At 46.7% G+C, this 115,343-nt stretch carries 71 protein-coding genes, 5 tRNA genes, 3 rRNA genes and 1 riboswitch (2 of these 80 only partly in view); of the genes, 9 read left to right on the plus strand and 70 right to left on the minus strand.

What is annotated here, in order from left to right; genetic code table 11:
* The 15 genes from ACKTT9_RS26485 to ACKTT9_RS26555 form a co-directional block, all read right to left on the minus strand.
* A protein-coding gene (locus ACKTT9_RS26485; RefSeq protein WP_407868253.1) for a glycoside hydrolase family 125 protein crosses the window boundary here: on the minus strand, window positions 1-227 show its 5' end (the start). It extends 1,093 nt beyond the left edge of the window; only the first 227 of its 1,320 coding nucleotides appear in the window; its start codon is at window positions 225-227; its stop codon lies beyond the left edge, outside the window.
* A 54-nt stretch (window positions 228-281) separates the two neighbouring features.
* Window positions 282-1,199 carry a carbohydrate ABC transporter permease gene (locus tag ACKTT9_RS26490; protein WP_407868254.1) on the minus strand — a complete coding sequence of 306 codons (918 nt, stop codon included), beginning with the start codon at window positions 1,197-1,199 and terminating at the stop codon, window positions 282-284.
* Between the two features lie 29 nt (window positions 1,200-1,228).
* Window positions 1,229-2,167, minus strand: coding sequence for a sugar ABC transporter permease (locus tag ACKTT9_RS26495; protein ID WP_127450471.1), 939 nt, complete (start codon window positions 2,165-2,167; stop codon window positions 1,229-1,231).
* Between the two features lie 72 nt (window positions 2,168-2,239).
* Window positions 2,240-3,718 carry an ABC transporter substrate-binding protein gene (locus ACKTT9_RS26500; RefSeq protein ID WP_407868255.1) on the minus strand — a complete coding sequence of 493 codons (1,479 nt, stop codon included), beginning with the start codon at window positions 3,716-3,718 and terminating at the stop codon, window positions 2,240-2,242.
* A 156-nt stretch (window positions 3,719-3,874) separates the two neighbouring features.
* Window positions 3,875-5,395 (minus strand): response regulator, encoded by a 1,521-nt coding sequence (locus tag ACKTT9_RS26505; protein ID WP_407868256.1) that lies wholly within the window; start codon window positions 5,393-5,395, stop codon window positions 3,875-3,877.
* A complete protein-coding gene (locus ACKTT9_RS26510) occupies window positions 5,388-7,211 on the minus strand; it encodes a sensor histidine kinase (protein ID WP_407868257.1) in 1,824 nt (607 codons plus the stop codon). Before ACKTT9_RS26510 ends, ACKTT9_RS26505 begins: the two co-directional genes overlap by 8 nt.
* Before the next feature lie 85 nt (window positions 7,212-7,296).
* Window positions 7,297-9,249 (minus strand): glycoside hydrolase family 127 protein, encoded by a 1,953-nt coding sequence (locus ACKTT9_RS26515; RefSeq protein WP_407868258.1) that lies wholly within the window; start codon window positions 9,247-9,249, stop codon window positions 7,297-7,299.
* A gap of 94 nt (window positions 9,250-9,343) precedes the next feature.
* Window positions 9,344-13,693 (minus strand): Ig-like domain-containing protein, encoded by a 4,350-nt coding sequence (locus ACKTT9_RS26520; RefSeq protein WP_407868259.1) that lies wholly within the window; start codon window positions 13,691-13,693, stop codon window positions 9,344-9,346.
* 29 nt (window positions 13,694-13,722) lie between these two features.
* Window positions 13,723-14,733: an S-layer homology domain-containing protein gene (locus tag ACKTT9_RS26525; protein ID WP_407868260.1), complete on the minus strand. Its 1,011-nt coding sequence runs from the start codon at window positions 14,731-14,733 to the stop codon at window positions 13,723-13,725.
* A gap of 69 nt (window positions 14,734-14,802) precedes the next feature.
* The gene (locus ACKTT9_RS26530) at window positions 14,803-20,559 is read right to left on the minus strand and encodes an Ig-like domain-containing protein (RefSeq protein ID WP_407868261.1); all 5,757 of its coding nucleotides are present in this window, start codon (window positions 20,557-20,559) and stop codon (window positions 14,803-14,805) included.
* 185 nt (window positions 20,560-20,744) lie between these two features.
* Window positions 20,745-21,578, minus strand: a complete 834-nt coding sequence (locus tag ACKTT9_RS26535) for a carbohydrate ABC transporter permease (protein WP_157326108.1) — start codon at window positions 21,576-21,578, stop codon at window positions 20,745-20,747.
* Entirely contained in the window at window positions 21,575-22,525 is a 951-nt protein-coding gene (locus ACKTT9_RS26540) for a carbohydrate ABC transporter permease (RefSeq protein WP_407868262.1), read from the minus strand. Before ACKTT9_RS26540 ends, ACKTT9_RS26535 begins: the two co-directional genes overlap by 4 nt.
* 87 nt (window positions 22,526-22,612) lie before the next feature.
* A complete protein-coding gene (locus ACKTT9_RS26545; RefSeq protein WP_407868263.1) occupies window positions 22,613-24,055 on the minus strand; it encodes an ABC transporter substrate-binding protein in 1,443 nt (480 codons plus the stop codon).
* Between the two features lie 145 nt (window positions 24,056-24,200).
* Window positions 24,201-26,036: a sensor histidine kinase gene (locus ACKTT9_RS26550; protein ID WP_407868264.1), complete on the minus strand. Its 1,836-nt coding sequence runs from the start codon at window positions 26,034-26,036 to the stop codon at window positions 24,201-24,203.
* A 19-nt stretch (window positions 26,037-26,055) separates the two neighbouring features.
* Entirely contained in the window at window positions 26,056-27,666 is a 1,611-nt protein-coding gene (locus ACKTT9_RS26555) for a response regulator (RefSeq protein ID WP_407868265.1), read from the minus strand.
* A 293-nt stretch (window positions 27,667-27,959) separates the two neighbouring features.
* Between ACKTT9_RS26555 and ACKTT9_RS26560 the strand changes: the two genes are divergently transcribed.
* Window positions 27,960-28,910, plus strand: coding sequence for an iron-hydroxamate ABC transporter substrate-binding protein (locus tag ACKTT9_RS26560; RefSeq protein ID WP_407868266.1), 951 nt, complete (start codon window positions 27,960-27,962; stop codon window positions 28,908-28,910).
* 64 nt (window positions 28,911-28,974) lie between these two features.
* On the opposite strand, the gene ACKTT9_RS26565 is transcribed toward ACKTT9_RS26560, so the two are convergent.
* The 3 genes from ACKTT9_RS26565 to ACKTT9_RS26575 all read right to left on the minus strand — a co-directional run bounded on the left by ACKTT9_RS26565 (window position 28,975) and on the right by ACKTT9_RS26575 (window position 32,043).
* Window positions 28,975-29,862, minus strand: a complete 888-nt coding sequence (locus ACKTT9_RS26565) for an SDR family oxidoreductase (RefSeq protein ID WP_407873119.1) — start codon at window positions 29,860-29,862, stop codon at window positions 28,975-28,977.
* Window positions 29,863-30,005: 143 nt separating this feature from the next.
* Entirely contained in the window at window positions 30,006-30,833 is an 828-nt protein-coding gene (locus tag ACKTT9_RS26570) for a sugar phosphate isomerase/epimerase family protein (RefSeq protein WP_407868267.1), read from the minus strand.
* 16 nt (window positions 30,834-30,849) lie between these two features.
* Window positions 30,850-32,043: a Gfo/Idh/MocA family protein gene (locus ACKTT9_RS26575; protein WP_157326115.1), complete on the minus strand. Its 1,194-nt coding sequence runs from the start codon at window positions 32,041-32,043 to the stop codon at window positions 30,850-30,852.
* Window positions 32,044-32,167: 124 nt separating this feature from the next.
* Here ACKTT9_RS26575 and ACKTT9_RS26580 point away from each other — a divergent pair, with 124 nt between their 5' ends.
* Window positions 32,168-33,013 (plus strand): AraC family transcriptional regulator, encoded by an 846-nt coding sequence (locus tag ACKTT9_RS26580; protein WP_407868268.1) that lies wholly within the window; start codon window positions 32,168-32,170, stop codon window positions 33,011-33,013.
* Between the two features lie 30 nt (window positions 33,014-33,043).
* Here ACKTT9_RS26580 and ACKTT9_RS26585 read toward each other — a convergent pair whose 3' ends face one another.
* Complete coding sequence (locus ACKTT9_RS26585; protein WP_407868269.1) at window positions 33,044-34,447, minus strand: MATE family efflux transporter; 1,404 nt, start codon at window positions 34,445-34,447, stop codon at window positions 33,044-33,046.
* A 99-nt stretch (window positions 34,448-34,546) separates the two neighbouring features.
* Window positions 34,547-35,146, minus strand: coding sequence for a TetR/AcrR family transcriptional regulator (locus ACKTT9_RS26590; RefSeq protein WP_407868270.1), 600 nt, complete (start codon window positions 35,144-35,146; stop codon window positions 34,547-34,549).
* Window positions 35,147-35,315: 169 nt separating this feature from the next.
* Between ACKTT9_RS26590 and ACKTT9_RS26595 the strand changes: the two genes are divergently transcribed.
* Window positions 35,316-35,963, plus strand: a complete 648-nt coding sequence (locus ACKTT9_RS26595) for a peroxiredoxin-like family protein (RefSeq protein WP_407868271.1) — start codon at window positions 35,316-35,318, stop codon at window positions 35,961-35,963.
* Between the two features lie 98 nt (window positions 35,964-36,061).
* On the opposite strand, the gene ACKTT9_RS26600 is transcribed toward ACKTT9_RS26595, so the two are convergent.
* Window positions 36,062-40,018 carry a PA14 domain-containing protein gene (locus ACKTT9_RS26600; protein WP_407868272.1) on the minus strand — a complete coding sequence of 1,319 codons (3,957 nt, stop codon included), beginning with the start codon at window positions 40,016-40,018 and terminating at the stop codon, window positions 36,062-36,064.
* A 724-nt stretch (window positions 40,019-40,742) separates the two neighbouring features.
* On the opposite strand from ACKTT9_RS26600, the gene ACKTT9_RS26605 reads away from it, so the two are divergent.
* On the plus strand, window positions 40,743-41,039 hold the full coding sequence (locus ACKTT9_RS26605) for a hypothetical protein (protein WP_407868273.1): 297 nt from the start codon (window positions 40,743-40,745) through the stop codon (window positions 41,037-41,039).
* 48 nt (window positions 41,040-41,087) lie between these two features.
* Complete coding sequence (locus ACKTT9_RS26610; protein ID WP_407868274.1) at window positions 41,088-41,258, plus strand: hypothetical protein; 171 nt, start codon at window positions 41,088-41,090, stop codon at window positions 41,256-41,258.
* A gap of 194 nt (window positions 41,259-41,452) precedes the next feature.
* Here the strand turns inward: ACKTT9_RS26610 and ACKTT9_RS26615 are convergent, their stop codons facing one another.
* From ACKTT9_RS26615 to ACKTT9_RS26775, 33 genes are all read right to left on the minus strand, one after another.
* Window positions 41,453-44,497: a glycoside hydrolase family 2 TIM barrel-domain containing protein gene (locus ACKTT9_RS26615; RefSeq protein ID WP_407868275.1), complete on the minus strand. Its 3,045-nt coding sequence runs from the start codon at window positions 44,495-44,497 to the stop codon at window positions 41,453-41,455.
* Between the two features lie 61 nt (window positions 44,498-44,558).
* Window positions 44,559-45,383 carry a carbohydrate ABC transporter permease gene (locus ACKTT9_RS26620; RefSeq protein ID WP_407868276.1) on the minus strand — a complete coding sequence of 275 codons (825 nt, stop codon included), beginning with the start codon at window positions 45,381-45,383 and terminating at the stop codon, window positions 44,559-44,561.
* Complete coding sequence (locus ACKTT9_RS26625; RefSeq protein WP_407873120.1) at window positions 45,383-46,246, minus strand: carbohydrate ABC transporter permease; 864 nt, start codon at window positions 46,244-46,246, stop codon at window positions 45,383-45,385. Before ACKTT9_RS26625 ends, ACKTT9_RS26620 begins: the two co-directional genes overlap by 1 nt.
* Before the next feature lie 117 nt (window positions 46,247-46,363).
* Entirely contained in the window at window positions 46,364-47,677 is a 1,314-nt protein-coding gene (locus ACKTT9_RS26630; protein ID WP_407868277.1) for an ABC transporter substrate-binding protein, read from the minus strand.
* 198 nt (window positions 47,678-47,875) lie between these two features.
* Complete coding sequence (locus tag ACKTT9_RS26635; RefSeq protein ID WP_407868278.1) at window positions 47,876-49,642, minus strand: sensor histidine kinase; 1,767 nt, start codon at window positions 49,640-49,642, stop codon at window positions 47,876-47,878.
* 23 nt (window positions 49,643-49,665) lie between these two features.
* Window positions 49,666-51,207, minus strand: coding sequence for a response regulator (locus ACKTT9_RS26640; RefSeq protein ID WP_407868279.1), 1,542 nt, complete (start codon window positions 51,205-51,207; stop codon window positions 49,666-49,668).
* 219 nt (window positions 51,208-51,426) lie between these two features.
* Window positions 51,427-51,497, minus strand: a tRNA-Trp gene (locus ACKTT9_RS26645).
* Between the two features lie 6 nt (window positions 51,498-51,503).
* Window positions 51,504-51,579: transfer RNA gene (locus ACKTT9_RS26650), tRNA-Phe, on the minus strand.
* Between the two features lie 10 nt (window positions 51,580-51,589).
* A tRNA-Val gene (locus ACKTT9_RS26655) sits at window positions 51,590-51,662 on the minus strand.
* An 18-nt stretch (window positions 51,663-51,680) separates the two neighbouring features.
* A tRNA-Asn gene (locus ACKTT9_RS26660) sits at window positions 51,681-51,756 on the minus strand.
* 3 nt (window positions 51,757-51,759) lie between these two features.
* Window positions 51,760-51,836 (minus strand) — tRNA-Ile (locus tag ACKTT9_RS26665).
* A gap of 26 nt (window positions 51,837-51,862) precedes the next feature.
* A 5S ribosomal RNA gene (rrf, locus tag ACKTT9_RS26670) occupies window positions 51,863-51,979 on the minus strand.
* A 69-nt stretch (window positions 51,980-52,048) separates the two neighbouring features.
* Window positions 52,049-55,089, minus strand: a 23S ribosomal RNA gene (locus tag ACKTT9_RS26675).
* 245 nt (window positions 55,090-55,334) lie between these two features.
* Window positions 55,335-56,870: ribosomal RNA gene (locus ACKTT9_RS26680) — 16S ribosomal RNA — on the minus strand.
* Together the 16S, 23S and 5S rRNA genes with 5 tRNA genes alongside form the textbook arrangement of a ribosomal RNA operon.
* 370 nt (window positions 56,871-57,240) lie before the next feature.
* Window positions 57,241-58,734, minus strand: a complete 1,494-nt coding sequence (locus ACKTT9_RS26685) for a putative glycoside hydrolase (protein ID WP_407868280.1) — start codon at window positions 58,732-58,734, stop codon at window positions 57,241-57,243.
* A gap of 173 nt (window positions 58,735-58,907) precedes the next feature.
* Window positions 58,908-61,196 (minus strand): 5-methyltetrahydropteroyltriglutamate--homocysteine S-methyltransferase, encoded by a 2,289-nt coding sequence (gene metE / locus ACKTT9_RS26690; RefSeq protein WP_407873121.1) that lies wholly within the window; start codon window positions 61,194-61,196, stop codon window positions 58,908-58,910.
* A 138-nt stretch (window positions 61,197-61,334) separates the two neighbouring features.
* Complete coding sequence (locus ACKTT9_RS26695) at window positions 61,335-62,240, minus strand: LysR family transcriptional regulator (protein ID WP_127456288.1); 906 nt, start codon at window positions 62,238-62,240, stop codon at window positions 61,335-61,337.
* A gap of 10 nt (window positions 62,241-62,250) precedes the next feature.
* Window positions 62,251-64,728, minus strand: coding sequence for an ECF transporter S component (locus tag ACKTT9_RS26700; RefSeq protein WP_407868281.1), 2,478 nt, complete (start codon window positions 64,726-64,728; stop codon window positions 62,251-62,253).
* Window positions 64,701-65,591, minus strand: a complete 891-nt coding sequence (locus ACKTT9_RS26705; protein WP_407868282.1) for an energy-coupling factor transporter transmembrane component T — start codon at window positions 65,589-65,591, stop codon at window positions 64,701-64,703. Before ACKTT9_RS26705 ends, ACKTT9_RS26700 begins: the two co-directional genes overlap by 28 nt.
* Window positions 65,588-66,508 (minus strand): DUF4430 domain-containing protein, encoded by a 921-nt coding sequence (locus ACKTT9_RS26710; protein ID WP_407868283.1) that lies wholly within the window; start codon window positions 66,506-66,508, stop codon window positions 65,588-65,590. Before ACKTT9_RS26710 ends, ACKTT9_RS26705 begins: the two co-directional genes overlap by 4 nt.
* 13 nt (window positions 66,509-66,521) lie before the next feature.
* A complete protein-coding gene (locus ACKTT9_RS26715; protein WP_407868284.1) occupies window positions 66,522-68,159 on the minus strand; it encodes an S-layer homology domain-containing protein in 1,638 nt (545 codons plus the stop codon).
* Window positions 68,160-68,258: 99 nt separating this feature from the next.
* A complete protein-coding gene (locus ACKTT9_RS26720) occupies window positions 68,259-74,252 on the minus strand; it encodes a DUF4430 domain-containing protein (protein ID WP_407868285.1) in 5,994 nt (1,997 codons plus the stop codon).
* A gap of 167 nt (window positions 74,253-74,419) precedes the next feature.
* A riboswitch (cobalamin riboswitch) is annotated at window positions 74,420-74,620 on the minus strand.
* A gap of 52 nt (window positions 74,621-74,672) precedes the next feature.
* Window positions 74,673-75,191 (minus strand): NUDIX domain-containing protein, encoded by a 519-nt coding sequence (locus tag ACKTT9_RS26725; RefSeq protein WP_407868286.1) that lies wholly within the window; start codon window positions 75,189-75,191, stop codon window positions 74,673-74,675.
* A gap of 75 nt (window positions 75,192-75,266) precedes the next feature.
* A complete protein-coding gene (gene glyA, locus ACKTT9_RS26730; protein WP_407868287.1) occupies window positions 75,267-76,514 on the minus strand; it encodes a serine hydroxymethyltransferase in 1,248 nt (415 codons plus the stop codon).
* 137 nt (window positions 76,515-76,651) lie between these two features.
* Window positions 76,652-77,230, minus strand: coding sequence for an ABC transporter ATP-binding protein (locus tag ACKTT9_RS26735; RefSeq protein WP_407868288.1), 579 nt, complete (start codon window positions 77,228-77,230; stop codon window positions 76,652-76,654).
* A gap of 10 nt (window positions 77,231-77,240) precedes the next feature.
* Window positions 77,241-78,158, minus strand: a complete 918-nt coding sequence (locus tag ACKTT9_RS26740) for an ABC transporter ATP-binding protein (RefSeq protein WP_407868289.1) — start codon at window positions 78,156-78,158, stop codon at window positions 77,241-77,243.
* A 33-nt stretch (window positions 78,159-78,191) separates the two neighbouring features.
* Complete coding sequence (locus ACKTT9_RS26745) at window positions 78,192-79,019, minus strand: ABC transporter permease (RefSeq protein WP_407868290.1); 828 nt, start codon at window positions 79,017-79,019, stop codon at window positions 78,192-78,194.
* Entirely contained in the window at window positions 79,016-80,044 is a 1,029-nt protein-coding gene (locus tag ACKTT9_RS26750) for an ABC transporter permease (protein ID WP_407868291.1), read from the minus strand. Before ACKTT9_RS26750 ends, ACKTT9_RS26745 begins: the two co-directional genes overlap by 4 nt.
* Window positions 80,032-81,627: an ABC transporter substrate-binding protein gene (locus ACKTT9_RS26755; RefSeq protein WP_407868292.1), complete on the minus strand. Its 1,596-nt coding sequence runs from the start codon at window positions 81,625-81,627 to the stop codon at window positions 80,032-80,034. The genes ACKTT9_RS26750 and ACKTT9_RS26755 overlap by 13 nt, the downstream gene beginning before the upstream one ends.
* A gap of 294 nt (window positions 81,628-81,921) precedes the next feature.
* Window positions 81,922-83,208 (minus strand): GTP-binding protein, encoded by a 1,287-nt coding sequence (locus ACKTT9_RS26760; protein WP_407868293.1) that lies wholly within the window; start codon window positions 83,206-83,208, stop codon window positions 81,922-81,924.
* Window positions 83,209-83,223: 15 nt separating this feature from the next.
* Complete coding sequence (locus ACKTT9_RS26765) at window positions 83,224-84,180, minus strand: metal ABC transporter substrate-binding protein (protein WP_407868294.1); 957 nt, start codon at window positions 84,178-84,180, stop codon at window positions 83,224-83,226.
* A 39-nt stretch (window positions 84,181-84,219) separates the two neighbouring features.
* Window positions 84,220-85,107, minus strand: coding sequence for a metal ABC transporter permease (locus tag ACKTT9_RS26770; protein WP_407868295.1), 888 nt, complete (start codon window positions 85,105-85,107; stop codon window positions 84,220-84,222).
* Window positions 85,053-85,760 carry a metal ABC transporter ATP-binding protein gene (locus ACKTT9_RS26775; protein ID WP_407868296.1) on the minus strand — a complete coding sequence of 236 codons (708 nt, stop codon included), beginning with the start codon at window positions 85,758-85,760 and terminating at the stop codon, window positions 85,053-85,055. Before ACKTT9_RS26775 ends, ACKTT9_RS26770 begins: the two co-directional genes overlap by 55 nt.
* 290 nt (window positions 85,761-86,050) lie before the next feature.
* Between ACKTT9_RS26775 and ACKTT9_RS26780 the strand changes: the two genes are divergently transcribed.
* The 4 genes from ACKTT9_RS26780 to ACKTT9_RS26795 all read left to right on the plus strand — a co-directional run bounded on the left by ACKTT9_RS26780 (window position 86,051) and on the right by ACKTT9_RS26795 (window position 90,708).
* The gene (locus ACKTT9_RS26780) at window positions 86,051-87,070 is read left to right on the plus strand and encodes a CobW family GTP-binding protein (protein ID WP_407868297.1); all 1,020 of its coding nucleotides are present in this window, start codon (window positions 86,051-86,053) and stop codon (window positions 87,068-87,070) included.
* 19 nt (window positions 87,071-87,089) lie between these two features.
* Window positions 87,090-88,103 carry a permease gene (locus ACKTT9_RS26785; RefSeq protein ID WP_407868298.1) on the plus strand — a complete coding sequence of 338 codons (1,014 nt, stop codon included), beginning with the start codon at window positions 87,090-87,092 and terminating at the stop codon, window positions 88,101-88,103.
* A 25-nt stretch (window positions 88,104-88,128) separates the two neighbouring features.
* Window positions 88,129-89,148 carry a TIGR03943 family putative permease subunit gene (locus ACKTT9_RS26790; RefSeq protein ID WP_407868299.1) on the plus strand — a complete coding sequence of 340 codons (1,020 nt, stop codon included), beginning with the start codon at window positions 88,129-88,131 and terminating at the stop codon, window positions 89,146-89,148.
* 534 nt (window positions 89,149-89,682) lie between these two features.
* Complete coding sequence (locus tag ACKTT9_RS26795) at window positions 89,683-90,708, plus strand: ABC transporter substrate-binding protein (protein WP_407868300.1); 1,026 nt, start codon at window positions 89,683-89,685, stop codon at window positions 90,706-90,708.
* A 237-nt stretch (window positions 90,709-90,945) separates the two neighbouring features.
* Here the strand turns inward: ACKTT9_RS26795 and ACKTT9_RS26800 are convergent, their stop codons facing one another.
* The 16 genes from ACKTT9_RS26800 to ACKTT9_RS26875 all read right to left on the minus strand — a co-directional run.
* Window positions 90,946-92,331, minus strand: a complete 1,386-nt coding sequence (locus ACKTT9_RS26800; RefSeq protein ID WP_407868301.1) for a sulfatase-like hydrolase/transferase — start codon at window positions 92,329-92,331, stop codon at window positions 90,946-90,948.
* A gap of 47 nt (window positions 92,332-92,378) precedes the next feature.
* The gene (locus ACKTT9_RS26805; RefSeq protein WP_407868302.1) at window positions 92,379-93,326 is read right to left on the minus strand and encodes an ABC transporter permease; all 948 of its coding nucleotides are present in this window, start codon (window positions 93,324-93,326) and stop codon (window positions 92,379-92,381) included.
* Entirely contained in the window at window positions 93,323-95,602 is a 2,280-nt protein-coding gene (locus ACKTT9_RS26810) for a helix-turn-helix domain-containing protein (protein WP_407868303.1), read from the minus strand. The genes ACKTT9_RS26805 and ACKTT9_RS26810 overlap by 4 nt, the downstream gene beginning before the upstream one ends.
* A 60-nt stretch (window positions 95,603-95,662) precedes the next feature.
* The gene (locus ACKTT9_RS26815; protein ID WP_407868304.1) at window positions 95,663-97,243 is read right to left on the minus strand and encodes a hypothetical protein; all 1,581 of its coding nucleotides are present in this window, start codon (window positions 97,241-97,243) and stop codon (window positions 95,663-95,665) included.
* 66 nt (window positions 97,244-97,309) lie between these two features.
* Window positions 97,310-98,167: a carbohydrate ABC transporter permease gene (locus ACKTT9_RS26820; RefSeq protein ID WP_407868305.1), complete on the minus strand. Its 858-nt coding sequence runs from the start codon at window positions 98,165-98,167 to the stop codon at window positions 97,310-97,312.
* A gap of 305 nt (window positions 98,168-98,472) precedes the next feature.
* On the minus strand, window positions 98,473-100,671 hold the full coding sequence (locus ACKTT9_RS26825; RefSeq protein ID WP_407868306.1) for a glycoside hydrolase family 105 protein: 2,199 nt from the start codon (window positions 100,669-100,671) through the stop codon (window positions 98,473-98,475).
* Between the two features lie 11 nt (window positions 100,672-100,682).
* A complete protein-coding gene (locus ACKTT9_RS26830; protein ID WP_407868307.1) occupies window positions 100,683-101,951 on the minus strand; it encodes an FG-GAP-like repeat-containing protein in 1,269 nt (422 codons plus the stop codon).
* Window positions 101,952-102,079: 128 nt separating this feature from the next.
* Complete coding sequence (locus ACKTT9_RS26835; protein ID WP_407868308.1) at window positions 102,080-104,422, minus strand: AraC family transcriptional regulator; 2,343 nt, start codon at window positions 104,420-104,422, stop codon at window positions 102,080-102,082.
* A 524-nt stretch (window positions 104,423-104,946) separates the two neighbouring features.
* Window positions 104,947-106,530: an extracellular solute-binding protein gene (locus tag ACKTT9_RS26840; protein WP_407868309.1), complete on the minus strand. Its 1,584-nt coding sequence runs from the start codon at window positions 106,528-106,530 to the stop codon at window positions 104,947-104,949.
* A gap of 90 nt (window positions 106,531-106,620) precedes the next feature.
* Window positions 106,621-107,505, minus strand: coding sequence for a carbohydrate ABC transporter permease (locus ACKTT9_RS26845; RefSeq protein WP_407868310.1), 885 nt, complete (start codon window positions 107,503-107,505; stop codon window positions 106,621-106,623).
* A 19-nt stretch (window positions 107,506-107,524) separates the two neighbouring features.
* Window positions 107,525-108,499, minus strand: a complete 975-nt coding sequence (locus ACKTT9_RS26850) for an ABC transporter permease (RefSeq protein ID WP_407868311.1) — start codon at window positions 108,497-108,499, stop codon at window positions 107,525-107,527.
* 607 nt (window positions 108,500-109,106) lie between these two features.
* The gene (locus ACKTT9_RS26855; protein ID WP_407868312.1) at window positions 109,107-111,095 is read right to left on the minus strand and encodes a YjhG/YagF family D-xylonate dehydratase; all 1,989 of its coding nucleotides are present in this window, start codon (window positions 111,093-111,095) and stop codon (window positions 109,107-109,109) included.
* A gap of 38 nt (window positions 111,096-111,133) precedes the next feature.
* Window positions 111,134-112,603, minus strand: a complete 1,470-nt coding sequence (gene gucD, locus ACKTT9_RS26860) for an alpha-ketoglutaric semialdehyde dehydrogenase GucD (protein ID WP_407868313.1) — start codon at window positions 112,601-112,603, stop codon at window positions 111,134-111,136.
* A gap of 40 nt (window positions 112,604-112,643) precedes the next feature.
* Entirely contained in the window at window positions 112,644-113,525 is an 882-nt protein-coding gene (locus ACKTT9_RS26865) for a fumarylacetoacetate hydrolase family protein (RefSeq protein WP_407868314.1), read from the minus strand.
* An 88-nt stretch (window positions 113,526-113,613) separates the two neighbouring features.
* Window positions 113,614-114,375 (minus strand): IclR family transcriptional regulator, encoded by a 762-nt coding sequence (locus ACKTT9_RS26870; protein ID WP_407868315.1) that lies wholly within the window; start codon window positions 114,373-114,375, stop codon window positions 113,614-113,616.
* Between the two features lie 75 nt (window positions 114,376-114,450).
* A protein-coding gene (locus ACKTT9_RS26875) for an FAD-binding protein (protein WP_407868316.1) crosses the window boundary here: on the minus strand, window positions 114,451-115,343 show its 3' portion. It continues 367 nt past the right edge of the window; the window shows 893 of its 1,260 coding nt (coding positions 368-1,260); its start codon lies beyond the right edge, outside the window; it ends in the stop codon at window positions 114,451-114,453.

The following is a 115,343-nucleotide window of genomic DNA, read 5'->3' on the forward strand; positions in this document are numbered from 1 at the left end:
GAATCACGCAGCCAGGATGCCGGGATATCCCCCGTAATGACGAATGTCGTGCCGTCCTCCATCATTTTCGTAGTCGTCTCCAGCGTGTTGGGGAAACAGTTTTTAAATAATTGCAAAAGTTTCGGACGGTGCGCCAGTTTTTCTTCGGCTTCCGCTAACACCTCTTGAATCGCCTTTGGCATTTCCAGCTTCGGCATGGGAATTTTCGGCAGTCTGAATTGTTCCATGGTAAGTCCTCCAAAATAATTATGATATACAAATGTTGTATGAATTCGTCTGTCTTACTCTTTCACTGCGCCGATGGTCAAACCTTGAATAAAATACCGTTGGAAAAACGGATAAGCGAAGATGATCGGTCCCGTTGCCAGCACAACCATCGCCATTCGCGACGTATCCTGCGGCAGAGACTGCAATAAGCCCACGCCAATCGAAGGATTGCTCGTGTTTTGCAGCAAAAACTGCATACTGTTCTCGATCCGCATCAGCATCGATTGCAGCGGTACGAGATTGGGCGAATCGATATAGAGCAGCGCATTGAACCAATCGTTCCAGTAACCTAGCGTACTGAACAAGCCGATCGTTGCCAAACCCGGGAGTGAAAGCGGCAGCACCAATCTGACGAAAATACCGAATTCACCGGCACCGTCGATTTTTCCGGACTCAATAATCGCATCAGGCACCGACGTACTGAAGAATGTCCGCATAATCATCATGTAGAAGGCATTACCGGCAAGCGGCAATACAAGGGCCCACAAGGAATCCTTAAGCCCCATTAATTGCGTAACAACGATATAAGTCGGCACGAGGCCGCCATTGAACAACATTGTAAAAAAGGCGAAGAAACCGAAAAAATTGCGGAATTTAAAGCTTTTTCTTGAAATCGCATAAGCAAACGTAGCCGTCAATATCAAGCTGACAATTGTACCAACAACTGTTACTAGAATCGTAACCCCATAAGACATGAGCAGCTGATCGCCCGCTTTGAACAAATAGCGATAAGCTTCTAGACTCCACTTTTCAGGAAAGATTCGATACCCGTTCGCGCTTAGCGTCTTCTCATCCGTAAATGAAATGATCGTTACAAATAGAAATGGAAACACACATGCCAAAGCAAAGATCCCTGCAACGAGGTTAAACAGGATATTTAGCGCTGGCGGCAATTTATGAAAATCACGATTTTTCATCGGTTTTGCTATCATTTTGAAGTTCCTCCTTTCCCTGCCATTCTTTAGAACAATGCATTATCTTTATCAAATTTTCGAACAATATAGTTGGATGTCATAACGAGAATGAAACCAATAACAGATTGATAGAGACCTGCTGCCGTACTCATCCCGATTTCACCGGTAGATTTGAGGCCGCGATAAACATAAGTGTCGATAACATTCGTTACCGAATATAGCGTTCCTGAATCTCTTGGCACTTGCAAAAATAATCCGAAATCTGCGTAGAAAATACGCCCGATCGCGAGCAGCGTCAGAATCGTCATCAGCGGCTTCAGCATCGGGAATGTGATGTGCTTAATTTGCTGCCATTTGCTGGCACCGTCAATCATCGCAGCTTCATAAAGGGACTTATCAATCCCCATGATAGCGGCCAAATAAACAACACTGCTATAACCTACGGATTTCCATAGATAGACGAAAATAATAATAAGAGGCCAGTACGTTTTATCGTTATACCAACGGATCGGATCGACTCCGAACGCCGAAAGAATATGATTCAGCATCCCTTTATCAAAGCTAAGAAAACTAAATACGAAGTAACCTACAATAACCCAGGATAAAAAGTAAGGCAGGAACATCCCGGTTTGGTACAGTTTCGCCAACTTCTTGTTGGCAATTTCCGATAAGACAATGGCTAACGCCACGGAAAGCACCAGTCCTGCAACAATAAATACGATATTGTACAGCAGTGTATTTCGCGTAATGATATAGGCATCATTTGTACTGAAAAGAAACTTGAAGTTTTGCAATCCGACCCATTTGCTTTCCATAATACTTGCCCAAAAACCGTCTCGGCTATAGCGATACTGCTTAAACGCAATCACCATGCCCGCCATCGGTAAATAAGAGAAGAACAGGAACCAAAGCGTCGCCGGCAATGCCATGAGCAGCAGCACTTTGCTTTGTTTAACATCTTTTAGAAATGCTCCTATTCTATTCATAAAATCACCCCTCACGTTTGCGATTAAAAAGATCAGGCGAATGCGTGGCATTCGCCTAATCCAAATCCGAATTTATTTTTTGTTTGCCGCTTTCCAAGCATCAATCTGACTTTGCGCTTCTGCGATGATTTTATCCAGACCAGCCGCTTTGAACTTCTCATTAGCTTGAGGAATGAATTTATCAGGATCAACGGTACCTGTCATCAATGTCGCCCAGAACTCTTCTTTCACGTTCTGAACCGCAGCGATTTCAGCTGTTACTTTCGAAGGATCGAAGTTGAAGCCAAGAAGCGGTGCAGGTACGCCCGTGTCATTAAACTTTTTGAATTCTTCCCACTTGTTCTCAGGATCTTTTTTGTCTTTGTATGTCAGTAGAACGTTTCCAAGAGAGAAAGTTGGCATATCGTAATTTTTGGAATCCGGCAGGTTTTCCATTTTATCGTTATCGAGCTTTTTGTAGTGAACGCCTTCGATACCGGAATCAACCATATTGCGCAGAACCGGATCGGTATTCAGCAAGTTCAGGAACTCCATCGCTTTCTCAGGATATTTGGAATTGGCTGAGATCGCTTGCATGGAACCCATCACGGACCAGTTGTAAATCAAAGCTGGGCTTGCTTGCGTGGAAACAACAGGATAACCATAACTCGCGGACCATAGGTTATCTGCGAAAGGTTGGTTGGTCGCTTTGTCCGCAAACCATTTGCCCGTCACTTGAACATCGTTCAAAGAGCTAAGCGTTGCCGCTTCCGTCGGGATGTAGCCCGCTTTGTAGTATTTGTTCATCGCTTGAAGCGCTTGCTTCATTTCCGGAGTATCCAAAATGTTGACGACTTTGTAATCCGGGTTGTCGATTTTCACAGCCATCGGCATTTTTTCAATGACATAGTCATAAGGAACATATGGCATGAACGTTTTGTCCACGGCTAAGCCATACACATTCGGCTCTTTTTCTTTGATCGTTTTCAGCAATGGCTCCAAGCTTTCGATGGATTTTACGTTATCGATTTTCAAGTTGTATTTATCAAGCAGGTTTTTGTTAAAACGCCATACGTCTTGTGCCGGAAGCTCTTTATTGGCTGGAACACCATAGTTGTGGCCGTCAACTTTAGAGCCGTTCAAGAAAGCTGGGTCCAATGCTTTGACAATCCCTTGTCCATTTTTTTGCAGAAGATCATCAATAGATTTGAAAGCGCCTTTACGCGCGTTTTGCACATAGTCAAATGCCCATGAAGACGTGAACATAATGTCCATAGGGGTACCGGAAGCGGTCATGACCTGCATCTTTTGCGGATAGTCGCCCCAATCGATCATGTTCATTTTCACAGTTACGCCAATTTTCTGAGCTGTGTATTTACTAACTTCCGTCATCACGCGGTCAACGTCTTTTTGCGGCGTCCCGATTGTGTACCAAATCAACTCTACCGGTTTATCTGGCGTTCCCGCCCCATTCGTATCGCTAGCATCTTTGCTTCCACATGCACTAAGTACCATTGAAGCTGCAAGCGTTAGTCCAAGTGTCGCAGTCCATCGTTTTTTAATCTTGCTCATCTGTGTGTATCCTCCCTGTTCAGTGCTCTATTGTATAACGCCCGAGGGGCTATATTTACAGTAACCTATGAAAGCATTTACAAATAGACGATAAATTAAATGTAAGCATGTACAAATCAAAGAAAAAACAAAAAAAGGACTGCACTCCAGTTTACCCTAGAGCAGTCCTCTATAATCGGTCGGGGATATTCCCACATACTTTTTGAACTGTTTATAGAAATAACCGACTTCCCAATAGCCCACATCTTTGGCAATGACATGAACTTTCAAATGGGTTGTTTTAAGCATTTCCTTGGCCTTCTCGATCCGGTACCGATTGATATATTCCGTAAAAGACTCGTTAATTTCTTTGTGAAACAGCTGCCCTAAATAAACCGGATGAATATGATAGTGGGCGCCTAACATTTTGAGAGAAAGCTCATCCTCGTACGATTCGTGAATATATTTCAATACTTGCTGCACGATCGGACTTCGAACGTCAGAGATTAATAATCCGACCGTCATCTCGGCAACTTCCAGAATCGCCTTTTCCAAATCGTCAAGCGTCACCGAGCTCCTGATTTGTTGAAAAGCTTGATTGTATACGTCCTGTTCCTCGGTGTGGCGGATCGCCTTAAGCTCCATTTTGAAATGAATGACCATCTCAAAAGCAATATCTTGAAAATGCTGCGGGGCAATTCCCGGCAGCGCCTGAATCCGCTTGAAATCACTCTGAATTTGCGGCTTTAAATGTTCCAGATCTTTGGCCACGATCAGTTTGGCATAACTAGCCCAGTCAATAATCGAGAAATCTACCTTAGGATGGCCTTCATGGAACGCTAAGTCGCTAACATCAATCAGAAAGAGCTCCGGATATACCCAGAAATACTCCTGTGCTTTCTTCGCGCTTGCATAGCTCTCTCCTGTTTGTTCAGGAAGCTGTTCAACACTGCCTACCGTGATGCGGAGTAAACGGTCATGCAGATCGATTTGGAATTGTCGAAGCAAATCCTTCAATGCTTTTCTGCCGCGTTCCGCATCATTCATAACCGCAAGCAGCACGATGTCGCCATCCATATCGTAGAAGGACGTCAACCCGTCATGTTCCTCCACTCGCTGTGAGAGTACCTCAAAAACCTCCGCGCCATTGGCTTCTGTCCGCAATACGGAGACTACCATATACGGGCAATCCAGGTTGAAGCCCAGTAATTCCGCTCGTTCGTAGAATTCCGTCGGCCCAATCTGGTGCGTCAGCCAGCGCTGCAAGGTGTTGTCTTTCAGAATTTGCTTGCTGTACGCTTGAACCAGCCGGGTCTCTTTCGTAGAATTCAGCTTCTCAACTGTATTGTGCAGAGTTGCTTTGAGCTCTTTGATATTGATAGGCTTCAGCAGATAGTTTTCGATGCCCAGCATCATGCCTTCTTTTAAATAACTGAATTCATCGAATCCGCTGAGCACGATGACTTTCAGATCCGGGTGGTGAATCCGGGCACCCCGAATCAAGTCCAACCCATTCATCACAGGCATGGAGATATCCGTCAAGAGGATGTCCACGGTCGTTTCCTGTAAAGCATCCAGCGCTTTTTGACCGTTGCCGGCATGTCCAACAATCTCCAGCCCCATTTCCGCCCAGTCGATAATGTCGTACAATCCTTCTACAATAAACGGTTCATCATCCACGATAAAAACCCTAAACATCGTAATCCTCCTTCCCGCCGTCTGCAGGCAGCCAGACATCTACGGTCGTTCCATGCCCTGGCGAACTTCGCAGCTCGATGCCGTATTTACTTCCATAGAGAAGCTTCAGTCGTTGATGAATGCTCCGCAGACCAAACGATTCGTCTTCCGACTCCTCCATTTGCAGGCGCTGCTCAATCTCTTTCAAACGTTCTGGTGCTATCCCATTGCCGTTGTCTGTCACTTGAACGTGCAGGAATTCGTCCATTTGATGGACTCGAATTTGCAGCTTGTTATCGTTGCTCTCATTACGCAACCCATGCACGATGTAGTTCTCAATAATAGGCTGCAGCGACATTTTCATAATGCGAAGAGGAGCGAGCTTCCGATCCCATTCGATTGTGTACGTAAATTTATCTTTGTAGCGAATCTGAAACAGCTCCAAATACAAACGGCAGGCTTCCAGCTCATCCTTCAACGTGTACACTTTCTTCTGCTGGACAAAACTGCGAAATAACGCTGATAAGCTGTAGATCATTTCGCCAACGTCATGAGCGCCTTGGGATATCGCCCGCATGCGGATCACTTCCAGTGTATTGTATAAAAAGTGTGGATTCACACGAGCTTGCAGCGCTGTTAATTCCGTATGTTTCTGCTTAATATCCGCCTTATATACGCGGTCGATATATTGGTTCAACTCATCGATCATCTCGTTAAAGCTGCGGGAAATCTGGCCCAACTCGTCCTCCCGACTGTCCTGAATCCGTGCTGTCAAATCGCCTTGTTTGACCTTCCGGGTGAAGCGGATAATCAGGTTCGTTCGCTTGGCGACATTCAGCACGACCAACGAGGGCAGCAAGATCGCGATAGCAATACATATGGCACTAATTGAAAAAATCGTGCTCCCGATCCGCCACGAAGAAGCGGAAAGCTCCTCTTTGGGCATCAGGCCGACGACGATAAAATCACCTTTATTTTGCGTAAGCTTCGTCACATAATTGTTATTATTCATCTCGCTGTGCTCATACATCGCATTCACTTGATCCATGTATGGATAAAGCTTGCCATAATACTGATCTGAGGAGTCGAAAAGGACGCCGCCTTCTGACGACAGGACGAGAATCGCCCCTTTCAGATCCTTCTGCTCATCGGATAACACTTTCCAAATGCTGTCCGAACTGAAATAAACAAGCTGTTGACCGATGTTTTTCAACGTTTGTTTATCATTGATCGGCGTCCGCACGGCATATAGATGGTTATCCCACTGATCCGCGGCTTCGCGCACCCAAATATTCGGAAGCGTGACACTCTTGCTGTCGAGCGCCATCACTTCCGGAATATACGAGTGCGCCGCGTTCGCGGATATGAGCCTCATCGGCCGGTTGTGGCTCAGAACGTACAAGTCCTGCTGCTCCACGCTGTACAACATGATATTGCGAATATCCTCGTCATCTTCCAAGTGGTTTTTGAAATACTCCAAACCATCATTCCATGTGCTGTTTCCACCCAAATTATTTTGTTCAAGGCTATGCTGCACATATTCTTGAAACGGATGCTGCAGCATGAAGGATACGCCCGCGGCCAGCGAACTATCCCGATATAACCCGAATAAAATGGACTGCGCCGCGTCATACTTCTGTCCCAAATAATTATTAACGTTCATCATGGCCTTCTTTTGTATATCCAGCTCCCGGTTGATCGCGGCTTGCGACATCGAGTGATACATGTAAAAAGAAAAGGAAATAATCGTAATAATCGTAATGAGTGAAAACAGGAGCAGCAGTCTCATGAATAAATTATTTTTCAAGTAGGCTAAATAAACTTTCGCGAACCCCATCCGACGATCATCTCCTGCTGTTAATCGGGTTCATTATATCATGTCGGGAGCTGCACAGGAAAACCGGCGGATTAGCCGGCAATCGCTACGCTTTTACCCAGACGGACATTTCACCACGCCCCCTGTTGGCCCACGCATAATACGGAATAAACTTCAAATTGACCTCTTCCAGAGGGGTTTCTGCGCTGGTCATGTACAATTGGTCTCCCCACTCGCTGGATGCTAACCGATAGGCAGGAACCGAAATGGTCTGAAGGCCTCCAACAACATCAGGCTCGAATTGAAGCTCGTAGGCCGACTGCCGCTGCAAAAGAACTTGATGCAGATTCGGTCCATTATCCACCTCTTCAATGCAATACACCAGCGGTCCACGTTGAAGCGCAACTTTGCCAATGGTTTCTCGCACCTGCGGATGACCCGTCATCCGGTTGACCGGCATGGCCAGATCCAGTTCTACGCGATCGCCTGGCTGCCATTTTCTATGGATATAGGCATAGCCATCTACACAAACATCAGGAAGTGAAATGAGTTCATTTTGAACGACGAGCTTCGCTTCCCGGCACCATTTCGGTATTCGGAGCGCTAAGGTAAATTCCGTCTCCCGCTCAACGTCAATGTGAAAGCGTACGAGTCCATTCCAAGGAAATTGAGATTGCTGCTCAATCTTTACCTGCTGCCCTTCTATTTGCAAAGTCGCTTGATTGCCGATGTACAAGTTCGCATAAATCGTTCGCCCCTGAATGTTATACACATAGTGGCCTAACGAAGCGAGCAAACGCGCAATATTCGGCGGGCAGCACGCACACCCGAACCATCCTTGACGCTCTGCCTTCACATGGTTCACCGTGTGATTTTTACCGATGGCATCCGGCCATACCTCTAATGGGTTCACGTAGAAAAACCGTTTCCCGTCGCGCGACATCCCACTGATCACGGTATTGTAGAGCGCTTGCTCCATGACATCCGCGTACTCGCTTTTGGCCTCCATTTGCAGCATGCGCTGTGCGAAGAAAATCAAGCCGATCGAGGCGCAAGTCTCCGCATAAGCGGTATCGTTAGGCAGATCATAATCCAGCGAAAATGACTCCCCGTACTCCATTGAGCCAATTGCTCCCGTTATGTACATCCGTTTGCTGACAATATTCCTCCATAATCGACGGCAAGCTTCAAGCAGTTCCGCATCCCCTGTCTGCGCCGCTACATCGGCCATCCCCGTGCACATATAAACGGCACGCACCGCATGCCCCTCTGCCGTGTGCTGCTCTCGAATCGGTTTATGGGCTTGACTGTAGGCCCGATCATGAACAATATCTAACGCTGGAAAATGGACCTTCCCATTGCGGCGCTGATACTCCATTTCATAAAAACTCGGCTCTTTCCCTCTTTCGTCCAGAAAAAACTGACTTAATCTCAAATATCTTTCATTCTGTGTGACATTGTACAGCTTAACCAGCGCTAATTCAATTTCTTGATGCCCGTCATATCCGTTCAAATTATCCGGTCCAGGCCCAAACACCTGGTCGATGCAATCGGCTAGACGGCAAGCTACTTCGAGCACCTTTTCTTTCCCTGTCGAGTTGTAATAAGCAACGGCTGCTTCAATAAAATGGCCTGCACAGTAAAGCTCATGGCACTCCGCAAGATTCGTCCATCTGTTCTCCGGTTCTTTGAGCGTAAAATAGGTGTTTAAGTACCCATCTTTCTGCTGAGCCAGGACAATAATATCAATAACCTCGTCAGTCAATTGTTCCAGTTCCGGGTCTTTCCTTGTCTCCAATAAGTAACTCACGGCTTCAAGCCACTTCGAAACATCGCTGTCTTGAAAAACCATCCCATAGAACTCGCCGGTCTCCAAACCCGCCGCAATTTTGAAATTTTTCATCGCATGGCTTGGCTCCGCCCCCTCAATTCGATCATTCAACGCTTCCCACTGATAAGGAACAACAACTTCACGAACCAATCGAATATACTCGGACCAGAAATCATCCGTAATCTGGATTTGTTTCAATGGAACAGGTCTTGCGATCGATAATGTCATGGAAAGGCTCCCCTTTACTATTCATAGTATCATCCTTAGAAATCACAGCGAGACCCGTCATCCAAGGATGACAGGTCTGCCTTCGTGCAATTAACTATTCCTCGTTTAACCAGTCATCGAGAATCATTTTTGCTACTGCCGCCAGTGCATGAATGTCAATAACGCCATTATGGTAGATGTCGGCTTTCTCAATCAGAGGCCAGTTGGCATCTGAAGACGTCGTTCCGTAATACTTGGCAATTAACGACAAATCATTCAGCGTAATTCTTGTTTGACCCGGAATTAATGTGATGAAAGTGGTGATGTAAGTTTGTACAGCAGCTTGCAAGCTGACGACCGCTGCATCCACTTGATTTTGCGAAGATGCGTTGTTCGCTGTTACTTGTGCACTGTTAATTGCTGCCTGCAAGGCTGATCTCGCTGCTGCCGGATACGTACCGATGGTCGTGCCTTCTTTTGTCGTATCCAATTTGCTTTGAGCTTGCGATATGGCCGCGTTTAGTAGCGATGTATCCACGTTTTGTCTGTCTACGGTGATTTCAAACGCGTGAGTTGCGCCTTCTACCGCTCTGCCCACACCGTCTTTAGATATTTCAAAGTCAGAGATGTAGACGCTAGTTGTGACCGTATCGCTTACGGCTTGCGCACGAGCGTGTACAGTTAACAGCGGACCTGACTCGCTGACTTCATTATTGGTTCCTTCACCGGCCATAAGAATCATAATTTGGCCTTTATCCGCTTTTACACCTGTATCCAGCACTCGGAAATTAGCTTTCGCAGGACTCAGTACATTGTCTGCCAAGGAAAGCGTGCCGTTGCTATTCGTTTTTGTTTCGAATTGCACTTTGCTTGGGTCATAATTGAGCACCATATTCAATGTCATGAAGCTGGTGCGCAGTTTATTCACGCCAATGCTCAAATCAAAAGCCTGAGCGCTGCCAACGGAAGAAGGTCCCGTTAATGTCGCTGCTGTGACGCCTGCTGAAACGACCGTAACATTCGCTTTTGCTTTGACTGCTGTACCTTGAGCCGTACCATTTACAATGAATGTGCCCTCTTGCGCATACTTGGATGGATCAACGGCATCCCACGTGACATTTACGGGCGATGTTGAGGAGTCGCTATACACCGCTGTTACAACAGTCGGTAATACTGGAGCTGTTCCCGCTTCCGTCGTAACGTTGATCTCGTTAATGCTTGCAATTTGCTTCCCTTGATAGATGGTCTGAACTTCTTGTGGACTCTTATCCAGATTATAAATTTGGAAATCATCCAACACTCCGCCCTTTAACGGTGCGCCGTCCGAATAACCGCTAACGCCGATTAATTTAGGGTCAGCCGTAGGCGTAATGCCAGTTAGCGCTCCCTCAACAACCACCTGCTGGGCTGTGCCGTTTTTATAAATAGCGCCTTGCTTGGTAACCGAGTTAAACGTAAACGCGACATGCGTCCATTCATTTAGTGGGAAGAAAGTATTTGGTGCTTGGGCCACCTTGAACAGGTTCGTGCCGTCAATCATCATAATAATCGCGCCATTGAAGGTGATGAAAAAGCCCTGTCCCGCATAATTGCCATTCGGCTTGAACCATGCGACGACCTGTTCACCGCTGATGCTGGCTGTGCGCTTGAACCAGAAGGAGACGGTAATATCCGCCGGCTGCAAATCTCGGCTCGTACCGGCGTCAATTTTGCCGCCGTTCAAGTTCAATCCTGCGCCGTCATGCCCTCCTGCCACCCAAGTGGCTGAACCTCCCGAAGTTGTTTTTAACGTTCCGGTATTCCCTTTATTGGACGAATCGGTAAGCGTCGTTCCGCTGCCCTCGTCAAATTTGTACCAGAGCATTAAGTCTGTTCCTGCTGCAGGACCCGGTGTTACCGTCACATTCGCAACGGCTTTTATTGTCGTGCCTGCAACCGCTCCTTCCACGGTGAACGTACCCGCTTGCGCATATTTCGTTGCATCCGGCTGTTCCCATGTGACGCCAACATAATCATTGCTCTGATCCGAATAGTTAGCTTTCACGGTCGTTGGTAGGAAAGGTGCTACGCCAGCTCGCGTGGAGACGGAAACCGGATCAATGCTTGTTAACGACGGCGTTCCAATGACCGTTACGATCGCCATCGCTTTCTCAGATGTACTTGGGACTACGCCATTAACGATAAAGACATTGCCTACTGTAGAGAACTTCGAGACATCGACTGGATCCCAAGTAACCGTTACTTTCGTCGTCGTGCCATTTTTAAGTATCGCTGTTACAGTCGTTGGTAATTTCGGTGCTTTGTTCACAACAGCATCCAAGGTAATACAAGGAATACTAAGGATGTCTAACGGATTCTCTCCTGTTGTGTGCAAACGCAAAACCGTCACCGAATATTTAGGCAAGCTATAGTCGAATAGTGGACTTACTGCAGAGATAGCCTGTGTTTGCGGGGCAACTTTTGTTGGATTCGCTAACGAATTCTCGTCGGTCAAAGCGTTAGCAGCAAGTACCGTTGCCGTTCCTTCCAGCGACAGGTTGGCTGCGTTGATCCCATCCAAATGAATACGAGTGTTTTGCGCAGCACTGGAGTTGTTTACTAGTTTCACAACAATATCCCCAGTGGATAGATCCTTACTGACTGCCGAGTATACGCCTGCTAAGGCGCTCGCGTTAGGTTTGGATAGGGTGCTAGGCAGTACATAAGAGCTTTTACTCGTGTTACTGCTGAATAACTTCTGAACCTGGTAGGATGTCGTCCCATAGACTTTCGAATTATTAAAGAAAATGAGATCAGGCCACCACTGCGTATACGTATTTCCGCCTGCGCTTCCAAGCTTGGCAAAGGTTGGCGCATACGAGGCAAACTTCACAATATCCCCATTACGCTCAAGTCCCGTCATATACGCCGCTTCGGCAAGAGCGCCTTTCATCGAGTTGCCAGTATTCCCATCGCCATTATTGGCGGAACCCGCATCGTTTTTAACCGCATATTCGCCGACAAATACCTGCTTGGAATTACGGTCGTAACTATCGTATCTGTTCGTATTGTTCAGCATAAAGGAGGCGTTCGTGTAATAGTGCTCATCGATGACTTCCGCTCGGCCCTTTCCTTTACTTGGGTCGTTCATCCAATTCCAGCCTGCAGCAACGTCCGCACTGCCACCCGTTGAAAAAATGAGATTCATATACGGATATTTGGCTTTAATCGCATCGTAGAACAAAGGATATCGATCATAATAATCCTGTCCCCAATGTTCGTTGCCAAGGCTCATATATTTCAGATTGAACGGAGCCGGATGTCCAGCCGCAGCGCGCTTAGCGCCCCATTCCGTGGAAGCATCGCCATTGGCATATTCGATGAGATCAAGCGCATCCTGGATATAGGGCTGAATCTCGCTCAACGGCGTGTTGGGACCGCCGACCAGAAATTGCTCAACCATGCCTACGTTAACAACCGGCAGCGGCTCCGAGCCCAGATCCTCTGCCAATTGGAAGTATTCGTAGAAGCCTAAACCACCCGATTGATTTTGGGTTAGCGCCGCCCCTTTCTCACCTCGGTTGGCCGTTGACCAGAAATTAATGTTATTTGGGCGTTCCGCTACATCCCCAATCGTGTTTTTCCAGTTGTACGCATTGGACATGTTTTTACCGCCGACAATGGCTCCGCCTGGAAATCTTAGAAACTTGGGATTCATATCCGCAAGCATTTGCACCAGATCGGCTCTAAGCCCTCCAGGACGATTTTTCCATGTTTTCTGAGGGAATAGCGAGACCATATCGATATCAATTCGACCGGTATTTTTTGTTTTGATAAATAACTTGGCATTGGTTGCAGATCCTGTAGCCTGAATCGTTGCCGTCAACTTATTCCATGTGCCCTTGATTGCAGAGCCTGCAATTTGAGCTTCGCCATAGGATTGCGTCCCTGACGGATCCATGACACTGACCGTGACCGGTTCCGTTAACGCATCGCTGCTGCGCAAGTATACGGAGAAATCGTAATTGTCGCCATTCTTAATGGCCATACCATCATAACCATCATTGGAAATGCCAACACCATCACCCGGCGCAGTCACGGACAGCTGCAGGTACGTTGGGTTTTTCGCATTTAACGGACTTGTTTTTAGTGCGGTAATCGTGCCGACACCCGCTCCAGTTTGTATCAATTTCCAGGCAAAAAGTGGGGCCGGTGTCGAATTCGCCGTACTTCCCGTCGCAGAAAGAAATTCGAAGGAACGATTCTCAACCAGCTCGGCATACAACCCTCCGTCACCGGCGTAGTTAATATCCTCCAGAAATAGGCCGTTCAAGTTCGGGCTTATCGTAGCTCCCCGCTGCGCTGCGTTGATATCCAGTTGGTAATCGACAGGATCGGCAGCCAGAACAGTTCCAGTGGATGCAAGTAAAGGAGCCGCAATCACGAAAGACAGGAATGCTGAACATACTTTAGTCAAAAGTTTCACGATCCATCACCTTTCTATTTAAACAATGATCATTTCATGTCCAGCATTCTAAGGATTAATGTTACTGCTTCCGCTCGCGTGGTAGGATCATTAGGAGCGAAGGCATTGTCTTCTTTCCCTTGCACTAATTCGGCCTTAAGGGCTGCGGCAACAAATCCTTTGGCATAAGCCGGAATCGACTCATAATCCGCAAAGGACGTATTCTCGGTGGCCTCTTCATTTAATCCGAGCACACGAACAATAGCCGTTACCATTTCAGTACGGGTAATCTGGTTATCGCCACGGAACGTGTTATCTTCATAACCGTTAATGACATTCTGTTTCACCGCTGCCGATAAAGGCTCTTTCGCCCACTGCGGAATCACATCGACATCGGCAAAAGCCAGATCTTTACTATCACTTGCAGGAGGTTTTAATGCACGCATCAACATCGTGACAAACTCAGAGCGTGATACTGGACGCTCCGGACGGAACGTACCGTCTTCATACCCCTTGACGATACCAAGACTGACGGCTCTCCGAATGGCAGCTTCCGCCCAGTGCTGATCAATGTCCGTCAGAAGGATCTGGCCGATCTGTATAGTTGCCAGCGTTTCTGCTTTTTGCGTAGTCATCTTCAAATCGGAGTCAATTAACTTCACGTCTTTTATCTGAATGAGGGCGTCCCCCTCTTCAATGGCTTCAAAGTTAAGCGTGAAGAACGTGAGATCTCCACTCTGCCCCGGTGAAAGTCCAACCTTCGTATGAGCAAAAGTTAGCTGGTCACCCTTTATAATCGGACTGACAGTAAAGCCGGATATCGCACTTTTGCCGTCTTTAAATAACAGGCGCTTGGAATCAAATTGCAAAATGAATTCGTAAGCAAACACGTCCGTCAAATTTTTACCCTTAACGGTAACTTGTACCTCTTTGCCTGCGTTTGTTTTGTCGCTCATCTCAAGGAAAAAAGAAGGAGAATCCGCCGCCAGCAATGTTTGTGGCAGCAACCAGGTAGTGAATAGCAGAAGAGCTAAGCTAAATGAAAACAGTTTGCGAGTCATTAAGCCGATTCTTCCTTTCTATAAGGATCGGGGAGGGGCTGTAAGCCGCCGCCTCCCCGATTCTAAGAATTAGTTTTCCAGCATCCAATCGTCAATAATCATTCTGGCAACGGCTGCTAGGACTTGAATGTCAATTTCACCATTGTTGTAGATATCTGCTTTTTCGATTTCGTTCCAATTTGCATCTCCAGATTTAGTGCCGTAGTACTTAGCAACGATGGACAAGTCATTAATCGTAATTTTCGTTGCACCAGGAACAAGTGTAATGAACTTAGTCGCGAATGTTGCTACGGCCTCATTCAATGCAGCCGTTGCTGCATCCACTTGCGGCTGTCTCGAAGAGGACTTGTCAAGAACAGCTTGAGCACTTGCAATCGCTGCTTGCAGAACCGCTTTCGAACCAGTCTCATACTTGCCGAGTTTGTTGCCTTCTACCGCTGCATCCAGCTTGCTTTGTGCTGCAGTAATAGCATCAGCTAATTGAGATTTATCAACTGTACCTGGTTCTGGATCTGTTTCCGTAATGACAGAGTTATTAAATGCAGTGACAGCAGCGTTCAGCTCATTCAGCGCAGCAGCTACTTCAGCTTGCGTGGATGAAGGGTTATTGCTTACTGCCGATGCTTGAGTAATAGCTGCCAGCAATGTGGCTTTGGAACCGCTCGGATATTGACCAACCTGAGTACCTTCAACTGCGCTGTCATATTTACTTTGAGCAGCAGCAATGGCTGTAATCAAATCAGCTTTATCCACAACGTTAATTTGGATATTGAGGGAAGCACCAGGGACTCCTGTTTCAGATCCTTCATAAGAAACTTTAAAGCCCGTCAACGATACCGTCGTGATGCCCGGTTCAACGCTTGCTTTTGTTTTGGCATGAAGGCTGAATAAATCGCCCGGACTGCTAATGGCATTGTTTGTACCTTCGCTAGCCATGATCACCCGAATTTCACCTTTTTGGGCTTTGACGGCAGTACCCAGCACTTTAAAGTTGCCTTTCAGGTTGCTAATCGCACTTTCTGCCAAGGAGACGGCATTCCCGCTTGTAACCGTGTCAAATTCCAGCTTAGCAGGGTCGTATTTCACAATGACATCCATCGTCGTAAAGCTTGATTGCACGCTGCTTACTCCAACGGTCAAGTCAAACAATTGAGCCTGATTCACAGCTTCAGGGCCAATCAATGTAGATGAAGTTACTTGAGGTGCAAGTACCGTCACATTGGCGACTGCTTTAACCGATGTTCCAGCAATCGTTCCATTGACACTGAACGTTCCGGCTGCCGCATATTGCGCTGGGTCAATAGATGACCAAACGACGTTTACAGTGGCCGTTGTTCCGTCGCTATACGTCGCCGTTACGACACTCGGCAGGACAGGAGCTGTTCCCGGAGTTGTCGTTACATTGACCGGAGCAATGCTCGTGATAGCTTTCGCCGTGACCGTTAGCGTCAGGTGAGCTACAATACTTGTGCCTTGGACAGTACCGTTAAGCGTAACTGTTCCCGTAGCTGCGTATTGTTCTGGCGTTATGCTCCAGACGACATTGACAGGACCGGTAGTACCGTTATCGAATACGGCTGTTACCGTTTGCGGCAATACCGGCGCTACGCCAACTGCCGTTGTAGCCGTTGCCGTTGTTAGAGAGGTAATCGTCCTTGGATACACCGTCACATTGGCTTTGGCTTTTACCGAGCTGCCTGGTACTGTACCAAGAATGGTGAAGGTTCCAGGTTGATTCAACAGATTCGGATCGTACGCATCCCATGTGACTTTGATGTTGATATTATCAACCGAGCCATCGTTATAATAAGCTTCGATCACCGATGGTAATACGAGAGGTTGCCCAGCCGTGATGGAAATATTCTCATCCGGTATGCTGTTAATCGTTACCTCATTTGTTACACGTACATATACGGTAGCTTCAGCTTCAATATTTGTTCCTTCAACGGTACCTTTTACCGTGAAGCTTCCTGGCGTTGCGACTTGACTTGGCGTCACAACATCCCAGATGACACTTGCAGCAGCCGTCGATCCATCTTCGAAAACTTTCGTAACGGTCGGCGGAAGGACAGGCAGTACATCATGAAGTGTGCTTACTTTCACAGGTTTCACACTTGTTGTTGGCGTCGTGTAAACCTTCCACTCCAAAATTCCCGTCCATTGCGTGCCTCTTGTAACGGTCATGCGCAGCTTCGTCGTCGTAATCGGTGAGAACGTCGTTGTATTATATTTGTTGAGTGCAACACCATTCCCCACTGCATTTGGAACATCCACATATTGCGTGCCATTCCAGTATTGAAGCTTACTGTCCGTAGGTGCCAGAATACCTCCGTTATCTGTCCACCAATAAACATCCGATTTCGAAATGTTCACCGGTGTTCCCCACGTGTACTCAACCCACTGTGTTTTAGGGCTGCTATTCCAGTTTCCGTAAGCGCCGCCTGTTTTATCGGTGGAGCTGGTCGGATCATAACCATCATTGATTGCATTCAGATTTTCCCAAGTTGAAACAAAGGAAGTTGATGGCGTAGCTGTTAAAGCTACATTCACCGCATTCGGAAGAGGATCTACCGTCACGGCGACATCCACTTTGGTAGACAATTCACCGTCTGTTGCCGTAAGTGTTATGACATAGCTGCCTGGTCTGTTAAAAGTAGCTATCGTATTGCCAGCTGCATCCTTGGTAAAGATAGCCTGACCGCCTTGGACTCCGCTTTTCAGCGACCAGCTCGTATCCAGCGTACCGTTAGGCAGGCCGTCATCCGTCATATTGACCAGCAGTTTCGCTTTTAACGGAATTTTCGCCGTCGTATCTTGTTGGACCGTCACCACTGGCGGCGTATTCACAACCTCCGGAGCTTTTACACCGGTACGGAAGATTTGAAGTTCTTTGACGCCTACATTGGAACCCGGCTTAGGAGTCATCAGGACTCTTACCTTTTGTGCTGTAATTTCAGGGAATTGAATGTGATTGTAGTTTGCCAGTGTTGGCGATTTGTACTGTTTAGGAATAGCTACCCATGCAGATGTGGCTTCGTCGTAGTATTGGACGGTATACATGGATGGCTCTCTGTAAAAGCTTTGCGGTTTGTCGTTATAATAATAAATTTTGATATCATCAAATGTCTTAGGTGATCCCAAATCGGATTCTAACCAATCTTGCGCGTTGGTTGATCCTCTCGACCCCCAAATTGGCGGGTTAGCGGTAAACGCACCAGAAGTAAAGAAGTTACCGCTGATCGTGAACCCTGTTTTGGCATTTGCTGCTGAGGTTTGCGGATGCGTATAAGAAGCTGACATGGTTGAATCCAAAGCCAGGTTAACCGCATTGCCTGTTTCCGGCGTCAAATCCACACCGGCCTTCTGGAACAAGTCTGCTGCCCTGTCATACGTATTCAAATCAACATCCATAGCGCTCTTCATTTGTGTATTGCTGTTCTGTACGGCTGCTACTGCTCCGCTGCCGTCTAAGATCGATACGACACCTGTCGCAGAATTCCATTCCAGATGAGCCAGTTTATCCGTTCTCATGACTAACGTACCGTTCACATACATCGAATATCCTTCTTGAACATTCGGATAGTACGTAGTTCCATCTCCTGGTTTATCCCAGACAATCGTTACGTCGTTGCCATGATATCGCAGATTATTCACCGTAAAGTGATCCCAACCGATATCAATAGGCCATAACTCAACCGTTGCATCTGTGCGAGGTACAAGGCCCATAATATCTTCAATGACTGAATAGTTGTAATTACCAAGAATATTGTGGTGAATGCCGGATCTTCCGCCGATTTGTTTCGTTGTTGGGTTCCAGTTATACCAATACTCATTGTTATCCAAGTAGTTGATATTCCCTTGATAAGCGGTTGACCATCCCAACCAATACATCAGTTTCTTATACATATCGGCTGTTATGTAAGGCTGGTTCGGATATTTGCGAAGCACTTCTGTAAAGAGTCGAATATTTCCTGATGCATTCAAGTTGGCAAAGTTATTGGAACCGCCAACGCCTGCCGCTACCGATAAGGCTTTGTCCTTCTGGTTAGCCGTATAGAATGGGAATACAGGGAATTCGGCGCTGTCTCCCCAATATCTAAGTGACTCCAAGTACTTAGGATCATCTTTGGGAACCAGTCCATCCATTTGGAACGCATAGTAATTGTTTGCTTCTTTCCATGGAATAAATGTATTCGTCAACAAATCCTTTTGTAAAAACATTTTCGAACTCTCATCCCACATGATGGACAAGAACGAGGTCTTTAGCTTATCTGCAAAAGCGAACATTTCAGTTGCCTTTGCCGAATCGCCGGCCAGTTGGTAAGCTTTGGCTGAAGCCATCGCGTTTCCATACACGAAAGCGCTCTCAGTTCTATTTTGATCAATATTGCCTCTTTTTTCATAATAGTGAAAAGCATTGCCATCAGCATCGTTCCCTGTTAGAGAACCCCAATCATAATTGATGACGCCGTCTTTGTTCGTGTCGAAACGATCCAGCTGGCCTTTCGCATCCTTTTCCGAATATCGCGCCAAATTTTTCAGGATTTCCGTTTGACCGCCATGGACTTCATATGTTTGAAAAGCGGAATCCCCAATGTACTGGGAATAGCTGTTATTCCAGTTGGAAGGTTTACCTGGATTATCTGTAAACAGACTGTCCCTGGAAGTTTCGCCCGCTGACACCCAATCGCCATAGGAATAAATCGGACTTCTTAAATATTTTAGATCCTGCATATGCATCGGCTGGGTTAATACGATTGCGTTGTTGTAGCCTAAAGCTCCTTCAACGGAAATCGGGAACTGATAGTCATTCCCAGGAATATTGGCATCGAGGAAATTAAATCGGCTTAACCACCATCTATAATAGATGATCTTTTTGATATTCTCATCCGCTACATCGATGTACGGAACGTTATCTGCCCACCATTTGTTATATTCACGAAGTTGCGTGAGATAAGCGGTGTTGGCATCATAATCTTTAAATCTATTGTAATCAACAAGCGATTGCGGGATTTCATTCGTGATGAAACCCATTTGGAATTTCACCGTTATTTTCTCATTAGGCGCCAAAGTGATGGATCTGGTTAAAATCCCGTTGTTTGCCGTCATGCCCGTGCCGCTGAATTTTGGATACACTTTGGTCAAATTATTCCTGACATCAAAGGTACCGGAAAGCTCCGTGCCATCACTGGATGCCGTTTTGGCGAATGGTGAATCTGCGGTTAAATCAAAGGTTTTGGACGTTGTGCCTGTATTCGTAATCGTTACATTGTCGATAGCTACGTTATTATCTGTAATGAATTTAGTCTCTTCCAGCGTATATCCCGTCGCATTATAAAAGGCAGACCAGTAACTTGGCGTCTGTACGCGTTTATTGGCATCCTGCGTGAAGGTTACGCCAGGGATCTGAACCGAGTACCCCTTTTGATTCAGCAAATCAAAATAGGCAATGTTATTGCCAAAGCCTATGACGGTGGCACTATTCGTATACATGTACAAGGCTTTACCCCGTGACATCAAATAGGTGCCTGTCGGATCATTCCCTTTCCGCGTGAGGACGCGATCCATCCAGTAGGAAGTGCCGCCTGCGGCAAGGTCCGCTTGATACATATCCATCATTCGGCTGCTGCTCGCATTGAATGGTGCAGGTTCAGCAGGTACGACGACATTGCCGGCTGCATTCGTAAACACAGGCATTCCGGGATCATTATTATTCACAAAATTAGGATCTGCTGCGAAAACGGATGCGCCGAAAATGGATGCTAACGAGAACACTAATGATGTCGTCAAAATTTTTCTGCCAATTGATTTTTTGAACTTTCTCATTTGTTACCTCCTATTGAATTTTAGCCGTGACATGCCCCTTGGTAGCTACTGTCTGCCATCTAAACAATGACTTAGCGGAATGAACAGCCTGCTGCTACACATTTGCTTATCTATGATGCTGATCATTCCGTTCATGAGGACCACCCCCTTAAGGTAGTTAACTTCGCGATTCGATTATGCAACGTTCATCCCTTCACACCGGTCATCGCAATACCTTCTACCAAATGTTTTTGCGCAATGAGGAATAAGACCAAGGACGGCAGAACAACTACACTGGTTGCCGCCATCATGTAATTCCACTGTGCAGAGTACGTTCCTTGGAACAAGGTCAATCCAAGCATCAACGTATAGTTTTTCTCGCTTGTGATAAAAACAAGCGGTCCCAAGTAGTCGTTCCAACTGGCCAGAAACGTCAGCAACCCTACAACAATCATCGATTGCTTGCCGATTGGCAGTATAATTTTCCAATACGTCAGGAAATGGCTAGCGCCGTCGATTTTAGCCGCCTCGTCCATCTCTTTCGGAATGGACATGAAGAACTGGCGAAGCAAGAAAATGTTAAACACACCACCGCCAAACCAAGCTGGAGCAATTAACGGAACAAAAGAATCCGTCAGGTTCAATAATTTCCAACCGATAAAATGAGGGATCATAACGACGAAGAACGGGAGCATTAATCCGGTCAGAATGACGCCAAACACTCGGTCTCTGCCAACCCAGTTAATTCTGGAGAAGCTGTAAGCGCAAAGTGAGCTGCTTAATAAGACACCAACAATGGAAAGCCCTGTAACGATTGTGCTGTTGAGAAAATATCTATGGAATGGATGGCTGCTTAGTGCGGTCTTAAAGTTATCCCAATGAATGGTCGTTGGAAGAAAGATCGGGGGACTTTTAAAAATCTCCCCCATATCTACAATCGCTGTGCGAACCATCCAATAAAAAGGGAATAAGCAAATGAGACTGCCGATTACTAAAATGACATACACAAGAAGCAGCTTGAATGAACTCCTATTTGTCATTTGCGGTCTTCCTGCCCTTCGTAATACACAAGAGATTTTGAAAATTTGAAGAACACCCAGGTGAACAATAAAATAATCAAGAATAGAAGAACGGCACTCGCGCTTGAGGTACCAAAATTCGAAAATTGAAAGCCTTCTCTGAACAGATAGAGAACATATAAGTAACTCGCTTTATTAGGTCCCCCTTGCGTCATTACGTAAGGCTGAACAAACGTTTGAAAAGCGTTGATAAAACCGATAACCGTATTGAAAAATATAATGGAAGAGCTCATAGGCACCGTAATATAAACCAATTTTTGAAAGCTGTTCCCACCGTCCACTTCAAGCGCTTCATACAGATGAGCCGGTATATTCTGTAGCCCTGCCAGAAAGATGACGATCATGTTTCCAGTGGTCCACAAACTGATGAGAATTAAGGTCGGGATCACGGTTGCATCGGACGACAGCCACAAGGATGTTGGCAAATGAAACGTTTCAAGTAGGAAATTGACGACGCCGAAATTCGGCTGCAGCAGCCAAAGCCAGATCATTGAAGACGCTGCTAGCGGAATGATAACAGGCAGATAAAATATGGCACGAAAGACCGTTCTTCCTCTTATTTTCATATTCAGTAAGATGGCAATGAAAAACGAGAAAATGATACCTGCAGGCACACTGATCATGACATAATAGAAGGTAGCCCTGACGGCTGGATAATAGAAAGCGTCTTTGCCTGAAAGCAGGTGTACATAATTATCAAGTCCAACAAACTGAGGAGCGGAGACAATATTATATTTCGTAAAGCTTAGAAACACGGTATAAAGCACGGGACCAACTACGAAAATGAGAAACCCAAAAAGTACGGGAGAAGCAAACAATAAACCGTTGAAAAGCTCGCGAGTGACTCTTTTTTTCAGCATCTTCTTGGATGTCGATACAGCCAGTTTATTCTCAGTACTAATCTCCATCGCTATCTCTCCTGCTATCATTTGTTCGATTAGCCGGCACGAAGGCCGACTAATCGATAAATCCATTGCTAATCTCCTATTCAGTCATTAGTTAGCGCCAAATCGGCCTTTAATCTCCGGTTGAACTTTCGGAGCTAAATCTTTGAGCGCTTTTTCCGCCGTTGATTTACCAAGCCATACAGGGTCAAGGGCGGAGAAAGTCATATCCGTGACTTTACCGAAATTCATCAAATAGTAACCGGCGCTTGCCACCCCATTATTCAACAAGTTGTTCATAAAGGCGTCTTTGAAGCCTTCCGGATGCGCAGGATTATTTTCCGCCCATTGTGCTACAAGTGCAGGATCGGTGTACCATTTCTTCATCGTTGGCATCCACAATCCGCCTTTATACAAATCAATGGCGCCTGCAGGATCAGCCAGGAATTTGGTCAGCATCCATGTTTCTTCCAAATGTTTCGTCGATTTGTAGATAACGCTCGCACCACTAATGCCCATTGCGATGCTTTGCTTCATCTTCGGTAGGGCCCCAATGCCGTAGTTCACTTTTGCCGCTCCAAGATCAAGATTGATCCATTGTCCATGCATACTCATTGCGACGATTTTGGATTGCAGCGCAACAGCTTGAGACGGAATCGACTTCATTTGAGTCGGGGATGGAGCAACATGATATTTATTGATCAGATCTGCAAGTCTTTGCACCGCTTCAATTGCTTCCGGTTGGTCGAGTGCGAATGTTTTCCCATCTTTCGAGATGATATCGCCGCCGTTATTCACGACTTGAGCCATTATCGGCCCCCACCAGCTTTCAAAAGATACACCGAATTGTTTGATGTTATTAGGATCAAAACCCGGGTCAGCTGCATTTTTACCATTTTTATCAAGTGTTAACTTCTGCGCTGCTGCTACGAATTGATCCCACGTCCATGCATTTTCAGCCTTCGCAGGAGGAGCCTCCACTTTTGCCTCTGCAAACAAATCTTTATTGTAGAAAATAGCAAATGATTCTGCGGCTGAACTTATCGCATACGTGTAATTAGGTTTTGTGCCGTTGAACCAAATATAGTCTAGGAAGTCCGATTTTTTAACTTCCTTGTCGTTTGCGAACAAATCGTTGATGTTAACGAATTTTTCTTCATTTTGCCATGCTTCCCCTAGCTCAGAGTGCATATAGCCGGCATCCGGCGATTCATTACCAGCCACCATCGCTGTAATTTTTGCGTCATAATCCGATTCAGGAATGAACACGGGATCAACCGTAATCCAAGGATATTTTTCCGTGAATTTTTTCGTTGCGTTCTCGATCGCTGTTTTTTCTTGCGGGCTCCCCCAATAGGTATACTTTAATTTAACGGGTTCTTTCTTCGCTTCCGGTGTTGCAGCAGCTTCTTTGCTTGGTTGAGGCGCCGTCGTTCCCGCTGGTGTTACTGCCGCCTCTTTCGTACTCGTACCGGTCGTACATCCGGTGAGCGTTATCATGGATGCAAACAAAACCACGAGAGATCGTTTCATCATTCTTTTTTTCTGTAACAATTTGCTTTCCTCCCTTATCGCTCTAGGTTCTTCATAAGGTTTGACTTATGTAATACCACTATAACGAATGCGCTTACATCTTGGATATTCGAAAGATTTTGGTTTAGTGGACTATTCTTATATTTTCAATAAAATTGACGCCGTACTAAAAATTGTCCACACTGCTCTCGAATTTGCGAAATGGAAACACAATATGCACACTCGTACCTACGCCGACTTGGGAGTCTATCGCGATTCCATACTCTTGCCCGAACAACAGCTTAATCCGTTTGTCTATATTGCTAATCCCAACATGCTCCGAATCGTTTTTCATGATATGCTTTCTTTGGGAATCATCCATTCCCTTGCCGTTATCCTGCACAGTAAAATGCACCATCGATTCGTTATGCCATCCGATAATTTGAATCATACCGCCGTTCTCAAGCGATTCAAATCCGTGAATAATGGAGTTTTCTATGATGGGCTGAAGAAATAGTTTAGGTACCGTGCAGTTGTCCAAGGAGGGGTCAATCTCGATTTGAACGCCAAAGATACCTTCATAACGAGTGCTCATGATATGCAAATAGCCTTTCAGCCACTTCATATCCTCTCGAAGAGGGACGACTTCTTTTTTATTATGTACGGTATACTCAAGCATCGTGGATAAGCTGATAATCATGCGGCTAATGTCATCCTGATTTTTATCAATAGCCATCCAGTTAATAATATTTAACGTATTGTAGAGAAAGTGAGGATTCAGTTGCAGATTTAAAGCCATAATCTCCGCTTCTTTCTCCCTTAATTTCACCTCGTAATTTTCGGTAATCAATTGCTGTATTTTCTCGTTCATCTGGTTGAATTTGGTGAAAAGAAAGCTGAACTCCTTATCCGACACAACCGGAATCTTCGTGGTGAATTTACCAATCCCGATTAAATGAGTCGCAACTAACAATTTCTTAATCGGATTTGTCAACCAGCCTGAGAGAAAATAGGCAATGATAACCGACAACACCATGAGAAAGATGCTCAGATAGAGCGTATACGTGCGGAGGTTCGATAAGTTGACAATCAGTTGATCATACGGCACGAAGGCTGCGGTGATCCAGCCCGTCGTTTGCATGCGGTCGAAGCAGACCAGCAGCTTTTTGCCGCCAATCGTCGTGATCGAGGATCCGCTTTTTTGCAGCATCGCGTCTTGAAACCAGTTTGAGTCTGCGTACGATTTGATGTGATTGGATTGCGAGGGAGAGATCACCCTTCCATCCTGGGAGAGGACAAAAGTAAAGGCCCCCGTTACAGGCAGGCTATCAGCGAACACGCTATTAAACATATCGATTTTTACATTAATTAACAGAACGGGCCGTTCGATGCCTTCACTCATGTAATGAATCGAGCCGTTTTGGAAATAGGTGCTGTTGATCGTACGGGCGGCCGCAAAGAAGCTATTCACATTGTTATTCAGAATTTCTCCGCTTTTCACGATTTCGGACACTTCGTAATTGGGAACCCAAACAAGCCCTCCTTGTGCATCCTTTGCATCCTTATACACGCTGGAATCCAGCACCTTCTCCTGAGAAATGGATACATTGTTGCTTCCAAAAGCATAGTAGCTCGTGAGCAGATTCGCTGAAAATATATCACCATTTTCAATAAAATACTGGTTTAATATTTCCTTGATCCGCTTGTCCATTTGAATTAATTGCATATCATCATCGGTGCTCATCGCGTTTAACAGTGTATATAATTCGACATTGGAAATGGTAGATAAGGTGCTTTCTTGCAGTTTATTTAGCCTGTTATCAATAATTTGATTATCTTTTTTGACAATTTCATAAATATGTTTACTGGCATTTTCCAGAATAATTTGAGAGCTTGTATTGTAATATTTAATGCCAATCACCACAGCCGGAACTGTAATAAGAAAAATATAAGAAATCGTTAATTTGTCTCTGAACCTCAGCTCACTCAGCAATTGACCTAGCCGTCTCAAATATTTCTTCATTGCCGCATCCACTCGCTTTTTATTTATTCGCGTTGAAAATGTTCACCGTAATTCGTCTGTACTCCTCAGGTGTGACTCCAAATTCTTTTTTAAATACGCGATTGAAATATTTCGTATCCTTAAAACCAATCAATTTGGATATCTCATAAATTTTGGAATCCGTCTCCTCCAGCAGCTCTTTTCCTTTTCTGAGCCGTGTTCGAAGCAAGTATTGGCTGAACGAAATGCCGGTGTTTACTTTGAAATAATGACTGAAATAACTCGTGTTAAAATAAAATTTGCTGGCCACTGCCTCCAGAAATAAATCCTCGGCATAATGCTCCTCGATATATTGCAAACACGTTTTGATAATCATTTCTTTTTTCCAATTTCTGGTTTTCAGAATCGTGTCAATCATCTCGCTCAACATATCGATAACGGAAGTTTTCATCATGGCATAAAAGGGGCTATGTTTTAACGTCTCCTCGGCCCTTCGCAATAAATCTTTGTAATAATCTTCAAGCATAACCTCTTTAAACTGATGGATCAGGTGCAGCACAATACGCAGAATAAACTCTTTAAAGGATTCAGGCAGCGGAAGCCCCTCATTGATTTGCTTTTCGAAAATGGCTGTGATCAATCGCACGGTTTTCTCTTTATCCGACTCCCGGACAGCATCAAGCAGCTCCTCTTCTTCTCGATATTTGGTGAGAACCCTACCGCTTGCTGCCGGTCTAATCTCATCCAACGAAAGAATGATAGCGCTACCAAGAAAAAATTGATACGATAAAGCCCGTTTGGCATCTTCGAAGGCTTGTTTAGCTTGCAGGATGATATCTTCGCATTGGCTTCCCAGCGCTATGGTGATCTCCAATCCGTCTTCCTTCATTTGTCGAATGCATGCGCGCAGCTTATCCTGCGTTTTAGGCGAGCAGATTTCGAATGAACGGGTGGATATGACGGTAACGAGAATGCTTCTTCTGTCCTCCAAGGAAAATGAAACAGAGCCTGCTGCAGGCCCCAATGTTTGCTCTATTTGCCCCTTAAGAAACTGTTTGGCCTGGAAATCATCGATATAATCCGCTGATCTAAACGCATTGATCTCTGTGAGCAGAATAGTGCCCGCCTCGATAGGAGGAAGTAATTTGCGCAATTCAGATAGACTTTTCCCCTCGATATGACCAGCAACCCATTGATTCATCAGATGATCATTGTAAATAGGGAGCGTTTGATTGAGCTTCATGAGCGCATTTTCATTTTCTTGCAGCTGCGTGTGATTGACGGCTATTTCTCTTTCAATCTTCTCCAACGTATTCTTCAAGGTCGCTGCATCAACAGGTTTAAGCAAGTATTCGCATACCCCTAAGCTAATGGCTTTTTGTGCATATTCGAATTGTCGGTAACCGCTTAATACGACAAGAATGGGCGGTTTCTCGTAGGCATCCAGATGTTCGAGCAGCTGCAAGCCATCCATCTGGGGCATACGGATATCGCTAAAAACAATATCAATGGGATTGTCAGCCATAAGGCCAAGCGCTTCATTTCCATTTTTCGCCTTAAATACATGGTATTCCGGCCTTAATTTCCCGATCAGATTCGCTAAACCATCCCTATGTCTAGGCTCATCATCGACAATTAATAGTCTATACATCGAACGACCCCTCTCTCTATTTCGTGCAAAAGGAACACATCGTGTAAGCTCCTAGCAACAATTTCACCAAAAACACGACATTCCCTGCTAATAAATTTGCATTCGACAAAGGTTCTATCCGTTTTTCAAAAAGCAACATTTTCTTCAGTGAAAAGTCGAAGATCCGCGCCGCTGCTTAAAACATGAGATTCTCGTTGACAAACTTACAGCTAGAATCTATATTTGTTTAGATGATATCGATTATCATTATCAATTATTGTGTGGTTTAGTTCCACCTATAAGGAGACTCCAAGATGAAAAACAAGCTTTTTATACCTATTCTCTTCGTGTTCATGTTCGCTATTTCCGCTTGCGGTAACCATATGGCGAGCAATAGCCCTGCAGCATCCCCACAAAGCTCGAACGCGCCAGCCGCTGCCAAAGAGGCTTCCGGCACGATGACTTATGCATCCGAGACCGGACCTGTTCAGGTTCCGGCGAATCCTAAGCGTATCGTTGCCCTGACGAATGCGCCGAACGTGTTATCGCTAGGCGGCACATTGGTCGGAGTCGACGAATGGACGAACAAGAACCCTCTTTTCAAAGAAAAACTGAGTGGCGTCCCTGTTGTTTCAGAGAATGAACTTGAGAAAATCATTGAGCAGAAACCGGATCTCATCATAACCGGCTCCGAATCGAAAAATATCGAAAAGTTAAAACAAATTGCGCCAACGGTCGTCTATACGTGGGGCAAACTGGACTATCTGGCCCAACAGCTTGAAATTGGCAAATTGCTGAATAAAGAAAAAGATGCGCAAACGTGGATCGATGATTTCAAGAAACGTGCGGCAGATCTCGGCAAAGAAATCAAAACCAAAATCGGTGAGCAGGCTACCGTATCCGTCATTGAAACAGATTCCAAGGACTTCTATGTATTCGGCAATAACTGGGCTCGCGGTACCGAGGTCCTCTATCAAGCGATGGGTTTAAACATGCCTGAGAAAGTTAAAAAGGATGCCCTTGGCCCAGGCTACTATGCGCTCTCTCAAGAGGTTATCCCTAATTATGCCGGCGACTATCTTGTCCTGAGCAGAAGCTCGGCAGCCAACAATTCATTCATGAAAACCGAAACGTGGAACAATATTCCTGCTGTCAAAAACAAGCACGTCATCGAGATTGATACGGAAGCTTCCACGTATAGCGATCCGACAACGCTTGAATATTTACTGAATATTTTCAAGGAAGGCTTCCTTGGCAAAAAATAATCTCATAGAAACGCCTTCTTGCAGGTAGCGGAGAAGGCGTTTCTTGTCATCTTGTCGTCTCGAATCAAGTAACAATCGAACCTCCATTCACGAACATAACTTGCCCTGATATGTAGGAGGCATCATCTGAAGCTAACAGTACGTAGGCAGGCGCCAGCTCAAAAGGCTGTCCTGGGCGCCTGAGAGGCACTTCGGTTCCAAACGTGGTTACTTCTTCTGCCGTAAATGCAGATGGAATGAGCGGCGTCCAAGTCGGCCCAGGCGCTACCGCGTTCACGCGAATGCCTTGATCGGCAAGCGAGAGGGATAATGAGCGGGTAAAGGAAACAATGGCTCCCTTGGTGGCCGTATAGTCAATCATCATGCCCATGCCTGAGAAAGCGGTATCGGATGTCGTGTTAATAATGGCGCTTCCCGCACGAAGATGCGGCAAAGCGGCTTTGGTCATATCAAAAAACGAGATGATATTCGTTTGGAAGGTATGCATGAGCTGCTCTTTTGTAATATCCAAAATGCTTTTTTGATGATACTGAACGCCATGATTGTTAACTAGAATATCCAATTTCCCATAAGTTTTAATTGTCGTATCCACTACGGCCAGACAGTTTTCCTCTTGTCTTAAATCTCCGGCGATTAACAAACAACGGCGCCCCAGCTGATTAATCATATGTTTCGTTTCGGCCGCATCCTGGTGCTCATCTAAATAGGCGATGGCGAGATCTGCGCCTTCCTTGGCATAAGCGATCGCGACAGCCCTTCCGATTCCGCTATCTCCACCTGTAATAATCGCCACCTTATCTCTCAGCTTCCCGCTCCCAACATAGGTCGGATTGTCTGATAATGGCCGAGGATTCATCAAATATTCGAAGCCTGGTTGTCGGTCCTGCTGCTGTGGTGGAAACACGATAGGAACATTCGTGCATTGCTGCTTCCAACCCATATAGGAATACATGAAATAAGTCACTGCCTTCGACTCCTCCCGATTTCAGCTGCCTATCTCACTTTATTCCACGGGATTTATAAACAGTCCATGATCTAAAAAAGAGCCAATCCATAATGGATTGAGCTCTATTTTTCTAACTTGTTATAAATGCTTTACTCCCACTGGTATTCCGCCCGTTCAAGCAGCTGCTTGAGTGCGCGGACCGCAGTGACAACACGTTTAGGATTACTCGCGTGCGGCATGTAATGCTGCAAATGCGGCTCTACAGACAGAAATCCGTCGTAGCCTCTCTCTTTTAGAGACAGCAGCAGTGCATCCACTTCTCCGTCACCCGCTCCTGCAGGAACAAATAGCTTCGGTTCGAATGTAGCATCCTTAATATGAATGTAATCCGTATAGGTTTGAAGTTTCGGATACGCGTCCTGCATCGGTTTAATATCATTCTTAACAAAGTTACCCGGGTCGAAAGCCATACGCAGGGAATCAGACGCGCAATGCTGTAAAATTTCCAAACAACGTTCATCCGACGTTCCGTACAAGTTATTATCATTTTCTAGAATGAGGACAACGTTGTTCTGTTCTGCGATCTCCGTCAATTGCTTCATTCTACGCAGCACTTCGTCTCTGCACGTATCGAGATCCGCATTTTCGGGCGGGTGGTAGGAAAATATACGAATGTACGGGGTTCCTAACACGTGTGCTGCATGAATCGCCTTCTGAACCGCTTCCACTTGGGGACCAAACTCTTCCGCAACCGGATATTTGCCGATGGGAGAAGCAATGGAAGATACCTGAAAACCGCGTTCTTTCAATATTTGACGAATGGAGGAGAGTTCCTCATCATTCAATTCCAAGACATTTTTGCCCCATACATTCCGCAGCTCGATATAGGAGACTCCTTCTTGCTGCAGCACGTCTAACTGTTCTTCCAAATCCTGCGAGATTTCATCGGCGAAACAAGTGATTTTTGCTTTAAGCATGGCTATCTCTCCTTTATTATTTACTGCTGCCGAAAGAAGCTGACATATCTTCTTGTGTCTTAGACTCTGTGACGACTTTTTTCACAAATGTAGAGGATTTGATCAGTTCGTCCAAGTGAGATTGGAAAGCATCGCCGTCAATTGGCACCTCAACAGGGCGCTTCTGGAAGGAAGACAGCATGATGCCATTAGCCAGCGTCAAAGAGCCCAGCCCCTCTGGACCTTCAGCAATCAAGTCAATCTCCTTACCCAAGAGACGGTCAACCAAACGGCCGGTTACGACATGATGGCCATTAGGAGCGTCCTCGTCTACTTCAACTTCTTCCGGTTCAATCTGCCAAGTGGCAAACTTTTGCTCAGTCTCTCTAGTGAACGTGAGCATCGATTGCTCATATTTATAGTGAAGCAGCTTACCGTTCTCCAGTACGAGTTTGCCGGTATCGCCGACGATTTCCAAGCGGTTTGTTCCCGGCAGCTCAGCAGTCGTCACAATTAAATGCCCGATCATCCCGTTTGAATGTTCAAAGTAAGCGGTTACTTCATCCTCAACTTCGATGTCATGATATTTACCGATATGCGCATGACCGGAAATCAGCGAAGGCAGCCCGAACAGCCATTGGTACATATCGAGTGTGTGCGGACACTGATTCGTCAGGATGCCGCCGCCCTCACCGGCCCATGTTGCACGCCATCCGCCACTATTATAGTAAGACTGGGAGCGGAACCATTTGGTATGAATCCAAGTAGCGCGAGTGAGTTGGCCCAACTCTCCGCTTTCCACAATTTCTTTAAGCTTTGCATAGAAAGGCAGCGTTCTTTCTTGAAACATAATGGCAAACTGGAGATCCGGATATGTCTCTTTAGCGGATTCATAAGCATCAATCATGCGGTTGGCATCATTGACATGAACGGCAATCGGTTTCTCACACATGACATGAATCCCGCGTTTGAAAGCCTCAATGGCAATGTATGGATGATCGTAATGGGGAACTGCGATAATGATGACATCCAGCCCGGAGTTGTCCAATAAATCCAAGACATCGTAATAAGCCGTCGTCCCATACGTTTTAGCATTCAAATCGGCCTTTTCTTTATCTACGTCACAAACGCCCACAAGCGTTACATTGTCCATCTCACTCAAATACTTCAAATGCGTATTTCCAATATTACCAATGCCAACAAGTCCAAATTTGATTTTTTGCTCACTCATAGGTAGTTCCCTCCCAAATCTATTGAATATCACACTATCATCCTATATCATTACAATTACCACTTCCTTGATGAAATTGCCTCAAAAGTGGATAAACTTGCTCTCATCACTGGAGGTCATTATCTTGATTTCGGATTACTTGGAACAGTTTGATGAACATGTGAAATTCCGCCATGCCATTCGGACAGCCCCCTTTAATGTTCATTTTCATTTGCATCAGGGCTGTGAGATCTTCTTTTTAATCCGGGGTGATGTGAACTATTTCGTTGACAAGACGATGTACCCCCTGGAATTCGGTGATCTCATCATTACCAATGAGCATGAAATTCATAAGCCTGCACTCACGACAGATGACTTATATGAACGGGTAACGATTGAATTTAATCCGGCTCTGATTGCTCTTTTTCAAACCGAAGACTTGAAACCGCTTCAATGCTTCTATGAACGTCCCGCCGGTGAAAAAAATAAAATCAAGCTTAGCGAACAACAATCCTCCGCCTTGCTTGATTTATTTACAAAATATAATGAAATCATCAACCATCCATTTCCAGGGGATTCCCTCGTGAAACTTGGCTGTTTGATTGAGATTCTTGTTCTGGTTCACCGGTTCTTTTATACCAACAAAGCAAACGAAAACGGCATGGATTTGCCGAAAAGATTGAGCCCCATCCTGGCCTATCTGGATCAACATCTCACAGAAGATTTGACCCTTGAACGGCTGGAGAAAATGTTTTTTATCAGCAAATATCATCTAAGCAGACTTTTCAAAAAACATACAGGCAGCACGATCCATGAGTACATCATCTACAAACGGATTGCGCTTGCCAAAAAAATGCTCGCAGATGGCTACAACGTTACCGAAGCCTGCATGGGGTCAGGTTTTAATGATTACACTGGCTTCCTCCGCATGTTTAAGAAAAAAGTAGGCGTGCTGCCCAAGTATTATGCGAGCAAACAAGCTCTTAAATGACCCCTGATGGAATGGGGCTTATTTCCTGGTTTATTTCCCGCCCGTAGGTTCGATCAAGCGGTGTTTGTACCACTTGTCGCCATAGTAGCGCCAGAGGAAAACAGCCCCGCGCACGCCCCATTCCAATTGCATAGCCGCCCAAACCCCGATAACGCCGTAGCCCAGAGTGATGCCGAACACGTAGCCGAGCACGACCCGAAACAACCACATGGTCAGCATCGAAGAGATCGAGGTGAAGCGTGAATCCCCCGCAGCTCGCAGTGCCCCTGGCAGAAGAAAACTGATCGACCATAACGGAATTTGAGCTAAGAAATTGACCAGCATAATGAGATACAGATCGTCCATAATCTCTGCCGGAGGGCTGAACATTCGTACAAGCGGATTAAAAAACGGAAGTAACAGCAGCCCCATTACTAAGAGACAGCCTGATGACAGCCACATGAACGACCTCGTAAATTTACGGGCATCCTGAATATTGCGCCTCCCAATACATTGACCCACCACCGTGACTAACGCAGTCGACAGGGCGATTGAAGGAATTTGCAGCAGCATGGCGATGACCGAACTGATCGCGTTAGTTGCAATCGCATAGGTGCCCAGGCTGACGATATAGATTTGGGTTAACATTTTTCCCCCGTTAAAAAATAACTGCTCCGCTGCGAATGGCAGCCCAATGAACATGATTCTCTTAAACATGGAGAAATTCCATTCGAGTACATCCTGAAGTTGAATTCGCAGGCTGGCGTCCATCCGCAGCAGATAGAATAATGCGCAACCGGCCGCTACATACCGGGAAATATTCACAGCCACGCTCAACCCTAGAACGCCCATGTCCAAATAATGGACAAATACGACATTGAGCAGCACGTAGGTAAGGTTCATGATCAACGACAACACCAAGGTCACTCTCGTTCTGCCGATCCCTCTAAGCGCTCCATTAACCGCTTCCTTGATCGCGATTCCCGTGTAGGAGATACAGCTGCCCACCAAATAGGTACCGGCATGGGAGAATACCTCCGGCTCCGCCGTACCGAACAGCACCTTCAGAATGGGATGATAAAACAGCAGAACGAGCAGGCTGAGCGCTACCGCAACCAGCGTAACCGCTGAAAGCGAGCTGGCCGCTGCTTTGGAAACCATTTTATCGTTCCCGCTGCCCTTATACTGCGCCACGACGACTGTACCGCCGGTCGCTATGGCGACAAAAACGTTTACCAAAAACATGTTGAGCGAATCGACCATACTTACGGCGCTGATCGCCGCCACGCCCGATGAACTGATCATCGCGGTGTTCACCAAACTTAAGCCGACAAGAAAGGCTTGGTCGATGAGGATCGGCAGAAATAACGAGATGACCTGCCGGTAATCAATCGATTCCCCTGAAAGATATTTGTTTAAAATAGCATGGCAATAAGCCTTAAATCGTACCATCATGCTAAAGATTCACTTCCCATCCGTATTTGTCCGCAGTCCCCAGTATGCTGATTCGAATTTCCTGAGATGATTCGAGGTGCCGGGAGCAGGTGCGGCCGTTCAATGAACATTCAAACAACACTGCTGCAGGTACGAAGTGAAGCTGGCCATATTCCTATGCATATGCCTGCTGTTACCTTCTAGCTTACTCAACATAATGCCTCCTTCCAATAAGGAAAGGGCAAACGTAGCCAATGCATCTACATCCAAATCCCCCTTAAATTCCCCCAATCGTATGCCTTCATGAATAATGTTCTTCATCATATCCAGAGTAGTGGTAAGGCTACGCTGCGCTCTATCACGCAATATCGGATGAGTGTCATCACTCTCTATCGCTGTGTTCTGCAAGGGACACCCGCCGATGAACGGGGGATTGTCCGCAACGTCTTCATAGACATGGAAAAAAGCGAGCAATCGCCCCGAGGCAGACTCCTCTTTCTCCATAGCTTCGGTAAATCTCCTGCCGACTGTACTAGCCGCATATTGATAGGCTTCGAGGGCAATTTCGTCTTTACTGCTAAAGTGGCGATAAATGCCTCCCTTCTTAATGCCGGTGGCGGCAATAATATCGTTTAACGATGAACCCGCATATCCTTGTTGATTAAAAAGCTCAGCAGATTTCATGATGATGTGTTCCCTGGTTCTATCTCCTTTTTTCATAAGCCCTCCGAGCAAATCGTAGTCGATAATTCATTATAACAAATTTTTCGAGGGATCCATTGCCATTTATTGGATGTATGCTACAATTAAAAGATACCATACGGTATCTTATTTTTAATGAGACCCAGAGTAAAGCGCCAAAATTCCATTCAAAAGGGAGCGTTGTCCCATGTCGATGAACGAACAATTGGAACAAACCAAAGCAGGTTTTATCGCGAAAGTGCCTGCATTGGCTCAAGAAAATATTTTTCGTCATATCCAGGAGCAGCAGCAATCCGGTATCTTTTTTGGTCTGAATAAGGGGGATCAAGCCCCCGACTTTACATTAACCAATCCGCTCGGAGAGCAAATAAACCTTTATAAAGAGCTTGCCAATGGCCCCGTTATTCTCATCTTCTACCGGGGCGGATGGTGCCCGTTCTGCAATGTCCAGCTTAGAACTTATCAGCTATTGCTGCCTGAAATTCAGAAGGTCGGCGGCCAACTGGTTGCCGTTTCTCCGCAAAGCCCCGACAACTCGCTGTCTCAGATGGTGAAGGAGCAGCTTACGTTCCACGTGCTAAGCGATCCGAACGGCCATGTAGCTGACAGTTACAACCTTTTATTTGAACTGCCTGAGTATCTTCAAAATACGTTTACGGACATACTTGGACGGGATCTCGCCAAGTTCAACGCAAGCGACCGCTGGGTACTGCCGGTTCCGGCGACTTACCTCATTGACAGGCATAGCATCATCCGTTATGCCCAGGCCGATCCCGATTTCATGAATCGGGCGGAGCCACAGGAAATGATCGATCTTTTGAAAAAGCTCGATTGAAGGGAACTGGAGTCTTCATAATTAGGTAAATAACGGATTGTAGTTCCCTCCAAATAAAAAAATGGAATCATGCTAAAAAAGCCATGATTCCATTCCGCTTATTGACTCAATACCTTCTGTGCCATTTTCGCCAGATCTTCAACATCTACTTTGCCATCGCCATTTAAGTCTGCTGCTCTAGCAATATTCCAATCCGGGCTGCTGCTATTTTTCCCATAATGAGTGGCCAGGATTGCCAAATCACCAATCGAATATCTACTGTCATGGTTCAAGTCGCCATCTGAGACATATCCCTCAATGCTCACTGTAAGCTCAGCAGGCACGGCTTCTGTCTCCACACCTTTGTCATCGGCCAAGATTGCTTTGAGCACCGAGATGTTACCGGAGGAGTTCGGAGAACCCTTCGCTTTCAATTGCAGCGTAACCAGCTGTGTTTCATGCTTGCTTCGATCATCTCCCCCGATATTCGCGAGCACCATGCGAACGCTGCCCTTGTGATCATCGACATAATGAACAACGGCAATAGCGTCTGCAGCCGAGTCTACCTTCTGCAGTTCAAACAAATCTGCTGCATACTTCAACGTAACATCTGATCCATAGACCGAATTTGTAACACTGGATACACCAAGCTTCACCGCGAACGTCGAACCTTCATTGACAAGGCTTGCTCCGTCTAAAGTCATGTTCGGTTGTACCGCATCTTCCATTTCAGTCACACGAATATTATCGAACGTTGCATTAGCCTTGTATGTGCGTACCCCAATAGCACCTTCTGTGTAGGTACCGTCAACCGCACTAGCCACGAGCTTATCATCGACATAAACATCAATGTTTGGTCCCTTCGCTACAACCTTTAATCGGTAAACCGTATCTACGGTGATCGAAGGAAGTGCTTTATTCGCCAGTTCTGTCCAATTGTTATTCAGCTTGCCCACTTGAACACGACCAGCCAATGTAATGCCCGCATAATATCCTTGCAAGTTATCCGTTCCAACCGTTGGATTATTCACTCTGAATATGACACCGGCATTAGCTAAATTAGGGCTGGCACTCATGGAGATATCCGTCTCATAAGTGAAGTCTTTGAATTTCGTATCGTTAGCCACAGCTTTGTAACCTTCACCGTTAATTACGGTGTAGTTGCCGTTAGCAGCACTCCACTCACCGCCATAGGTCGTCCAACCATCTGCATTCCGATCATCAAATGTATCAACAAAAGGCAGAGGATTGTTGGCTTTATCAAGAAATTGCTTCGTGGCTGCATCCAGCGCAGCTATCGCTGTTTTAATGCCGTCCGCGGTAGTTTGTACATTGTCGTACACAGCTTGTGCGCTTACTATGGCCGCTGAGAAAAGATTCACGACTTGCTGCTTATACTGTCCCGGTCCATCGCCTACAACGGCGTTATCACGAAGTTGCTTCGCCGCTTGAATGCTGGTCAGGAGATCGGACTTATTGCTACTCCCGATTAATTCCCTATGTGCTGCGGCAACGCGAGCGAAATCAACCTTTTCCACTTTGCGGTCGTAGCTTAAAAGTCCATTGATTTCGTATTCGACATCCGAGATTTGAGTGTATACGGCCGCACTAAGTCCTGGTTTATCTTTAAGTGTTTTGATCGTATTGATATAACGAATATACTGATCCGTTAACTCTTCTTTCGTGTTCATCGCCAGTCCGGCATACACGGTCAAAGGACTGAATTCATGCCCTGGCACGCGAAGTCCTACGCCCCCATATTCGCCAAGCGTGGCTGCCCGATAGTCCGAAGGCGTCGGCGACTCGGGTGCAGGATATTTGTGCCAATCCAGGAAATGTCCTGCTTTGGACTCATTGGCCCCGCCTCCGGCATCATACCAACCGGTAACTCCATTAATAAGGCGAGTTGGATCTGCTTTTATCGCATGTGCAATTGCCTCTCGGGTATAATCACCGCCGTTGTCGAATTGCCCCCACCCTTCATTAAAAACAATATAGACAATGATGGAAGGCGAATTCTGCAATTGCTTCATCATTTCATCGAATTCTTTGTAATATTGCGGTTGAGCTGAGACATCTCTGCTGGTTCCACTTGGCATGTCCTGCCAAACGAGAAGTCCCAATTTGTCTGCCCAGTAGTACCAACGGGCCGGTTCAATCTTAATATGTTTGCGGATCATATTCATATCCATCCGCTTCTCGGCTTCAATATCGAACTTCAATGCCTCATCGGTTGGCGCTGTATACAGGCCGTCCGGCCAATACCCTTGATCCAAAGTTCCCATTTGAAAAACGAACTTCCCATTCAGCAATGGACGCTGGATGCCATCGACTTTTCCCAGCTTCACTTCTCTCATTCCGAAGTAACTGTCAACGTTATCGATGATTGTTCCGCCATCCTTCAAAGACACTTTGAGATCATAGAGGAACGGGTCGTCCGGTGTCCACCATCTCGCATTCGGTACTGGAAGCTGCAATTCAGTACCTGCGTTTCCGCTAATACGACCGACTTCAACGCCATTTTTTAGTGCTATGGCCTCTACGGTTTTACCTGTCCCATTTACCGCATCAACGGTTAGCTTCAGCTGACCATTCCAAATATCCGGCACCATATTCATCCGGTCAATGCTTGCGCTAGCGACAGGCTCCAGCCAGACGGTTTGCCAGATCCCGGACACCGACGTATACCAGATGCCTCCTGGTTGTACAACGGTTTGTTTCCCTTTAATTTGATCACCTTGGGTATCCGTATAATCGAGTACATGAACAATTAGCTCATTTTCCCCAGGTTTCAACTGAGCTGTGATATCGAAACTGAATGACGTGTAGCCGCCTTTATGGCTTCCTACCTTTGTTCCGTTTACATAGACGTCCGTTTCGTAATCCACTGCGCCAAAATTCAACTTCACATGTTGGCCATTCCAATTTTGCGGCACCGTGAAATTTCGCTTATACCACATAAGCTGCTCTTGGCGTTGGATGCCTGAAAGCCGGGATTCCACGGCAAACGGTACCGTGATGTTCTCTTTCAGCGTTTGACCTGTCGGAAGGGCGTCCCCTTGCTTGGCGGGTTGGAATTCCCACTTCCCATTCAGGTTTAGCCACTGATCGCGAACCATCTGCGGTCTTGGATAATCCGGCAACGGATTATTCGAATCGACTTGGCTTGCCCATGGCGTTTCGATCTGATAGGTGGAGTCATTTTTGATTGCAAGATAAAAATCTTTGAGTGGCTTACCGCTCGCAGCATAAACAAGAGCGCCGCCTCCTGTATATCCGATATTGGCCATTGGAGCATCTTGACGATACATCGGATATTCAAACTCTATCTGAATCGTTTTCGGATCACCGGCTTTTAAACCCGCCGATTTGATCGGCCAATCCTTCCCGAGCACATTAGCCGAAAGTTGCTTGCTCGCATCGCTGCCTAGCTCCGCTAACGCCTCCGCAAATGTGAATTCGGCATGCAAACCATCAGGCAGAACCGATCCGGCAATAGGCCCGCTATTCTCAAAATCGGCAGGCAGCGTGAAGGCTGTCGCAGGTACGATTTGCTTCGGCACACTTGGGCTGCCCCATCTTAGATACAAATTGGACCCGCCGTCATTCTCGAAATACTCCACTTTAATGTCGTATTTCTTGCCGGCTACCAAGGCAATCGGACTGCTTGTTTGTTCCTTATCCCAGTCATTAACCCAATGATCAATGATTAGTTTGTTGTCGATCCATAGTCTGAAACCGTTGTCACCAATCATCCAGAACGTATAATTTTCAGAGAATTCAGGTGTAATCTGCCCTGTCCATCTCACATTCACGTGATTGTTCTGCCCTACCAGCGTTGTGAATGCTCCTTCCAATGAACTAAAATTAATGTACGGATCGACCACCGTCGTAACCAAGTCTTCGAACCTAAACTCATCGGGTCCCGAGTTCTTGTAATAATCAGCTTTTAAACCATAATTCGTTGCATTGGGATTGGAATCTGCCGCATGACTTTTGGATAAACTATACGGAAGAATCATACAGATCAGCATAGAAAAGATAAATAACTGCACAAGCCTTTTGGTCATTTTCATTTGTACAATTCTCCTCTTTTGAATTACTGGATTTACGGGTTATAAAATGAGTCTTCTTGCATATGCCTCCTCTCCTTTTCAACTTGGCATTACCCTCAAATCAAAAGTGAGCGCATCTCAAGCATATATGTCCCTCTACTCATTTGTATTTACAGATTTCAGGCATTTCTTGTAATTTTATGGCAATCTATTGTGGCGGCACATCACATTACACCTGGCGGCCGTCTATTCAGACTGATCGCTTTGCAGCAACTGCTCCCACACCCTGCGATTTGCATAAAAGTTGAACAAAGGTTTTGCTTAGAGGAACTAGGGTACTCTATTTGATGGAAAAGAGCTGTTTTTATTTCCGAGCGGAACTGCTGGATCTTATTTAGCCACCATGACCTGTTATTCGCGTAAAATTGGCAAAATAGTGGACTGCAGTTCCCTTCCAAAAACTACGAGCAAGGATAACGCAGTTTTCCCGCTATTTGCACGGCGCAGGCGCGGTGTAGATGTGTGTGACATTGGATGAAATCCAATGTCAGTCGCAAATAATGGCCACCGCCATCGCTATATTGCATTTTGTGCAATATTAAGGCCTCAGTTCGGCCGCTGTAGCCTTCTACGTTGTACAAAGTACAACGATTTGGGCAGGATAGCGCTGTTTTCGCGCTATTTGTACTGAATTCATTGTACTTTGTGCAAGGAAGAGCGCGGTTGTGGGGGTTAAAGCTGTTCTATGGTGTACAAAGTGCAACATAGACATGGGAGCGAGGGGCCGAGCGCTAAGCGGCGATGCGGTGTGGGTATGGTCATTTGGTGCGAGGCGGGCATGCTGAGCGGGTTGGTCACTTGGTGCGAGGCGGATATGCTGAGCGGGAGGGTTACTTGGTGCGAGGCGATCATGCCGAGCAGGATGGTCATTTGGCGCGAGGCGGGCATGCTGAGCGATATGGTTACTTGGTGCGAGGCGGGCATGCTGAGCGATATGGTCACTTGGCGCGAGGCGGGCACGCTGAGCGGGATGGCTACTTAGCGCGAGGTGGGCATGCTGAGCGGGTTGGTCACTTCGAGCGAGGCGATCATGCCGAGCAGGATGGTCATTTGGCGCGAGGCGGGCATGCTGAGCGATATGGTCACTTGGCGCGAGGCGGGCACGCTGAGCGGGATGGTCATTTGGTGCGAGGCGCGCACGCTGAGCGGGATGGTCACTTGGTGCGAGGCGATCATACAGAGCGGGATGGTCACTTGGTGAGAGGCGGGCATGCTGAGCGATTTGGTTACTTAGCGCGAGGTGGGCATACTGAGCAATATGGTCATTTGGTGCGAGGCGATCATGCAGAGCGGGATGGTCACTTGGCACGAAGCGATCATACAGAGCAAATTGCTCACTTCACGTTAGGCGACAAAAAAAGCCCAAGACGAGTGTCTTGGACTTTTTTCATATACCTAGTTTCCTGCACTAGCAATAACAAATTCGAACGAGATCTCTTGATCAGCCGGAATCTGATATTCCTCGTGAACAGGTGCTCCCCAGCTATCGTCGCCACCGACACCCATTTGTTTGCCGGCAACCGTAACAACCGTGTAATGAACATCCGGCAGCTCCCAAGCATGGTCAGCATGCTCAAGCTCAAATGCCGTATAAGGAGACAAGTTGCATTCTACCGGAGCTTGAGGGTCGGCTTTAATCATAAGACCGTTCCCCTTCACATCCGTCACATTCACCCGACGAACACCAGTTCGATTGCCCGATTCCTGTGGAACGAGGTACGGTGTCGGCAGTTGATCAACCTGACGGCTGAAGATTCCCAAACGAGCTCCAAAGCTGCGATCGCTATAGTTCTCTTCAGGTCCCATTGCGTACCATTCGGACTGGTTATAATCAGCCGACATTTTGAAGGAAACGGCAAGTATCGGAAGATTCGGCAAGCCTGCTGCTCCTTTGTAATTCGTGTGAACCCGAATGGTTCCATCCGCATGCACCGTATAAGTAATACGAACGCTGACTTCAGAGCTAATGCTGAATCTGTATTCAAAGGCAACCGTTGCCGAGCTTTTCTCTTGCTTCAACTCTGTGCTGACACATTTGCGCGCCAGACTTGAGGCATACCAAGCGCCGGCCGTATAACCCATTGCGGTACCTTTATCATTGTCGGTGGTTGCCCGCCAAAATAACGGAGCCGGAGGTATTGCAATCATCTCAGTACCATGGTATCTAAGCGAAACAAGTGATCCGACCTGCTTCGAGAAAATGACGGCGAATCCTTTCCCAGTGACGCTGATATTGACGTCTCCCTCCACCACGTTGACTTCACCGGCAGGTTGTTCATTTTGAGCGGTTGCTTCTACGATGAAAGTGGATTGGCCAAATGCCGTCTCAAACCCGGCGTCGGCCCAGATCTCAGACTCTTTGAGCACCAATGAAGCCTGAATGCAATATTCGCCTGATTGCCCATTCACGTCTGGCAGCTCGATCGGAATGATGCTTTCACTTTGCGCTTCAACGGCAACATCCTTAAACCCATTACCAATTTCCGTGCCTTCATGATAAAGGCGATATTCAAGCACGTACTGATCTGTATTCACAAATAAATTTTCGTTAATTATCTTAATATGGCTTCTTGTAGGCTCCAACTTGATATTCTGATAAAGGAATTTAACTTCCTGCATCTTAGGCGTCAGCTGACGATCAGCGAATACCAGTCCATTTCCGCAAAAGCTGTAATCCGTAGGACGGTCTTGGAAATCCCCGCCATAGGCTAAGAACTCACGGCCATTTCGGTCTTTTTTCATAATCGCCTGATCGATATAATCCCAAATAAAGCCACCTTGATACATCGGATATTTGTTTTCCAGCTCCGTGTACTTATGAAGCCCTCCGACGGAATTGCCCATCGCATGCATATATTCGCAGCTAATATACGGTTTGCCCGGTTGGCTGTTGAGATACGCTTCAATGTCCGCAGGCTTGGCATACATTCTGCTCTCCATGTCACTAGTTGCGTCATAATCACGATTATGGAATACGCCCTCGTAGTGAACAAGTCGGCCTGGGTCCGTCTCACGGAAGTAGTCAGCTACGTTCAAAATCACTTGACCGGCATAAGATTCGTTTCCGCATGACCAGATGAGAATCGAAGGATGATTCTTATCGCGTTCAACCATCGAAATCGCCCGGTCAAGCACGATATCCTGCCACTGCATATCGTTGCCCGGGATGTTCCACGAAGGCTCGACAGCCCCCATTTTCTGCCACGATCCGTGCGTCTCCAAATTCATCTCGTCGATGACATAAACGCCATACTCGTCACATAACTCATACCATAAGGTCTGATTCGGGTAATGGGAAGTCCGGACCGCATTGATGTTGCTGCGTTTCAGCGTTTGAATGTCCCACAGCATATCCTGCTTCGTGATAGCTCGTCCGCTGCGGCTGTTGAATTCATGGCGGTTTACACCTTTGAATACGATTCGCTTGCCATTCAAGCACATCAGCTTGTCTTTCATCTCAAAGCGGCGGAAGCCGGTTTTCTGCACGATGGCCTCGACCAAATTTCCGTTCTCATCGTAGATCGAGATACACGCCGCATATAAATAGGGATTTTCTGCACTCCATGGCTGAATAATACCCGCTGCGAGGTTGAAAGACAGCTTGCCGTTTCGGAATTCACCCGATTCTGTGAGAATCGCCTGCCCCTTAGCATCTTTCAATTCAAGCTTGGCACTCGCTGTTTTCGCATTAGCGTCTCGGAGATCGAGATCAATTTCAAGCAATCCTTCCACATACGCATCATCCAAGTCTGCCTTTACACGCAGATCCCACACATGCACCTTAGGTACCGTATATACGTATACATCCCGGAAAATGCCTGATAACCGCCAGAAGTCCTGATCCTCCAGCCAACTTCCCGTACTTCTCTGATAAACCTCTACGGCCAGCTTATTCTCACCTTCACGAATATAAGGCGTAAGATCAAATTCCGACGGTGTGAAGCTGTCTTCGCTATAACCGACGAATTCCCCGTTAAGCCATACGTAGAAAGCTGATTCAACACCTTGGAAGGAGATATAAACCGGCTTTCCTTTCATCGTGTCTGGGAGTTGGAAACTTTTCACATAGCTGCCCACGGGATTATGTTCTTGCGAAATGAATGGAGGACGAAGTGCTTCTACGCCATCCCAAGGATACATCGTATTCACATACTGCGGCTGTCCCCAGCCCTGCAGCTGAATATGTCCCGGCACTTGGATATGCTCCCAGCTGCTGCAGTTATAATCCAATTGATAGAACGATTGCACACGGCTCGCTGCGTTTGGCGCGTAACTGAACTGCCAGCTGCCATTTAAGCTATGCCTCATGTCCATGGATGCGCCTGCTTCAGCAGCAGCCATTGAGCGATAATAGCGGTGGTCGGAATGAGCGTCTAACCTGTTAACTCGAAAAACACGCACATCTTGCAGCCAATCAAGGCTTGGTACCGAATGTTTCATGAATAATGCCTCCTGAGAAATAAAACTGAGATCACACCTATGTTTTGACTGTTATCAGCTCCTATTTTACTGAACCAACCATACCTGCAACAAATTGTTTTTGCATAAGGAAAAACACGAGCGCTGTCGGTATTGTAGATATGACAATGGCAGTCATAATGACCCCGAAATCCGGTGCATAACTAGATCCTAAATTTGAAATCAATAAAGGAATTGTTCGTTTCTCCGGTGTTTGCAGCACGATAAGCGGCCACAAGTAATTGTTCCAGCTGGACATAAACGTAATAATAGCTGCAGCGGAATAGGTCGTTTTCATAGTTGGCATATAAATTCGGAAAAACAGGCCTAACTCCGATAATCCATCCATGCGTCCTGCTTCCAGAAGCTCTCTCGGAAACATTTTCGTGCTTTGGCGAAAGAAGAAAATGAGAAACGCCGTTGTAAAGGTTGGAAGAACGACAGCATTCATCGTGTTGATCCCGAGAAAAGGAACCGTCTTCGACAAGCTGGAGAACATTTGGTAAAGCGGAACCATCAACGCTGCGAACGGAATCATCATGGAGACAAGCAGCAAGTTGAACACGACGTCCTTCGCTTTACTCCGGTACACTTCAAAGGCATATCCAGCGAGCGAAGCAACGAGCAGTGCCAATATCGTGGTTGATAAAGAAATTTTAAGAGAATTCCACAGGGCAGGAAGGAGATTGATGGAATCGACCAGTTTGTTAAAGTTAGAGACAAAATGCGTACCTGGCAGCATTCTTCCCTGCGTGACATCCACAGAAAGATTCGTTGAACTAACGATCATCCATAGAAATGGAAAAATCGAAATCACGGCTACGGCAATAAGGAAGACATAGACAATTGTGCGATTGAGAACTCTCATTATTTATCACCTGCCAATTTGATTTGAAGGACAGATAACACAATGATCATAGCTACAACCGAATAGGAAACTGTCGCCGCATAGCCAAAATCAGGTGTGTACTTGAAGGAAAGATTGTAAATATACTGCGATATGGAGAGGGTTGCATTACCTGGGCCACCCTTCGTAATATTCATGATCTCGTCGAACAATTGCAGGGTTCCGATCGTTGATGTAATCGACGTAAAGAGAACAATTGGTTTTAACATTGGGAACGTAATAAAGAAAAACTGTTTGATCGGAGAGGCTCCGTCGATGCGTGCTGCTTCATAAATCGAACTATCGATATTTTGCAAAGAGGATAGGAAAAAAATCATATTGTATCCTGTCCAGCGCCATGTAATGGCAATAATAATCGTAATTTTCGCCCAGAAGGGATCGGAAATCCATTGAATCGGTTGTGCAATCAAGTGCATTTTCACTAAAGCCAAGTTGATAAGTCCATCATTGCCAAATAAATATTTGAATACGACGGAGTAGGCAACAAGCGAGGTGACACAAGGCAAGAAAATGGCTGTACGGAAAAACCCTTTGAAACGTAGTTTGCTGTCATTCAATAAGACGGAGATCATCATCGCGAGAATGATCATAATCGGTACCTGAATGATTAGAAATAGAAACGTATTTTTTACGGCTGTGAAAAAAGTTTTATCGCTCAAAAGCCGCTTATAGTTGCTGACGCCATTAAAATGCAGATTAGCTCCTGCGCCGGTTTTAAACGACAGCAGCAGCGCCTGAATCATGGGATAGAAGTAAAACAAACAAATCATTAATACCGCTATACCGATAAACAGCCAACCTGTCAGTCTTACACGGTTACTCATCGAGTAGTTCAATTTATCCAGATCCTTCCTATATTGCATTTAAAAATCGAAACGCTGTCCCCCGCTTGCACCATCATGCAATTTGGGGGTCAGCGCCCTTAGGTTAATTGGAAAAACTTACTTAATTTGAGACTCCGCTTGAGACTGAGCATCACTTAGCACTTTATTGATATCCGTGCCTTTCAGGTAGTTCTGCATTTCTACTTTCAGAATATCTTCAATCGCATACGTATGCATGCCGTAGTTTACTTTAGGAATTTGCGTCGTCCACGTTGCGAAATCAGAGATAACTTTTTGACCTCCGAAGAAATCATCCGCTTTCGTGTAAGCTTCACCTGTTGCTGCCGGTTTGTACGTACCGATAACACCAACGTCAGTTACTAACTTCTGGTACAGATTCACGTCGGAACCGAGTGTTTTACCAAGGAATTCAGCTGCCGCTTCTTTACCAGGGTTGTTCAATACATACCAGGAGCTGCCTCCAAGGTTTGATGCGTGTACGGAGCTTGCTGTATTTTTCAACTTAGGAAAAGGTACAACCGCCCATTTCCCGGATTGATCAGCTTGCGATTTAATGGAAGGCGTGATCCAGTTTCCTGTCGGTACAGCTGCTACACTGCCGCTGTTGAAGCCAGCCAGGAAAGAATTCCAATCTGACGTGATTTTAACGATGTTAGCGGACATCAACTCTTTGTATGTAGCAAAAGCATCCTTCAGAGCTGCGTTATCTTTCAGATCCGGTGTAGATCCGTCACTTTTCAGATACCAAGCGCCTGCGGATTGAATCATCATACGAATTAAGCCAAGGTCATTCGGATCTTGCGTTAACAAATCCTTACCTGTTTTAGCTTTAACCGCTTTACCGATTTCAATCAATTGCTGCCAAGTAATATCCTTCAAATCGTCTAGTTTATAGCCTGCTTGTTGTAAATAATCCGAGCGAACATATAAACCTGTTACTCCGGAATCAAATGGAAGGCCATATTGTTTGCCATTCAAGCTTGTTGGACCGATTTTGTAATCTGCGAAATCGGATGCTTTAATGGATGCCGACAAATCTTGAAAAGAATCAGGATACGTTTTCAAAAAGCTTTGAGCACGGTAATCTTCAATCAGCACAACATTCGGTAGACCCGTCGTTGTCCCGGAGTTCAAGCCCGTATTCAACTTCTGAATAATATCATCTTGTGCGTATTCAACAATGTTTATTTTCACGTCAGGATGATCTTTCGCATAAGCCTCTTGTGCCAGCTTCATCGCTGCAATGTTGAAGTTCTTATCCCAGGCCCAGACCGTAATTTCTTTTGCTGCTCCCTTGTCTGTTCCAGTTGGAGTCCCTGTCGCTGTTCCAGTCGTGTCAGGTGCCTTGCTTGAGCATGCAGTCAACAGCAAAAAACTAGCCAATAAGATGGTTGAAACTTTCTTTTTCATGTGCGCCCCCCGTGTAGTTTTGATTTTTTGAAAATGCTTTCTTTTAAAAGAATAGCATCTCGGAAATCCCTTCTGTTAGAAAAAATTTTGTCATAATTAGCGAAATTCTTGTGTTTTGTATCCGCTATCATAATGACCATTTTGGTACTTTATTTATAATTTGTACTTTCTTTAGATTTCTATACATGGGGGGACTTGCTAAGTTCGCCAGGGAAGACTAATGGCAATTTTTGTTCCTTGCCCAAGCGTGCTCGTAATGGAAACTCCATATTTATCTCCGTATAACAGCAGGATGCGATCATGCACATTGCGAATGCCAATCCCTGTAAAAAGCTGCCTGGCACTCGTTGAGGTACGCTGCTCGCTTTGCGCTTCCGCAAGGTCCATGCCATCGCCGTTATCCACGATTTCACAGTGCAGCGTATCGCCTTCCTTCGTGATAATGACATAAATATATCCCGTCGTTTTTTTATTAAAAGCATGAAAAAACGCATTTTCGATAAATGGCTGGAGCATCAATTTAGGCACTTGCGACTTCAAACAGTCCGGCGAAACGAAATAATCTACCTTAATGCCATTCCCATAGCGCACCTGATTGATGAATACATAATGTTTTAAATTCAAAAGTTCCTGCTCAACAGATATCGTATCTTTCACATTGCTAATTGTATTTTGCAGGAGAGAAATCAGCGCATGAATCGTGTCCGTGGCCTTTTCTTTACTCCCTTGTTGAACCAGAATATTAACGGAAGTCAGCGTATTATAGAGAAAATGCGGGTTAATTTGCTGCTGCAGCGCAGCTAACTCGGCCTTCCGCTGCTCCTCCTGTGTCTCCACCAGCTGAATAATATAATCGTTCAGCTCATCAAGCATATAGTTGTAAGCATTGCTGAGCTCTCTAGTCTCATACGAACCGGTCACCGCCATGTAGTTGAGAAAATTCTTTTTGGTGATGTTCGACATCTTCATGACAAGCGTTCTTAAAGATCGCGTTACTCTGCGAGTGATAAAATAAACAACAAGCACAGCCGTCAATACGATACCAGCGCCAATCATAAATAAGGCCTTCCTGTTGAGCATCTGGCCCAGTGTCATTTGCTTATCAATCACATTGACGAGATAGAAATCATACATGGGTAAATAATCTGCCAAAACGATGACGTCATGATTAAACAAAGTCATTTCCTGACTTGTCGCTTGAGATTGCTGGGCTTGCTTGGCACTCGACAAGAGTTCCTCGGAAATCGTTCCAATCAGGTCCTCCCTGTTGCTAGAGACAATCAAACCATTTTGATTCAAAATCATGACATCATTGCCTTGACTCGTGAAGCTCGCATAGATTTTCTTAAAATCACTCTCTCTAATCATCATGTAAAGCGATCCGTAACCTTCTTTGCTTTCTGAAGAAAGCAGCGCTTTGGTGGCAACAATCCGATCTTCATTGGAACCCCATGTTCCTGCCCTCATGAAGCTGTATAATATCCTGCCTGGCTGCTTCCATGTCTCTTGTGTTATTGGGCTGTTCTGGAGCTCCTTCGAGGAGCCGGACCAGTAGGTGACGTCGCTCACGTAGCTCCTGCCATTCATGCCCAGGACGCTGATGCCAATATTTTTGGCCCCAATCCCGGACTGAATTCGCTTCATCTGATCACTCATGCTGAAATTCGTTTTGAAATTCGTTAACGAATCCGTATCCCCCTCGGTTAGGAAGCTTCTAATCGCGCCGCTTTGCGCGACACTGATGGCAATATTTATATTGGAATAATGAATGGCGTCTAATCCCGTTTTGATCTGGTTGATAATTTTGGAATTGGTAATACTGAACGTTTGGACGAAAAGCTTCTGCGACATTTGAACCGATACCCAAGAGGTCAGAATCGTAACGGAAATAATGCTTACGACCATCACAATAAACATTTTAGAAAACAGACTTTGATCGGTTATTTTTTTTACCCAGGCTCCCATTATGGATCGTAGTCCCTTCGTGCTTATTTTTTGCGATAGTGACTTGGGGAAATTCCCATCAGCTTTCGGAACACCTTCGTAAAGTAGCTGTGATCGGAGTATCCGACGAGATTGCTTATTTCTGAAATGGAGAGATTAGGATTTTCGCGCAGCAACGTACAGGCTTTATCGATCCGAATCCGGTTCAAATATTCATTAAAACCTTCTTTATTATGAACCGTGAAGTAATTGGACAAGTAGGAAGGATTAAAGTGGAAGTGTTTGGCAACCTCAGTTAGCGTCAGTGGCTGTGAAAAATGTTTATCCATATACAATAAAATTTTCTGAATACCCGGAGATCCCGTCCGATTATCGCTGACGCATGATACAGCCTCATTCAAAAACTTTTCTAACAAAAGAATAACTTCCCCAATATGCTCAGCCTCATGAATCGCGCGAAAATACTCGTATTTGCCTTCATCCAACGAACTTGCCTCATAGTGAAAATGCTTTAGCGTAACAATAATATTAAACAGGCTGTGGTCCAAAAAAGATTTAAACTCAAACATGTCGGTATCCAGTCTGCCATTCATCGAGTGAGCGTATGTGCTTAGACGCCCAAAAGCCAGATCGAACTCTTGATGATTCAATTCTGCCGTGAACGCCTCCATGTCAAAAGGAGCGCCTTTCTCCGCCTGCTTCTCCAATTCATTGACAATGAGAAGTCTGCGATCCGGCAGAAAGAAGCGGTGATCCAACACTTTCAGCATGTCATTGGTATAAATATCGTGCAGCTCAGATAGATGCTCAAAAACATGGCTGAGCGCCACGACGATGGACATATGCCCTTTATCACCGGCTTCAAGCAGCTGCTGGGCGATCTGTACGGCGTCCTCTTGTGCGGAGTTGTCTAGATTCAGCAAGTAGCGAATATAGCCATCTTGATGCAAAAGACGGCGTGTAGCGACGGGTCTATCCCTATTTTGAATAATCGCTTTCAGGGCCGCCTCTAACCATTCCTCATTTCGGGTCAAGGACACGGATTTATCCTGAACCACCGAGAGTAAGACAAAACTTGAATACGGAACTATCGTACTTATTTCATTTCGGTCATAGTCAACGGAATAACCCGAAATCAGTTTGTCCAGGATATAATCGACCGACTGCTTTTTCTCACTTTTCCATTCCGAGTGTTGAAAAGCAGGAATTCGTTCCGCGGTTTTCTTCAGAACAGCTAACATGGATACCGCGTCCAGTTTAGGCTTTAACATATAGTCAGCGACACCACTTTGAAACGTTGAGCGAACATATTCGAATTCTCCGAAGCTGCTGAGCACGACGATTTCCATCTCCGGATACATACCCTTTACGATTCTCGTCAATTCCTCGCCATCCATCACCGGCATGACGATATCGGTCAACACAATGTTCGGTTGGTACAAATGGACCATCTCTAACGCTTCTTTGCCATTGGAGGCTTCACCAACAATTTGAAACCCTTCGCTTTCCCAATCCAAAAGATGCCGGATGCCTTGGCGCACCAACATCTCGTCATCAACAATCAGAACCTTGCAATAAATCGTCATAACAGACTCCTTATCCAGATTTACATCATCTACCACCAGTACGACGTATTTTGTGCGATATCTTGCACGATTATAAATGAAATTATAGCTCTTGACGAGCGTTATGCTTATAGCATGAAATACTAGGATACCAACCTTTTTTGAAAAATGGAATACAAAAAAGAGCTGCCGTAGCAGCTCCTAGATGTATAACAGATAAGATTATAGCTTCTTTTTGGACAGGGGCAGCAGGAATTGAACCCACACCAAAGGTTTTGGAGACCTTTGTTCTACCCTTAAACTATGCCCCTATAACATGGTGGCTCGGGACGGAATCGAACCGCCGACACGAGGATTTTCAGTCCTCTGCTCTACCGACTGAGCTACCGAGCCTTAGATGAAATGGAGGCTGACGGGATCGAACCGCCGACCCTCTGCTTGTAAGGCAGATGCTCTCCCAGCTGAGCTAAGCCTCCATGGGATAAAGAAGAAAATGGCTCCCCGAACAGGACTCGAACCTGTGACAACTCGATTAACAGTCGAGTGCTCTACCAACTGAGCTATCAGGGAATATGGTAGGCCCTAGTGGACTCGAACCACCGACCTCACCCTTATCAGGGGTGCGCTCTAACCAGCTGAGCTAAGGGCCTGCAAAAAAATACCCCATAGGGGTACTGCTTGGCAACGTTCTACTCTCCCAGAACCCTGCGGTTCAAGTACCATCGACGCTGGAGGGCTTAACGGTCGTGTTCGAGATGGGAACGCGTGGGTCCCCTCCGCCATCATCACCAAACAGTCAAAGCGTGGTTTGCGCCTTGAAAACTAGATACGAAACTTGCGTAAAGTAACTACTATAGGTTTATTGGTTAAGCCCTCGACCGATTAGTATTCGTCAGCTGCATACGTTGCCGCACTTCCACCTCGAACCTATCAACCTCGTCGTCTACAAGGGGTCTTACATACTGGGAAATCTCATCTTGAGGGGGGCTTCGCGCTTAGATGCTTTCAGCGCTTATCCCCTCCGTACATAGCTACCCAGCGGTGCCTCTGGCGAGACAACTGGTACACCAGCGGTACGTCCATCCCGGTCCTCTCGTACTAAGGACAGCTCCTCTCAAATTTCCTACGCCCGCGACAGATAGGGACCGAACTGTCTCACGACGTTCTGAACCCAGCTCGCGTACCGCTTTAATGGGCGAACAGCCCAACCCTTGGGACCTACTTCAGCCCCAGGATGCGATGAGCCGACATCGAGGTGCCAAACCTCCCCGTCGATGTGGACTCTTGGGGGAGATAAGCCTGTTATCCCCAGGGTAGCTTTTATCCGTTGAGCGATGGCCCTTCCATTCGGTACCACCGGATCACTAAGTCCGACTTTCGTCCCTGCTCGACTTGTAGGTCTCGCAGTCAAGCTCCCTTATGCCTTTGCACTCTGCGAATGATTTCCAACCATTCTGAGGGAACCTTTAAACGCCTCCGTTACATTTTAGGAGGCGACCGCCCCAGTCAAACTGCCCACCTGACACTGTCCCCATACCGGATCACGGTACCAGGTTAGAACTCCGATACGATCAGGGTGGTATCCCAACGGCGCCTCCACCCAAGCTGGCGCTCAGGCTTCAAAGGCTCCCACCTATCCTGTACAGATCGTACCAAAGTCCAATATCAAGCTGCAGTAAAGCTCCATGGGGTCTTTCCGTCTTGTCGCGGGTAACCTGCATCTTCACAGGTATTAAAATTTCACCGGATCTCTCGTTGAGACAGCGCCCAAGTCGTTACGCCATTCGTGCGGGTCAGAATTTACCTGACAAGGAATTTCGCTACCTTAGGACCGTTATAGTTACGGCCGCCGTTTACTGGGGCTTCAATTCATAGCTTCGGGGTTGCCCCCTAACCACTCCTCTTAACCTTCCAGCACCGGGCAGGCGTCAGCCCGTATACTTCGCCTTGCGGCTTCGCACAGACCTGTGTTTTTGCTAAACAGTCGCTTGGGCCTTTTCACTGCGGCCCCCTCGGGCTATTCACCCTACCGAGGCACCCCTTCTCCCGAAGTTACGGGGTCATTTTGCCGAGTTCCTTAACGAGAGTTCTTCCGCGCGCCTTAGAATTCTCTTCTCACCCACCTGTGTCGGTTTGCGGTACGGGCACCTTCGCCTGGCTAGAAGCTTTTCTTGGCAGTGTGAAATCATGACCTTCGGTACTTAAAATTTCCCTCCCCATCACAGCCCAGCCTTACGGTTAGCGGATTTGCCTACTAACCAGCCTCACTGCTTGGACGAGCATCCATCAGCTCGCGTCACTATCCTTCTGCGTCACTCCATTGCTCATAACGGCTACGGTGGTACAGGAATTTCCACCTGTTGTCCATCGACTACGCCTTTCGGCCTCGCCTTAGGTCCCGACTTACCCTGAGCGGACGAGCCTTCCTCAGGAACCCTTAGGTTTTCGGCGGATCAGATTCTCACTGATCTTTTCGTTACTTATACCGGCATTCTCACTTGTATGCGCTCCACCTGTCCTTACGGTCAGAATTCAACGTACATACAACGCTCCCCTACCCATGCATCATCTTCACTCCAGCTTTGAATCCGCGTGTTTAGCTGGGATCATTTGGCCAGAATCTTGAATAACCGATAAGGTTGATTCTGGCTAATGTCCCGTGGCTAACCACGATTCAAAGACGCAGTGAAGGTGATGCAAGCCATAGCTTCGGTGGCGTGTTTAGCCCCGTTACATTTTCGGCGCAGAGTCACTCGACCAGTGAGCTATTACGCACTCTTTCAATGGTGGCTGCTTCTAAGCCAACATCCTGGTTGTCTGTGCAACTCCACATCCTTTCCCACTTAACACACACTTGGGGACCTTAGCTGATGGTCTGGGCTGTTTCCCTTTTGACAATGGATCTTAGCACTCACTGTCTGACTCCCGGATTTAAGTTTGTGGCATTCAGAGTTTGACTGGACTTGGTAACCCTTGGCGGGCCCCGCACCCAATCAGTGCTTTACCTCCACAACTCCACATCCGAGGCTAGCCCTAAAGCTATTTCGGGGAGAACCAGCTATCTCCGAGTTCGATTGGAATTTCTCCGCTACCCCCACCTCATCCCCGAATTTTTCAACATTCGTGGGTTCGGGCCTCCAGTGAGTGTTACCTCACCTTCACCCTGGACAGGGGTAGATCACACGGTTTCGGGTCTACGTCCACGTACTAAAGCGCCCTATTCAGACTCGCTTTCGCTGCGGCTCCGTCTCTTCGACTTAACCTCGCACGGGAACGTAACTCGCCGGTTCATTCTACAAAAGGCACGCCATCACACATAAAGAGTGCTCTGACTTTTTGTAAGCACACGGTTTCAGGTTCTTTTTCACTCCGCTTCCGCGGTGCTTTTCACCTTTCCCTCACGGTACTGCTTCACTATCGGTCACTAGGGAGTATTTAGCCTTGGCAGATGGTCCTGCCGGATTCCGACGGGGTTTCACGTGACCCGCCGTACTCAGGATACCTCTAGGCATACGTTCATTTTGGGCTACAGGGCTTTTACCTTCTATGCCGGACCTTTCCAGATCACTTCGCCTAACGAACTTTTGCCACAACGAGGTCCTACAACCCCAAGGAGCAAGCTCCTTGGTTTGGGCTATTCCGCTTTCGCTCGCCGCTACTGACGGAATCACTTTTGTTTTCTTTTCCTCCAGGTACTTAGATGTTTCAGTTCCCTGGGTCTGCCTCCAATGCAGCTATGTATTCACTACATGGTAACTGCGCATTACCACAGCTGGGTTCCCCCATTCGGACATCCCCGGATCAAAGCCTGCTTACGGCTCCCCGAGGCATTTCGTCGTTCGCCACGTCCTTCTTCGGCTCCTAGTGCCTAGGCATCCTCCGTGTGCTCTTTCTAGCTTAACCTAGAAAAAATACATTTGGTATTGCTACCTAAGTTCTTACTTTACGTTTTGTTTCGTTATCTAGTTTTCAAGGAACAAGTTGCGAATCGTAGATTCGTCAACAATGTTGCAACCATTACATGCGCAAAGCGATGTTGGTTGTCAACTATTTTGAAAGGATTAACCTTTCAAAACTGAACACGAGTGAGTAAACGTTGTGTATCCGAAGATACTTGACTGGGTCGTTTCAGACCCGAGTCTCCATAGAAAGGAGGTGATCCAGCCGCACCTTCCGATACGGCTACCTTGTTACGACTTCACCCCAATCATCTACCCCACCTTCGGCGGCTGGCTCCCTTGCGGGTTACCCCACCGACTTCGGGTGTTGTAAACTCTCGTGGTGTGACGGGCGGTGTGTACAAGACCCGGGAACGTATTCACCGCGGCATGCTGATCCGCGATTACTAGCAATTCCGACTTCATGCAGGCGAGTTGCAGCCTGCAATCCGAACTGAGATCGGCTTATAAGGATTGGCTCCACCTCGCGGCTTCGCTTCCCGTTGTACCGACCATTGTAGTACGTGTGTAGCCCAGGTCATAAGGGGCATGATGATTTGACGTCATCCCCACCTTCCTCCGGTTTGTCACCGGCAGTCATCTTAGAGTGCCCACCCGAAGTGCTGGCAACTAAGATCAAGGGTTGCGCTCGTTGCGGGACTTAACCCAACATCTCACGACACGAGCTGACGACAACCATGCACCACCTGTCTCCAATGCTCCGAAGAGGGCACCTATCTCTAGGTGTTACATCGGGATGTCAAGACCTGGTAAGGTTCTTCGCGTTGCTTCGAATTAAACCACATACTCCACTGCTTGTGCGGGTCCCCGTCAATTCCTTTGAGTTTCACTCTTGCGAGCGTACTCCCCAGGCGGCATACTTACTGTGTTAACTTCGGCACCGAGGAATCGAATCCCCAACACCTAGTATGCATCGTTTACGGCGTGGACTACCAGGGTATCTAATCCTGTTTGCTCCCCACGCTTTCGCGCCTCAGCGTCAGTTATAGGCCAGAAAGTCGCCTTCGCCACTGGTGTTCCTCCACATCTCTACGCATTTCACCGCTACACGTGGAATTCCACTTTCCTCTCCTACACTCAAGTCAACCAGTTTTGGATGCGAACCGGGGTTGAGCCCCGGGCTTAAACACCCAACTTAATTAACCGCCTGCGCGCGCTTTACGCCCAATAATTCCGGACAACGCTTGCCCCCTACGTATTACCGCGGCTGCTGGCACGTAGTTAGCCGGGGCTTTCTTCTCCTATACCGTCACACAAAGCGCAGTTACTCGCCTTGCTGTTCGTCTAGGGCAACAGAGCTTTACGATCCGAAAACCTTCATCACTCACGCGGCGTTGCTCCGTCAGACTTGCGTCCATTGCGGAAGATTCCCTACTGCTGCCTCCCGTAGGAGTCTGGGCCGTGTCTCAGTCCCAGTGTGGCCGTTCACCCTCTCAGGTCGGCTACGCATCGTCGCCTTGGTAGGCCGTTACCCTACCAACTAGCTAATGCGCCGCAGGCCCATCTATAAGCCACAGATTGCTCCGTGTTTCATGATTCTCTCATGCGAGAAAACCAGTTATCCGGTCTTAGCTATCGTTTCCGATAGTTATCCCAGTCTTATAGGCAGGTTGCCTACGTGTTACTCACCCGTCCGCCGCTAAGCACCGAAGTGCTCCGCTCGACTTGCATGTATTAGGCACGCCGCCAGCGTTCGTCCTGAGCCAGGATCAAACTCTCCATAATAGTGGCCGATTGCTCGTCCGTTTATTGAAAGCTGAAAAGCTCATTGACTTGCTAGCGAGATTTTACAATCTCATTTATAGTCGATTACTCGACTGTGCTTACTCACTCGTTGTTCAGTTTTCAAAGATCAATTTTCTTTCGTTCACTACCGCGTTGCCGAAGCAGCGAGAAGTAATATACCATGTAAGAATTTCAATTGCAAGTGTTTTTTTCAATTAATTTTTAGCAACTATTCAAAAGTCTGCTTCTCACTTCGTGCAAGACAGGTTTCATAATATACCATGGATATTTAGGTAACACAAGCACTTTTTTCACAATAAAAACGGCCGCCCAGGACATCGAAATAATGTCCAAGACAGCCGCGGCTTTTTTACGGAATATAGGTCACACCCTCTGAATAGTTATTGTTTGCATTCCAGATGAGATACTCCTGAACGCCTGCATCGTGTAATGCTTTAATTTGTGCATCTACCTCAGTCTTGCCGTATTTGATATAATTGCCTGCCCCTAACCAGCTTGCCGTAAAATCTTGAATCCACGGCCGTGACTGGGGTGGAGACTGGAGCTGAGCAAACTTCGCTTTTTCAGCTTTCATGTACTCAGCCACGAGATTATATGGTTCTTTATCAGGTCTCGAAATACCGAAATAACCGTTAGACCAATGGCTTGGATAAATCATAGAAGATATGACATCTACCGAGCTGGCAATGCGATTAAAGTTCTGGCCGATCCCCGGAGCCTCTGGCAATGTCGCTGAGTACCCGAATATGTCCACAGAAACATCTACGCCATACGGTTTAAGCTGCTCTTTGGCATAAGCAACAAAATCGCTGACTGCATCAACACGAAGCTGCGTCATACGTGCCTTATCGCTGAAGTCCGGTACTCGAGGCGCTCCTTTTTTAAGATCAGACACGTTCTTTTGAGCATCGTCCATGACCTTTTTATTTGCTTCGCTTTTCTCAACATTGTAGGCATTGGAAGCATCTTCTAACTTCAACTCCAGGGAAGCCAGGTCTTCTTGGTACTTCTTGGAAGCCTCGGCGTAGTCTTTTTCCTCCTGCACGAACTTCGTTGGTTTTTTATCCTTGTAATCACCCATGGTATATTTGAGGACATTGTCCCTGCTTTCAAAACCTTCCGGGAAGCGAACATAGTCAAATTGGATTTCTTTAAATCCAAGTTCAGCCGCTAATTTTGCTACTTCAACATTATGATCCCACGTTTCTTTAAGGAATGGGTTAATAAAACTGTCACCGTTCGAATTACGCCAAATGCTGCTGCCATCTATAAAAGAAAGATCAGACCGTTTTTTTGCCATAACCGTATCTTTAAAAACGACGATTCTAGCGATCGGATAGATTTTATGCTCCTCGAGTGTCTTCAGAAGTGCCTTGGGGTCCTTGATGTAAGGCTGACCAAATTCCGCAAGCTTTCCATCAGGTTTAAAAGTGATATAGCCATCATCATCCTTCATATCGATGACCATTGCATTCAAATCCGTATTATCAACGAGTGAAAGAAGTTTGGACATACGCTCCCCGCCAGCTGACCAGCCTGTCACATAAATCCCACGTACGGCATCTGGATATTCGAAATGAAACGGAGGAACAAAACCGGGTGCTTGCGTTGCCGCCGGAGTTGGCGATACCGCAAGTGGAGCGTCAGTAGGCGACGCAGGTGTCGATGTTGGCATTGCCGTTGATTCGATCGTGGGTGTTGGTGTCGTCGTGGGCCCTGATGACGGCGTTCCTGATGCCTGCTCCGATGGATTCGGTGTAGTCAAAGCATCTTGGGACGACTGACAAGCCGACAACATGAGAGCTAAACCTAACATCAAGCAAATAAGAACTTGTTTCTTCACCTTGCTCTCCCCCTATTTCAAAGCATGTTCTGTAATTCAATGCTCATACTTGAAGTATTCGGGAAACGACAAAACTATGCTGCACTTGGCCCTCTCTCGCAAAAAAAAGAGCAGCTGCCATCGCAGATCTGCTCTTTCAATACAATCTCTATGTTTGAATCGGTTGTTGTGCGTTACACCGTTGCAGCATGGTTCTCGCGAGCAATCTTCGTTGCTTCAACCATGTTGCGCAAGGAGGCGACAGTCTCTTCGAGTCCGCGTGTTTTCAGACCACAATCCGGATTAATCCAGAACAACCGGGCATCCAATACGCGTAGTGCTCGATCAATCATTCCTGTCATTTCTTCTACACTAGGAACACGAGGACTATGGATATCGTATACCCCTAACCCGATGCCTAACTTGTAAGTATTTAGCTCAAAACTATGAATCAACTCACCATGGCTGCGGGATGTCTCAATGGAGATAACATCAGCATCCATCGCTTCAATGGAGTCAATCATGTCATGAAACTCGCAATAACACATATGGGTATGAATTTGCGTTGTTTCGTGTACGGTGCAAGTGGTGATGCGGAAAGCTTTGACTGCCCATGCAAGGTAACCGGCTTGCTCTTCTTCTTTCAGCGGCAGACCTTCGCGAACAGCGGGCTCATCAACTTGGATCATGCCAATGCCTGCTTGCTCAAGAGCCTCCACTTCCTGTCTAAGCGCATAAGCTAATTGATAAGCAATTTGCTCACGCGGAATATCGTCACGAACGAATGACCAGTTCATGATGGTAATCGGTCCTGTCAGCATCCCTTTTACAGGACGTGAAGTTTTGGACTGGGCATACTTCGTTTCTTCAACCGTCATCTCACCCTTGAACGCCACATCTCCGAAAATAACCGGCGGCTTCACGCAGCGCGAACCATAGGATTGTACCCAACCGTTCTGTGTAAAAGCAAAGCCTGCCAGCTTTTCTCCGAAGAACTCGACCATGTCCGTACGCTCAAACTCGCCGTGTACGAGAACATCCAACCCGATCTCTTCCTGCAGGTCGATCCAAGTGTCGATTTGATCGCGAATATACTGCGCATACTGCTCGTTATTCCACTCGCCTTTACGCCATGATTGACGCGCTTTTCGCACTTCTGCCGATTGTGGAAAGCTGCCGATCGTCGTTGTCGGGAAAATAGGCAGCTGCCATTTTGCCTGTTGAGCTTCATGGCGCTCGGCAAAGGGATGGGAACGCTCCGGTTGCTGATTGCTTAGCGCAGCTACAGCTTGCTGAATGTTGACGCGGTTGCGTTCCTCCGATTGCTGCAAAGCTTGAATAGCCGCATCACTTTTGATCAGTTCATCTATAATTTCTTCAGCGTCTGAAGCTAATGCTTTCGTTAAAAGAACAAGCTCGCCGAGCTTCTCATCGGCAAATGCCAGAGCGTTTCTCAATTCTGTTGTGAGCTTCGTCTCGCGTTCTGTCGTTACCGGAACATGAAGCAAGCTGCAGGAGGACTGTACAATTAGACGATCAGCGGACACGAATTCCGTTAGCTCATTTAGCAGCTCCATCTTCTCCCGAAGAGAAGCTCTCCAGATACCGCGTCCGTCAATGACACCTGCACCCAGCACTTTATCCGCCGGGAAACCAAGCGCTTTAATAGCTATTAGATTGCCAGTGTACCCATGCACGAAATCAAGCCCAATTCCTTTAACCGGTAATTTGACAATTTCATTATAGTTCTCTACCGATTCAAAATAAGTTTGCAGCATGATGTTAAGGGTTGGAACGGCTGCAGCAATCGTTTCATAAATACTCGACAAACGCTGTAGGTCTTCCTGGTTTAATTTAGTTACAAGAATTGGCTCATCAATTTGTACCCATTGCACGCCCTCTTCGGCAAGCTCTTGAAGGACTTGGACATAAAGTGGAACTAACCGCTTCAACCATGCATCCGTCTCCGATGTGCTGTATCCTTTAGATAGCTTGAGGAAAGTTAATGGTCCAACAATCACCGGTTTCCCTTCGATACCAAGCTTCTCTTTAGCTTCTCTATACGCTGCAAGAGGTTTGTTTTCGGTAAGTACAGGCGAAGCATCCGCCAATTCAGGGACGATATAGTGATAGTTCGTGTTAAACCACTTCGTCATTTCGCTTGCTGCTGCACCATTCGTTCCACGAGCTACGCCATAATAAACCGATAACGGTACAGGGCCACCCTCATAAGAGAAACGTTTCGGAATAATTCCGAACATAGCGGCTGTATCCAGGATATGATCGTAATAACTGAAATCATTAACCGGAATGAAATCGATGCCTTTTTCTTGTTGTTTACGCAAATGAGTCAAACGAATTTCTTGCAGTTTATTTTGAAATTCTGTTTCTTCGATTTTTCCTGCCCAGAACGATTCCAAAGCTTTCTTCCATTCGCGATCTACACCAATACGCGGGTATCCCAATACACTGCTTTTCGCCATCATTAAAACCCCTCTTCAATTTGTTATATAAAAATTATCACAAATTCGCAGATATAAAGTAATTCGAATAACATATATCTAGCTATAGTTTTGGGCTATAATGATCACGTTCCGAAAATGCTTGGAATTGTATGAAGTTTACTTGGAAATTGCCTGCTTTAGCGCTTCAACATAAGCTGCGCCTAACTTAGTTAACATCGTATTTTTATGGGATATCCACCCCACATGAATGGTTTCCTCACAATCCAAAGGGACAGGAATAATCTCGTTACCGTTCAAATCCGCGTTCAAAACACCCGTTGAAATCGTATAACCATTGAGACCTATTAACAAATTAAAGAGCGTAGCGCGATCCGTTACTCGTATGCTTTTCTTATGGGAGATCGTACTCAGAATTTCCTCTGAAAAATGAAAAGAATTATACTCACCTTGATCAAAGGAGAGATAAGGATATTCCTCGAGCTGTTCGATGGTGACAATCGACTGACTGGCCAATGGATTTTTAACGCTGATAAACACATGCGGTTTCGCTTTAAATAAACTGTTAAATTGCAAATTGGCGGATTTCAGCATCTTGTTTATGACTTTTTCATTGAATTCATTCAAGTATAAAATACCGATTTCGCTGCGCAGAGTTTGAACGTCTTCGATAATTTCATGCGTTTTGGTTTCACGCAGCGCAAATTCATATTCATCTAATCCGAATTCCTGGATCAGGCTGACAAAGGCATTTACCGCAAATGCATAATGCTGCGTGGAGACTGAGAAATGCTGCGGTGAAGGCTTCGCATTCAGGTACCGGCTTTCCAATAATTCAGCCTGCTCGACAACTTGCCGCGCGTAACTTAAGAATTCAACACCTTCTTTGGAAAGTGTTATTCCTTTATTGGATCTTTCAAATATGGAGATTTGTATTTCTTCTTCCAAATCCTTGATCGCATTCGATAGGCTAGGCTGCGTAATAAACAACCTTTTAGCCGCTTCATTAATCGATCTGCGGTTCGCTACCTCAATTACATATTTCAATTGCTGCAAAGTTGTCATCGCTATCCCCCTAGGAATCAATTAGACCATATTTCAACTTTATTCGATCAAGCTTGGAAAGCATAGGTTTAGCAATAAAATACAAGAAAATCACCGTAGAAGCGGCATGTATGAGATCAAAGGGAATTCCTTGCAGATAGGCCAACAGGAACATTTCTTTGGTTGGCTGTACAGGGGACATCAGCACGGAGGCCGGGTTCAGAAGACCGCCATAGATGAAGAACGTCGTTAGCCCTCCAAAGATGCATAGGGCTGCTTTATTTCTCCTTAGAATACCTTTCTTGAATAGCAGGCCGGCCAGAAAGCCGATGATGCCGAAAGCAAACATTTGCCATGGCGTCCAAGGTCCTTGCCCGAAGAAAAAGTTGGAAACAAACCCGGTAACCACACCAACAAGAAATCCCGCTTCTGCGCCTAAACAAACGCCCGAGATAATCACCATCGCAACAACCGGTTTAAACTGGGGAACCATAAAAAACGCCGCTCTTCCAGCTACCGCTATGGCACATAAGACCGCTATCACGATCAATTCTCTCGCTTGGGGTTTCCTGGATTCAAACAGCATCACAAATGGCAGCATGGTTTCAAGGATCACGAGCAAGCTGATAAAATAGTACTTCCGATCATTCAAATAATAAATACCAAACCATATGGTTAACGGTATAATCAGCAAAATCATAAAGGATGCAATGATGGTTCGTTGAGATAACTTCCTTTTATCAATCGGTGTTTGATCCGTTGCATCACTTTTTGGGAAGTCCGTTTCTTTTTTTGTAAGCCGTGGTTCTGGTAACTTTCGGATACTAAAATCCCGCTCCGGCACGGTTCCACCAAGAGCCCTAATCACATCTTCCGATGTAACCGCACCAGGAATCAGATGCCTGGACATGCGGCTTGCTGCCGTTGTATAGAAACTGTTGCCTGTGAAAAACTGCTGCGGTGTGCCTTCTGACACAATCTTGCCGTCGAAAAACATCGCACAGGTATCCGCATAGGATGCACAGAACTCAACATCGTGACTTACCATAATGATGGCCGTTCCTGCAAGTTTGAGGCTATGAAGAATCTCGCCCAATTTCAGTTTAAAATGGTTGTCCAGCCCCTTCGTAGGCTCATCCAACATCAGGATTTCAGGCTCAAGCAGCAAGATCTTCGCAAGCGCAGCTCTCTGCTGCTCACCACCGGACAAGTCATACGGATGGCTTTGTAATAGGCCGCCAAGCTCACATAGCTCAGTTACTTGCTCTATTTTTTCTTGCACAACCTCTTTGTTGACATCTCTTCCGATGAACATCTCGCAAAGATCCGCTTCCACGGTTTTACTTACAAAAAGGGTTTGCGGATTCTGAGGAAGCACCCCGAGCAAACCGCCGTATTTCTCATGATCGGATAGATCTTGAATTTTTTTGCCACCTAGTTTAACCTCTCCCCGATATGGCTTTTTTAAGCCTGCTATCAGAGATAAAGCGGTCGTTTTGCCAGCGCCGTTCCCTCCTAAAATGGCATATATTTCACCGGAGTGAACGGATATAGACAAGCCTTTCACAATATCAGGGGCTGCTTTCTCATACTTAAACCACGTTTCCTTTAGCTCAACGGCAACCTTGCCCTTTTGATTCGCTTGCGTCTTTTCCGGAGTAGTTGTAATGACATGCGAAGACAGAGCCAGGTCGTCCAGCCATTTTCGGCCTTCCCGAACCGTAATCGGGCATTCCAAATCATTAGGGATGTGAGAATAAATTCTCATTGGCGCAGGCATGGCGAAGAACATCGCATCCTTCGTTTCTTTAAGCACTTTGCCCACATTTCGGGGTGAATCATAGGTAATAACTTTACCGTTATCCAAAATGGCTACCTTGTCGGAAACCGGCAAAAGTTCCTCCAAGCGATGCTCGGAAATGATGATCGTTGTTCCTAATTCTCTATTGACCTTCACCAGTGTATTCAGAAAATCTGAAGAAGCAATAGGATCAAGTTGGCTAGTTGGTTCATCCAAAATTAAAACCGAAGGCTGCATGACCATCACGGAGGCCAAGTTTAAGAGTTGCTTTTGCCCACCCGAGAGCTCTGAGACGGACTTATGAAACCAGGTTTGCATCCCGAAAAAGTTAGCGATCTCAGCAACCTTCAGCCTGATGGCTGGCGTACGATAACCTAGGCTTTCCAGCCCGAAGGCCAGCTCATGCCAAACTTTATCGGTCACAATTTGATTGTCTGGCGACTGAAATACGTAGCCGATCCGGGATGATTGCGTTCTTGTATCAACCGTACCAAGATCCTCACCTTCAAAGCGGACTAGACCGCTCCTTTGGCCATGAGGCGTTAGCACGGTTTTAAAATGGCGCAGCAGTGTCGATTTACCGCACCCTGATTTTCCACATAAGGTAATGAATTCGCCTTGTTTTATTTTTAAAGAGATGTTGTCGAGTGCCAGTTTATCGCTACCAGGATAAGAAAATGTTAAATTTTCGATTGCAAATGCTTCCACTTCCTATCCTCCCATACATTCATAATTAAAGGAATTGCACACATGACAGCATAAGCACCTAATCCACTAATCGTAAAAGCGGAAAGCCCATGCCCTTTCATCGACGGATAATATCTGAAATACATCGCTCCGCATAACGAACTTATCCAGACGTAACCTCCTGCTAGCGTTAAAGCACCAAGAGCCCATCGATCACGTCGGTCAAACGTGTAATTAGAATAGGCCGTTCTTCCCTTCAGCCCGTATCCGCGGCTTCTCATGGAATCCGACGTTTCAATGGCATTCTCCAACACCCAGGTTATCATAATGGACATGATTCGGATGCCATGTCTGATCCGAGTAATCACGCCGCCATTCGAAATGTCTCTGCCTACACATTTTTGTGAATCCGATACCCTTTGAAATTGAGCCTTGAATGTCGGAACGAACCGCAGCACCATCGAAAAAATGAGCGACATTGCCGGGATTAGTTTGCCAAACAAATAAATAAACTTATCGGAGGTCATGACCGCATTGTAACAAGAAAACCAACAGATAACTGTTATCAGCATCGCAGCCGAGGCTATGCCAAACGTAATCGACTCCAACGTGAGCGGATTCCCGTTGTCCAAATACGTTAGAATCGTTACTCCTTCGTGATTAAACGCAGGATTGATGAGTGCCGTTATAATCAGCATGGGCAGCATAACAAGAAAATTAAACCGAATCGCCTTTTTCCCATTCAAGTAAATCGAATAGGCGAACGAGAAAAATAGAGAAATGATCAAGCATGCCGGATGAAGGAAAAACATCGAACACGCAATGACCATAACGAAATAAAGAAAATTAACAAGAGGATGATAGCTTGAGAACGCATCTTTCATTGTTTTGTTGCTCCCATAGCATTATAAGTGTCGCCAACGTCACGTCCTAAGTCACACGTATAGACCCATTCAATGACGTCGCCATCTTTCAACTGATACCGACTGCTTCCGTAATTGGGAAACCAGCCGTTCACTTTAAACATCCAACCAGAGAGTTCTCCGACGTCAAATTCGTAGAGATTGTTGATGCCTTCAATATAGGCGGAATTGTAGATGGGGGTATTTACGAACTCCATATGAATTTTGTGCTTTTTCATTTCCCTTTGCAGAACGTTAAACACAGATTCGCCTTCGTAGAAAGTTACCTTAGTCGCTGGAAGGATGACTCCATCCTTTGGCACCAGCTCTACCTTTTCCTTATCCAGCAGCTTGATGTTATCTAAAATGGTCAAACAAGTAACGGATAAGGTAGCCGTCATGGCCTTGTCTGAAATTTTGATGTTCTGAGGTTCAACTGGCAGCGGCTTCCCGGACGGGACAGGCTCCGTTAAGTATTTATCTTTACCTGTCTTAGGATCAATCTCTTGCTTGTCAGCAGGTTGGCTGGCAGGAGGTTGGCTTCCTACAGGTTGATTGGCAACAGGCGTAGGCGTTTCCTTTGGAGAGTCTTTATCGGATTCTTTAGCGGGTACTGCCTTCTTTGGTTCCGGCGTTTGCGTAGGAGCTGCTTCGGGCGGTTTAACCGTGCTTGCCGGCTGTTCCGTTAATGGCTGCACGGCTGAGGGTTCAGCTTTTGAAGAATCAGGCTGCTGCTGGGCAACCTGACTCTTCCCTTCAACTTGCTGCCCAGCCGCTTCCGTCGTTGGTGCAGGCAATTTCGTTGGGTTATTCGGTTGCGGTCCCATAAACAGGTAACTGGCTACGAGTGCAACCACGATAACGATGCCCGAAACGAGTTTCGTTTTCGTTATTTTCATAGGATCACCTGTTTCACAAAAGTTTAGAATTCATTAATAGTTGATATAGCATATCTGATACTTCACTGCGCGTTACAGCCGCTTCAGGTTGTATCTCTATCATGTCTTGAGACAAAATATGTTCACGATAAGAAAATGCTAGACTTGCTCTTGCCCATTCGGCCGTTTTCGTGTAATCCGTAAACTGAGCAAGCATATCTCGGATTTCGATGGCCTGAACATTCGTGTCCAATCCGCAAAGTTTTGCCGCACGGGCAACCATCACAGCAGCTTCCTGCCGGGTAATGGTTTGTTCAGGTGTAAATGTATCTTCTGAAGTTCCTTGGATGAGGTTATAGGTATAAGCCGTGCCTACAAAGGGTGCATACCAGCTATCTGCAGAGACATCTTTGAAAACGGACGTTGCCTTCGGTGTCAGGCCCAGACTTCTCGTTACAATGGCAGCAAATTCCGCCCTTGTCATCGTTTGATCCGGTGCAAATTGGGTGTCCGATATGCCGTTAAGAATATTTCTGGCAGCCATCGCTTCTATGGATTTCTGATTGGCATGCCCTTGGATATCCGTAAAAGTTCTACCAGCACTAGTGATGACGCTCGGCTTAACATCTTTATTTTTATTCGGCAATCCCACGTTTTCCGGCGTCATTGTTCCGTTGCCCGAATCCGTCTGGGAGCCCCTTTTGACATCTGCCATGTTATAAAGACTAGTTTTCCCTGCATCTACTCTTTGTACATTGACCAACGTATAAAATGCCTGCTCCGTGGACATCAGATTTTCACCGCTGCCGTCAGCTGTATGCAGAAATCCCTTTCCTTCTCGGTAATAACTTAACAGATTGTCGACAAGGTTGTGGCCATTTTTAGTAAATCTGCGATCATCTGGACGGATGCCAAGCTCACATAAAGCCATGAGAACTTGAGCCGCGCTTTCCAAATTCTCCGTTCCCCAGGTAGCGTACCCCCCCGAGTTATTCTGCATGTTGGATAGGGCTTCAACGGCCTTATCCGTTGCTGCTTTTACCTTTTCCCTACTTTGATATTTGGCGAGAGCTTGCAATGCCATACCCGTCACATCAGGGTCAGCTGTGTTACCAGATAAAGCAAATCCCCCATCTGCCAACTGCCTTGCCAAAATTTCGTCGATATACATCTCTCTTGTCGCTTGAGTCTTCGCGTTTTTGTTCACAGGTATCTCATATTGGCCTGAATCTAGTGCAATCAGGGCGAAAATCGGACCGTTAATGCCCTGCCAGATCGTTTTGTCGAAATCCCCTAAAGGCTCTAACAGGTTATAGCCTGCTACATTGGAGGGATCTTTGCCAATAGCGGTTAATGCTAAGATCACTCTCGAATACTCCGTGTATTTCTTGTCATGCAAAACGCCGCCAAGCTCCTTGACATATTTTTCTACACCTTTGTAATAATCGTCATAATAATTCTGCGGGACTGAATATCCGGAACGAACCAGCCCTATAACTGCCCATTCTCCACCTATAGATCCTACCTGCGGCTCTGAAACGATCTTCGTCAAATAGGATGCTGTGTTCGTAACAACTTGAGAAATTTCTGATTGATCAGCTGCAAAAGCTTGAATCGAACTGCTTAAATAAAGACAAAGAATAAGAAGCAGAACCGAAAGTTTCTTCATCATTCTCATTGTTCTCCCTCCAATATTTCAAATCAAATATTGGAGAAGGAGCAGAAATTGTTCTGCTCCTTCTCCATGCATGCTGCAAGCTATCGTTCTGTACTATCTTTTTTTATAAGCTCTCATAGCAACGACAATAGCCATTTCTCTTGTCACTTCTTCACCAGGTTGGAAGCGATTATTCCAACCCGTCATTAACTCGTTAGCCATTATGGTCTGAACGCTGGATTTAGCCCAATCGGATACTTGCTCCATGTCTTCAATACCAGAATCCTGATCTGCTTTTGAAAGTGATAGAGCATTCGCGATAATAACTGCCATCTGTTCACGAGTAAGCTTCTCATTTGGATAGAAATGCTCGGCGTCATACCCTGAGATTATGCCGGCTTGATAAGCCGTATTCACGTAAGGGTAGTACCAGTCATTCTGAGCAACATCTTGAAATTGAATCGCATTCTCTTTCTTGATCTCTAGACCAAGCACATTGACCAGGATTTTGGTGAATTCTGATCTTGTAATGGCAGCTTGTGGAGAGAATTTACCTTCGTTGCCTTCGATAAACTTTTTCTGCGATGCCTCGCTGATTGCGTCAACGGCCCAAGGTGAGACGGAATTTGAATCTGTATAAAGTTTCTTCCAATCAAATACCGGTGTCGTTTCGGTATCCTTGGCACCTACTGTGTAAGATAGGAAGCTTGTGAAGTGATTCGTTCTAATGATCAAATCATTATCTTTCACATAGGCGTAGGTGATCTTCTCCTTGCCTTTTGTCGCTTCCATGCCTTTTTCATCTGATTCGTACCGTTCAATAGGTGTAAACGTATTTCCTTCGACAAACCCGGCAAGCTCGTCTTTCGCTCCTGTTATTACAAAAGTGAGCGGTTTATCAAACTGTACGGATTCGTTTCCATTCCCCATCGCAAAGGCATGCGTGAGTTTCAGCACATTTTTGCCGATATCTTTAATGCTGCCTTTCACAAGGTTCTGGAGATTGGCATCCTCGCGATTTAATGAAGTCAAAACTTCAATTTTTGGATTACCTGATTTCAACGCTGTTCCTTTATCGATCGTAAGAGAGATATCGCCTTTTACCGCTTTAATCAATGGAATACTGTCTTTAACCGTCTCTAAGTTGAAAAATACTTTGTGATTCACATTAGGAATGTTAACGGTGATTAACTCTTTATTTTTCAGGTCATCTGAAATAGTTAACGTGTAATCTTGTGCAAGTTCCGAAGGAATGTTAATGATCGGCTTCTGCCCTGTCGGATTACCAACGATCGGACCTGCCGATGAATTATCACCTACATCTTTTCCAAGATTCGTTGTATAACGCCACTCCACGATATCCCCATTTTTAAGCACATACGAGCTTGCACCGTATCCTGGATAGGCTCCGTTCACATTGTACATCCATCCACTGCCGTCGCCGTGGTCGAATTCGCCATCCCCGTCAATGGATTGAACATATATACTTCCGTAATCTTCATTCCATAAAGCGCTGTAGTTGATTCCGCGTGTTTTGAGAACTCTTTCTAACACGCTCCATGCCGTATCATCAGTCTTCAGTTCTACGCTAGTTTCAGAAACGACATAACCTTTATTAATTGTAAGCTTATCTACTGATAGCGTTACATACTTTGTTGCTGGCGGAGTAGTGCCCCCACCGCCATTCCCTGGACCAGTAGTAACATCGCTCGTAGTAAAAGCGACAAAATCTGTAAAATGCTTCGTTTTAATGATAAGGTCATTGCCACTATCGTACGCATACTCATTTTTACCACTAGCCAATCCCTCAGCGTCGCTCGAGAACCTCTCGATTGATTTCGTTGATCCATTCTGAATATAGGCAGCTTCTTTGCCTTTCATACCCGCTATAACCAGAGTTACAAATTGATCAAATTCTATGCGATCATTGCCCCCGAGGGTAATCGCATGATACACCGTATCGAGCTTCTTCGCGCTGGAAATTACCGTATTCAACGCATTTTTCAATGTAGCATCCGATGTATCGTTGGTAGTGATCAGTTCCAATGCGGATGATTGACCGCTGGTAATCTGGGCGCCTGCTGGAATAACAACAGATAGATCGCCTTTGACTGCCTCAATTCTGGGCAAACTTGTTCCTGTTGGCAAATCCAATCGGACTTTTGAATGACTATCTTTTGGAATTTCCACTGTAACTAATTTATTTGCATCTGCACTCGTTATGGGAATGAGATAGTTCTGATTATCAGATGGAATAACTACTTTAGGCTGATCACCGCTCGGTAGGGGCACTTGAATGGGTGCCGGGTCCTCCAACCCAGGCAGTGATTTGGTGAAGTCATACAACCGTTCTCCATGGCCTTCTTTAAAAATCTTATAGGCTGCTAGCGCTTGAAGTGCTTGTTCCGTCGCCATTGCATCCGATCGAAGTTGCATTGTATGCGAGAAGCTTCCATCTGGCAAACGGAACTTGAATAACTTGTCAAGTAAATTAACACCATTTTTTGCATACTTCGCACTTGCTGGATCTATGTTATTCGAGGTTAGCGCAATAATGGCTTGAGAGACACTTTCGCTGCTATCCACTCCATATGAAAGATAGCCCCCATTGGATTGTTGGTTCAGAGACAACCAATTTGCTGCTTTTGTAAGGGTGTCTGCCTGAACTACAGCTTGATTGTCCGCATACGGAGCTAAAGCAGTAAAGGTCATCGCAGTAATATCAGGATCACTTTTACCAGTGCCTAAAGCAAAGCCTCCGTCTTGATTTTGTTTAGAAATAATTTGATTGATAATTTTTTGCCTTGTCCATTCGGCATTATCCGGTACAGAATAATTTTTGGAATCAAGTGCCAGCAGAGCATAAACTAAACCATTAATGCCTTGGGCGGTCATTTTGCTGTGATTGTACAATTTCTCAATCAAGTTAAAACCTTCAACGTGGGATGCGTCACCACCAGTAACCGTTATACCAAGGATCGACCGTTCAAGATCAGTAACTAAGTTAAAATCTCCTTTGGAACTTGAAACACTATTGGCTAGTTTTTGATAATACGTATAGGGAAGCTTATTACCCGTGCGTGCTAAACCTATCGCGCTCCAGTCTGAGCTTACCCCGCTTGGTTTGGTGAGGAAATACTTAGAAGCAGCGTTAATTGCCGCTTGAATTTCACCTGCTGAAGGCTGACCGCCGGACGGGTCATTGGGATCCACTGGAACTGTTGCTGTGACTAAGTTTTGAAAGGCTGCATTTATTTTGGCTAATGCACTATCAACATGATATTGAATAGCATTGATATTTGCGGAAACTGCTTTTGCAAGTGTTAAGCTATTTTGCAGTACAAGCCAGCTTGCATCTGTATAGTTGCTCTTTTGCAAAGCATCAAGCTCAGTTATTTTTGCATTCAGTGCCGTTTTATTGGCTGTTGTTGTTATATCTTGCTCATAATCATCTGTGTAAACAAGTGAAATGATGTCACCGTTATTTAATTTGTAATCCGCGATGCCAACAAGGGCAAATTGGCCATTGACCAAGTACATCCAGCCACTTTTGGTACCACCATCACCTGTGTCCAAATCGCCTATTTTTGTGATGTAATTTCCGCTTGCATTAACAACGGGGATCTGTTTCTCAGCTAATACTTTTTGAATCGCAAATGCAGCTGATGAGCCTTCTTCAACAACTGTGTCTGTTTTAGCTAAGTTAACGATTTTTCCAGCTGTTGCGCTGAAACCATTTACGATGACAGATACCGTAATATTACCCGGTGTTGTTGGCGGATTCTCATCCAAGTAATTATCCGTATAGCGAAGCACGATATCGGCGTTATGGTCTAATATGTAGCTGGCAATTCCGACATCTGGATCAACGCCATCAACGGAATACATCCAGCCGCTGTAAGGTCCCCCATCGAAGGCAGCCAAATTTCCAACCTTTGAAATATAGGCGCCATTTTCATTGACAAAGGAAATACCCGCTTCATTTAATACCTTCTCAATCACGTAAGCTGCCGTATGACCTGGCTCAATATTTACGGTTGTTTTCGGTAAAGTGACACTTTTACCAGCAGCAGCACTAGTGCCGTTCAAAGTGAATGAAACAGCAATCGTTTGTGGATCCGTAGGTGTCGTGACTAAGTTTTGAAAGGCTGCATTTATTTTGGCTAACGCGCTATCTGCATGATATTGAATTGCATTGGTATTTGCAGATACTGCTTTTGCGAATGTTAAGCTGCTTTGCAATACAAGCCAGCTCGCATCTGTATAGTTGCCCTGCTGCAAAGCATTAAGTTCAGCAATTTTTGCATCCAGTGCCGTTTTATTGGCTGTTGTTGTTATATCTTGCTCATAGTCATCTGTGTAAACAAGTGAGATAACGTCACTGCTTTTTAATTTGTAATCCGCGATGCCAACATCGGCAAATTGCCCGTTGACCAAATACATCCAACCACTCTTGGTACCACCATCACCTGTAGCCAAATCGCCTATTTTCGTGATGTAATTCCCGCTTGCATTAACAACGGAGATCTGATTTGCATCTAGTACTTTCTGAATCGCAGCTGCAGCTGTTGAGCCATCTTCAACAACAGTGTCTGTTTTAGCTAAGTTAACGATTTTTCCAGCTGTTGCGCTGAAACCATTTATGATGACAGAAACCGTTATAGGAGGAGCATTATTTTGCAGGCCTTGCACGGCTGCTAGCAAATTAGCTAACGTGACGTCAACCTGATCTTGGATTGCCGTACTGTCGGCCGCCACTTGTTTGGCTGCTGCCAAACTATTTTGCAGCGCTTGCCAACTCGTGTCTGAATAATTACCTTTTGTCATGCTCTCAACATCAGTAATCGAGGCATTCAACGCCGTTTTATTGGCCTCTTTTATAATACTCAAGTAGTAAATCTTAGGGGTATTTATGCCTTCTTGAGCAATAACTCTAACGATCTTAGCCTTATTTGCGCTCAATGTAATTTCTTTGTCAATTAATGCACCTGAAGTACCGCTTTTATTATTGACGAAAATTTGGCTTGCTGTGCCGTTAGCCGTAACCTTAATTTTATCCGCATTGATTCGGATATCCTCATAGACATAAACACCAGAAGTAACGGTAACTTGCTTCGTTACGTCAGCACCAACCCCTGACAATACGATGCTTGAAAGATCGTCAGTTTCATAAACCGCATCATTGACGGATACCTTCTGCAGAGCAGTAACTTCGGCACCTATTTCACCCAGGGCACCACCGTCTATTTGAACTGCATTATAAACCTTAACAAAGCTGACATTCGTTAAATTAACAGGTTTACCAGTACTGTCAACAGCCCAGCTAATATCGATAGGGTCACCTTTGACTGGCGATGTTAGATAGGGATTAGCAGGAACATCATAGGGAGCACTGCCGTTCGCGTGCGTATCGGGATAACCGAAAGCATTTTTTCTAACATTTATTTTCACACCGGAATAAGTATACGATTGGTTGTTAAAATCCGATGGGGCATTGGGGTAATTTGCAGGTATCGGATAATACGCATGTTTATGATAAGCATTGGTTTTTACATCCCCACTGCCTGCCTGATTATCAACCCATGGCACATTGACACCATTAGGGCTTGTAAAATCCGGCTCGGGATTCGTATAAGTAACTCTATAATCCCAAATTGTGCTGTCTTCGTAATGCTCGGATCCAGCAATATAAAACCACGGGCCTGGATTACCTGTCCCATCGTCCTGTGCTACAGCCACACCGGCAGGTTCTTCGTTACCAGCGAAGGCATTTCCAAATACGGTGAAATCCACGCCGTATGGATTTTTGGGATTGTTCTGAATCGGTTCATCAAACTTGTAGACGACGCTTCCTCCAAAAGAACCGAGGGAGACTCCCGTAGAACCGGGCGTATTCGTCCACTTCGAGTTAATATCGCCCGTTCCTCCCCAAGCAGCCTCGTTAACGAATTGCCCCGGTGCTGGCAACCATTCGCGAATTGAGCTTGGGCCTGTTGTACTGGCAAGAGCTTGACTGCTCGGTCCTGCCAAAACCCCTAGCGAAGAAAATAAGAGTACAAAAGACATAAAAAGTGCAATAAACGGCTTTGAAACATAACGATGACTCATTCTTGTCATTCCTCTTTCCTACCAAATTTGGACAACCGCGCAAAAAAGCCACCCTAAAAAACTAGGGTGGCTGTACATCCATTAGTACGCACAAATAACATGTGTCATAGTAAGAATTATGCCTTAGCATAATCTTTTGTTGCTAATTCCCACCCCCAAAGAATTAGTAACATACTATAAATAAAGGCAGGTCTCCTGGCTCATGCGTCATCGCTTCTCTTTCGCCTTCCCAATCTCGTGAACAAGTCAGTGGCATATGAAAGAGTTACTCGGCAATTACAGTGGTGGGACCGCGTCGGCTTTGACCGAACTTCCCTATTAAGCAAGCATCCAAATCGTATGCTTGCACCCTTATTTAGCATATTATATTTTGTCATCGCTAATGTTATATCGTTTATTTCGTTTTGTCTACTTCATAATTTATTTCATAGCTTCGGGACAAGCCTTGTAACTATCTCTAATAAACCGATGATCCTTAATCCATTCGGATACAATCATATAGACATTATCCTTCATATAAGGACTAAATGTTTCATCATTCATAATCTCAACTTGCTGCGGAATCGCATCTACCAGCATGATACCATCCGTCTCAAATCCGCCCGGGAGCGCTCCAAGAACAAGGACCGTGGAAATATAAATATTTTTCACAAATACTAGATGATCATTTTCAAAAATTAGATATTGCCCAATTCTCTCGATCGCATCCAGCTCTCCTCCAGCCTCTTCCTGCATCTCTCTTCGAACCGTTTGAAGAACGGGCTCCCCCTTCTCTCTCTTCCCTCCTGGCAACTCCCACCCCCGGCTGTTATGTCTAACGAGAATCAATTTACCTTGATAGAATGCACAAATCAGGACACAATTTGCTTCTTCAATGAGACATTCCTTGGATAAAATAATCTTTTGATTCTGCAAAGCACCTGGAAATTCATACTTCACTATGCCACCAACTTTTTTTCTAATAATAAAAAAAGTATTTGATCCAAAGATCAAATACTTTGTTCAATTGTAACTTTAGTAGCTCAACCCTGGATATAATGGGAATTGCGCTGTCAGATCACTGACCATTCCCCGTACTTGGTTATGCACAGCTTCGTCCGTAGGATTTTTCAACGTTAACGCCACAATTTTGGCAATTGTTTTCATAGATTCTTGATCCATGCCACGGGCGGTAACAGCTGGAGTTCCGATCCGGACTCCGCTTGTAACCATCGGTTTCGCAGGGTCGAAAGGAATCGCATTTTTGTTTACCGTTACGCCTACTTCATCCAGCAAATGTTCCGCCTCTTTACCAGTGATGCCCAGACTGCGCAAGTCGATCAGCATCAGATGGTTATCTGTGCCTCCGGATACAAGATTGACACCTTCGGCCAAAAGCTCTTCTGATAACGTTTTGGCGTTGAGAACAACATTTTGAGCGTACGTTTTAAAATCTTGTTGAAGCGCTTCGCCAAAAGCAACGGCTTTAGCGGCAATAATATGCATCAGCGGTCCGCCTTGCGTTCCGGGGAATACCGCTTTATCAATCGCTGCAGCCCAAGGCTTGCGGCAAAGAATCATACCGCCGCGGGGACCGCGAAGCGTTTTATGCGTAGTTGTAGTTACAAAATGAGCGTGCGGCACAGGACTAGGGTGCAACCCTGCCGCAACTAACCCGGCAATATGAGCCATGTCCACAAAGAACAGAGCTCCTACATCATTAGCTATCTCACCTAATGCTTCAAAATCAATAATGCGTGCATATGCGCTGGCACCAGCTACAATCATGCGAGGTTTATGCTTGAATGCCAATTTGCGAACCTCATTGTAATCAATCAACCCGTCGCTTTCTCTAACACCATAAGGAATAAAGTTGTACAAAATACCCGAGGCATTAACAGGACTTCCATGTGTTAAGTGACCGCCATGCGCCAAGTTCATACCAAGAACGGTATCTCCCGGGTTCAGAGCAGCTAAATATACCGCTAAATTGGCTTGCGCGCCGGAGTGCGGCTGCACATTGGCATGCTCTGCGCCAAATAATTCTTTGGCACGATCACGCGCGATATCCTCAACGATATCGACATGCTCGCATCCGCCGTAGTAGCGTTTTCCCGGATAGCCTTCTGCGTATTTATTCGTTAGAACCGTTCCCATTGCTTGCAGAACAGCTTCGCTGACGAAGTTTTCAGAAGCGATCAACTCAATTTTGTCACGTTGACGGCCGATCTCCAGATTCATTGCCTCAACAATTTTGGGGTCTTGTTTACGTAATTGTTCCACAGTCTATTGCTCCTTAGCATCGTTTTGTTATAAAAAAGATATCATAGAGCTGTGGCTATAGAGTAACTGGATTTAGCTATATCTAGATATAGTTAATGGCTATATCAGCAGGAGAAAGAGGAAACTTACCTAGCTCATTAGAATGGAAAGCTAATCACCCGCCCACACAACCGCTCAATCAATTCCCGCTCATGGCTAATCACCAAAACACCCGCACGCTGCCGCTCAGCCCAGCGCAGCACCGCATGCCAGATTTGCGCTTGTGTAATAGCATCTAGCATGGTGGTCATCTCATCCGCAATTAAATAGCGTGTTTCCGTACTCAGCGCTCTCGCCACACAAATCCGCTGCAGCTCCCCGCCGGACAGCTCGTTCGGATAGCGATCTAACCATGCGTCCTCAATCGATAATTCCGAGCGCATAACAGGGTCCATCATACCTGACTCTTGAAGCGTTCTTCGAAGCTTCCACCTCGGATTAACCGCTTGTTCAGGATGCTGCAGAACTAACTGAACGGGGTTTCGCAAACCCTTCCTATGCGGAACACCGTCCACACTCACATGTCCTTCTTGCAGTCCCACATGACCTGCAAGTAACTGCCCTAGCGTGGACTTCCCACAACCACTTGGTCCGACGAGTCCTACGATTTCTCCTGCTCCCACTTGAATATCAAGGTTATGAAACACCCACGCCTCTTTCCCATAACGATACCCCAAAGACTTCCCCTCAAGCACTATGTATGCACCTAACCTTTCCGCTTCTTACCGTGCGCGACTCAGGAGCTTGCTGTTCACATTCCGAGGTGGCCATAGAACAGCGTGGAGCAAAAACACACCCTGTCGGCAAAGCATCCGGCAGCGGTTGAGCCCCAGGCAAAGGAATAAATCCGTTGCCCGGGAGCGCTCTCCATAGCGCTTGCGTATACGGGTGCCGCAGTCTCTGCCCATCTCCTGTGAAATCGCTGCGGGGGGCAATTTCAATTACGGTCCCGGCATACAACACAGCAATCCGATCGGCTACCGTTAAAGCCGCTTCAATGTCATGTGTGATTAACATGACCGCACAACCTTCCTGAGCCAGCTGCTTGAATCGGCTTAAGGTCTCACCCATAGAAGGCGTATCCAAGCCTGGAGTAGGCTCATCCGCAATCAACAACTGAGCTCCACTTACAGTTGCCGTTGAGACGAGAACTTTTCGCGCCATTCCTCCGGAAAGTTGGAAGGGAAACAGTTTGGCGACAAAGTCCGATAAACTATACTTGCTAAAAGCTTTCCGCTGAAGCTCGGCCGGATTTCCTCGCCGAACCGCTTGTCTCACTTGATCGCCAACACGCATTAAGGGATCCAAATACTGCACAGACTGAGGGATAAGCGCGATTTCTTTCCCACGCAAACCCTCCTGCCTTTCAGCAGTCAGTTTCTCGCCTTTAAAGCAAATTGTCCCCGTAACTTGCGCATTGCCGGGAAGAATGCCCAAAATAGCGTGAGCCAGCAGACTTTTGCCGGAACCGCTGGAGCCTACGACAGCTAGAATTTCTCCGGCATCAATCGAAAGCTCCAATTTATGAAGGGCTTCCATTTTTTTAGGGCGAAAGTGTCGGTCCAATGTATTAAAGCTGATCGAAAGTTCACTGACTTCCAACATAAACCGAATCCCTCTTTTCCAAGCTTAAAATGTTTAATGCTCATGTGCGCGTCTGGGATCTATCCACGTCTTCAAGTTCTCTCCCAACATGGCAAAAGCCCGAACCAACAGTAGCAAGCACAAACCAGGGAACAACGCCAGCCACCACATGCCGGAAGATAAATACCTCATAGATTCGGATAAAATAATGCCAATCGCCGGCTCATGTGGGGAAAGTCCCATCCCTATGAAGGTAACGGCTGCTTCATGCAAAATGGCATGCGGAACGATTAGAATAAGCCCGACCAAAAGCTGGGGCAGCAGATGCGGGACAATATGTCTTGTCGCAATCCACCAACTGGATTTTCCGAAATTACGCGATATGGAAACATACGGTGCCGAACGGATCTGCATCACCTCAGCACGTATAACTCTTGTTAAAGCAGGCCAATGCGTTAGTGCGACACCTATGATAATGCCTTTAGCCCCTCCACCTACAACAAAAGCAATCAAGAGGAGTGTTACAAGATGAGGGACGCTGAGAAATAAGTCCGTCAGCCAGCTCACTAGTCGATTCACGGTTTTTCCCATAACGGCTGCCGCAAGCCCCATAATCCCCGCAATGATGACACTTGAAGCTCCAGCAACAACACCGACCCTAAGGCTAAGCGCCAATCCTTTGATCGTACGTGTTAACATATCTCTTCCTAACCAGTCCGTCCCAAAAGGGTGCGCGAATGACGGCGCGAAATTACGCTGGTTCAAGCTAGTAGACAAACCTGACGAATCCATCCCTACAGACATAGCGAAAATGATAAGTAAGACGAGCACAGCAGCAACCGAAGTTAACGCAAGCTTGTGACGATCATGCAGCCATCTCATGGTTTACCGCCTTCTTTCATTCTGGGATCAATCAGGCGATAACTCATATCGGCCATTGCATTTCCTGAATACACGAACACAGCGCTGAATAAAACAATACCTAGCAATAGTGGAACATCGCCTCGGAGACCTGCCTCCACCGCCGCCTGCCCAAGCCCAGGATACGAAAATACCTGCTCAGCAAGAACCGCTCCGCCAAACAGCTCACTAAATGAAGCAAATTGCAGTGTAATTGCGGGCAAGGCCACATTCCGAAGCCCATGTCTCCAAAAGATTTGAAACCCTCGCTCCCCTCTCGCTCTTGCAAATATCCAATAGTCTTTGTTTGTAATATCAACTAGTTTTTCTCGCGTATGAAGAGCAATTGCTGCAACTCCGGTTACACTGAGTGTCAATGCCGGAAGCAGCATATGACGGATGCGATCAAGCAGGTTGACTTCCTCTGAAGTAACCCCGGCAGGAACTGCCAGACCGACAGGCAGCCATCCCAACCATACCGCAAAAACGAGCATAAACAGCAAGCCCATCCAAAAAGTAGGCGTCGAGGATAGCGTGTAGCAATACCAGCGAATCATTCGGTCGATCCATGTATTCCGATTCATAGCAGCTAGAACACCGGAAACAAATCCGATAATGCCGGATAGAACCCAAGCAATCCCCATCAAAGCAAGAGAAGCAGCAAATCGTTCGCCAATCACATCGAGGACAGGACTCCGGTAGATCATTGACGTTCCTAAATCACCGCTTGCCACAGCGCACAGCCAGTTCCAATACCGTGTTACCGGCGGTTCATTGAGTCCCCAGTACTGCATGATCATCTCTCTCTGTTCAGCGCTTACCTTCATCATATCGGCACCGACATAAGCCTGAACTGGATCAATGGGTGAGAAGTGTACGAGCAGAAATGAAACAGCACTCACAGCAAACAACAGCAGGATCAACCCCAGTCCTTTTCGTAAAAGGAAGGGAGCCAGCATCCGGCTGACCTTTGCCAAGTTAGAGGATTCCCGCTTTATGACTTCCATTGCCATTCCTCGATGTTATCCGTTACCGGCCAGCCATGTCCGTGCGGATGGATTTTTTGTTTGCCAATATCAAGTCCTGTTCTCACCAAATACAGATGATCCAGATTAATCAACCATGCCCAGGGTGCATCACCTAACGTGCTTAATCCGGTTTCACCATCCCACTGCGCTTTTTTCCAAAAGCTCCATGCCTCTTTTTCGTTCGTTGCTTTTAAAGCTTGACTCATATATCCTTCAACCTTCGAGTTGCTGTAGTACCCCGGGTTGTAATAGTCCACTCCACCATATTTACTGCTGTAAACGTTATACATCTCCAAGGGATCTTGACTTCCCCATCCAAAAAGAACAGGGTTCGCGTGCATTTGTTTCTCGAGGTCGTCCCAGCTTTTACCTTCGGCTTTCACTTGAATGCCCAGAGGTTTTAGCATATCTGCCGATGCAATGGCAAGCGATTGACGCGTGACATCACTGGAAGGATAAAGCAAATTGATTACTGCTTTCAGTGTTCCTTTTTCAACAATGCCGTCATGATCGGTGTCTATCCAACCATTATCTGCGAGTATTTTCTTCGCTGCGTTCATATCTGCATCAGTAAAAACCGCTTCGGGATTAAACCAAGGAAGTCCATCATTTAAGGTGTAGGCGGGAGTGCCGTGACCTTCTAGAACGCCTTGAACCAATGCTTTTCGATCGAGTGCTAGATTAATTGCCTTACGAATCGCTACATCCGCAGTGACATCGTTGCCGATCGGGTAACCGTCTTTCGTTTTCTCTCCGGATTTCACATAAGGAAACATGATGCCTCGATTGTCCACGGTTGCTGCTGTTTGTAACTCCATACCGTTCACGGTTTGCTTGCTAAATGCCGCAGGAATCGCAGCCATATCCACCGTTCCCGCTTTGGCTGCTGCAAAAGCGGCATCTTCCCCTAGGAAAAGGAAGGTGATTTTTTCGAAAAACGGCTTTTTCCCGTAGTAGTCTTGGTTCAATTCGACAATCAGCTGCTGCCCTTTATCCCATTGGACCCATTTATAAGGACCTGAGCCGATCGGTTGATTGGCGTAATCCTTGCCGTGGGCATGCTTGGGGACAATGCCAGTTGCAACTAGCATCTGCGTAAACGTCGATTGCGGTTCTTTCAGGGTGAACTTGACCGTTGCGTCATCAGGCGCTTCTACACTTTTGACATTGCTCAGATCAATGGCAGATCCGCTCGACGCAGCGGTTTGATAGGTGTATACGACATCGACTGACGTTAACGGTTGACCATCGCTGAACTTGACATCCTTGCGCAGCTTCACGGTCCAACTCAAGCCGTCCGGGCTAACCTCATAACCCGTGGCGAGATCATTTGTAATATTCAAATTGCTGTCACGCTTAAGCAGCGTACTTTGGAAAAGCGGCGAACCGTAGCGTCCCCACCCCGTTGTTGGATCAAAACCGGCTTCCGGCTCTCCGCCAATAGCTAGAACGAGCTGCTTCTTGCTTGCCTCTGCCGTCGGCTTTGGCTTCTCCACCGAACAGCCGCTAATCCAAATCATGGTGACTATCAAAACTAAAAAAATGACTAGTCGATGTTTCATTTTTATTCCCACCCTTCAATGTTCACGTGTGCAGTAGCACGATTAATTGAAATAGTAGCACAAAAATGACGACTAGTCATTATTCATTTCATCGAAATCATATACGCCTCTCAACATTTTTCCGAAAATGAGCCGGAATCCGGCTGATTTCGTAGCAAAAGGGAACTGGCGTCCTCTATTTTCGGAAAAATTGAGCTATTTGCTACCCGAGCGGAACTACAGGCTCTTATTTGTCCACATGGTGCATTTTCCAGCTGAAATTGGCCAAATAGCGGACCCTAGTTCCTTCCACAACTATGCTTCCATAGCATCCTCGAATTCCGTCACTGTATTGGGCAGGCGATCATCAAATTGACGCCAATCGCTGAGCATCTCATCATCGGTCAATAAACAACCATCCAGCGAAGCCGTAATATCAGCCCGATCCATCTCAATCCCAATGAACACGACCTTATTCATTCGGTCTCCGTAAGTGGCATCCCAATGTGGGATCTGGTCATCTTCCTCCTCAAGAATAGCGTCTCTTTCATCTTCCGGAAGCGCAGCTATCCAATACCCTGCAGGACCGAATCGAACAGACGGGCCCGCTTGGCTCAAATTCTGGGCATGATCGTTCCGGGTAGCTAGCCACATGATACCTTTGGCTCTTACGATCTCTGCAGGCCAATCTGCCATCCAGCTCATCAGCCGCGAAGGCTCGAAAGGCCGCGCCCTTTCGTACACAAAGGAAGAAATCCCATATTCCTCGGTTTCGGGAGTTTGCGTTTCCTTCGCCAACTCCTTCATCCAGCCTGCGGACGTACTAGCCGCTTCAAAATCAAAAAGATGGGTATTCAGAATGTCCGCTGGCGCCACCTGCCCATGAACAGAGCGAATAAACTTAGCTCTTGGCTGCAGCAAACGAAGAACGCCTTCCAGCTCATCCAGCTCCTCTTCCTCCAGCATGTCGCATTTATTCAAAATCAGCACATCACAGAATTCGATTTGATCAATCAGAAGATCCACCACTTCTCTTGAGTCATCTTCCCCGACGGCTTGACTCCGTTCCAGCAGCGTTTCACCTGAAGAATAGTCCGTCCAGAACCTGTAAGCATCTACAACCGTCACCATGCTGTCCAACCGACAATACCGGGAAAGATCTATGCCCTGTTCCTCATCAATATAGGTAAAGGTTTGAGCCACTGGCAGCGGTTCGCCGACACCGGTTGACTCAATCAGGATATAGTCAAATGTTTGATCTTTGGCAAGCCGCTCCACTTCCCTCAGCAAATCATCCCGCAACGTGCAGCAGATGCAGCCATTGGACATTTCAACTAGACTCTCATTCGTCCGAGACAGCCCATTCCCCTCACGAATAAGCCCGGCATCGATATTGACTTCGCTTAAATCATTGACAATAACAGCAACTTTCAAGCCATCCCGATTATGTAAAACATGATTCAACAAGGTGGTCTTACCGGCTCCCAAATACCCACTCAAAACCGTAACTGGTATTTTATGGTCTGTTCTATCGTCTGTTCTATGGTCTGTTCTATGTTCTGTTCTATGTTCTGTTCTATGTTCTGTTCTATGTTCTGTCATGTTCATTCTCCATTCCTATTCATTCAAAGCTTTCTTGAGTGCTTCCAGGTTTTTGGTCATAATCGCGATGTAATCCAGATTTTGCTTCTTATCTTCGTCCGTCAAGCCCTCTAATGGATTCAGCACATCCGTTTTGGCATTGATTTCTTTGGAAATCGTCTGGGCTACTTTCGGATCGACCAATGTTTCAAAGAAAATCGTTTTGACTTGATTTTGTTTGGCAAAATCGATGATCTCGGCCATTTTAGCCGGTGATGGCTCTTCTTCCGGCGAGAGTCCTGCGATTGGCACCTGTGTCAATCCATATTCTTTGGCCAAATAACCGAATGCGGCGTGCTGTGTCACGAAATCTTTCTGTTTCACATTGTTGAGACCCGTACGGAAGGATTCATCTAAGGCTTTGAGCTTCGCGATATAAGCATCGGCATTCCTCCGATAGTCCTCTTTGTGCGCAGGATCCGCTTGGGTCAACCCAACCACAATGGACTCCACTTCTTTTTGAGCGAGGGCAGGGCTTAGCCACACATGCGGATCAAGGATTTTACCGTCAGCAGACTCCTTGTGTTCGTCCTTGTGTTCATCTTTGTGCCCCTCTTCTTCTTCCGGCAGCCCTTCCATCAACGCGATGCCTCGGCTGGCTTCCACAACAACCCGCTTCGAATTGCCTGCACTCGCAAGCGCCTGTTCGGCCCAACCTTCAACGATCCCATTGAACACGAACACATCGGCATCGCTCACTTTCTTCATATCTTTGGCGCTCGGCTCCCAATCATGCGGCTCTGTACCAGCGGGTATTAAAGCGATAACGTCTGCATGCTCCCCAGCTACTTGCTTGGTAAATTCATACATCGGATAAAAGGTGGTGACGACGTTAAGTTTCCCGGTGCCCGAGGACTGGGCTGCGCAGCCTGATAAAATGAGTGTTGATAACGTAGTGAATACGAGTGATTTTGCCATCCATGAATTTTTCATTGTCGTTAATTCCTCCAAATAGATGTGAAATGATAAGCATCAAGCAGACTCCTGTGAAGATGGAAGCAGAGCGCTGAATGCCGCTTGTTCGGCTTGAAGATTTTTTCGGCTACTGGCTTTGCTGAATTTTACAATCAACTTTTTGATGCTTAAGCCAGTAATTAAAACGATTAATAAAAGAATCGCAATGGTTCCGCCAGGCGGTGTGCTTAATTCATAGGAAGCTGTAAGGCCTGAAAAAACACCGACCAAACCAATCCCCTTGGCGATAAAAAGGGACGAAACAAAGCTGGGCGCAATCCGGATTGCTAATGCCGCTGGAAGTATAATAAGCGCGGATACGAGGAGCACGCCGACAATCGGCATGGCAGCGGCCACGATCATGCCCGTCAAAACACTAAAGCCAAGGGAAATCCACCTCACCGGCAATCCATTCGTTTTCGCTGTATCTTCATCGAACGTAATTTGATACAACGGTCGGCGAAATACGAAGAAGAAAAGACCGCCTATGATAGCAACAAGGAACATGAGCAGCAGCTCTACTTCATTGACGGCAACGACGGAACCGAATAAATAGGCGGAAAAGCCCTTATTTACACTTGGATTAAGGCTCATGATGATGACAGCGGAAGACAAGCCGCCAACCATGATGATGGCAACTGAAATCTCACTATAGGATTTATAGGACCTTCTCACGTATTCAACAGCGATTGCCCCCAAAGTTGCCACAACAAATCCGGATAACGTAGGGTTGATATGCAAGTAAGCACCTCCCGCTACGCCCGCCAAAGAGACATGCGAGAGCATATCCGCCATGAGCGCTTGTCTTCGAAGCATTAGATACACTCCGAGAATGGAACCTATGATCGCGATTAACCCACCGGCACAAAATGCCCGCTGCATGAAGTCGTAGTGCAGCATTTCCATCCGCCGTCCTCCTTTCTTTCCAGTTCAATGATTCGATTGAGATAAGGGGCTGCTTCTTCAAGATTATGCGTCACCATAATGACTGTGCGTCCGTGAACTTTGACTTGATGATGCATAAGCTGATAGAACCCGCATCGGCTATCTTGATCCATTCCTGTCGTAGGCTCATCTAGCACAAGCAAATCCGGCTCCTGAGCGAGAGCTCTGGCGATGCAGATCCGCTGCTTCTGTCCGCCGGAGAGTTCCCCTATTTTACGCTTCCGCAAATCCCACATGCCCACCTGCCTCAGCGCAATCTCTGTCAAGCGGTCATCTTCTTTCAACAGCTTCCTGAACCAGGAGCCGCTCGCGTATCTGCCTGAACGGACAAACTCCAGGATTGTGCTTGGGAATCCGCTATTAAACGCCGAGATTTGCTGGGATACATAGCCCACTCTCAGCCTCCTGCCCTCTTCATTCGCTGATGACAGGAATACTCTCCCCTTCCATGGCTCAAGCAAGCCCAACATGAGCTTAAGCAAGGTTGACTTCGCTGCGCCATTGGGACCCGTAACCGCAACAAACTCACCGGATTGAATCTCAACATTCGCATCTTGTATACAGGGAATATCGTTATATCCGAACTCCACCGCTTTCAAAGAAGCCACTAACATACGTGCAATCCTCCTTACATGTAAAAATTACGAATAAACATTAATAAAAAAAAATGAACCTGCTTATATATGTAATAGTAATAACAACCGAATTACTAAATCGTAATAATTACTATTACATCGACAAATATAGCCTGTTAAAAAGACGTTGTCAACACCAAAATCAACAGATACCTATTTTCTTGCCCTTTCATTTTCTTTCATTTTAAAAGCTTATCTTGCAGCCATCCCTTATTTGTACTACAATCTAATTCGTAAACATTACATTTAAAAGAGAAGGGAATCTCCTTATGAATAAAGTACCCGTGATCATACTGAGTGGATTTCTAGGCAGCGGCAAGACAACGCTACTTCTTCGCATGCTCCGAGAAGCTGCCGCCTATCACCTCATGCCAGCAGTTCTAATGAATGAATTGGGGAAACAGGATGTCGATGGGCATTTGCTGTTGGACATTTCTCCACACCTTCCTCTGGCGAAACTGCTGGATGGCTGCATTTGCTGCACCAAAAAAAGCGATATCCAAGATTCGCTCAAACAACTAGTAGCACGTAAGCCGGATGTCATTCTCATCGAGTTAACCGGTGTCGCTAACCCCGAAGAAATCGTCGATGCTTTAACAGAACCTGCCCTGCTGCCTCATGTAAAACTTCACTCGACCATCACGGTTCTTGACGCCGAGCATGTGCTAGATTACAACAGTATTTTTGCTTCAGATCGCGAGCTCGTTCATACGCTTAGAAGACAGATCGAAGTTGCCGACCTTCTTCTACTGAACAAAATCGATCTCATTTCAGACAAACAGCTGAAGTCTATCGAGAAAACGGTTCGCAAATTCAACAGTCAAGCCTTGTTGCTGCCTACGACATTCAGTCAACTGGATTTAGACAAGCTTTTCGGCAGCCTCCCATCCAGACAATCGCAACCCCGGGCCACACCTACTTTGAGTAAAAGTATAAACATGCGCGTAGTCAAAGCTGTACAAGAACCGCGGACAGCTTCCAAGCACACTGCTTCTTTCTCACGTGTTCAAACACTCGCCATTTCAATTGGACATGATGTTGTGGTCACTCAAAGTCTTGTGGAATATTACTTGGGAAAATGGGGAAAATCGCTGCTTCGCGCCAAAGGTTATTTACGAATTGGCACCAAACGCGAAGCTTTCCTGCTGCAATTTGCAGGCAAACGTACGACTTGGCAACCTGCTGCCTATCAAGAAGCTCCTTATCTGGTTCTCATAGGGCTTGATTTGGACGTGCAATTGCTCGAAGAAGATTGGAAAAAACGGCTGAATGACTCTCAAACGAGATAACAGGAAGGAGCCTTTTTTAATGCCGAACACCGTATTTCGCGTGAGTATGCACCTCATGACCGCCCTCATCTTCCTCCTTCTCGTCCTCATCTTTTGGAACAAAAATGTATCGCTGCCCGTAATCCTGCAAACGGAGTCTATGCAAGCATTTAAAACTATTTTTATAAGTATCCTGTTAGAGGCCCTCCCTTTCATATTGGTAGGTGTATTGCTTTCATCGCTGCTTCAAACCTTTGTATCCGAACAAACAATTCGTCGCTTTATTCCAAAGAACCCTATCCTCGGCATTTTGTTTGCCTGCTTGCTAGGTATCCTTTTCCCCATGTGCGAATGCGGTATGATTCCTGTCGTACGAAGGCTTATTCTCAAAGGAATGCCTGTTTACATAGCCGTTGTTTTCATCCTGACCGGTCCGATTATTAACCCAATTGTGTTTGCAGCCACCTTCATGGCCTTCCGAAATCACCCTGCTATGGCCTATTCCCGCATAGGACTAGCTTTTGCCGCCGCTGTAATCATCGGCCTCATCCTCTATCGATTTGTCAAAAGCAATCCACTGCGCAACAGCCGCGCTAACTTCTCAAATCAAGCTGATTGGGAAGGCCATTCGCATCAAGGGGGAGGCTTCGTAAGCAAAATAAACACCTTTTTCGTGCATGCCTCTGATGAATTTTTCGAAATGGGCAAATATTTGATCTTCGGTTCCCTGCTTACGGCTCTGATTCAAATCTTTATGCAGCGCGAAAGCCTCCTTGCCATAGGTCAGGGTCCGATCAGTTCCCATGTGTTTATGATGGGATTTGCCTACATACTTTCGCTATGCTCGACCTCGGATGCCTTCGTCGCTTCCTCTTTTCAGACTTCGTTTACGTCCGGATCTCTACTAACCTTCATGGTATTTGGGCCCATGTTGGATTTCAAAAGCACGCTCATGCTGCTTTCCATTTTTAAATCTAAATTTGTGCTCCTGCTTTCGATTTTGATTGTCATTACGGTTCTCAGCTGCTCGCTGCTCGCCCAGCACTTCTTATAAAATTGGCTTCCGAGGAGGAATAAAATTGAGTCAAGCTCGTATCATCAGTTTTCATTATTTCTTACGCACAGCAATTTTGTTGGGATTCTCTAGCTATATTGTAGTCCTTTCCAGATCGGATGCCCTTACGTATTACATTGCGCCGCGCATGATGATCTATGTGAAAATGGCTTCTGTTGTCCTGTATATCATTGCTTGTTTTCAAGGCTACATGGCCTTACGTGCCTACTGGGGAAAGCCTGTCACCTGTGAATGCGAACAGCCCGTTTCCCGCTCCGTTGTACGGAATACGCTGGCGTACGGGCTTTTGATAATACCGTTGTTCATCGGTTTTGGGCTGCCGGATACGGCATTGAGCAGTACGATGGTCGCTGCCAAAGGGATGAATCTCTCCGCTTCTAAATCGACTCTTACGTCGACAACGGCGGCACCGACGACAGGGACTACGATTACAGGGACAACAACATCGAAAGCAACGACAGATACAGCGACAGATACAGCGACAACAGCGACGGATCCAGCCCCTGCAGCGGCTCCCTCCATGCCAAGCACGGAGATGCCGGCTCCCGCAAACACGGATGCGGACTTGCAGAAATTATTTCAAGCGGATAAGGAGTGGGACGAAGACTTTTCCAAAATCGGCATGATCCTTTATAAAAAGGATACCATCGTCGTGAAACCGGAAATTTATATGGAGATCCTCTCCTCGATCGACTTATTCAAAAACAATTTTATCGGTAAAAAAATTGAGCTCACCGGCTTCGTTTATCGGGAAGACAATATGACCAGCAACCAGTTTGTCGTTGGCCGTTTTGCGGTTAGCTGTTGTTCCGCGGATGCGACTCCTTACGGCGTTATGATTGACTTCCCCACTGCGGCGACTTACCCCAAAGACATGTGGGTCAAGGTCACGGGAACTGTTCAAAATGGCAGCTACAATGGCAATGATATTTTCATCATTAAGGCCACGCAAATTGATAAGATCCCAGCGCCCAGCTCGCCGTATGTTTATCCCAATTTTGAACCGCTCAAGGAGCTTCAATGATTGAACTTGCTCTGCCCGTACAAGGAGCTTCATTGAGCGATCTTGCCCTGCCCATCGAGGAACTTCAATGAGCAATCTTGCCCTGCCCGGTTTTTAGGAGAACTCCAGTCCCTTATTTAACCCAAAATCACGATTCTGCGAATTGGTGGAGAACTACAGGGTCTTATTTCGCCCCAATCCCCCAAATTTCCGCCCGCAACGGCGAAATAGTGAACCACAGTTCCCTTGGCAGAACCAAATGGACAGTTTTGAGCAAAATAGCGCCCTCAAGTTCCCTTCCCCTGCTGATTATCCGGCACAACTCCGCACTGGCAAGCGATACTTATCCACTACGATCAACTTCCCAACGCTCGCTAATCATCGGCGCGCATTGGGAAGTCGGCGTATGACGGCGGTCAGTCCCACTCCACGCTTGATCCCCATGCCAAATTCACCAATTATACCTTGACAATCTGCCCCATAATGAATAGAATTAGACACGAAAATGATAATCATTCTCATAATAATCATCTTCATCAGGGGGTACAGAGATCAATGTTACGAAGAAATGTCCAGATGTTCCGCAATTTCAGGAGTATGGCGCTAATCCTTATCACAGCATGTGTGCTCATTGTGGCAGGTTGCGGTCAACAAGCACCAACATCCCAGACGACAGATAAGGCAGCAGCAAGCAATTCGCCTGCACCTTCACCGTCAGCACAACCGAGCAGCTCTGCAGAATACACCGTAAAACATGCCATGGGTGAAACGAAAATACCGGGAACACCTAAGAAGGTCGTGGTTCTGACGAACGAAGGAACAGAGGCCGTTTTAAGCCTAGGTATCAAACCTGTCGGCGCTGTAAAATCTTTTACAAGTACGGGTGACTGGTATGAGCATATTAAGGCTGACATGCAAGGTGTTACAGTCGTAGGAGACGAGAATCAGCCCAATTTGGAACTGATTGCTTCCCTGAAACCGGATCTCATCATCGGTAATAAATTGCGTCAAGAGAAGGTCTATCAGCAACTGTCCGCAATCGCGCCAACTGTATTTTCCGAAAAGCTTATGGGCGATTGGCAAATTAACTATCGTGTGTACGCGGAAGCTTTGAACAAAAAGGCTGAAGGCGATAAAATCATCGGTGATTTCGAGAATCGCATTACGGCTTTCAAACAAAAAGCTGGAGACAAACTCAACACCAAAGTATCCATCGTTCGCTTCATGCCGGGTAAAGTTCGGATTTATATGAAAGATACATTCTCTGGCGTTGTCTTGAAAAAGCTTGGTTTCCAGCGTCCAGCACCGCAGGATCAAGAAAAATTTGCAGATGATGTGCAAAAAGAACGAATTCCGGATATGAACGGCGACGTGCTTTTCTATTTCACCTATGAGAATGATAAAGGCGAAGGCAGCAAAATTGAGCAGGAGTGGCTAAACGACCCTCTATGGAAAAATTTAGATGTAGTTAAAAAAGGCAATGTGCAACAAGTTAGCGACGCCATTTGGAATACAGCCGGCGGCATTAAAGCGGCTAACTTACTGCTTGATGACCTGGAAAAGTATTTTCTTAAAAAGTAGGAAATGAAAAAAGAAGCCGGATCACAGATCCAAGCTTCTTTTTTTGTTGCGTTTGATGTGGCAGTAGAATTTAACCATGCTGCAGGCAATACTTCATACAATTTTCTATTCCAATTTGGATATCATTTTTCTAAGCGAACATTATCCGGTAAACAGGTTTTCTTTCTTTTCCGCTTTTCACGCAATAAAAACTAGTATTCCCCGAATTCAATTAAATATACATGAAGAAATCTTTTTTTATAGCGGCACCCTTACTTCCGCAACCGAGATTCTTCTCTGCTCCAGCTTTCTAGCTATGGCAGGGCGTATCACAGGCTCCTCTTCACCTGCTTCAACGATGCGGGCAAGAAGTCGCTCTCTCAGTTCAGCCGTAATGGCGGCGTAGCTTTCCACGCCGATGAGATTGCTCAACTCATGCGGATCCGCATGAAGATCGTATAAGAACTGCTCCTCATACACATCCGATGCCGCATCATTCCAAGCATTTTTGTCTGGCGCATGGACGCTGTATTTCCACCGATTCGTCCGTATTGCCCGACCTACTTCGGATTCACTGATTTGCAAAAACACTTCCTTCGGCCAATCCACACTTTTCTTTTGCGCCAAAGGCAAGATGGAACGCCCCTGCATACTTTCCGGTACAGGAATACCAGCTGCGTCTAGCAGGGTAGCCGGCAGATCCAGCAAGCTAACCAGCTCCTGAATTCTACCTCCTGCCTGAAAGCCTGGCCCTATCAAAGCCGTTGGAACTCGAATCGAGCTATCATGGCAGGAACGCTTGTATTCAGAATTACGCGTTTTGAAATGACAACCATGATCGGATGTAAACAACACGATCGTATTATCTAGCAATTGCAGGCTTCGCAATGCATCAATCAGGCGGCCAAGCGCTTCATCCAACCGCTTGACCATCCCGTAGTAACCGCCTAAGTGCTGATGGGCAGTTCCACCGAGAGCAGCGAGATCCGGCGGTATCCAACGTCCGCTATATTGATCCTCATACCCGATTGGAGCCGGATAATTGTCCAGATGATTTTGGTGATGAGGCTCGATATAGGACACGAATAGGAAGAAAGGATCTTCCGTCTTCTCCTGACGGTTCCGTTTCTGCTCCTTATGTACAAATTGAATCGCGGCATCCGTTAAAGCATCCGCTCGGTACCCCGGCAGGTTAACGGGTTCGTTATCATTATTGTACATGACCGTATCGTACGCATCGGAGGAAAATTCCAACACATTAGAGGCTAGCCAATGCTCATAGCCACCCCTTTGTTCCTCAGGTACAGGTTCTGTGCCAGCCAAATGCCATTTGCCAATATACCCCGTATGGTATCCTGAATCACGGAAATAATGGGCTAATGTCTTGCTTTCAGCAGGCAGCGGAATCCCGTTGCGGTAACAGCCTGTAGACGTTGCATACTTGCCGGTTTGCAGGCAAGATCGAGCGGGGCCACATACCGGTTGGCATGTGATCGAATGATACACATGCGTACCTTCGACCGCCATTCGGTCGAAATTCGGGGTAAGCCCCAGTGGATTGCCATGCACCCCTGTGGTATCCCATCTTTGTTGATCGGTAAAAAATACGATAACGTTCGGACGTACGGCTCCCTTTTCTCCCATAACATCACGCCTCCTTCATCTGATCCCTAACTATATTCTCTTGCAATCTACCATAATCCTTGATCGCTGAATAGGCGCGCCAGCCAGTTGGTAAACAGCAGCAGCAGCAAACCGGCCAAGGACTGAAATAATCCTGCGGCAGTCGCAATCGAAAACCGCCCCAAACTGAGCCCGACACGATAGACATACGTATCCAAAATATCCGCAACATGAAGCACAACATCGTTAGATAAAATAAAGACCTGATCGAATCCTGCGGATAAAATTTGCCCTGTTCGGAGGATCAGCATAATCACGATCGTCCCTGATATCGCCGGAAGCGTCACGTGGCTGATTAACCGGAAGCGATTGGCGCCATCCATGCGTGCCGCTTCATACATTTCCGGATTAATTCCTGCAATCGCCGCCAAATAAATGACCGTCCCCCAGCCCACTTCCTTCCAAATATGCGAGACGACGAGTAATGAGCGGAACGACTGAGGCTGCATCAACGGGGAACTGCTGAACCCTAACCACGAGATCAAGCCTGTTCCCGGCGATAGAATAGCGAACAAGATGCCTCCCAGAACAATCCACGATAAAAAGTGCGGGAAATACAAAATGCTCTGAATGATCCTTTTGAATCTACGATGGATGACCTCATTCAGCAAAATGGCAAGAGCAATTGGCGCAGGAAAACCGAAAATCAGCTTATAAAAACTTATGAGTAACGTATTGTAGAGCGCATTCCAGAAATCCCCTGTTGACCAAAGAATACGGAACCACTTTAGCCCCACCCAAGGGCTTCCAATTACCCCCTGCGTTAGCTTATAGTCTTTAAAAGCAATAATAACGCCGCCCATCGGGATATACTTGAATACAATAAAATAAATAAGGCCCGGCAGCAGCAATGCATAATAATATCTATACTTCAGCAGCTTGCGAATAAAAGAGCTGGATGGCGCTGCTTTTGTACCTAAAACAGAAGGCTTTGGATGGCTCGCTTGACTGCTCATAAGGCACCTCCTTTTTCTAACTGAAGCTTGCGGTATTCACCCGGGGTAATTTTTTCCCATTTTTTGAAAAATCGGATGAAGCTCTGCACATCGTGGTAACCGATCTGACCACAAATTTCCTGCAACGAGTATTGGCAATTGCCTACGAATAGCAGCTCCTTGCTTTTATCAATACGCAGTCGGGTCAAGTAATCAAGCGGTGCTTTCCCGGTCTCCGCACGAAACATTCGGCTTAAGTAGCTGGAGCTGACACCGACATGATCGGCAATATCCGCGATGGATTCGATCCGATCGTAATAGGTCTGCATATAGTCAATTGCCTTGCTGATGTAGGCATTGCTCATCTTATTATCCTGGAACTGTTCAAGCAAGTTCATGATGTCGGTGATATAGCCATAGAACAGCTCCTTTACTTGACCAATATGTTCGCATTCACTAACGGATTGGAACCGTAAATGGACCTTATCCAGCGAATAACCATCCTCATACAGCTCTTGCACAATCGCGCCCATCATCAAGGTGATGGTGTCTTGCACTTCATCTCGGGTATAGGATTTGCCGACCATATAACGGTCGAACAATTCATCGAGAGACAACTTGGCTGACTCTCTATCTACCGACTTAAGCCGACGCAGCAGCTCCTTCTGAATAGCCAGTGGATAACTCCATTTTCTGGAATCCGCTGTATCTTCGAAAAAAACACAATCGGTTTGGTAGGTCCAAGCCGTATTGTGCAGCGCACGTTTGGCCTCGTGGTACGACTTGTTCAAACTGTTCATTGACGAGTAAAGGCCCCCTAGGGCAATCTGCAGAGTAATGCCGAATTCCTCCTGCCCGATCCGGTTCGCCGCCTGACAGCAGGCATCCAATTCCAGTTTTAGCTGGGTCATGTAAGTAGCAACAGGGGCATTCAAAATAAACCCAAACTGATGGTTTTCAAGGATTGTGCCTACAACAAACAGGCGCCTCCTCAATTCTTTCTCGATGGTGCTGAACAGCAGCAAGCGGATTTCGTTGTAGTCTTCCTGGTCCTCCAATAGCTGCATGTCTGCTCGGACAATGATGGCAGCGTAATAAGAATGGGGGAATACAATGCCAAGATGCTGAAGTCGATTCGCCATCACCGAGGTTTCGAACACCCGATTGGTTAAAATGTCATAGATCAACCGGAACCGGATGATCGGTTTACTCTGCTCCAGGGTTTGTTTGATGTAGCGGTTTTCTGAAACGAGCTCCCGGATCGCCTCGGCGACCAGCTGGCTTTCATCCTTTTTCACCATGTTCCCCGGGTGCCCCACCTGTTGTTCGACATAGTCCCTTACCATGTTCTTCCATGGTCTGGTAAATCGAATGCTATAGAGGCATGCAAGCGCTATGCTGATCAAAATAATGACTGCCGCCACCTGAGTTGCAGCATGCACCTTACTTTTCCAGGCAGCTTGGTAAACCGAGTAGGGGATGCGTTCTGCAACCATCCATGGGGTCGTATCAGACCTTGCATAGCTGAGGAAATAGGTCTCGTCTTCCCCCTGTACTTGCACCATCCCTGAGGAATCGGTCAGTGAATGTCCCGCCTTCAAAGATTGTAAAGACTTCGTAAGTGCTTTGCTTCTGGCACTATTTTCTGAAAGAATGGTATAACTTTCGCTGTCCATGATCATCATTTTGCTGCTATCCACATTCGCATAACGAAACAAGGCATCGAAGAACGCTTGACGCTTCACATTCAGAATGAGTTCCCCAAGAGGTTCTTTGGCGGTCAAAGGTACTAGCCTGTGAAAGGTAAGCAGATCAACCGGCTCCGAAGGTGATGTATCCTTCAGACTGCGCATCTGATAACCTTTGCTGCTGCCGGCTTCAAAGTTTGTCGTAATGATTTGCTTATCAAAAAATTGATCCAGGGCATAGATGCCTTCATTCGTCGTGAGAATCCGGTTGTTCAGACGAAAATACAAATAGATGGAATATAAGAGATTGTTGGAATTCACTTCGTCTTTCAACTGATTCTTTAATGCTCCATATTGCAAAATGGAAAAAGGATATGGATTCGTTAACGCCTCATTGACTCCTGGCTTAAGAGAAACTTGCAGGGACAGCTGCTCGATATTCTCGATCAATGATTCGGCATGCTTCATCATGCCCGAGATTTCGTTCTGAGACGAACGCGCAAGCTCGGATTTGATATCGTGGGATACAATCATCAGATACGACGAACCGACCGCCAAAATGAGGATCACTATGATAGTCATATAGGATACGAATATTTTATTAAACATAGACTGTCCCCTCTCTTTTTCAAGCATGATTCGATTCGTCGTCCTGTGTTTACATGCCGATTATTTCGCTTTTTTCCATTCCGCATTAACTTGCTTCTCTATTTCTTGCCCGCCTTCTTGGTAATACCGTTTGACTAGTTCATCCCATTTATCGACGGACCAGGCACCGGTGACAATTTTGGCGAAGTATTCATCCCATAGCTTTTTGATATCCGGGTAGTCGTTCATGGCCTGCACGCTCTTCCAGAACTCGTTGTGAACCAGATTCTGAGGGTCATTGGAAATGGTCATCGCCGCTGTCGCTTCGTCCGTTAACCAACGGCGGTCTACGACTTGCAGGAAGCGAATCGGATTCGAATACCCTTTCTTATAAAGCTCGGAATAATTCGGCACAAGCAGCTTAATTTTATTTTTGTCTTTATCGAATTGATAATCCTCGTTCTCGATCCCGTAAGTGACCAGATCAAAGCCTGGACCTGCTGACCAGTTAATCAACTCCATCAGCTTCTCCGGATTTTTGGCTTTGGCCGAAATCGCCCGAATGTCGCTATAGGCCGGCGAATTCTCGGCAGCTCCTTTTTTCCCGCTTGCGCCGGCAGGAGGTGCAAGGAAGGAAAGTTTCGCTGTCGCAACGGTCTTTTTCAAAGCGCTATAGTTGGCACCTGTAGGATCAGCATCAAACGCCGTTCCTTCGAAAATGCCCGCTTTGGAGTTAATGATCTTTTCGTTCATTTGCTTCGCTTCCATAATAGGGAACTCCGGATCGATAATGCCTTCTTTGTACCAGCTTTGTAATAAAGCAAGCGCTTGCTTCGTTTCCGGTAGGACCATTCCCTGCTTCAATTGCCCGTCACGCTCTTGCCAGAACGTCGGAACGACACCGAAAGCGCCAAACACTGTGCTGAAATAATTCCCATTGGCTCCGGCTCCGAGAAGCTTGTTAGTCGTTATGCCAAATGTATCCTTTTTTCCATTCCCATCCGGATCATTAAACGTGAACGCCTTGAGCACATCATGAAGCTCATCCAACGTGGTCGGCGTTTTCAGCTTGACTGCATCGAGCCAATCCTGACGTATGAGCAGCCCATTCACGTTAGGTCCATTGAAGGTCTCCGGGCGGTAACCAGGCGGCAAACCGTACAACTTGCCTTTGTACTTGAGAATGTCCAAATCCTCAGGCTTCAGAAACTTCGTAACATTAGGCGCATTTTTTAACAAATCGTCCAATGGCAGAATCAAGCCTTCATCCGTCAACCGATTCAGTGTCAGGAGATCCGGCACACTAAAGTAATCCGGCAGGTCCCCGGAAGAAGCAAGCAAGTTCAGCTTGGTCTTGTACTCATCCCCGGAAGCCATGGAAATGTTGTAATCAATCCCTTTGATTCCCGCTTGATCCAGCGCTGCCAACACCTTTTGCTTCGCTGGCCCGCCATCTGCCGGGTATTCAGGTGCTTGGAAGTTGCGGAAAATCTTGAATGTAACCTTGGCAGAGTCCCCGCCGGAAGCATTGTTTGGCTGAGCTGCTGCGCTAGGCGCGCTTGTCGACCCACTGTTCTCGGACGCCGGGCTACTGCTGCACGCGGCCGTAAGGCTAGCTGCTATAGTTAAGATAAGAACCGTCTTATATGTATGAAATGCCATGGAATTGTCCCCTCCTGTACAATCTATTCAATTTACTCAACAATAATATTAAATCCGAAGCTTATCTTAAGCTTTAACCGAACCGATCAAGGTCCCCTGTACGAAGTACTTTTGTAAAAACGGATAAACAATAAGGATCGGAAGCACCGCCATAATCGTCGTTGCTGCGATGACCGATTCCGTTGAGGAACCTGTGCTTTCCCCCGTCATTTGGGCGATGGTCTGCCCGTTGATAATATCCCGGAGAAGAACGGGAAGTACGTACTTGCTTTTGTCATTCAGATAAAAGAGCGCCTGCAAATAGTTGTTCCAATACCCAACCGCCTCCCATAAGGCAATTGTTGCGAGCACCGGTTTCGAGAGAGGGAGAATAACGCTGCCAAAAATACGAATGGCATGAGCCCCATCCATGGTTGCCGATTCATCCAATTCCCGGGGGAGCGTCCGAAAGAAGCTCATCATAACGATGACGTTATACGCCGATATCGCCGTCGGCAGAATCAACGACCATAAAGAGTTGATAAGTCCAACGCTTTTTACCAGTAAATAGGTAGGGATAATTCCACCGCTAAACAACATCGTGAACAAAATAAGCAGAACGAACCATTTTTTACCGGGCAAGTCTTGTTTAATGAGGGGAAATGCCGTTGCTGCCGTCAGAAATACACCGATGAATGTTCCAACCACTGTAATAAATAAACTGTTGCCATACGCAAGCCATAAATACCGGGAATGCAAGATGTTGACGTAAGCATCCGTAGTAAAATCTCTTGGCCACAGAAATAGGCCGCCTTTCATCGCCTCCTCCATACCGCTGAAGGACACGGCCGCTTCCCGCCACATCGGGTAGAGAGTGGCCAGGGTTAACGCAACTAAAAAAATGATGTTGAGAATTGAAAATAGGTTGCCTCCTTTTGAACTCATCTGCTAGCTCTCCTCCGTCAAACGCTATTGTCACTCGGCTAATTCCGACTAATTTAATTATGTATAAAATGCGTGTATGAATATATATTTAGTTTTTGTACTAATGATTAAAATTTGAATTAATTGTCCGAAAAGCTTGTCCTATCAAGGTTTTATTAAAAAGAAAAAAATCAGCACACCGTTCTCGACTGTAAAATAAATGAAATGAGCAAGCGAGAAATTAAAATTAATCTTACTATTTAACTCGGAATAATTCAATGAAAAAACAATAAACCGGCACAACCCAAAGGGTCATGCCGGTTATTTTAGTGGCTGCAAGCCGATAGATGCTTTCGCAGCTTAATCGTTTCTATCCCCGCCAAAAGCACAATGCCGATGCCATGCGTATCGTTCAGCAGCCATGACAGCTGGTCTTTATAGTACAGCTTATTGAACGAATACCCCGAGCCTCGGCATACGCCGTAAACATTTCCGTTTTTGTCAATCGCATAACGCGTCAAACCTTCCCAGCCTCGCAGCACAGCCTGCACATAAGGAGCCGCCTCTTCCAACCAGCCGAAACGAACACCTCTGGCGAATGCGTAGATGAACATCGATGTACAGGAAGCCTCCGCATACGATTCAGGATCCGTCAGCACTTGATGCCACAAACCAAGCTGCCCCTGCAAGCGGCTGTAACCTTCGCACAGTTCACGGAAAAAGGCCAATAACTCCGGGCGGTCCGAGTGATCGTCAGGCATGACGGCCAACAGCTCCGTTAACGAAAACAGCACCCAACCATTGCCTCGTCCCCACGGCACGCTATTTCCTTTGCCAAATTTAAAATCGAACACATGATGCATGATGCCTTGCTCAGGGATGAACATCAGCTTTTTATACCGTAAAAACTGATTCGCCGCATCATCCAGATAAGCTGCATCACCTGTAAGCTCGTAATACTTGCAGAGAAACGGCGTGCTCATATATAAATCGTCACACCAAACTGTATCCTTCATGAAATCGGTTGTCCCCCGCGTTCGATACAACGTCCCGTCTTCCAGCCGGCTTTGTTCCCGCGTAATGTAAAATGCAATGCGTTCGGCTGCCGCCTCTGCGCCATCCAACGCCCGCAGTTTGTTTGCCTCCAGCATCGCTGCACCGAAGGAACCGCAATCATCCAGGCTGTCGATCAGCGTCAGCTGGTGATTCACGCCAGGTGAACCGTATTGCGCCTGGTCCCAACTGCTGTAAGCGAACATGGAGGTGCACTGTTCTATATGATCGGCCGCATAGTTCATATAATGCGGGTCGCCTAACTCCTGACCTGTTCGCAAGATGCCATAAAGCGTCACGCCAAGCGGATAGTTCCATTTGCCGTAAATGGCATTTTCCAGATAAGGCCGTACCCAAGCTCCAGGCAAGTCGGCACGCCAGAATGTGCGCTCTCCTTCTGAACCAATCGGTGCATGCATGCGAGTCATTGCAGCCCAATCCGGAGCATTTTCAGCTAAGAAAGGCCCTGCGTACAACCAACCATCCGTCAGCCCTTCCACCGGATACGGCGGGATTCGCTTCACAAGAGCGGCTTCTTCCCCACTCACGCCAACAAGTTCCAGACTTATTCCCCAAATCGGACCCTCGCAGACCGAGCAGGCAACGAGATCATGTACACCAAACGGGATCGAAAGTGTCATCTCGAACAGGCCAGCCGATGGGCGCTCATTCCTCTCAAATACGGGAGTGCCATTCAAATAAACGGTCAGAGCACCTTGATACTCACCTGTAAACCTGACCTGTTGCACGCCCGGGTTTCTGTTTTCCAGCTTCGTCCACGCATAGGCGAGCTGCCCCAGCTTTTGGCCGTAGATGCGGCTGAAGCATCCGCAGCTCCGCTCCTGTGGTGTCCATGCCATTCGCGGAAGCCACTCCTCTTGGCCTTGCTCGTCCCCAGCACCCGGCATGGCTTCCCATGCCACTGATTGCGGGCGGCTGTATACCCAACCTTCTTGACCGTCCCGGTCTGCCAATGGAGCAAGCATGTGCATCGGGAAGCCCTTAATGCTTCCTGTTCCGAACTTTCCGCCACAGCCGGTTGCGGTTGCCACGAATTCCAAGACGATGTGATTCCAGCCCTTGCCAAGTTTGGCACGGAAAAAGCTGCTCCGATCTGGAAACACATCTTCATTCAAGTTCGAGGCGAATTGCAACGTTCCGTTCACGATAACCCGTACAGGACAATAGCAGCTGATACTGAATGGATGGTCGATTTCCCCATCACTCCACAATTTCCCCCATACATAGACGAATTGTCCATGCTCCAGCTCCGGCCATCTCTGTGCAAGGTCCATCTCATAACGGTAATCCGCACTGCGTCGGAAGCCTTCCGTCGAATAGATTCGATAAACCGGCGGATGCTTAGGGTTAGCACCGATGAATCTTCCAGCGACAGCCGCCAGTATATGTTCGTCCGACTTCGCTTTACCAGCGATCGATTCGTTTGGTTGAAAATAGGGATTCATATTCATGTCTGCCTCCATTAAATCGGGATCTCGCCGCCAGGGTACAGCGTGGAGCTGGATAACCGTTTCGGTTGCGGCAGCGGAACACCGGAAGGCTTCTGAGTCACATCATAGGGCTCACTCGCATAAATAGCCATCGTCTCATTATTAAAGATAATGACCTGTTCGGTCCCACTGCCGAACAAATCGGCATGTACCGCATAACCTTCGAGCGGAAACGAAACGACCGCGTTCATGTCGCCGTCATATAAGGTCGGAAAGACGCCTCCACCACGTCGATAAGCTAAAATGTAATCCGCTGCGCCTTTCTCCCAGCCGCGTAGAGGTTCAATAATGGTTAGCCAACCGTCGGTTTGGCGATCTTCCTTCCAGATCTCCCGCCCCTCGCTATCCAAAAGAAATAGCGCATCTTTTCCTTTCAGGCCCTTGCCGTCATCCTCGCGCACGAGACGATCGAGGCCTGCGATCTGAAGTCCCGGCATATCGCTGCGGAACCGGCCGAGCGCAATATGCTGCGACTCAATCGAGCCTTCGTAACGCCACAACTCTTGGCCGTGGCGATCATACATGACCGTGACACTGCCGCCGATCACAAGCTCCGGCTCTCCGTCTCCGTTCACATCGCCAACCCAAATACAGTCGGCGTGATCGTCCAAATCCCGGCAGCTCCACAAGAGCTGGCCATCGTGGTCAAGCAGGTCATAACCGGCCATAACCTCATCGAGCCCGTCGCCGTCGAAATCATAAACCCAAGGGAAATGCCCTGGGTTTCCTTCGTGCTTCCACAGGAGATTAAACTCGCGATCGAGCGCCCACAGGGTATGGTAGCGGTCTTTCAGGATGATATCTCCTGCTATATTACCGCCTGTCAAATTAGCTACGATAATGCAATCATGCGCATGCTCGCCCGGCAAATCGTGTGATGCTTTGACCTGCCCATTCTGACCGTCCAAGATCACAAATCGATCGTCCATGACACACAAAACCTCTAAACGTCCGTCCCCATCAATATCAGCAATTTGCGCCGGATAATCCGATCCTTGGCTTCCCGCTCCGGGATCCGGCTTACCGGTTTGCCAAAGCAAGTTCCCCTCCAAGTCGAACGCGGTCAAGCATTGCACCTGATGGGGAATATACCTCACATCCTGACGGTTGTCAGGATGCACCATAAGAACCTCCATCCTGCCGTCCCCGTTCAGATCGCCGAGCAGCATTTTACAGCGGGGACCCGCTGCTTGAATATTTATTTTCCCAATGAGATGCGGTTCCTTCAATGTTTGTTGCATGCCATATCCCTCCCCTTCATACCTTCATTGTAAAAATGATAACTCTTCCCTACAATGAGACTTTCTTGTCGGGGCTGCCCAGGCAGTTTGCACTTTTTTGTTCCGTTGAAACATTCTTGTTCAAGAGGTTATGTGCTCCGGCTGAGTTCCCGATAACGGGTCGGCGTCATGCCTTCGAGCTTTTTAAAAATACGGTTAAAATAACTGTGCTGATAGCCGACCTGATCGGCCACATCGCAGATCTTGATTTCCGACTCGCGCAGCAGTTCTTTGGCTTTCTCCATGCGCAGTTCGGTTAAATAATCAATAAAATTTTTCCCGGTCACCTGTTTAAACGTTTTGCTGAGGAAAAACGGGTTGACGCCGGTATAATCCGCACAATTGTCGAGCGAAATGTCATTCCTATAATTTTGCTGCAAATAAATCATCACTTGCTCGATCATACGTTTGACCTGAGCATCAGAGCGCTCCGTCAGCTCCTTCTGGAACGGGTCAAGGACCTTCTCCTGGAACCACGCCAGGATTCTCCGCGGCTCTCTGATTTGAGAAAGCTGCTCGTACAAATTCGCCCCTTTGAACAACCGGTTCGGATTAATGCCCGAAACCATAATGGCATGCTGTACGCTGCCGAGTAAATGCAGCATGCCCTGCTGCACGTCGATTTCCTTTGCTCCTTTGCCGGATAGCGCATCAAGGAACGAGGCCAGCATGTCATGCGCCTCCTCTTCCCGGCCGGTACGCAGCGCCTGAATCAGCTCCCGCTCCAGCGCAAACGGGTACTCAGGCTCCGAAACCTCATCGCCATCGAGATGATTCTTCTCCAAATCGATAATTTGATTCACATTTTCAAAATTACGATAGCTGACCGCCTGTTTCGTTCTGTCAAAGGCAAGCGGAACATCCGAAATAAGCGACACCGGACGACTGATCGCGATAGTGACATGCATTTTCAGAATGCGATTAATGTACTGCGTCAACTCTTCACTAAATATTTCAAAAGCTTCCACAACAGATTGATTTTCCGGTGTAAAAAGCAGCAATCCTGCCGTAAGGTCATGGAAATTGATTGTATCGCTTTGTTCAAAATGTTGAGCGGCCAGCTCTTTGATCATGTTGACAGCCGCAAACGTCACAAGCCCCTCGTCGCCATGGCGGAACGTTCCATCCAGATTTGTCATGCCGACTAACTGGACATACAGCACAGTAAAATGACGATGCCTCACATCCCACTTAAACCGCTCCATGCGGCGAAGCAGGTCTTCTTCGGAGTAATCGTTCAGGTAACCCTGCAGCAGCTGGTGCAAAAAACTGTCTTTCACATGCGGCAGCTGCTCCTTAAGCTTGGTATTCAGTTCAAGACTCTCCGTGTGCAAGTCTCGCCACTGCTTTTCGATTACGGTGAACTCGTCTTCCCGACCGGCCCAATTCGCATGACTACCCAGTAGTGTAACGAGACGTTTGACCGGCAAATAAATGCTCCGCGAAGCCAGCCATGAAAGCAGAGCCGCGAGCAGCAAAGCGATCAAACTTACGGTGATGATCAGCTTGGAAATAAACACCACCGGTGAAATAATGTTAGTTATTGGAGAGGCGGATACGTAAGTCCAATCGTCGGCAATTCGGGATAAGCTGCCATAGGAAACCGTATAAGTCTTCCCTTTGTAATCTAAAAAGAAAGAGCCTTTCGGTGCGCCTGAGGATGCGATTTTTTCCCGCAAAGCCGTGACAAACGGTGAATTGGAAGCGCTTCCGGTAGATGAGACATAAAGCTCGCCTGAATTTTGCAAGACGAAGGTTTCACCTTCATCGTAAGGCGTCATTGTTTTTAACATGTTCGCGATTTTCTCGTTATCAAATCGAAACACTAACACGCCAAAAGGATGCAAGCTTCCCCCAGGAATATGGTGAATGAGCGTTAGATCCTTCGTATCCGGATGCGTCGTATCAAAGGACCACTGCGTCCAATAGGTCACATTTTTGCCTTGAATCAGCTTATCGTACATGCCCGATGTCGTCTTGTTATCCAGCACGGTATATTCAGGGTTGAAAAGCACGGAGCTCGAACCGCCGACATACAGTTCGGCCTTTTTAACCAGCGCATTGGAGCCCTGCATCGCGATGAGCGTTCTCGTTATATCCTGCGTTCTTTCGAAGTTTCTCACGAAATCAAAGCCGTTCAAGCTGTAGTCGAATTTATTGTCAAATGCCCAATGGGAGAGAAGCAGCTCCAGATTGCTCAATTGATCGTCAATGTTCTGGGAACGCTGCTCGATTTGCCCGTAATGCAACTGCAGCAGCTCGCTTTCTACTCGCCCGCCGGCTATCCCATACACCAGCGCACCCATAATGAGCCCCGGAATGCCGGAGACGATAAAAATCATGATCAGGCTTTTTCTAAAAAAGCGGCCTTTGCCGCCGTCCGTCCGGCCCTGCCTGTTGCCGAATCTTGCTTTAACGGTGCTTAAGAGCATGTTTTCACCAACCCATTCTTAAGTTTAGCTTCAAGCGAAGGACACTATAACCTTGAGCATAGTACGGAAAGTTGGCGAGGAGAAGTTAATTTTCAGTGTATTTTCCCTACTTTTCCGACTTTTTACAGCGGTGCTTAGCCGCTATATGCCCAACCGCTACAAGTAAGGGAACTCTATTCCCTTATTTTGGTGAAAATAGTGACTTCCTTAGTTGGAGGGGAATTGCAGGGTCTTATTTCACCTCAAATGACCAAATAATCACCCTCAATGCCGAAATAGCGGCCGCTAGTTCCCTCTAATTTCGCAAACTGCTGTTTTTTTGCAAATTAGAGTCCTGCAGTTCCGCTGACCCCCAGACCCTAGTTCCCTCTCATACGGCAAATCGCTGTTTTGGGCAAATTAGCGCCTTACAGTTCCGCTGACCTGCCCAGTTGTGTGCCAACTAGCAAAAAAGCACCCAAGCTCCGCTAATTCATTAGCGGATCCTGAGTGCCTTAGCACTATTTTGCAATAGTCCTATACCCTTACTTCTTCACAGCCGAGTAAAGATCATTCATTTCCTTCACCAAATCGTCTCCACCTGATTTTTTCCAAGTTTCAAACGCATTTTTCAACCCGGCTTCATCGGTTTGACCAACAATGAATTTAATGCGCGCATCATTGATAATATTGTCGAGCTGCTGGCCTTTCTGCGAGTAGACTTGGGAGATAAACGGCTCGGCAGGGTTAGCGACGATGAATTGCTCCGCTTCTTTTTGTATTTTTGCCGTTTGCAGACGAAGCGGTGTTTGCTTCACTTTCAAGCCACGATCCTCTGGAATGAACGGCAGCATTTGGTTCAAGCCTTCCACTTCGGACTCCAGAAGCGCGGAATCTTTGCTAGGCACTACAGCGTCGCCTTCTTTGGTGTAGTGTTTGCCTTCCAAGCCATAACCAGCCATGGTGGTAAGCTCCGGCGAGTTCATTTGATCCAGGAACTTCAGCACGCGTTTCACATCGTCTTCCGTTTTCACAGACGACTTCGGAATCGCAAGCAGTCCTGCGAAACCGGAGGTTGGCAGCGCCTTAAGGCCATCTTTGCCAGTCACGCCAATCATGTTATCAATATAGTGAATGTCCGGCTTATCTTTGCCTTCCTTCGCAAGCGTTTGGTGAATTTTATCGTCCAAACGAGCCGCATTATCCGTAACGTCAATGATCACGCCGGCTTGGTTATTGACGACAGGGTCATTCCATTTTGCTGAATCAAATACAGCAAAGTCCTGGTTGACCAGCTTCTCATCATACAGCTTTTTCATAAATTTCAATGCTTCCAGATACTCCGGCGTTTGATGCTCCGGCACCAACTTGCCTTCAACGACACCCCATTTGTTCGGAGCGCCAAACCAAAGCTTCATAATATCGAAGGAGCTTGCCCATTGGCCGGTCCATTTCACCATGACCATGCCGTATGTGTCATTTTTACCGTTTTTATCCGGATCCTTCTCCTTAAACGCTTTCAACATATTGTAGAAATCATCAATCGTTTTTGGCGGCTGCAGTCCGACGGCTTCCAACCAGTCTTTCCGGTAATTAATCCCGTTTCGGCCAAGTGCGCGTCCACGGTAAACACCGTAGTTTTTACCATCAATCGAAGAGTTGTTCATGATGATTGAATTCGCTTGGCTCAGGGACGGGAAATCCTTCAAATACTTGCCTACTTCCCAGAACGCGCCGGACTTCGCTGCATTCACAAAGCTCGGATTTTTCACGTCAGGTACATAGATGATGCTAGGAAGCTTGCCGGATGCGAGCGTGATGTTGAATTTATCCGTATAGGATGCGTTAGGTACCCATTCCAAATGGATATTCGTGTTCGTTTTTTTCTCAATTTCCGTCACAACCGGACCGTCGTCCTTCGGGAAGTTCGTTTTGAAGATCGGGAGCATGATGTTGAGATCCAGCGGAGCTTGCTGCTGGGCTGGCGTAGCTGCAGCCGGCGCTGCAGATGCTGAAGATGAAGGAGTGGTTGCGGCTTCCTTACCTCCGCTGCTGCAGCCAACTATCGTTGTCATTGCTACTGTACTGACGGCTGCGACGGAAATCCATTTTTTCGAATTCTTTTTCATATGATCGCTCCTCCTTTAAAATGGGCAGTCCCCAGGCATGGCCTAAGCTGAATTGCCGAGAAACTGTAAAGATGACCTATCGTAATCCGTTTACCCCTTGACCGATCCAATCAGGACCCCCTTGGCAAAATGCTTTTGCAGGAACGGATAGACGAGCAAAATAGGGATGGTGCCGACGACGATAACCGCCATTTTGATGGACTGCTCCTGCTGTTTCACGAACTGCGGATCGACTGAGCTCATATCGCCAGCTGCCATTTGCGAGAGCAGAACAATCTGTCTCAGCATGACCTGAAGCGGCCATTTGGCAGGATCGTTGAGATACAACAAGGCGGAGAAAAAGTTGTTCCAGTGGCCAACCGCATAAAACAAGGTGAATGTAGCCAGAACGGGCATGGATAAAGGAAGAACAATGCGCCAGAGAAGGCCCAGCTCCGTGCAGCCATCAATTTTGGCCGCTTCCTCCAGTTCTTGCGGGAGCTCTTGGAAAAAGTTTTTGACGATGATCAGGTTGAAGGCGCTAATAGCTCCAGGAATCATTAGAGCCCAATAAGTATCTAGCATATGCAGCTCGCGAATAACGATATAAGTTGGAATCAAACCGCCACCGAAGAGCATAGAGAAAACGATCATGTTTAATACGGTATTTCGTCCCATAAGCCCTCTTTTGGATAAGGCATACGCCATTGTTACGGTAAAAAAGAGATTGACCATCGTACCCAGAATGGTTACGTAAAGCGAAACCCAAATGCTTTTCAAAATCGTATCCGTTGAAAAAATAAATGCGTAAGCCGATAAGGTGAACGTTTTGGGAATCAGGAAAACCGCTCTTTGCGTCAGCTCCGAATCCGAAGCGAAGGAACCGGCCACCACATAGATGAAGGGCAGAACGGCCACGATCCCGATGATACTGAGCAGGATATAATTGCTTACGTCAAACAGCGTCCCTGATAAGCTTCTGTATTTTTTATTCAATGCGCCTCTCCTCCTTCACCTAGTAAATGCCGGATTGGCCAAAACGCTTCGCCAGCCAGTTCGCGCCGAGAACAAGAATGACGCCGACGATGGCTTTGAACAAGCCAACCGCTGTACTATAACTGAATGCGCCTTGAGTGATCCCCATCATATATACATAAGTATCGAAAACTTCCGCTGATTCCCTGTTTAAAGGGTTCAGCATCAAGAAAATTTGCTCGAAACCGTTGTCTAGAACATCCCCCATCCGCAAAATGAGGAGAATGATGATGGTACTTCGAATCGAAGGCAGTGTAATATGCCACACCTGTCTGAAGCGATTCGCCCCGTCCATAATGGCAGCTTCATACTGCTCAACATCCACACCAGCCAGAGCAGCAAGGAAGATGATGGTGCCGAATCCGCATTCCTTCCAAATGGTTTGCATGATAATCATCGGACGGAACCACTGCGGACTAGCCAGAAAATCGATTTTGGCCCCGGTGTACTGCTCCAGCATCTCATTCACAATCCCGCCTTGTGTTGTCAGGAACACATACGTCAAGCTGGCCACGATAACTAATGAAATAAAATGAGGCACATAAATCAGCGTTTGAATCGTTCTTTTAAAAAATGCCAAGCGAACTTCATTTAAGAGCAGCGCCAGAATGATCGGTGCCGGAAAGAAAAACAGCAGATTATAAAACGAAAGCAAAAGCGTATTGCGAAGCAGCATGAAAAATTCAGGATTCGTGAAAAACACGCGGAAATGATCCAAGCCAACCCAATCGCTTTTCCAAAAGCCTAGAAATGGCTGGTAGTTTTTAAAAGCAAGCAGCACGCCCCACATCGGGACATATTTGAAAATGATAAAATATAGCAATCCCGGAGCTAATAGCACGTACAACCATTTGTCTTTCAGCAATCGTCCCGTTATGCTTGCACGGCGTTTCGCATGCTCACGGGTACCCGGTTGCGCAATTTCGATTGAATTAGGTGCAGTCACCCGTTTCATCCTCTTCACCTCCAAGAAAGTTGATCGCCTCGCGAGCGGTGTAGATTCAGTATGCGGCCATAACCGTTTTCCGCCTATCGGACATTTTTGTAAGCCCTTCCAACCGCTTGATTGAGCTGAAATCAAGAAAATGCAAATGCGGTAAAAGAGTGGAAATCCCTTTTATTTCCTGGTGCAAACGGCTCAAAAATGTCCGATTGGCTAGTTTCTCACTGAAAAGCAGCACGGCAAGCGCACAAGAGGCTGTCCCCGAAGTCGCAGGAAATGACTGTGGGGTAACCTCATCGTTGGTTTCAAGCCTAGCTACTTTTCTAACGGACACAGTGGCGCTTATTCGCGGAAAATGAGGCCTATGTGAGAAGCTAACGGACTCCAGCGCGGCTATTCACGTGATTGGTGCGCGATTTGTTGTGTTTTGGGGCTATTAACGGCTCTGGAGTCCGTTACCCAGGAAATAGGGGCTATTTTTGCCGAATAACGACTGTGGAGTCCGTTAGACCACTTTACCGATGTTTAAGCGCGCCAAAGTGTATTGAGGGGTGGCCAACCAAAATGCAAAAAAGCAGTCCTGTTGAAATCATCAACAGAACTGCTTTATCAGATCGTTCTACGCATTCCGCTCGGCCTCAGCCAAAGCTTTTTTACCTGCTTCCAAAACAGCGATAATCCGCTCGACGTCATAAACGCTTCCTGCCCATGTCCCACCGCTGACAGCCTGCAAAGCTGCCCATAATCGCGTATCATCCGGAAGCTTCGGATCTGCGGCAAGCTCAGGATGAGGCTCGCGGGCTGCAAGCACAAGCGCTCCTTCATCAGGGGTAAGCACTTCGTCACCGGCACCTAGAAAATGAATCGTGCCCTCCAAGCTGTTGCGGTCCACTACGATATCGATGGTATCTCCATCCCGCAGCTTCCCAATCGGACCGCCGGCCAGCGCCTCAGGTCCCACATGCCCGATACAGGCACCTGTGGACACGCCCGAAAACCGCGCATCGGTAATTAGCGACACGTATTTACCGAACGGCAGATGTTTTAGCGCCGAGGTTAATTGATACGTCTCCTCCATCCCCGTACCCGATGGACCACGTCCGATTAACGCCATAATATCGCCGGCTTGAATGCCGCCATTTTTGATGGCCAGGATAGCGGCTTTCTCCGAGGTAAATATTTTCGCCTTGCCCCGATGCCGGTAAATGCCATCTTCCCCAACGGTTGTCGGGTCAATCGCTGTTGATTTAATGACCGAGCCTTCCGGCGCCAAATTCCCCATTGGGAACGTGACTGTTGAGGTTAATCCTCTCTCTTTGGCACGTTCCGGACTCATGATGACCTGATCGGGATCAACGCCGTCCATTTCCATGAGAAGGCTCCGCATTTTGCGGCGACGTTCGCTCGACTCCCACCAATCCAGGACAGTCCCCAGCGTTTCCCCCGTTACGGTCAACGCCTCTTCTTTCAGGACGCCCAGACGGCGAAGATGCAGCATCACTTCCGGCACCCCGCCAGCCAAAAATACCCTCACAGTCGGATGATATTCCGGACCGTTCGGCAAAACGCTGACTAGTCTTGGCACTTGCTTATTCACACGTATCCAGTCCTGAACCGTCGGAACCGGCAGTCCTGCCGCATGGGCGACAGCTGGAATATGCAGCAGCAGGTTTGTCGATCCTCCGAAAGCCGCATGAACGACCATGGCATTGTGGATGGACGCTTCCGTCAAAATATCCTTCATCCGGATGCCCTTCTCCTCCAGTGTCATCATGGCGCGTGCCGATTGCCTGGCCATCTCCTCCCATACGGGCTGTCCGGATGGAGCAAGCGCAGCATGCGGCACTGTCATCCCCATTGCCTCTGCAATGACCTGCGAAGTAGCAGCTGTTCCAAGGAATTGGCAGCCCCCGCCCGGTGTAGCGCAAGCCCGGCAGCCAAGGTCCGCAGCGTCTTCCAGGCTGATTTCCCCATTCGCGTACCTTGCGCCAATGGTTTGGATTTTCCCGGCATCCTCACCCTCCGTCGGAGGCAAAGTTACGCCCCCAGGCACGATCACGCATGGAAGCTCATGCATCCCAGCCAGCGCAATCATCATCGCCGGCAGTCCTTTATCGCAGGTTGCCACACCGAGAACGCCTTTGCGTGTCGGCAACGAGCGGATAAGACGCCGGAAAACAATCGCTGCATCATTTCGGTAGGGAAGAGAATCAAACATCCCTTCCGTTCCCTGGGACCTGCCGTCGCAGGGGTCGCTCACATAACCGGCGAAAGGAACCCCACCGCTTTCTGTAATCACTTCGGCAGCCGCCTGTGTCAAAAGGCCAACTTCCCAGTGGCCGGTATGATAGCCAAGAGCAACCGGACTACCGTCCTCCTTACGAATACCGCCTTGCGTGCTCAGCAAAAGGTACTGCTTCCCCTTCAGGCGAGACGGCTTCCACCCCATCCCTACATTTTGGGTCAGACCGAACAACTCTCCGCTAGGAGCGTTCAATAACATCTCTTTCGTTAACGGCAATGAGCCTTTTGGGCCTTGTGCATGCGTATGGATGGTATATAAATCGTTATTTTCATTGACCATAATCGATTCTAACTGCTCAGTCATCAACCTTCACCCTTCCGAATCAGCTTCATAACCAAGAGCTACGCTTTGAGAAATACAGTTTTTATCGAGGTGAAAAATTCAATAGCCGCCTGCCCTTGCTCACGCGAGTGAGAGCTGGACTGCTTCATACCGCCGAATGGTGCCTGCAGCTCCACGCCAGCTGTCTCCGAGTTAATTCTTACCAAACCAGCATCCATATCTTGGATAAACGAAAGAATATTGCCGATGTTTTGCGTATAAATGGAAGCGCTCAAACCAAAATCCGAATCATTCGCGACCTGAATGGCTTGTTCCATGGACTCGACCTGAATAAGCGCAAGAACGGGTCCGAAGATTTCTTCCCGAGCAATCGCCATTTCTGGCGTTACTTTATCGAAGACCGTTGGCTGTATATAAAAGCCTTCGGCGAGATCCGGATGATCCGGGGATGAACCGCCGAACAGCAGCTCAGCGCCTTCTTCAATCCCTTTTTGAATATAGGATTGCACCGTTTTCAGCTGATTTTCGTTTGCGCAAGGTCCTAGCCATGTTCCAGCATCCAGACCGTGACCTACGGTTAATCCTTGTAATTTGCTCAGCAGCTTCTCTTTAAAAGCTTCATAAACCTCGCTCATCACAATGACACGGCTTGTTGCCGTACACTTCTGGCCTGTCGAACGGATACCTCCGCTGATCGTCGCGTCAACCGCTAAATCGAGATCCGCATCCGCAGCAATCAGGATCGGATTTTTCCCGCCCATCTCGAGCTGATATTTCGCTCCTCTGGCAAGTGCCGCTTGGCCCACCCGTTTGCCAACTTGATTGGAGCCCGTAAACGTAATTCCGTTCACATCCGGATGCTCCGCAAGACCTTGCCCAATAACGGCTCCGCTGCCGGTTACCAGATTTAACACACCCGCTGGAAGTCCCGCTTCTGCGAAGCATTCCACGATTTTGGCAGCCGTCACGGCCGTCTCCTGAGCAGGTTTCAGCACAACGGCATTGCCGTAGATTAAAGCTGGCGCCATTTTCCAGATCGGAATAGCCACGGGAAAATTCCAAGGTGAAATAACACCGACAACGCCAAGCGGTGCACGGGTCGTAAACATCAGCGCTTCGCTATCTGACGAGGGAATCACATCGCCGATTTTACGCATGCCTTCACCGGCGTAATAGCGCAAGATGGCTACGCCTCTTGCCGTTTCCCCTTTGGCTTCCGGCAGCGTTTTGCCCATTTCACGCGTCATGCTTTCCGCAATTTCATTGATGCGGCTCTCAAGCACATTGGCTGCTTTAAACAGATAGTCGCCTCTTGCTGCTCCCGACAGCTTTCTCCACCCTTGCTGCGCCGATTTGGCGGACGCCACCGCCTGATTTAAATCTTCCAATGACGACGATTGCACGTAGCCCACGACTTCGCTTTTTTTAGCCGGATTGATGCTCGGTACGGTTTGCCCAGTACCGGCTGCCTGCCATTCCCCGTTGATGTAATTCAAATACGTTTGTCCGCCGACGAATTTGGTTGTCATGATTAATCCTCCTACAAGATATGTTTTTTATAAGGTAAAATTAGCGGCCAGCACTTACGACATGATTAACAAGTGTCCCGATACCTGAGATCTCAATCTCAATTCTGTCGCCATGAGCGAGCGTAAATTCGTTAGGAGGGACAATACACGTTCCCGTCAGCAATACGGTACCTTCAAACAGCTCATTATCCCGTATCAAATATTCCGTCAGTTCCTCAAGTTTGCGTTTGAGTTGACCGGTACTCGCCGTTCCCTCGACTGCTTTTTCCCCGTCCCGATAAATTAGGCTTGTAATCTGCAAGTTATACGGGTCTTCTACTGTTTCGGCTAAGCGAATTGCGGGTCCTAGCGAGCACGAACGCTTCCACACTTTGGCTTGCGGCAAATAAAGCGGATTCTCGCCTTCAATATCCCGGCAGCTCATATCGTTGCCAATGGTGTAGCCGACGATGTTCCCCTTCGCGTTAAGAACAAGCCCCAACTCCGGTTCTGGCACCTGCCATACGGAATCGCTGCGAAGCTGTACTTCGCCGCCAGGACCTACTGTTCGCGCTGCGGTTGACTTGAAAAAGATTTCCGGACGCACAGCATCATACACTTTATCGTAAAAAGTGGAAGCATCCAGTCTGCCTTCCGTTGCTTCATAATTGCGCGCATCACGACTTCGCTCATAGGTAACCCCGGCAGCCCACACTTCCGGTGCTTCAATGGGAACGAGAAGCTGAAGTTGCTCAATTTGATCCGCTAACGCTTCATTCCCTTCAATTGTTTTGAGAACCAACGCCAAAGGTGTTGTTGCCAAAGCGTCAGCTTCATGAATCAGTGCCAAAAAATCGCTTTGCGGCAGCGTAAAAATTTGATCTTGATCATTGACGGCAGCTAGCTGTGTAGACCCTTCTTTTGCATAACGGATAATTCTCATTGTTAGCTCACTCCTCTAATTTGTTTTATATTATAAAACAGCGTTCTATAATACAGTTGAAAAAAATGCCTGGACTCGACATGCTCGATCAAACGTGCCGAAACCCCAGGGTTAGCGAAATTGCTTCTGCCTCCTTTTTAAGAAGAGCAATATACGCCTTAAACAATGAATCATCCACCGTTGAGAGTAAAGTTGAAATACTGATTGCTGCTACAATCGAGCCATTATGCTCGAAAATAGGTGCCGCTGCACACCGAACGCCAGGTTCGTTCTCCTGGTTGTCAATGGAATAACCCTGCTCTCTTACCTGATTAAGCTCGTTAACGAAAGCGTCTTTTCCCGTAATCGTCACGTCTGTAATCTTGGAGAATTGGTAATTTCGCAGGAGCGCATCGATCTCATCCTTCGTTCTAAAAGCTGTCAGTACCTTGCCTACCGCACTGCTGTGAAGTGAAATTCTGCGCCCAATTCGGGAATAACGAATCGCAGCTTTTTCCCCTTCGACTTTATCCAGATACACGCCTTCTTTCCCATCAAGAATAACAAGATGAGTTGTTTGCCCGGTCTGTTCCGACAAAGCAACCAAGTGCTTGCGGGCTGCAGTACGGATGTCCAAGCTTTGCAGCATCAGCTGTCCTTTTTCCAAAAGCTTAAGTCCCAGCTTGTACTTCCCGGTCTCTACATCCTGATTGATGTAACCGTGCATCTGAAGCGTTTTCAACAAGGAGTGAACCGTGCTTTTGTGAAGCTCCATTCTTGCGCTGATTTCTGTGATTTTTAACTCTGTCGTATACTCGTCGAATAAATCCATAATCTTCAATGCTCTGTCCAGCGCTTGAATTATAGGCATGGTTTCACCTCTATCTACACATCCATAATAATCCTAATCGCCAATTCAAGCAAGATGAACTTCTTCTCGCAGATTTTATTCGCCTAATACATACGTGTTTAAAAAGTCATTTCTAAACTTCCCTTGCGGATCATAACGAAGGAGCAGTTCCTGGAAATCCGGCAGTTTCTCATATAAGGATTTCAAAACAGCGGGTTGCATCGTGAACAATTTCGCCCAATGCGGACGAGCCTGAAATGGCGCAAGCTGCTTTTCAATGACCGGCAGAACTTGCTTCACAGCTTCCCAATTCGGCTTCCAAGTGAAATGAATACCAACCGAATCCTGTTTATAATTAGGACTCATCCACAAAAGATCTTTTGCGACAGAACGAACTTCAGAAATGTACAAAAGCGGGGCAATTTGCTCCCGGATTTCATTAATCGCACACAAGGCCTGATAAGCGGCTTCACGTGGCACGAAATACTCGCTTTGCAGCTCTTCTCCGGCGCTCGGCGTGAAATCCATACGGAAGTGAGGCAATCTTTCGTGCGATGGTCCCGGAATCCCCATTTGCTCACTGCAATTCTCCCCCGTGTGTCCCGGTACCGGATGCCGTGGCGCGTCTGCCAATTTAGCTCCAAAAAATTCAGCCTCTGCCTGAGTTGAAGCAGAATCTGTCACTTTCTTTTTTAGCCAAACTTGATTAATCGTCGTACTCTTCCAATCGGTAAATAGACTTACACTATAGGCATGGGAAAAAATATCATCAAAGTGCGTCTCCAGCTGCTCAAAAGGAAGATTGTCATAGACATGTTGGCTAATTTCAAAAGCAGGGATCACATCCAGCGTCATCTGAGTAACAACACCTAGTCCTCCTAGTCCAACAACAGCGCCTTCGATATTTTGTTGTTCGCGAGAGAATACGGCCAGTTCTCCGTTCGCCTGAACCACCTCTATCGATTCAACAATACTAGCAAGGTTGCTAT

The organism is Paenibacillus sp. P36 (genome assembly GCF_045866505.1).
Lineage (GTDB): Bacteria > Bacillota > Bacilli > Paenibacillales > NBRC-103111 > Paenibacillus_E > Paenibacillus_E chondroitinus.

Excerpts from the sequence above, each read along its gene's own strand:
- ACKTT9_RS26490 (WP_407868254.1), bottom strand. The coding sequence starts at position 1,199 with ATGATAGCAAAACCGATGAAAAATCGTGATTTTCATAAATTGCCGCCA.
- ACKTT9_RS26495 (WP_127450471.1), bottom strand. The coding sequence starts at position 2,167 with ATGAATAGAATAGGAGCATTTCTAAAAGATGTTAAACAAAGCAAAGTG.
- ACKTT9_RS26500 (WP_407868255.1), bottom strand. The coding sequence starts at position 3,718 with ATGAGCAAGATTAAAAAACGATGGACTGCGACACTTGGACTAACGCTT.
- ACKTT9_RS26505 (WP_407868256.1), bottom strand. The coding sequence starts at position 5,395 with ATGTTTAGGGTTTTTATCGTGGATGATGAACCGTTTATTGTAGAAGGA.
- ACKTT9_RS26510 (WP_407868257.1), bottom strand. The coding sequence starts at position 7,211 with ATGGGGTTCGCGAAAGTTTATTTAGCCTACTTGAAAAATAATTTATTC.
- ACKTT9_RS26515 (WP_407868258.1), bottom strand. The coding sequence starts at position 9,249 with ATGACATTATCGATCGCAAGACCTGTTCCATTGAAACAAATCCAGATT.
- ACKTT9_RS26525 (WP_407868260.1), bottom strand. The coding sequence starts at position 14,733 with ATGACTCGCAAACTGTTTTCATTTAGCTTAGCTCTTCTGCTATTCACT.
- ACKTT9_RS26530 (WP_407868261.1), bottom strand. The coding sequence starts at position 20,559 with ATGAGAAAGTTCAAAAAATCAATTGGCAGAAAAATTTTGACGACATCA.
- ACKTT9_RS26535 (WP_157326108.1), bottom strand. The coding sequence starts at position 21,578 with ATGACAAATAGGAGTTCATTCAAGCTGCTTCTTGTGTATGTCATTTTA.
- ACKTT9_RS26540 (WP_407868262.1), bottom strand. The coding sequence starts at position 22,525 with ATGGAGATTAGTACTGAGAATAAACTGGCTGTATCGACATCCAAGAAG.
- ACKTT9_RS26550 (WP_407868264.1), bottom strand. The coding sequence starts at position 26,036 with ATGAAGAAATATTTGAGACGGCTAGGTCAATTGCTGAGTGAGCTGAGG.
- ACKTT9_RS26555 (WP_407868265.1), bottom strand. The coding sequence starts at position 27,666 with ATGTATAGACTATTAATTGTCGATGATGAGCCTAGACATAGGGATGGT.
- ACKTT9_RS26560 (WP_407868266.1), top strand. The coding sequence starts at position 27,960 with ATGAAAAACAAGCTTTTTATACCTATTCTCTTCGTGTTCATGTTCGCT.
- ACKTT9_RS26565 (WP_407873119.1), bottom strand. The coding sequence starts at position 29,862 with ATGTATTCCTATATGGGTTGGAAGCAGCAATGCACGAATGTTCCTATC.
- ACKTT9_RS26570 (WP_407868267.1), bottom strand. The coding sequence starts at position 30,833 with ATGCTTAAAGCAAAAATCACTTGTTTCGCCGATGAAATCTCGCAGGAT.
- ACKTT9_RS26575 (WP_157326115.1), bottom strand. The coding sequence starts at position 32,043 with ATGAGTGAGCAAAAAATCAAATTTGGACTTGTTGGCATTGGTAATATT.
- ACKTT9_RS26585 (WP_407868269.1), bottom strand. The coding sequence starts at position 34,447 with ATGATGGTACGATTTAAGGCTTATTGCCATGCTATTTTAAACAAATAT.
- ACKTT9_RS26590 (WP_407868270.1), bottom strand. The coding sequence starts at position 35,146 with ATGAAAAAAGGAGATAGAACCAGGGAACACATCATCATGAAATCTGCT.
- ACKTT9_RS26595 (WP_407868271.1), top strand. The coding sequence starts at position 35,316 with ATGTCGATGAACGAACAATTGGAACAAACCAAAGCAGGTTTTATCGCG.
- ACKTT9_RS26600 (WP_407868272.1), bottom strand. The coding sequence starts at position 40,018 with ATGAAAATGACCAAAAGGCTTGTGCAGTTATTTATCTTTTCTATGCTG.
- ACKTT9_RS26605 (WP_407868273.1), top strand. The coding sequence starts at position 40,743 with ATGGTGTACAAAGTGCAACATAGACATGGGAGCGAGGGGCCGAGCGCT.
- ACKTT9_RS26610 (WP_407868274.1), top strand. The coding sequence starts at position 41,088 with ATGCCGAGCAGGATGGTCATTTGGCGCGAGGCGGGCATGCTGAGCGAT.
- ACKTT9_RS26615 (WP_407868275.1), bottom strand. The coding sequence starts at position 44,497 with ATGAAACATTCGGTACCAAGCCTTGATTGGCTGCAAGATGTGCGTGTT.
- ACKTT9_RS26620 (WP_407868276.1), bottom strand. The coding sequence starts at position 45,383 with ATGAGAGTTCTCAATCGCACAATTGTCTATGTCTTCCTTATTGCCGTA.
- ACKTT9_RS26625 (WP_407873120.1), bottom strand. The coding sequence starts at position 46,246 with ATGAGTAACCGTGTAAGACTGACAGGTTGGCTGTTTATCGGTATAGCG.
- ACKTT9_RS26630 (WP_407868277.1), bottom strand. The coding sequence starts at position 47,677 with ATGAAAAAGAAAGTTTCAACCATCTTATTGGCTAGTTTTTTGCTGTTG.
- ACKTT9_RS26635 (WP_407868278.1), bottom strand. The coding sequence starts at position 49,642 with ATGGGAGCCTGGGTAAAAAAAATAACCGATCAAAGTCTGTTTTCTAAA.
- ACKTT9_RS26640 (WP_407868279.1), bottom strand. The coding sequence starts at position 51,207 with ATGACGATTTATTGCAAGGTTCTGATTGTTGATGACGAGATGTTGGTG.
- metE (WP_407873121.1), bottom strand. The coding sequence starts at position 61,196 with ATGGCGAAAAGCAGTGTATTGGGATACCCGCGTATTGGTGTAGATCGC.
- ACKTT9_RS26695 (WP_127456288.1), bottom strand. The coding sequence starts at position 62,240 with ATGACAACTTTGCAGCAATTGAAATATGTAATTGAGGTAGCGAACCGC.
- ACKTT9_RS26705 (WP_407868282.1), bottom strand. The coding sequence starts at position 65,591 with ATGAAAGATGCGTTCTCAAGCTATCATCCTCTTGTTAATTTTCTTTAT.
- ACKTT9_RS26710 (WP_407868283.1), bottom strand. The coding sequence starts at position 66,508 with ATGAAAATAACGAAAACGAAACTCGTTTCGGGCATCGTTATCGTGGTT.
- ACKTT9_RS26715 (WP_407868284.1), bottom strand. The coding sequence starts at position 68,159 with ATGATGAAGAAACTTTCGGTTCTGCTTCTTATTCTTTGTCTTTATTTA.
- ACKTT9_RS26720 (WP_407868285.1), bottom strand. The coding sequence starts at position 74,252 with ATGAGTCATCGTTATGTTTCAAAGCCGTTTATTGCACTTTTTATGTCT.
- ACKTT9_RS26740 (WP_407868289.1), bottom strand. The coding sequence starts at position 78,158 with ATGTTGGAAGTCAGTGAACTTTCGATCAGCTTTAATACATTGGACCGA.
- ACKTT9_RS26745 (WP_407868290.1), bottom strand. The coding sequence starts at position 79,019 with ATGAGATGGCTGCATGATCGTCACAAGCTTGCGTTAACTTCGGTTGCT.
- ACKTT9_RS26750 (WP_407868291.1), bottom strand. The coding sequence starts at position 80,044 with ATGGAAGTCATAAAGCGGGAATCCTCTAACTTGGCAAAGGTCAGCCGG.
- ACKTT9_RS26755 (WP_407868292.1), bottom strand. The coding sequence starts at position 81,627 with ATGAAACATCGACTAGTCATTTTTTTAGTTTTGATAGTCACCATGATT.
- ACKTT9_RS26760 (WP_407868293.1), bottom strand. The coding sequence starts at position 83,208 with ATGACAGAACATAGAACAGAACATAGAACAGAACATAGAACAGAACAT.
- ACKTT9_RS26765 (WP_407868294.1), bottom strand. The coding sequence starts at position 84,180 with ATGAAAAATTCATGGATGGCAAAATCACTCGTATTCACTACGTTATCA.
- ACKTT9_RS26770 (WP_407868295.1), bottom strand. The coding sequence starts at position 85,107 with ATGGAAATGCTGCACTACGACTTCATGCAGCGGGCATTTTGTGCCGGT.
- ACKTT9_RS26775 (WP_407868296.1), bottom strand. The coding sequence starts at position 85,760 with ATGTTAGTGGCTTCTTTGAAAGCGGTGGAGTTCGGATATAACGATATT.
- ACKTT9_RS26780 (WP_407868297.1), top strand. The coding sequence starts at position 86,051 with ATGAATAAAGTACCCGTGATCATACTGAGTGGATTTCTAGGCAGCGGC.
- ACKTT9_RS26785 (WP_407868298.1), top strand. The coding sequence starts at position 87,090 with ATGCCGAACACCGTATTTCGCGTGAGTATGCACCTCATGACCGCCCTC.
- ACKTT9_RS26795 (WP_407868300.1), top strand. The coding sequence starts at position 89,683 with ATGTTACGAAGAAATGTCCAGATGTTCCGCAATTTCAGGAGTATGGCG.
- ACKTT9_RS26800 (WP_407868301.1), bottom strand. The coding sequence starts at position 92,331 with ATGGGAGAAAAGGGAGCCGTACGTCCGAACGTTATCGTATTTTTTACC.
- ACKTT9_RS26805 (WP_407868302.1), bottom strand. The coding sequence starts at position 93,326 with ATGAGCAGTCAAGCGAGCCATCCAAAGCCTTCTGTTTTAGGTACAAAA.
- ACKTT9_RS26810 (WP_407868303.1), bottom strand. The coding sequence starts at position 95,602 with ATGTTTAATAAAATATTCGTATCCTATATGACTATCATAGTGATCCTC.
- ACKTT9_RS26815 (WP_407868304.1), bottom strand. The coding sequence starts at position 97,243 with ATGGCATTTCATACATATAAGACGGTTCTTATCTTAACTATAGCAGCT.
- ACKTT9_RS26820 (WP_407868305.1), bottom strand. The coding sequence starts at position 98,167 with ATGAGTTCAAAAGGAGGCAACCTATTTTCAATTCTCAACATCATTTTT.
- ACKTT9_RS26825 (WP_407868306.1), bottom strand. The coding sequence starts at position 100,671 with ATGAATATGAATCCCTATTTTCAACCAAACGAATCGATCGCTGGTAAA.
- ACKTT9_RS26830 (WP_407868307.1), bottom strand. The coding sequence starts at position 101,951 with ATGCAACAAACATTGAAGGAACCGCATCTCATTGGGAAAATAAATATT.
- ACKTT9_RS26835 (WP_407868308.1), bottom strand. The coding sequence starts at position 104,422 with ATGCTCTTAAGCACCGTTAAAGCAAGATTCGGCAACAGGCAGGGCCGG.
- ACKTT9_RS26840 (WP_407868309.1), bottom strand. The coding sequence starts at position 106,530 with ATGAAAAAGAATTCGAAAAAATGGATTTCCGTCGCAGCCGTCAGTACA.
- ACKTT9_RS26850 (WP_407868311.1), bottom strand. The coding sequence starts at position 108,499 with ATGAAACGGGTGACTGCACCTAATTCAATCGAAATTGCGCAACCGGGT.
- ACKTT9_RS26855 (WP_407868312.1), bottom strand. The coding sequence starts at position 111,095 with ATGACTGAGCAGTTAGAATCGATTATGGTCAATGAAAATAACGATTTA.
- gucD (WP_407868313.1), bottom strand. The coding sequence starts at position 112,603 with ATGACAACCAAATTCGTCGGCGGACAAACGTATTTGAATTACATCAAC.
- ACKTT9_RS26865 (WP_407868314.1), bottom strand. The coding sequence starts at position 113,525 with ATGAGAATTATCCGTTATGCAAAAGAAGGGTCTACACAGCTAGCTGCC.
- ACKTT9_RS26870 (WP_407868315.1), bottom strand. The coding sequence starts at position 114,375 with ATGCCTATAATTCAAGCGCTGGACAGAGCATTGAAGATTATGGATTTA.